The 115,343-nt window shown below is 45.6% G+C and carries 116 protein-coding genes, 13 tRNA genes and 1 pseudogene (2 of these 130 cut by a window edge); 112 read left to right on the top strand and 18 right to left on the bottom strand.

The genetic code is table 11. The annotated features are described in order from the left end of the window. The 32 genes from spoIVA to ypjB form a co-directional block, all read left to right on the top strand. Positions 1-1,142, top strand: partial view of a stage IV sporulation protein A gene (gene spoIVA / locus N667_RS0105255; protein ID WP_027408589.1) — the 3' portion only. It extends 337 nt beyond the left edge of the window; 1,142 of the gene's 1,479 nt are visible here — the last part of the coding sequence; its start codon lies beyond the left edge, outside the window; it ends in the stop codon at positions 1,140-1,142. Positions 1,143-1,641: 499 nt separating this feature from the next. After that, the gene (locus tag N667_RS0105250; protein ID WP_156936086.1) at positions 1,642-1,914 is read left to right on the top strand and encodes an HU family DNA-binding protein; all 273 of its coding nucleotides are present in this window, start codon (positions 1,642-1,644) and stop codon (positions 1,912-1,914) included. Positions 1,915-2,150: 236 nt separating this feature from the next. Continuing rightward, the gene (folE, locus tag N667_RS0105245) at positions 2,151-2,717 is read left to right on the top strand and encodes a GTP cyclohydrolase I FolE (RefSeq protein WP_027408587.1); all 567 of its coding nucleotides are present in this window, start codon (positions 2,151-2,153) and stop codon (positions 2,715-2,717) included. Positions 2,718-2,748: 31 nt separating this feature from the next. Then, entirely contained in the window at positions 2,749-2,970 is a 222-nt protein-coding gene (gene mtrB, locus N667_RS0105240) for a trp RNA-binding attenuation protein MtrB (protein ID WP_027408586.1), read from the top strand. Between the two features lie 109 nt (positions 2,971-3,079). Then, positions 3,080-3,895, top strand: a complete 816-nt coding sequence (locus tag N667_RS0105230) for a heptaprenyl diphosphate synthase component 1 (protein ID WP_027408585.1) — start codon at positions 3,080-3,082, stop codon at positions 3,893-3,895. A gap of 4 nt (positions 3,896-3,899) precedes the next feature. Continuing rightward, entirely contained in the window at positions 3,900-4,604 is a 705-nt protein-coding gene (menG, locus tag N667_RS0105225) for a demethylmenaquinone methyltransferase (protein WP_027408584.1), read from the top strand. A 28-nt stretch (positions 4,605-4,632) separates the two neighbouring features. After that, positions 4,633-5,595 carry a heptaprenyl diphosphate synthase component II gene (gene hepT / locus N667_RS0105220; protein ID WP_027408583.1) on the top strand — a complete coding sequence of 321 codons (963 nt, stop codon included), beginning with the start codon at positions 4,633-4,635 and terminating at the stop codon, positions 5,593-5,595. Positions 5,596-5,697: 102 nt separating this feature from the next. Then, complete coding sequence (gene ndk, locus N667_RS0105215; protein ID WP_027408582.1) at positions 5,698-6,144, top strand: nucleoside-diphosphate kinase; 447 nt, start codon at positions 5,698-5,700, stop codon at positions 6,142-6,144. A 62-nt stretch (positions 6,145-6,206) separates the two neighbouring features. Further along, positions 6,207-6,980, top strand: a complete 774-nt coding sequence (locus N667_RS0105210) for a CheR family methyltransferase (protein ID WP_027408581.1) — start codon at positions 6,207-6,209, stop codon at positions 6,978-6,980. A 115-nt stretch (positions 6,981-7,095) separates the two neighbouring features. Next, complete coding sequence (gene aroC / locus N667_RS0105205) at positions 7,096-8,262, top strand: chorismate synthase (RefSeq protein ID WP_027408580.1); 1,167 nt, start codon at positions 7,096-7,098, stop codon at positions 8,260-8,262. Between the two features lie 2 nt (positions 8,263-8,264). Then, a complete protein-coding gene (gene aroB, locus N667_RS0105200; RefSeq protein WP_027408579.1) occupies positions 8,265-9,368 on the top strand; it encodes a 3-dehydroquinate synthase in 1,104 nt (367 codons plus the stop codon). Next, entirely contained in the window at positions 9,361-9,741 is a 381-nt protein-coding gene (gene aroH / locus N667_RS0105195) for a chorismate mutase (protein WP_027408578.1), read from the top strand. The genes aroB and aroH overlap by 8 nt, the downstream gene beginning before the upstream one ends. A 1-nt stretch (position 9,742) precedes the next feature. After that, complete coding sequence (locus N667_RS20320; protein WP_269528345.1) at positions 9,743-9,874, top strand: hypothetical protein; 132 nt, start codon at positions 9,743-9,745, stop codon at positions 9,872-9,874. 510 nt (positions 9,875-10,384) lie between these two features. Further along, entirely contained in the window at positions 10,385-11,911 is a 1,527-nt protein-coding gene (gene trpE / locus N667_RS0105190; RefSeq protein WP_027408577.1) for an anthranilate synthase component I, read from the top strand. Beyond that, complete coding sequence (trpD, locus tag N667_RS0105185; protein ID WP_027408576.1) at positions 11,904-12,923, top strand: anthranilate phosphoribosyltransferase; 1,020 nt, start codon at positions 11,904-11,906, stop codon at positions 12,921-12,923. Before trpE ends, trpD begins: the two co-directional genes overlap by 8 nt. Further along, complete coding sequence (gene trpC / locus N667_RS0105180) at positions 12,916-13,692, top strand: indole-3-glycerol phosphate synthase TrpC (RefSeq protein ID WP_027408575.1); 777 nt, start codon at positions 12,916-12,918, stop codon at positions 13,690-13,692. The genes trpD and trpC overlap by 8 nt, the downstream gene beginning before the upstream one ends. Beyond that, entirely contained in the window at positions 13,658-14,329 is a 672-nt protein-coding gene (locus tag N667_RS0105175; RefSeq protein WP_198020518.1) for a phosphoribosylanthranilate isomerase, read from the top strand. The genes trpC and N667_RS0105175 overlap by 35 nt, the downstream gene beginning before the upstream one ends. After that, complete coding sequence (gene trpB, locus N667_RS0105170) at positions 14,310-15,524, top strand: tryptophan synthase subunit beta (protein ID WP_027408573.1); 1,215 nt, start codon at positions 14,310-14,312, stop codon at positions 15,522-15,524. The genes N667_RS0105175 and trpB overlap by 20 nt, the downstream gene beginning before the upstream one ends. A 4-nt stretch (positions 15,525-15,528) precedes the next feature. Further along, a complete protein-coding gene (trpA, locus tag N667_RS0105165) occupies positions 15,529-16,311 on the top strand; it encodes a tryptophan synthase subunit alpha (protein ID WP_051529972.1) in 783 nt (260 codons plus the stop codon). Between the two features lie 29 nt (positions 16,312-16,340). Beyond that, positions 16,341-17,438: a histidinol-phosphate transaminase gene (gene hisC, locus N667_RS0105160; RefSeq protein WP_027408571.1), complete on the top strand. Its 1,098-nt coding sequence runs from the start codon at positions 16,341-16,343 to the stop codon at positions 17,436-17,438. 52 nt (positions 17,439-17,490) lie between these two features. Further along, a complete protein-coding gene (locus N667_RS0105155) occupies positions 17,491-18,594 on the top strand; it encodes a prephenate dehydrogenase (RefSeq protein ID WP_027408570.1) in 1,104 nt (367 codons plus the stop codon). 12 nt (positions 18,595-18,606) lie between these two features. Continuing rightward, a complete protein-coding gene (gene aroA, locus N667_RS0105150) occupies positions 18,607-19,902 on the top strand; it encodes a 3-phosphoshikimate 1-carboxyvinyltransferase (protein ID WP_027408569.1) in 1,296 nt (431 codons plus the stop codon). A gap of 295 nt (positions 19,903-20,197) precedes the next feature. Further along, the gene (locus tag N667_RS0105145; protein WP_027408568.1) at positions 20,198-20,428 is read left to right on the top strand and encodes a DUF3953 domain-containing protein; all 231 of its coding nucleotides are present in this window, start codon (positions 20,198-20,200) and stop codon (positions 20,426-20,428) included. Positions 20,429-20,497: 69 nt separating this feature from the next. After that, positions 20,498-21,400 (top strand): hypothetical protein, encoded by a 903-nt coding sequence (locus N667_RS0105140; RefSeq protein ID WP_027408567.1) that lies wholly within the window; start codon positions 20,498-20,500, stop codon positions 21,398-21,400. A gap of 14 nt (positions 21,401-21,414) precedes the next feature. Next, positions 21,415-22,671, top strand: a complete 1,257-nt coding sequence (locus N667_RS0105135; protein WP_027408566.1) for a tetratricopeptide repeat protein — start codon at positions 21,415-21,417, stop codon at positions 22,669-22,671. A gap of 58 nt (positions 22,672-22,729) precedes the next feature. After that, positions 22,730-23,260, top strand: coding sequence for a ReoY family proteolytic degradation factor (locus tag N667_RS0105130; RefSeq protein WP_027408565.1), 531 nt, complete (start codon positions 22,730-22,732; stop codon positions 23,258-23,260). A 130-nt stretch (positions 23,261-23,390) separates the two neighbouring features. After that, positions 23,391-23,846: a YpiF family protein gene (locus N667_RS0105125; protein WP_027408564.1), complete on the top strand. Its 456-nt coding sequence runs from the start codon at positions 23,391-23,393 to the stop codon at positions 23,844-23,846. Between the two features lie 145 nt (positions 23,847-23,991). Next, complete coding sequence (locus N667_RS0105120) at positions 23,992-24,501, top strand: ubiquinol-cytochrome c reductase iron-sulfur subunit (RefSeq protein WP_027408563.1); 510 nt, start codon at positions 23,992-23,994, stop codon at positions 24,499-24,501. Positions 24,502-24,504: 3 nt separating this feature from the next. Next, the gene (qcrB, locus tag N667_RS0105115) at positions 24,505-25,179 is read left to right on the top strand and encodes a menaquinol-cytochrome c reductase cytochrome b subunit (RefSeq protein ID WP_027408562.1); all 675 of its coding nucleotides are present in this window, start codon (positions 24,505-24,507) and stop codon (positions 25,177-25,179) included. Between the two features lie 50 nt (positions 25,180-25,229). After that, positions 25,230-25,997: a menaquinol-cytochrome c reductase cytochrome b/c subunit gene (locus N667_RS0105110; protein WP_027408561.1), complete on the top strand. Its 768-nt coding sequence runs from the start codon at positions 25,230-25,232 to the stop codon at positions 25,995-25,997. Between the two features lie 70 nt (positions 25,998-26,067). Then, entirely contained in the window at positions 26,068-26,679 is a 612-nt protein-coding gene (locus N667_RS18305) for a DUF1405 domain-containing protein (RefSeq protein ID WP_051529966.1), read from the top strand. Positions 26,680-26,856: 177 nt separating this feature from the next. After that, complete coding sequence (ypjB, locus tag N667_RS0105100; RefSeq protein ID WP_027408560.1) at positions 26,857-27,642, top strand: sporulation protein YpjB; 786 nt, start codon at positions 26,857-26,859, stop codon at positions 27,640-27,642. A 191-nt stretch (positions 27,643-27,833) separates the two neighbouring features. Here the strand turns inward: ypjB and N667_RS0105095 are convergent, their stop codons facing one another. Further along, positions 27,834-28,706, bottom strand: a complete 873-nt coding sequence (locus tag N667_RS0105095) for a YitT family protein (RefSeq protein ID WP_027408559.1) — start codon at positions 28,704-28,706, stop codon at positions 27,834-27,836. 134 nt (positions 28,707-28,840) lie between these two features. Between N667_RS0105095 and N667_RS0105090 the strand changes: the two genes are divergently transcribed. The 15 genes from N667_RS0105090 (at position 28,841) to N667_RS0105020 (ending at position 42,989) form a co-directional block, all read left to right on the top strand. Beyond that, positions 28,841-29,170 (top strand): nucleotide pyrophosphohydrolase, encoded by a 330-nt coding sequence (locus N667_RS0105090; RefSeq protein ID WP_027408558.1) that lies wholly within the window; start codon positions 28,841-28,843, stop codon positions 29,168-29,170. An 11-nt stretch (positions 29,171-29,181) separates the two neighbouring features. Then, on the top strand, positions 29,182-29,976 hold the full coding sequence (gene dapB / locus N667_RS0105085) for a 4-hydroxy-tetrahydrodipicolinate reductase (RefSeq protein WP_409978170.1): 795 nt from the start codon (positions 29,182-29,184) through the stop codon (positions 29,974-29,976). Positions 29,977-30,329: 353 nt separating this feature from the next. Further along, positions 30,330-30,749, top strand: coding sequence for a methylglyoxal synthase (gene mgsA / locus N667_RS0105080; RefSeq protein WP_027408556.1), 420 nt, complete (start codon positions 30,330-30,332; stop codon positions 30,747-30,749). After that, the gene (bshB1, locus tag N667_RS0105075) at positions 30,742-31,452 is read left to right on the top strand and encodes a bacillithiol biosynthesis deacetylase BshB1 (protein ID WP_027408555.1); all 711 of its coding nucleotides are present in this window, start codon (positions 30,742-30,744) and stop codon (positions 31,450-31,452) included. Before mgsA ends, bshB1 begins: the two co-directional genes overlap by 8 nt. Beyond that, positions 31,449-32,585: an N-acetyl-alpha-D-glucosaminyl L-malate synthase BshA gene (gene bshA, locus N667_RS0105070; protein WP_027408554.1), complete on the top strand. Its 1,137-nt coding sequence runs from the start codon at positions 31,449-31,451 to the stop codon at positions 32,583-32,585. The genes bshB1 and bshA overlap by 4 nt, the downstream gene beginning before the upstream one ends. Continuing rightward, on the top strand, positions 32,582-33,799 hold the full coding sequence (locus N667_RS0105065) for a CCA tRNA nucleotidyltransferase (protein ID WP_027408553.1): 1,218 nt from the start codon (positions 32,582-32,584) through the stop codon (positions 33,797-33,799). Before bshA ends, N667_RS0105065 begins: the two co-directional genes overlap by 4 nt. Then, the gene (locus N667_RS0105060) at positions 33,757-34,746 is read left to right on the top strand and encodes a bifunctional biotin--[acetyl-CoA-carboxylase] synthetase/biotin operon repressor (protein WP_027408552.1); all 990 of its coding nucleotides are present in this window, start codon (positions 33,757-33,759) and stop codon (positions 34,744-34,746) included. The genes N667_RS0105065 and N667_RS0105060 overlap by 43 nt, the downstream gene beginning before the upstream one ends. A gap of 245 nt (positions 34,747-34,991) precedes the next feature. Continuing rightward, on the top strand, positions 34,992-35,828 hold the full coding sequence (panB, locus tag N667_RS0105055; RefSeq protein WP_027408551.1) for a 3-methyl-2-oxobutanoate hydroxymethyltransferase: 837 nt from the start codon (positions 34,992-34,994) through the stop codon (positions 35,826-35,828). Beyond that, a complete protein-coding gene (gene panC / locus N667_RS0105050) occupies positions 35,828-36,685 on the top strand; it encodes a pantoate--beta-alanine ligase (RefSeq protein WP_027408550.1) in 858 nt (285 codons plus the stop codon). Before panB ends, panC begins: the two co-directional genes overlap by 1 nt. 13 nt (positions 36,686-36,698) lie before the next feature. Then, positions 36,699-37,082 (top strand): aspartate 1-decarboxylase, encoded by a 384-nt coding sequence (gene panD, locus N667_RS0105045; protein ID WP_027408549.1) that lies wholly within the window; start codon positions 36,699-36,701, stop codon positions 37,080-37,082. A gap of 226 nt (positions 37,083-37,308) precedes the next feature. Continuing rightward, positions 37,309-40,029 carry an ATP-dependent DNA helicase DinG gene (dinG, locus tag N667_RS0105040; RefSeq protein ID WP_027408548.1) on the top strand — a complete coding sequence of 907 codons (2,721 nt, stop codon included), beginning with the start codon at positions 37,309-37,311 and terminating at the stop codon, positions 40,027-40,029. Positions 40,030-40,150: 121 nt separating this feature from the next. Further along, positions 40,151-40,930 carry a hypothetical protein gene (locus tag N667_RS0105035; RefSeq protein ID WP_051529965.1) on the top strand — a complete coding sequence of 260 codons (780 nt, stop codon included), beginning with the start codon at positions 40,151-40,153 and terminating at the stop codon, positions 40,928-40,930. 193 nt (positions 40,931-41,123) lie between these two features. Next, the gene (locus N667_RS19320; protein WP_084278914.1) at positions 41,124-41,294 is read left to right on the top strand and encodes a YpmA family protein; all 171 of its coding nucleotides are present in this window, start codon (positions 41,124-41,126) and stop codon (positions 41,292-41,294) included. Between the two features lie 12 nt (positions 41,295-41,306). Then, positions 41,307-41,783, top strand: a complete 477-nt coding sequence (locus N667_RS0105025; protein ID WP_027408546.1) for a DUF5590 domain-containing protein — start codon at positions 41,307-41,309, stop codon at positions 41,781-41,783. An 18-nt stretch (positions 41,784-41,801) separates the two neighbouring features. Then, a complete protein-coding gene (locus N667_RS0105020) occupies positions 41,802-42,989 on the top strand; it encodes a pyridoxal phosphate-dependent aminotransferase (RefSeq protein WP_027408545.1) in 1,188 nt (395 codons plus the stop codon). 308 nt (positions 42,990-43,297) lie between these two features. Here N667_RS0105020 and N667_RS0105015 read toward each other — a convergent pair whose 3' ends face one another. Next, the gene (locus N667_RS0105015) at positions 43,298-43,582 is read right to left on the bottom strand and encodes a hypothetical protein (RefSeq protein ID WP_027408544.1); all 285 of its coding nucleotides are present in this window, start codon (positions 43,580-43,582) and stop codon (positions 43,298-43,300) included. 383 nt (positions 43,583-43,965) lie between these two features. Between N667_RS0105015 and N667_RS0105010 the strand changes: the two genes are divergently transcribed. The 11 genes from N667_RS0105010 to N667_RS0104955 all read left to right on the top strand — a co-directional run bounded on the left by N667_RS0105010 (position 43,966) and on the right by N667_RS0104955 (position 55,436). After that, positions 43,966-44,691, top strand: coding sequence for an N-acetyltransferase (locus tag N667_RS0105010; RefSeq protein ID WP_051529964.1), 726 nt, complete (start codon positions 43,966-43,968; stop codon positions 44,689-44,691). Continuing rightward, positions 44,688-45,824, top strand: a complete 1,137-nt coding sequence (locus N667_RS0105005) for a DegT/DnrJ/EryC1/StrS family aminotransferase (RefSeq protein WP_027408542.1) — start codon at positions 44,688-44,690, stop codon at positions 45,822-45,824. Before N667_RS0105010 ends, N667_RS0105005 begins: the two co-directional genes overlap by 4 nt. Continuing rightward, positions 45,821-46,828 (top strand): glycosyltransferase family 4 protein, encoded by a 1,008-nt coding sequence (locus tag N667_RS0105000; protein WP_027408541.1) that lies wholly within the window; start codon positions 45,821-45,823, stop codon positions 46,826-46,828. The genes N667_RS0105005 and N667_RS0105000 overlap by 4 nt, the downstream gene beginning before the upstream one ends. Positions 46,829-46,862: 34 nt before the next feature. Next, on the top strand, positions 46,863-48,092 hold the full coding sequence (locus N667_RS0104995) for a glycosyltransferase (RefSeq protein ID WP_027408540.1): 1,230 nt from the start codon (positions 46,863-46,865) through the stop codon (positions 48,090-48,092). 421 nt (positions 48,093-48,513) lie between these two features. Continuing rightward, a complete protein-coding gene (locus N667_RS0104990; protein ID WP_027408539.1) occupies positions 48,514-49,518 on the top strand; it encodes a glycosyltransferase family 4 protein in 1,005 nt (334 codons plus the stop codon). A 33-nt stretch (positions 49,519-49,551) separates the two neighbouring features. After that, positions 49,552-50,469: a Gfo/Idh/MocA family protein gene (locus N667_RS18300; RefSeq protein ID WP_035098073.1), complete on the top strand. Its 918-nt coding sequence runs from the start codon at positions 49,552-49,554 to the stop codon at positions 50,467-50,469. A gap of 35 nt (positions 50,470-50,504) precedes the next feature. Further along, entirely contained in the window at positions 50,505-51,773 is a 1,269-nt protein-coding gene (locus N667_RS0104980) for a nucleotide sugar dehydrogenase (RefSeq protein ID WP_027408538.1), read from the top strand. Positions 51,774-51,952: 179 nt separating this feature from the next. Next, positions 51,953-53,245 carry an asparagine--tRNA ligase gene (gene asnS, locus N667_RS0104975; RefSeq protein WP_027408537.1) on the top strand — a complete coding sequence of 431 codons (1,293 nt, stop codon included), beginning with the start codon at positions 51,953-51,955 and terminating at the stop codon, positions 53,243-53,245. Positions 53,246-53,519: 274 nt separating this feature from the next. Further along, positions 53,520-54,218 carry a DnaD domain-containing protein gene (locus N667_RS0104965; protein ID WP_027408536.1) on the top strand — a complete coding sequence of 233 codons (699 nt, stop codon included), beginning with the start codon at positions 53,520-53,522 and terminating at the stop codon, positions 54,216-54,218. A 53-nt stretch (positions 54,219-54,271) separates the two neighbouring features. Further along, entirely contained in the window at positions 54,272-54,943 is a 672-nt protein-coding gene (gene nth / locus N667_RS0104960) for an endonuclease III (protein WP_027408535.1), read from the top strand. Next, positions 54,924-55,436: a YpoC family protein gene (locus tag N667_RS0104955; RefSeq protein WP_027408534.1), complete on the top strand. Its 513-nt coding sequence runs from the start codon at positions 54,924-54,926 to the stop codon at positions 55,434-55,436. The genes nth and N667_RS0104955 overlap by 20 nt, the downstream gene beginning before the upstream one ends. A gap of 35 nt (positions 55,437-55,471) precedes the next feature. On the opposite strand, the gene N667_RS0104950 is transcribed toward N667_RS0104955, so the two are convergent. Together N667_RS0104950 and recU are read right to left on the bottom strand one after the other, a co-directional pair. Further along, positions 55,472-58,147 (bottom strand): PBP1A family penicillin-binding protein, encoded by a 2,676-nt coding sequence (locus N667_RS0104950; protein WP_027408533.1) that lies wholly within the window; start codon positions 58,145-58,147, stop codon positions 55,472-55,474. Positions 58,148-58,198: 51 nt separating this feature from the next. Beyond that, the gene (recU, locus tag N667_RS0104945; RefSeq protein ID WP_027408532.1) at positions 58,199-58,798 is read right to left on the bottom strand and encodes a Holliday junction resolvase RecU; all 600 of its coding nucleotides are present in this window, start codon (positions 58,796-58,798) and stop codon (positions 58,199-58,201) included. A 200-nt stretch (positions 58,799-58,998) separates the two neighbouring features. Here recU and N667_RS0104940 point away from each other — a divergent pair, with 200 nt between their 5' ends. Both N667_RS0104940 and N667_RS0104935 read left to right on the top strand, forming a co-directional pair. Further along, positions 58,999-59,232, top strand: coding sequence for a hypothetical protein (locus N667_RS0104940; protein ID WP_035098069.1), 234 nt, complete (start codon positions 58,999-59,001; stop codon positions 59,230-59,232). A 27-nt stretch (positions 59,233-59,259) separates the two neighbouring features. Next, entirely contained in the window at positions 59,260-59,631 is a 372-nt protein-coding gene (locus N667_RS0104935; protein ID WP_027408530.1) for a YppE family protein, read from the top strand. Positions 59,632-59,667: 36 nt separating this feature from the next. On the opposite strand, the gene N667_RS19950 is transcribed toward N667_RS0104935, so the two are convergent. Together N667_RS19950 and N667_RS19315 are read right to left on the bottom strand one after the other, a co-directional pair. Continuing rightward, complete coding sequence (locus tag N667_RS19950; protein WP_198020517.1) at positions 59,668-59,838, bottom strand: hypothetical protein; 171 nt, start codon at positions 59,836-59,838, stop codon at positions 59,668-59,670. 91 nt (positions 59,839-59,929) lie between these two features. Further along, positions 59,930-60,106: a YppF family protein gene (locus tag N667_RS19315; RefSeq protein WP_084278908.1), complete on the bottom strand. Its 177-nt coding sequence runs from the start codon at positions 60,104-60,106 to the stop codon at positions 59,930-59,932. Between the two features lie 171 nt (positions 60,107-60,277). Here N667_RS19315 and N667_RS0104920 point away from each other — a divergent pair, with 171 nt between their 5' ends. Next, positions 60,278-60,637 (top strand): YppG family protein, encoded by a 360-nt coding sequence (locus tag N667_RS0104920; protein WP_027408529.1) that lies wholly within the window; start codon positions 60,278-60,280, stop codon positions 60,635-60,637. 36 nt (positions 60,638-60,673) lie between these two features. Here N667_RS0104920 and N667_RS0104915 read toward each other — a convergent pair whose 3' ends face one another. From N667_RS0104915 to N667_RS0104905, 3 genes are all read right to left on the bottom strand, one after another. Continuing rightward, positions 60,674-60,928 carry a sigma-G-dependent sporulation-specific acid-soluble spore protein CsgA gene (locus N667_RS0104915; protein WP_027408528.1) on the bottom strand — a complete coding sequence of 85 codons (255 nt, stop codon included), beginning with the start codon at positions 60,926-60,928 and terminating at the stop codon, positions 60,674-60,676. Continuing rightward, entirely contained in the window at positions 60,928-61,104 is a 177-nt protein-coding gene (locus tag N667_RS19945) for a hypothetical protein (protein WP_198020516.1), read from the bottom strand. The genes N667_RS0104915 and N667_RS19945 overlap by 1 nt, the downstream gene beginning before the upstream one ends. Positions 61,105-61,377: 273 nt before the next feature. Continuing rightward, positions 61,378-61,845 (bottom strand): Hsp20 family protein, encoded by a 468-nt coding sequence (locus N667_RS0104905; RefSeq protein WP_027408527.1) that lies wholly within the window; start codon positions 61,843-61,845, stop codon positions 61,378-61,380. Positions 61,846-62,275: 430 nt separating this feature from the next. Between N667_RS0104905 and N667_RS0104895 the strand changes: the two genes are divergently transcribed. The 10 genes from N667_RS0104895 to N667_RS0104850 all read left to right on the top strand — a co-directional run bounded on the left by N667_RS0104895 (position 62,276) and on the right by N667_RS0104850 (position 73,779). After that, positions 62,276-62,950, top strand: coding sequence for a response regulator transcription factor (locus N667_RS0104895; protein WP_027408526.1), 675 nt, complete (start codon positions 62,276-62,278; stop codon positions 62,948-62,950). Further along, entirely contained in the window at positions 62,947-64,347 is a 1,401-nt protein-coding gene (locus tag N667_RS0104890; RefSeq protein WP_027408525.1) for a HAMP domain-containing histidine kinase, read from the top strand. Before N667_RS0104895 ends, N667_RS0104890 begins: the two co-directional genes overlap by 4 nt. A 29-nt stretch (positions 64,348-64,376) precedes the next feature. Beyond that, a complete protein-coding gene (locus N667_RS19940) occupies positions 64,377-64,544 on the top strand; it encodes a hypothetical protein (RefSeq protein ID WP_198020515.1) in 168 nt (55 codons plus the stop codon). Between the two features lie 29 nt (positions 64,545-64,573). Beyond that, a complete protein-coding gene (locus N667_RS0104880) occupies positions 64,574-65,161 on the top strand; it encodes a glycerol-3-phosphate responsive antiterminator (protein ID WP_027408524.1) in 588 nt (195 codons plus the stop codon). A gap of 358 nt (positions 65,162-65,519) precedes the next feature. After that, positions 65,520-67,178, top strand: a complete 1,659-nt coding sequence (locus tag N667_RS0104875; RefSeq protein ID WP_027408523.1) for a glycerol-3-phosphate dehydrogenase/oxidase — start codon at positions 65,520-65,522, stop codon at positions 67,176-67,178. Positions 67,179-67,388: 210 nt separating this feature from the next. Further along, positions 67,389-68,438: a LacI family DNA-binding transcriptional regulator gene (locus N667_RS0104870; RefSeq protein WP_027408522.1), complete on the top strand. Its 1,050-nt coding sequence runs from the start codon at positions 67,389-67,391 to the stop codon at positions 68,436-68,438. A 72-nt stretch (positions 68,439-68,510) separates the two neighbouring features. After that, a complete protein-coding gene (locus N667_RS0104865; protein ID WP_027408521.1) occupies positions 68,511-69,752 on the top strand; it encodes an ABC transporter substrate-binding protein in 1,242 nt (413 codons plus the stop codon). A gap of 157 nt (positions 69,753-69,909) precedes the next feature. After that, entirely contained in the window at positions 69,910-70,746 is an 837-nt protein-coding gene (locus N667_RS0104860) for a carbohydrate ABC transporter permease (protein ID WP_035098147.1), read from the top strand. Next, positions 70,746-71,564 (top strand): carbohydrate ABC transporter permease, encoded by an 819-nt coding sequence (locus N667_RS0104855; protein ID WP_027408519.1) that lies wholly within the window; start codon positions 70,746-70,748, stop codon positions 71,562-71,564. The genes N667_RS0104860 and N667_RS0104855 overlap by 1 nt, the downstream gene beginning before the upstream one ends. A 25-nt stretch (positions 71,565-71,589) precedes the next feature. After that, positions 71,590-73,779 (top strand): alpha-galactosidase, encoded by a 2,190-nt coding sequence (locus N667_RS0104850; protein WP_027408518.1) that lies wholly within the window; start codon positions 71,590-71,592, stop codon positions 73,777-73,779. Between the two features lie 46 nt (positions 73,780-73,825). Here the strand turns inward: N667_RS0104850 and N667_RS0104845 are convergent, their stop codons facing one another. Continuing rightward, positions 73,826-74,599 (bottom strand): EcsC family protein, encoded by a 774-nt coding sequence (locus tag N667_RS0104845; RefSeq protein ID WP_027408517.1) that lies wholly within the window; start codon positions 74,597-74,599, stop codon positions 73,826-73,828. A 174-nt stretch (positions 74,600-74,773) separates the two neighbouring features. Between N667_RS0104845 and N667_RS0104840 the strand changes: the two genes are divergently transcribed. From N667_RS0104840 to N667_RS0104810, 7 genes are all read left to right on the top strand, one after another. Then, entirely contained in the window at positions 74,774-75,859 is a 1,086-nt protein-coding gene (locus N667_RS0104840; protein WP_198020514.1) for a M24 family metallopeptidase, read from the top strand. 327 nt (positions 75,860-76,186) lie between these two features. After that, positions 76,187-77,458, top strand: a complete 1,272-nt coding sequence (locus N667_RS0104835) for an ABC transporter substrate-binding protein (RefSeq protein ID WP_027408515.1) — start codon at positions 76,187-76,189, stop codon at positions 77,456-77,458. A gap of 60 nt (positions 77,459-77,518) precedes the next feature. After that, positions 77,519-78,493 (top strand): carbohydrate ABC transporter permease, encoded by a 975-nt coding sequence (locus N667_RS0104830; RefSeq protein ID WP_084278904.1) that lies wholly within the window; start codon positions 77,519-77,521, stop codon positions 78,491-78,493. Positions 78,494-78,498: 5 nt separating this feature from the next. Beyond that, positions 78,499-79,332, top strand: a complete 834-nt coding sequence (locus N667_RS0104825) for a carbohydrate ABC transporter permease (protein ID WP_027408513.1) — start codon at positions 78,499-78,501, stop codon at positions 79,330-79,332. Positions 79,333-79,367: 35 nt separating this feature from the next. Next, on the top strand, positions 79,368-80,423 hold the full coding sequence (locus tag N667_RS0104820; RefSeq protein ID WP_027408512.1) for a family 43 glycosylhydrolase: 1,056 nt from the start codon (positions 79,368-79,370) through the stop codon (positions 80,421-80,423). Between the two features lie 297 nt (positions 80,424-80,720). Further along, positions 80,721-80,891 (top strand): hypothetical protein, encoded by a 171-nt coding sequence (locus N667_RS19740; RefSeq protein ID WP_156936085.1) that lies wholly within the window; start codon positions 80,721-80,723, stop codon positions 80,889-80,891. 45 nt (positions 80,892-80,936) lie between these two features. Then, positions 80,937-82,736, top strand: coding sequence for a glycoside hydrolase family 2 protein (locus N667_RS0104810; RefSeq protein WP_084278902.1), 1,800 nt, complete (start codon positions 80,937-80,939; stop codon positions 82,734-82,736). A gap of 227 nt (positions 82,737-82,963) precedes the next feature. On the opposite strand, the gene N667_RS0104805 is transcribed toward N667_RS0104810, so the two are convergent. Beyond that, complete coding sequence (locus tag N667_RS0104805; protein ID WP_027408510.1) at positions 82,964-84,187, bottom strand: ROK family transcriptional regulator; 1,224 nt, start codon at positions 84,185-84,187, stop codon at positions 82,964-82,966. Between the two features lie 428 nt (positions 84,188-84,615). On the opposite strand from N667_RS0104805, the gene mglB reads away from it, so the two are divergent. The 8 genes from mglB to N667_RS0104765 all read left to right on the top strand — a co-directional run bounded on the left by mglB (position 84,616) and on the right by N667_RS0104765 (position 95,213). Beyond that, entirely contained in the window at positions 84,616-85,677 is a 1,062-nt protein-coding gene (gene mglB, locus N667_RS0104800; protein WP_027408509.1) for a galactose/glucose ABC transporter substrate-binding protein MglB, read from the top strand. A gap of 106 nt (positions 85,678-85,783) precedes the next feature. After that, a complete protein-coding gene (gene mglA, locus N667_RS0104795; RefSeq protein ID WP_027408508.1) occupies positions 85,784-87,289 on the top strand; it encodes a galactose/methyl galactoside ABC transporter ATP-binding protein MglA in 1,506 nt (501 codons plus the stop codon). Between the two features lie 15 nt (positions 87,290-87,304). After that, entirely contained in the window at positions 87,305-88,321 is a 1,017-nt protein-coding gene (gene mglC / locus N667_RS0104790) for a galactose/methyl galactoside ABC transporter permease MglC (protein ID WP_027408507.1), read from the top strand. Positions 88,322-88,471: 150 nt separating this feature from the next. Next, positions 88,472-89,656, top strand: coding sequence for a galactokinase (locus N667_RS0104785; RefSeq protein ID WP_027408506.1), 1,185 nt, complete (start codon positions 88,472-88,474; stop codon positions 89,654-89,656). Then, positions 89,653-90,639, top strand: coding sequence for a UDP-glucose 4-epimerase GalE (galE, locus tag N667_RS0104780; protein ID WP_027408505.1), 987 nt, complete (start codon positions 89,653-89,655; stop codon positions 90,637-90,639). Before N667_RS0104785 ends, galE begins: the two co-directional genes overlap by 4 nt. Positions 90,640-90,641: 2 nt before the next feature. Continuing rightward, a complete protein-coding gene (galT, locus tag N667_RS0104775) occupies positions 90,642-92,177 on the top strand; it encodes a UDP-glucose--hexose-1-phosphate uridylyltransferase (RefSeq protein ID WP_035098068.1) in 1,536 nt (511 codons plus the stop codon). A gap of 46 nt (positions 92,178-92,223) precedes the next feature. Beyond that, complete coding sequence (locus N667_RS0104770) at positions 92,224-94,173, top strand: beta-galactosidase (protein WP_027408503.1); 1,950 nt, start codon at positions 92,224-92,226, stop codon at positions 94,171-94,173. A 20-nt stretch (positions 94,174-94,193) separates the two neighbouring features. Then, positions 94,194-95,213: a LacI family DNA-binding transcriptional regulator gene (locus N667_RS0104765; protein WP_027408502.1), complete on the top strand. Its 1,020-nt coding sequence runs from the start codon at positions 94,194-94,196 to the stop codon at positions 95,211-95,213. A gap of 104 nt (positions 95,214-95,317) precedes the next feature. On the opposite strand, the gene N667_RS0104760 is transcribed toward N667_RS0104765, so the two are convergent. Beyond that, positions 95,318-95,755, bottom strand: a complete 438-nt coding sequence (locus N667_RS0104760; RefSeq protein ID WP_027408501.1) for an Hsp20/alpha crystallin family protein — start codon at positions 95,753-95,755, stop codon at positions 95,318-95,320. Positions 95,756-95,878: 123 nt separating this feature from the next. Here N667_RS0104760 and N667_RS19735 point away from each other — a divergent pair, with 123 nt between their 5' ends. Further along, on the top strand, positions 95,879-96,064 hold the full coding sequence (locus N667_RS19735) for a hypothetical protein (RefSeq protein WP_156936084.1): 186 nt from the start codon (positions 95,879-95,881) through the stop codon (positions 96,062-96,064). Between the two features lie 17 nt (positions 96,065-96,081). On the opposite strand, the gene N667_RS0104750 is transcribed toward N667_RS19735, so the two are convergent. Further along, positions 96,082-96,369, bottom strand: coding sequence for a hypothetical protein (locus N667_RS0104750; RefSeq protein ID WP_035098067.1), 288 nt, complete (start codon positions 96,367-96,369; stop codon positions 96,082-96,084). 243 nt (positions 96,370-96,612) lie between these two features. On the opposite strand from N667_RS0104750, the gene N667_RS0104745 reads away from it, so the two are divergent. The 13 genes from N667_RS0104745 (at position 96,613) to N667_RS0104685 (ending at position 98,305) form a co-directional block, all read left to right on the top strand. After that, positions 96,613-96,687, top strand: a tRNA-Gly gene (locus N667_RS0104745). Between the two features lie 21 nt (positions 96,688-96,708). Further along, positions 96,709-96,785, top strand: a tRNA-Pro gene (locus tag N667_RS0104740). Between the two features lie 13 nt (positions 96,786-96,798). Continuing rightward, positions 96,799-96,871 (top strand) — tRNA-Ala (locus N667_RS0104735). A 7-nt stretch (positions 96,872-96,878) separates the two neighbouring features. Then, positions 96,879-96,971 (top strand) — tRNA-Ser (locus N667_RS0104730). A gap of 381 nt (positions 96,972-97,352) precedes the next feature. After that, positions 97,353-97,425, top strand: a tRNA-Phe gene (locus N667_RS0104725). A gap of 9 nt (positions 97,426-97,434) precedes the next feature. Continuing rightward, a tRNA-Tyr gene (locus N667_RS0104720) sits at positions 97,435-97,519 on the top strand. 8 nt (positions 97,520-97,527) lie between these two features. Then, positions 97,528-97,601 (top strand) — tRNA-Trp (locus N667_RS0104715). 4 nt (positions 97,602-97,605) lie between these two features. Beyond that, positions 97,606-97,681 (top strand) — tRNA-His (locus tag N667_RS0104710). 30 nt (positions 97,682-97,711) lie between these two features. Next, positions 97,712-97,786: transfer RNA gene (locus N667_RS0104705), tRNA-Gln, on the top strand. Between the two features lie 3 nt (positions 97,787-97,789). After that, positions 97,790-97,861 (top strand) — tRNA-Gly (locus N667_RS0104700). Positions 97,862-97,877: 16 nt separating this feature from the next. Further along, positions 97,878-97,948: transfer RNA gene (locus N667_RS0104695), tRNA-Cys, on the top strand. Between the two features lie 6 nt (positions 97,949-97,954). After that, a tRNA-Gly gene (locus tag N667_RS0104690) sits at positions 97,955-98,025 on the top strand. 206 nt (positions 98,026-98,231) lie between these two features. After that, a tRNA-Arg gene (locus tag N667_RS0104685) sits at positions 98,232-98,305 on the top strand. Between the two features lie 53 nt (positions 98,306-98,358). Here N667_RS0104685 and N667_RS20130 read toward each other — a convergent pair. The 5 genes from N667_RS20130 to N667_RS0104660 all read right to left on the bottom strand — a co-directional run bounded on the left by N667_RS20130 (position 98,359) and on the right by N667_RS0104660 (position 103,592). Further along, positions 98,359-98,862: a hypothetical protein gene (locus N667_RS20130; protein WP_232223881.1), complete on the bottom strand. Its 504-nt coding sequence runs from the start codon at positions 98,860-98,862 to the stop codon at positions 98,359-98,361. Between the two features lie 273 nt (positions 98,863-99,135). After that, positions 99,136-100,371, bottom strand: coding sequence for a tetracycline resistance MFS efflux pump (locus tag N667_RS0104675; protein ID WP_027408498.1), 1,236 nt, complete (start codon positions 100,369-100,371; stop codon positions 99,136-99,138). Positions 100,372-100,525: 154 nt separating this feature from the next. Beyond that, entirely contained in the window at positions 100,526-100,999 is a 474-nt protein-coding gene (locus tag N667_RS0104670) for a MarR family transcriptional regulator (RefSeq protein ID WP_027408497.1), read from the bottom strand. Between the two features lie 640 nt (positions 101,000-101,639). After that, positions 101,640-102,572, bottom strand: coding sequence for a TIGR03943 family putative permease subunit (locus N667_RS0104665; RefSeq protein ID WP_027408496.1), 933 nt, complete (start codon positions 102,570-102,572; stop codon positions 101,640-101,642). 12 nt (positions 102,573-102,584) lie between these two features. Next, positions 102,585-103,592, bottom strand: a complete 1,008-nt coding sequence (locus tag N667_RS0104660) for a permease (RefSeq protein ID WP_027408495.1) — start codon at positions 103,590-103,592, stop codon at positions 102,585-102,587. 215 nt (positions 103,593-103,807) lie between these two features. Between N667_RS0104660 and N667_RS0104655 the strand changes: the two genes are divergently transcribed. The 12 genes and pseudogenes from N667_RS0104655 to N667_RS19310 form a co-directional block, all read left to right on the top strand. Then, entirely contained in the window at positions 103,808-104,743 is a 936-nt protein-coding gene (locus N667_RS0104655; RefSeq protein WP_027408494.1) for a metal ABC transporter substrate-binding protein, read from the top strand. Positions 104,744-105,089: 346 nt separating this feature from the next. Continuing rightward, a complete protein-coding gene (locus N667_RS0104650; protein ID WP_035098065.1) occupies positions 105,090-106,736 on the top strand; it encodes a copper resistance protein CopC in 1,647 nt (548 codons plus the stop codon). 19 nt (positions 106,737-106,755) lie between these two features. Next, positions 106,756-107,406 (top strand): YcnI family protein, encoded by a 651-nt coding sequence (locus N667_RS0104645; RefSeq protein WP_084278899.1) that lies wholly within the window; start codon positions 106,756-106,758, stop codon positions 107,404-107,406. Between the two features lie 884 nt (positions 107,407-108,290). Continuing rightward, complete coding sequence (locus tag N667_RS0104640; RefSeq protein ID WP_027408491.1) at positions 108,291-109,154, top strand: DUF4097 domain-containing protein; 864 nt, start codon at positions 108,291-108,293, stop codon at positions 109,152-109,154. 236 nt (positions 109,155-109,390) lie between these two features. Continuing rightward, positions 109,391-109,927 (top strand): sigma-70 family RNA polymerase sigma factor, encoded by a 537-nt coding sequence (locus N667_RS0104635; RefSeq protein ID WP_027408490.1) that lies wholly within the window; start codon positions 109,391-109,393, stop codon positions 109,925-109,927. Between the two features lie 4 nt (positions 109,928-109,931). Next, on the top strand, positions 109,932-110,909 hold the full coding sequence (locus N667_RS0104630; RefSeq protein ID WP_027408489.1) for a DUF4179 domain-containing protein: 978 nt from the start codon (positions 109,932-109,934) through the stop codon (positions 110,907-110,909). 278 nt (positions 110,910-111,187) lie between these two features. After that, a pseudogene (locus N667_RS0104620) lies at positions 111,188-111,730 on the top strand (DUF4304 domain-containing protein); the annotation flags it as partial. Between the two features lie 129 nt (positions 111,731-111,859). Next, positions 111,860-112,390 carry an SMI1/KNR4 family protein gene (locus tag N667_RS0104615; protein ID WP_027408487.1) on the top strand — a complete coding sequence of 177 codons (531 nt, stop codon included), beginning with the start codon at positions 111,860-111,862 and terminating at the stop codon, positions 112,388-112,390. Between the two features lie 239 nt (positions 112,391-112,629). Further along, positions 112,630-113,169, top strand: a complete 540-nt coding sequence (locus tag N667_RS0104610; RefSeq protein WP_027408486.1) for an RNA polymerase sigma factor — start codon at positions 112,630-112,632, stop codon at positions 113,167-113,169. After that, positions 113,159-114,064, top strand: coding sequence for a stage II sporulation protein P (gene spoIIP, locus N667_RS0104605; protein WP_027408485.1), 906 nt, complete (start codon positions 113,159-113,161; stop codon positions 114,062-114,064). Before N667_RS0104610 ends, spoIIP begins: the two co-directional genes overlap by 11 nt. A 376-nt stretch (positions 114,065-114,440) precedes the next feature. Beyond that, positions 114,441-114,908 carry a hypothetical protein gene (locus tag N667_RS0104600; protein WP_027408484.1) on the top strand — a complete coding sequence of 156 codons (468 nt, stop codon included), beginning with the start codon at positions 114,441-114,443 and terminating at the stop codon, positions 114,906-114,908. Between the two features lie 364 nt (positions 114,909-115,272). Beyond that, positions 115,273-115,343 carry the start of a DUF3986 family protein gene (locus N667_RS19310; RefSeq protein ID WP_084278896.1) on the top strand. It continues 91 nt past the right edge of the window, so the window shows 71 of its 162 coding nt (coding positions 1-71); it begins with the start codon at positions 115,273-115,275; its stop codon lies off the right edge, out of view.

Below are 115,343 nucleotides of genomic sequence, written 5' to 3'. Positions count from 1 at the left end.
ACGGCCCGCGCATGATCCATACTCCATGGTATGAAGAACCAATTCCATTCCAGGAAGCGGCGGAAATTGGCACAAGAAAGGTCATTCAAGAACATTCAACGATCGGCGTCGTTATTACGACGGACGGAACGATTGGCGAGATTCCAAGACAAAATTATGTAGACGCCGAAGAGCGGGTCATTAATGAATTAAAAGAGGTCGGCAAACCGTTTATCATGATTATTAATACGGTGCGCCCGCACCACCCGGAAACGGAAGCGCTTCGAAAAGAGCTTTGCGAAAAATACGATATTCCGGTATTAGCAATGAGCGTCGAAAGCATGAGAGAAGCGGATGTATATAATGTGCTTCGTGAGGCATTATATGAATTTCCAGTGTTAGAGGTGAACGTGAACTTACCGAGCTGGGTGATGGTGCTTCGCGAAGATCACTGGCTTCGTGAAAGCTATCAAGAAGCGGTCAAAGATACAGTGAAAGATATTAAGAGATTGCGTGACGTTGACCGCGTCGTCCAGCAGTTTGGTGAATATGATTTTATCGAGAGAGCAGGCCTTGCCGGCATCGAGATGGGGCAAGGGGTTGCAGAAATTGATTTATACGCTCCAGACGATTTATATGACCAAATTTTAAAAGAAGTGGTCGGTGTAGAAATTCGCGGCAAAGACCATTTGCTTCAGCTGATGCAAGACTTTGCCTATGCGAAAGCGGAGTACGACCAAATTGCTGATGCGCTTAAAATGGTGAAACAAACTGGCTATGGCATCGCTGCTCCGGCCCTTTCCGACATGAGCTTGGATGAGCCGGAAATCATTCGCCAAGGTTCGCGATTTGGCGTGCGGTTAAAAGCAGTGGCTCCATCGATTCATATGATTAAAGTCGATGTTGAGTCTGAATTTGCGCCAATTATCGGAACAGAAAAACAAAGCGAGGAGCTCGTTCGCTACCTCATGCAAGATTTTGAAGATGATCCGCTGTCAATCTGGAATTCTGACATTTTTGGACGTTCGCTCAGTTCGATTGTGCGCGAAGGTATTCAAGCGAAACTTGCTTTAATGCCGGAAAATGCGCGCTATAAGTTAAAAGAAACGCTCGAACGCATCATTAACGAAGGTTCGGGAGGCTTAATTGCTATCATCTTATAAACGTGTCACACAGACTCCGATTCGGGGTCTTTTTTTCATGTCTGGATATTTCTTTTTACTAATGGGGGCGGCGGTACCACCCCAGCTTTATACGAAATTTTGTCAGCATATAAGAAGTCGCGTATTTAGTTCGTTTGTAAACGTTTAATATTGAGGCATATTATAGTTTGCCAGAAAGCTGTGCGCGTGGCGACATTGGCGGGGGAGAGTTTTGTCGTTTATTCTTCCAAAGGAATAAAAGGGCAAAAACCTTGAAAAATAAGCATTTTTTCTTGCGAAACGATTAGACATATGGTAATCTTTTATCAGCAAAACTTAGTTTCTTTGGTGAAATGTGACTAATTTGCATTGATTTGCTGAAAATATGTTGAATTATGACGACGAATCGTTTAATATAGGCATGTCGATAATTTATATTGCTTGATACGTATAGAAATAGGAGAAATGGTGAACAAATGGAATAAGCACGTTGATTCGACCTTGGGAGGAGGTGAATGGCATGAACAAAACAGAATTAATCAATGCGGTTGCAGAAACTAGCGGCCTTTCTAAAAAAGATGCAACAAAAGCAGTCGATGCTGTTTTTGAATCCATTACAGAAGCACTTAAAAGCGGCGATAAAGTTCAATTAATCGGTTTTGGGAACTTTGAAGTGCGTGAGCGCGCAGCTCGCAAAGGACGCAATCCACAAACAGGCGAAGAAATGGAAATCCCTGCGAGCAAAGTTCCTGCATTCAAACCAGGTAAAGCTCTTAAAGATGCTGTGAAGTAATTGCTACATAAAAAGAGCTTAGGAGAAGGGCAAGTCAGTTTCGTTGCCCTTCTTTTTTTGCTTTTTTTTTCACATATATGCTAGAATCGGATTACGGGAAGCGCCCGTTTGTACATAGAAACTATTATCGATGCAAATTCGATCCTTTTACCAAGTCTTTTCTTCATTTTTTGAGCGATGATAAATTTCAGTTGCATTGATATTTGGAGTTTGTTGAATGCGGGAGGATGTAAGAGATGTTAAATGTCAATTACGAACAAATTGAACAGGCGGTTCGCCTTATTTTAGAAGCGGTCGGCGAAGATCCAAACCGGGAAGGCTTGATCGATACACCAAAGCGGGTAGCGAAAATGTATGCGGAAATGTTTGCAGGACTCAACCAAGATCCGAAAGAGCATTTTCAAACCGTTTTTAGCGAAGAGCATGAAGAGTTAGTACTTGTCAAAGACATACCGTTTTTCTCCATGTGCGAGCATCATTTAGTTCCGTTTTTTGGAGTTGCCCATGTTGCTTACATTCCTCGCGGTGGAAAAGTGACGGGATTAAGCAAACTTGCGCGCGCGGTGGAGGCGGTTGCGCGCCGTCCGCAGCTTCAAGAACGAATTACCGCAACTGTTGCCGATGCAATTGTGGAAACGCTTGAGCCGCATGGTGTAATGGTCGTCGTGGAGGCGGAGCATATGTGCATGACGATGCGCGGAGTGAAAAAGCCGGGAGCGAAAACAGTAACGACAGCGGTTCGCGGCACGTTCGAAACAGACCATGTAGCTCGCGCTGAAGTGTTATCGCTTATCAAAGGATGATGAAATTTATTTTTCACCAAGGGGGAAGGTTATGTATAATAGCGACTATATTGTCATTAAAGCGTTAGAAGACGGCGTCAATGTCATTGGATTGACGAGAGGAGCCGATACGCGTTTTCATCATTCCGAAAAGCTTGACAAAGGGGAAGTGCTCATCGCCCAGTTTACGGAGCACACATCTGCCATTAAGGTGAGGGGAGCTGCTCTCATCCAGACGAATCACGGCGAAATTCATTCAGAAGGAAAGAAATGACATTTAATCAGCACGTTTCTGTTTTTTCTACGAAATTAGAGCCTTTCATAAAAAATTATGTTATAATTAAATGCGTTATGTCTTTAGCACGAATTTTTGGGGAACAAGGGTGATCGTATTGGAACAAATCTTGAAGAAAATAGCAACGCTAAAAGAGCAAATTCAACATTTTCTTTACCATCCATATTTGTTGCAGCATGTATCCGCTCAAGCAATTGATGAGGATCGAATTTTATTGTTATTATCGATGCTAGCAAGCGCACAGCTGTCGCCTGAAGAAATGGACGGCTATGTAGTTCCGGTGATGCTTGTACAAATCGCCCTTGATACCCATGATAACGTGAGCAATTCTCTTTCGTGTCAACAAGAAGACGAACTAAAAATGAGACAGTTGACGGTGCTTGCTGGAGATTTATACAGCGGGCTGTACTATGAATATTTAGCGAAACGAAGCGATCTTACAACGATTTATTTGCTTGCGGAAGCGATTAAAGAAATTAACGAGCATAAAATTCGTTTATACCAAAAAGATATCGGAAAAATTGAATCGCTGTTTCATAGCGTCGCTATTATTGAGTCGTCGCTTATTTATAAAATCGGCGAACATCTCTCTGTGCCGTCATGGTCGAAATTTGCTTATTATTTTTTGCTGTTAAAGCGGCTCGGTCGCGAAAAGGAGCAGTTTAACAAACAAGGGACATCCGTTCTTTTTGAGCAAATGGCGAACATTGTCTTTTCGAAGAACAAAGCGATGGCAAAAGAGCAAAAGCATTATTTAGCACATATTTGCAATCGTTATATTCAGCATTGCAAGGAAGAGCTGTTAAACATGAAGCTTGAATGCAACGACTTGCTAAAAAAGCGGCTTTCCGAACTAATCGGAAGCTTTTCCGCCATCGCCAAAAAGACAGTGGAAGAAGGGTAGAATGATGCAACGATCGAAAGAAGAACGAGTTCATCACGTGTTCGAAAAAATTTACGAGAATTACGATAAAATGAATTCGGTCATCAGCTTCAAACGCCACGTCAAATGGCGTGAAGACACGATGAACCGAATGAAGGTGCAAAAAGGAGCGAAAGCGCTCGATGTTTGTTGCGGTACGGCTGATTGGACGATCGCCCTTGCAGAAGCAGTCGGCCCGAGCGGTGAGGTATACGGACTTGACTTTAGCAAAAATATGCTGCAAATCGGAGAACTAAAAGTGAACGAGCGGCATCTTCGCAATGTGAAGCTCATTCATGGCAATGCGATGCAGCTTCCATTCCCCGACAATACCTTTGACTATGTCACAATTGGATTTGGGCTTCGAAATGTGCCGGATTATATGACGGTGCTGAAGGAGATGCATCGCGTCTTGAAGCCGGGTGGAAAAGCTGTCTGTCTAGAAACATCGCAGCCGACCCTCATCGGATTTCGGCAGCTTTATTATTTTTACTTCCGCTTCATTATGCCGCTGTTAGGAAAAATTTTTGCGAAGAGCTACGAAGAATATTCGTGGCTCCAAGAATCGGCGCGCGATTTTCCTGGGATGGACGAGCTAGCCCGAATGTTTGAGGAGGCTGGATTTGTCAATGTTGAAATAAAGCCGTATGCGCTTGGTGCGGCTGCTATGCATCTAGGGTATAAACCGTGACGCATTACGAAAGATTAAGGTGAACATGATGAAATTGAAAGCGATGTATTCGTTTTTAAATGCCGATTTACAATTGGTAGAAAAAGAATTGGAAGCGGCAATGCAATCCGATTATTCGCTATTAAGCGAGGCCGCGCTTCATTTGTTGCAGGCGGGCGGCAAGCGCATTCGCCCTGTGCTTGTGCTTCTTGCCGGCAAATTTGGCGATTACGATATTGAACGGATCAAACATGTGGCGGTAGCGCTCGAACTGATTCATATGGCCTCACTCGTTCATGACGACGTAATTGACGATGCGGAAATGCGGCGTGGCAGGCCAACGATTAAGGCGAAATGGAGCAATCGCTTTGCGATGTATACCGGCGATTACATTTTCGCCCGTTCGCTTGAATTGATGTCTCGGCTCGACAATCCGCTTGCTCATCGCATTCTAGCGCGCACGATCGTCGAAGTGTGCCGCGGAGAAATCGAGCAAATTAAAGATAAGTACCGCTTTGATCAAAAGCTCCGCTCCTATTTGCGGCGGATTAGACGAAAAACAGCGCTATTGATCGCTGTCAGCTGCCAGCTTGGCGCGATCGCTGCGAACGCTCCACAAGAGGTAGCGGATCGCCTTTATTTGTTCGGGTATTATGTCGGAATGTCGTTTCAAATTACCGATGATATTCTTGATTTTGTCGGCACTGAGGAGCAACTCGGCAAGCCGGCGGGAAGCGATTTGCTGCAAGGAAATGTGACGCTGCCTGCCCTTTTTGCGATGGAAGACCGACACGTTAAAGAAAAAATCGTCAGCGTTCACCCTCACACACCGGCAAGTGAAATGAGCGATATTATTTCCCGGATTAAAGAAACGGGAGCGATTGAAAAGTCATACGCGTTGAGCGATCGCTATTTGCAAAAAGCGTTTGCCGTGCTGGAGACGCTTCCGAAAAACAAGGCGCGTTCAACGTTATATAATGTCGCAAAATATATCGGCAAAAGAAAGTTTTAAACGCTTTCATGGACTATATTGCTTCTTATGGGAAACAATGTTACTATTTTGATGGGAATGCTATTTCCTAGTACATAACTGTGTAGAGGTGGAGTATCGACGATGGAAAGAACATTTTTAATGGTCAAGCCTGATGGGGTTCAACGCAATCTAATCGGCGAAATCGTATCTCGCTTTGAGAAAAAAGGCTATCAGCTTGTTGGAGCGAAATTGATGCAAGTATCCCGCGAACTGGCGGAGCAGCACTATGCGGAGCATAAAGAGCGCCCGTTCTTCGGGGAACTTGTCGACTTTATTACATCAGGGCCAGTGTTCGCGATGGTATGGGAAGGCGAAAATGTCATTGCCGCTGCGCGCCAAATGATGGGCAAAACGAACCCGCAAGAGGCGGCGCCTGGCACTATTCGCGGCGACTTTGGCTTAACAGTCGGCAAAAACGTAATTCATGGTTCTGATTCACCAGCGAGCGCAGAGCGTGAAATCAACTTGTTCTTCAAGGAAGAAGAGCTTGTCAACTACTCTAAGCTGATCCATGAGTGGGTATATTAATATATGGGCGATTGGCTCTACTGATGAGCCAGTCGCTTTTCTTATAGGGAGGAAAGTGGCGCATGGATGATTACCAGCAATTTATTGCGAACGTGAAAAGAAAAACGGGCATTGATTTGGCGCAGTATAAAGAAGCGCAAATGAAACGGCGGCTGACATCACTTTATGAAAAGCGCGGTTTTAAAAATTTTCAAGAGTTTTTCAAAGCGATGGAGGCGGATCGTACGCTTTTTCATGAATTTCTCGACCGCATGACGATTAACGTTTCCGAATTTTACCGCAACGCCCAGCGATGGGAAGTGCTTGAAAAAAAGATTTTACCGAAGCTTATTGATCGAAACCGTCGCTTAAAGGTGTGGAGTGCCGCTTGTTCGACAGGAGAAGAGCCGTATACGTTGGTCATGATTCTGTCAAAGTTTTTGCCACTTTCGCAAATTTCAGTGCTCGCCACGGATATTGACGAGAACGCCATTTCTCGCGCCAAGCTCGGGGTTTATGTCGAGCGTTCTCTTCAAGAAGTGCCAGAAGAAATGAAAAAAAAATTTTTTACAAAAGAAGGAACGTATTATAAAATAGACGAAAGTATTAAAAGAGCTGTCACGTTTAAAAAGCATAATTTGCTGGCGGACCCATTCGATACGAATTACGATTTGATCGTCTGCCGCAACGTTCTTATTTACTTTACGGAAGAAGCGAAAAGCGTATTGTATCATAAATTTAATAAGGCGCTACGTCCTGGCGGGATGTTTTTTGTCGGCAGCACAGAACAAATTTTTAATCCATCGTCTTACGGCTTCGAAGCGGAAGATACATTTTTTTATCGCAAAATGGGATAACATCGGAAAGAGTTCATCGAAATGATGAATTCTTTTTTTATAAACGCTTTTCATTTTGTAAAATTATGATATATTGTTACATAAACGCGTTAAAGAGTTGAAGGGAGAGAGAAAGATGAGATATTTGACAGCGGGGGAGTCGCACGGACCGCAGCTGACAACGATTTTAGAAGGTGTTCCAGCGGGGCTGTCGCTTCTAAAAGAGCATATTGACATGGAGTTGGCAAGACGGCAAAAAGGATATGGCCGGGGAAGACGAATGCAAATTGAAAAGGACGAGGTCAAAATTTTAAGCGGTGTGCGCCATGGTAAAACGTTAGGCTCGCCGATTACGCTTGTCGTCGAAAACCGCGATTGGAAACACTGGACGAACATTATGGCAATCGAGCCAATCGATGAGGCAGATGAAGTAAAGCGCAAAGTGACACGGCCGCGACCTGGGCATGCCGACTTAAACGGTGCGATCAAATATGGACACCGCGACATGCGCAACGTACTCGAGCGATCATCAGCGAGAGAAACAACGGTGCGTGTGGCGGCCGGGGCGGTGGCGAAGCGCATTTTAGCCGAGCTTGGCATTCAAGTAGCGGGACATGTGCTTGAAATTGGCGGCGTGCGCGCGGAGCGACTCGCCTATGAATCGCTTGAAGAGTTGCGAAGCGTCACAGAGCAGTCGCCAGTTCGTTGCTTTGATGAAGAAGCGGCTGTTAAAATGATGGAGGCGATCGACCGGGCGAAAGAAAATGGCGATTCGATCGGGGGCATTGTAGAAGTGGTTGTTGAAGGTGTTCCGGCCGGGGTCGGCAGCTACGTGCATTACGATCGAAAGCTCGACGCGAAAATCGCTGCTTCCATCGTCAGCATTAATGCGTTCAAAGGAGTCGAGTTTGGCATCGGTTTTGAAGCGGCACGTCTTCCGGGAAGTGAAGTGCACGATGAAATTGTTTGGAGCAAAGAACACGGATTTCGCCGCCGCACCAATCGCGCTGGCGGCTTTGAAGGCGGAATGACAACCGGCATGCCGATTGTTGTGCGCGGGGTAATGAAGCCGATTCCGACACTATACAAACCGCTAGAAAGCGTCGACATTGATACGAAAGAGCCGTTTACGGCGAGCATCGAGCGCTCGGACAGTTGCGCTGTGCCAGCGGCGAGCGTTGTTGCCGAAGCGGTTGTCGCTTGGGAAATTGCTGCGGCGATTGTCGATCAGTTCGGACAAGACCGAATGGATTTAATTAAAGCGAACATTGAACAAATGCGCCGTCATGCGAAGGAGTTTTAACAATGGAACGAACGATGATCGAAACAGCGACAAAACAATACCCGCTTTTTTTAGGCGAAGGGATAACGGAATCGCTTTCACATTTGCTGCAAGAGCTCGGTTTTCAAAAGCGTACGAAACTGCTGATCGTTACGGACGAAACGCTTGAACGCTTGTACTTGGCGGACCTCATGGCCGCGCTCAGGCACGATTACGATGTGTATGTGCACATTATTCCAAGCGGGGAGGCGGCGAAGTCGTTTGAGCATTATTATGCGTGCCAAACCGCTGCTCTCTCTTATGGACTGGATCGCCACTCGCTCATTATCGCGTTTGGCGGCGGGGTGGTTGGCGATTTGGCAGGCTTTGTGGCAGCGACGTTTATGCGCGGCATTTCCTACGTGCAAATGCCGACGACATTGCTCGCGCATGACAGTGCGGTCGGGGGAAAAGTGGCGATCAACCATCCGCTTGGTAAAAATATGATTGGCGCGTTTCATCAGCCGGAGGCCGTCATTTATGATACAGCGTTTTTAAAGTCACTGCCGGAAAAAGAACTGCGCTCTGGCTTTGCTGAGATCATTAAACATTCTCTCATTGGCGACCGTTCGTTTTACGAGTGGCTGCGAACAAATATTCATAGCTTAGAAGATGTTAAAGGGGACAAGTTGCAATATTGCATTCAACAAGGAATTGCAGTAAAGGCGCGCATCGTATGTGAGGATGAAAAAGAGACGGGGGTACGCGCGCACTTGAATTTTGGCCATACGCTAGGGCACGCGCTTGAGAGCGAACTCGGGTATGGAGCGATCACGCACGGGGATGCGGTGGCGCTCGGCATGCTGTTTGCCATTTTTGTCAGCGAGCGCGTTTATGGCTTATCGTTTGCAAACTATCGCTTGCAACAATGGTTCGCATCGTTCGGGTTCCCTGTGTCGCTCCCGCCGCAGCTCGCCCCGAAACGGTTGCTGCAAAAAATGAAGGGCGATAAAAAGGCGAAAGCCGGAAACGTCCGCATGGTACTTTTAAAAGATGTCGGCAGCGTCCACATCGAGACGGTGGAGGATGAACAGCTGTTATCGCTGCTATACGAATTTTCACAAAGAGAGGAAGAAGAGCATGATTAGAGGGATTCGCGGCGCAACGACAGTCATGAACAATGAAGCAACGGAGATTGTCGATGCGACGGAAGAATTGCTCCGGGAAATGATTCGGGCGAACGATGTGGAAGCGAGCGATGTGGCAAACGTCTTGATTTCAGTGACGGACGATTTGACCGCCGCTTTTCCGGCACAGGCGCTTCGCCGCATTGATGGATGGACGTATGTGCCGGTCATGTGCATGCGGGAAATTCCCGTTCCTGGCTCCTTGCCGCGCTGCATTCGGGTGATGATGACCGTACAGACGAAAAAAGCACAAGAAGAAATCGTCCATATTTACCTGCGGAACGCGACCCAGCTTCGACCAGATTTAACGTTGACAAAAAAAGAAGATTTGTAATATGATAACAAAAAGCGGAAGCAGCCCGACTAGCCGCGTCGGGCAAATGTTCTCCGCCCGCAAGAAGCGACTTGCGCTTCGAGGGAGGAGGTTATTTGACAGGGAGCGGCTGGCTGCTGGAGCTGGATTATAGGAAAAAGCGGAAGCAGCCCGACTAGCCGCGACAGGCAAATGTTCTCCGCCCGCAAGAAGCGACTTGCGCTTCGAGGGAGGAGGTTATTTGACAGGGAGCGGCTGGCTGCTGGAGCTGGATTATAGGAAAAAGCGGAAGCAGCCCGACTAGCCGCGACAGGCAAATGTTCTCCGCCCGCAAGAAGTGCTCTGCACTTCAAGGGAGGGGGTTATTTGACAGGGAGCGGCTGGCTGCTGAAGCTAGATTACAAGAAAAAGCGGAAGCAGGGCGAACCGATGCGTCGGTGAGCCGCAGCATAGATTGCAAGTTGAGTGAGAGAGTTAGTTGTCTGTCAGTTTAGACAGTGAGATTAAGTGAGATGAGCATAGGGTAGATGAGAATGAGTGAGTTTAGCTGAGGTGAGCATATTTAGCGAACAATCTACCCAAAGACATAAGCGTCTTTGGGTTTTCCTCTTTATTATGCCTCATAAACCCTCATTCTCCGTCCGAACAAACGGAGGAGAGAGACATGAGAAACTGCACATTTACCACCTTTTTAGAAGATTCCAGACAGTTTCGAACTGTTCCAATTATGCGCCGTTTTTTCGCGGATATATTGGAGCCGTTGCAACTCTTTGAAAACCTGAAAAACGAAGCGAGTTTTCTATTAGAAAGTAAAGATGAGCATTCCCCGTGGTCGCGCTATTCGTTCATTGGGCTTGCACCTTTTTTGACAATTGAAAGCGAAGACGGGCGATTATTTTCCATCGTCGATGAGCACGGAACGGAAATAGCGGCAGCGGCCTCTTTAAAAGAGGCGTTGCATTATGTCGAACAGCAATTGCAGGTGAAACCAATTGAAACGGATCTTCCGTTTACCGGCGGCGCGGTTGGGTATTTAGGCTATGATTTGATTTCGTCGATTGAGAAAGTTCCTGTTCATGCTTGCCGTGACATCAAGATGAAAATCGTGCATTTCACTGTTTGCCAATCGCTGATTGCGTTTGACCATGCGACGCGGGAAATTGCCCTGTTTCATTACGTTCGCCTGCAAGACGGGGACAGCGAGCAAACAAAACGGCAAAAGTACGAAGAAGCGCTGCAAACGATCGAAGCGATTATGAAAAAGGCGACTGCAGGGATTAGCCAGCCGGTTTTGCCGTGGGCAGCCGATGAACAAAGAGCGCGCGCCTCGTTTGAACGAGTCGCCTCGACGTACGAGCGCACAGCTTTTTTGCGCGATGTCGAAACAATTAAGCGGTATATCGCGGCCGGAGATATTTTTCAAGCGGTGTTGTCACAGCGGTTTTCACTGCCGATTGCCGTCACCGGCTTTCAATTGTACCGCATGCTTCGAAAGATCAATCCATCGCCGTACATGTTTTACATTCAAACGAATGAAGTGGAGATTGTCGGCAGCTCGCCCGAAAAGCTTGTGCAAGTGCAGCAGCGCCACATTGAAATTCATCCGATCGCCGGGACGCGCCGACGGGGAAGAACGGAAGAAGAAGACGAAGCGCTGGCGCGAGAGTTATTAAACGATCCGAAAGAACGGGCGGAGCATTATATGCTCGTTGATTTGGCGCGTAACGATGTTGGCAAGGTGGCCAAATACGGCACTGTTCATGCGCCAGTGCTAATGGAAATCGGCAAGTTTTCCCACGTGATGCATCTTATTTCTAAAGTGACCGGTGAGTTGAGAGATGATATCCATCCGATTGATGCGCTACTTTCGGCATTTCCGGCGGGCACGGTGAGCGGAGCGCCAAAAGTGCGGGCGATGCAGATTCTAAATGAGCTTGAACCGGTGGCACGGAACGTATATGCAGGTGCGATTGCTTACATCGGATTTGACGGAAATATCGACTCATGTATCGCCATACGTACCGCTATTGTGAAAGATGGCTATGCATATGTGCAAGCAGGCGCCGGTATTGTCGCTGATTCTGTTCCGGAATTAGAATGGAACGAAACGCGCAATAAAGCAAGCGCGCTAATGAAAGCAATCGAACTGGCGGAAGCGGTGTTTGGAAAAGGGGGACGTCTGTATGCTTAAACAGCTGTTAACCAAGTGCATCGAAGGACAGCCATTAACGGAGCAGGAAGCATACGAAGCGATGGGAGCGATCATGTCAGGAGAAGCAACAGCAAGCCAAATCGCGAGCCTCTTGTCGATTTTGCGCCTGCGGGGCGAAACAGTGGATGAATTGACCGGATTTGTCCGCGGCATGCGGGATAAAATGATGCGTATTGACTATGAAGAGGAAGTCATTGATACGTGCGGAACAGGCGGCGATGAAAAAGGAACATTTAACATCTCAACGGCCGCGGCGATCGTCGCTTCAGCGGCGGGCGCTAAAGTCGCCAAGCATGGGAATCGGGCTGTTTCGTCGAAAAGCGGCAGCGCTGATGTGTTAGAGGCGCTTGGGGTTCACATTCAAGGAACGCCGGAGGAGGCGAAAGCGGCATTGAAAACAAAAGGATTGGCGTTTTTGTTCGCTCCTTTGTACCATGCGGCGATGAAGCACGCGGCAGGCCCGCGCAAGGAAATTGGTTTTCGGACCGCTTTTAACTTGCTCGGACCGCTTTCGAACCCGGCTCGGTGCAAAAAGCAAGTGATCGGAGTATATTCGACGCGCTATGCGGAGAAGCTGGCGGAAACCGCAAAACGGCTTGGCTCCTCACACGTGTTATTCGTCACAGGGAAGGATGGGCTCGATGAGTGCAGCATCGCGGCGGAAACAGATATCGTCGAATTAAAAGACGGCCGCATTCGCCGCTTCGTCCTAACGCCGGAAGAGTGCGGGCTTCCCCGCGGTAAAATCGAAGACATTCAAGTTCATACGGTCGCCCAAAGCGCCGCTCTGCTTCAGGCAGCGGTTGAGGGAACGGCCAACGAAAGCGCTGTGAACATCATCTCCTTAAATGCTGGTCTCGCTCTTTATGTCGCGGAAAAAGCGGCAACGATCCGTGAAGGGGTCGAGATGGCGAAGGAAGCGATCATGACGAAACAGGCGCTTGCACAATTGCGCCGCCTGCAAATGAAAGAGGTGGAACGCTATGCTTGAAAACATTTTGGCGACGAAGCGAAAAGAAATCGAAACATTAACATTGCCAAGGCGCGTGGATGTGCCGCGCGTTTCGCTCCGCGCCGCGCTCGAAAAACAAGCGCGCCCAGTGGCGCTTATCGCCGAAGTGAAAAAGGCATCACCGTCGAAAGGCATCATAAGGCCGGATTTTCAGCCGGTCGATATCGCCAAAGCGTATGAACAAGCCGGTGCGGACGCTATTTCTGTTTTAACGGATGCGCCTTATTTCCAAGGGCATCGGCAATACTTGACGGCGATTAAGCAAATTGTCCGCATTCCAGTGCTGCGTAAAGACTTTATTATTGACCGTTTGCAAATTGAAGAAAGCGCAAGGATAGGAGCGGATGCCATTTTGTTAATCGGCGAGGCGCTTTCGCCTAAGGCGTTATATGAATTATATCAAGAGGCATATGAGAAAGGGATGGAGTGCCTAGTCGAAGTGCATAGCCGAGAAACGTTAGAAAGAATTTTAGAACTATTTACACCAGCGATCATCGGAATTAATAACCGCGATTTGCGCACCTTTACAACGACGCTAAATACAACGAAAGAAGTAGCGCCGTTTGTTCCGAAAGAATGTCTCATTGTCAGCGAAAGCGGCATCGCTTGTCCGTCCGATTTGCAAAAAGTGCAGGCGTACGGGGCGGATGCGGTGTTAGTCGGGGAATCGCTCATGCGAAAGAACGATGTCAGCCAAGCGATCTATGAGCTGTATGGGGAGGCGGAAACGATTGAGCGTTCTTCTTAAATATTGCGGTCATCGTTCTCTTGCTGATTTACAGAAAGGGGCGCAAAGTGCCGCGCATTATCTCGGGCTCATTTTTGCTGAAAGCAAACGAAAAGTAGAGGTTTCCCAGGTCAAACAGTGGCTTGAAGCGGTCGAATTGAATGGCAAAAAGCTTGTGGGGGTATTTGTTAACAGCGAGCTCGAATACATTCGTTTTGTAGCGCATTCTGTACCGCTTTCCGTCATTCAATGTCACGGCCATGAAACCGTCGAACAAGTAGCGGCTATTAAGAAAGCAACAAACTGTCTTGTCTGGAAAGTGATTCATCATCGCGAAGGGGCGCTTGGCAACATGAAGAAGTATGCAAGAGTTGTAGATGGATATGTTGTGGACAGCCGAGTGAACGGTGCGTGGGGCGGAACGGGAGTCGCCTTTGATTGGGACGCGGTTCCTTTTTACATCGAAGAAGCGAATAGGCAGGGAGTTCCTTGTTTTATCGCCGGGGGCATTGCGCCTCATAATATCGATCGGCTGCTTTCGTACCAGCCGCACGGTATTGACATTAGCAGCGGCATTGAAGAAAACGGTGAAAAAAGCATGGCAAAAATGATCGAGATTGAAAAGAAGGTGATGCATAGTGTACGATATGCCAAATGAAATTGGGAGATTCGGAGAGTTCGGCGGGAGATTTGTGCCGGAAACGTTAATGCGGCCGCTTGAAGAACTAGAGAGGGAATTCAAGCGGGCGCTCGCTGATGAATTGTTTCACGTGGAATATATTCGTATTTTGCAAGAATATTCGGGCCGCCCGACGGCGCTTACGTATGCTGCCAATCTAACGGAAAAGCTGAATGGAGCGAAAATTTATTTGAAACGCGAGGATTTAAACCATACGGGCGCCCATAAAATTAATAATGCGATTGGGCAGGCGCTGCTAGCAAAGCGGATGGGAAAGAAAAAATTAATTGCGGAGACGGGGGCGGGCCAGCACGGGGTAGCGGCAGCCACAGTCGCGGCGCGCTTTGGGATGGAATGCATCGTGTTTATGGGCGAAGAGGATATTAAACGTCAAGAGTTAAACGTATTCCGCATGAAATTGCTAGGGGCAGAAGTTGTTCCGGTTGCAAGCGGCAATCGGACGTTAAAAGATGCGACGAACGAGGCGATTCGCTACTGGGTCCAGCATTGCGATGATCATTTTTACATGATTGGCTCTGTTGTCGGACCGCATCCTTATCCGAAAATGGTGCGCGAGTTTCAAAGAATCATTGGTGAGGAAGCGAAGCAGCAGTTTATCGAACGGGAAGGGAAGCTGCCGGACGCTGTTATAGCGTGCGTCGGCGGCGGCAGCAACGCCATCGGCATGTTTTATCCATTTTTAGAAGAGAAGGTTGCGCTTGTCGGGGTGGAAGCGGCTGGAAAGGGCGTTGACACGCTGTACCATGCCGCAACGATTACAAAAGGAAGAAAAGGAGTCATTCACGGTTCGCTGACATATTTGCTTCAGGATGAATACGGACAAATTACGGAGCCATATTCGATTTCCGCTGGGCTTGATTACCCCGGTGTTGGTCCGGAGCATGCTTACTTAGCGAGCATCGGCCGCGTCCGCTATGAAAGCGTGACAGATGAGGAAGCGCTTGAAGCATTCGAGATGCTCGCCCGTGAGGAAGGGATCATTCCAGCGATTGAATCAGCCCACGCGCTTGCTAAAGCGATAGAAATAGCGAAAAAACTTCCGAAAGAAAAAACAGTGCTCGTTTGCTTATCTGGTCGCGGCGATAAAGATGTTCAAGCGATCATGAGCCATTTAAAAGGAGGGATGGACGTTGCGACTGTCCACCGCAGCTAAAACGATGTTTATTCCGTTTATCGTTGCCGGCGATCCGCATCCAGACTTGACCATTGAGCTTGCCCTTGAACTTCAGCAGGCGGGCGCGGATATTTTAGAATTAGGTGTCCCTTATTCAGACCCGCTTGCTGATGGTCCTACTATTCAGCGCGCCGCGGCACGGGCGTTGAAAGGGGGCATGACGCTTCCAAAAGCGATTGAACTAGTGTCTTTAATGCGAAAAAAAGGTGTGAAAATTCCAATTATTATCTTTACGTATTACAATCCTGTGTTACAATTAGGAGAAGAATTTTTCTTCGCTTTAGCGAAGGAAAACGGGGTGGACGGCGTCCTCATTCCTGATTTGCCATTTGAAGAAAGCGAGCCGATTCGAAGACTGAGCGCATCTACCGGGCTATCGTTGATTTCGCTAGTCGCGCCGACATCGAAGCAGCGAATCGAAAAAATCGCCTCTTCGGCGCAAGGATTTTTATACTGCGTATCGTCGCTAGGGGTCACCGGTATGCGCGATACGCTGCCGGATGAGCTTGAAGCGTTTTTATCCGAAGTGAAGCGGTACAGCCGCGTTCCGGCAGCGGTTGGTTTCGGCATTTCGACAAGCGAGCAAGTAAGCATGCTGAAGCATTGCAGCGACGGTATCGTGATTGGCAGCGCGCTCGTACAAAAAGTTGAGCAGCTGCTTGATGCATTGCAGCGGGAAGAAACGAAGCAGGAAGCGCTCAGCGAGTTTCGCCGCTACGTTCAAATGTTGACTGCACCATTGAACCAACGCTGCGCTCCCGAATAAAGTGTTAAATTTCGCAATGAGGTGAGAACATGAAACTTAAAAACCAATTGCAAGGGCTGCCTCCGTACCAACCGGGAAAATCGATGGAGGAAGTAAAGCAGCAATACGGTCTGACAGAGGTTGTGAAGCTCGCATCGAACGAAAATCCATACGGTTGTTCGAAAGCGGTAAAAGAAGCGATTGCCATTGAACTAGACCGGCTCGCTTTGTATCCGGACGGATATGCGCGCAAGCTTCGGGAAACGGTAGCACGGCATGTTGGGGTGAAGGAGACGGAACTTATTTTTGGAAATGGCTCGGATGAAGTGGTGCAAATTATTTGCCGCGCTTTTTTATCCGCCGGCACGAATACGGTCATGGCGACGCCAACGTTTCCGCAATACCGGCATAACGCGGTCATTGAGGGGGCGGAAATTCGCGAAGTTCCGCTTACGGAAGGCCGCCACGACTTGCCAAAAATGCTTGAAGCGATCGATGATAAGACGCGAGTCGTTTGGATATGCAACCCGAACAACCCGAGCGGAACGTATGTCAATGAAGCGGAATTATCCGCCTTTTTGCAGCAAGTACCGAAGCACGTGCTCGTTGTGGTCGACGAGGCGTATTATGAATATGTGACGGCGGCCAATTATCCGCAAACGGTGCCGCTTCTAAGCCAGTACGATAACTTGATGATTTTACGGACGTTTTCAAAAGCGTATGGGCTCGCTGCTTTGCGCGTTGGCTACGGCATCGCGAGCGAAGCGCTCATTCAGCAAATCGAGCCGGCGCGTGAACCGTTCAACACATCGAGCGTTGCCCAAGCGGCAGCCGTTGCCGCACTTGGCGATCAAGAGTTCATTAAGCAATGCGCTGCGCAAAATAAAGAGCAGCTTGAAGCATTTTACCGTTTTTGTGAAGAAAATGGGCTATTCTATTATCCTTCCGAAGCAAATTTCATTTTGATTGATTTCGGCATTGAAGGAAATAAAGTGTTTCAATATTTATTAGAACGCGGTATCATCGTCCGTTCCGGCAATGCGCTCGGATTTCCGACTTCAGTGCGCATTACGGTCGGAACGGAAGAACAAAACCGCAAAGTGTTCGCAGCACTTGCACAGATGTTAAAGGAAAAACAACTCGTCTAAACGCCCGCTTGCGTCTTGCGGCGGGCGCATGGAACAAGAGAAGGTGAAACGATTGAAAGGAACGGTATTTGTCGTTGGGCTCGGGCTGATTGGCGGCTCGATGGCGCTTGCGATTAAAAAAGAACATCCGGAAGCGGTGATTGTCGGCTTTGACGTCAATGAGGATGAAGCGAAGCTGGCAAAAACACTTGCGGTCATTGATGAAATCGCTCCTTCGCTCGAAGCGGGAATGGAGCAGGCGGATCTCGTCATTTTGGCGACGCCGGTGATGCAGACGGAAAAAATTTTGGAGGACATCCTCAGCTTCCGATTAAAGCCGTCGGCGATTGTCACGGATGTCGGCAGCACGAAACAGCGCATTGTCAAGCATGCGAAGCAGCTAGTGGAAAAAGGGATTGTTTTTATCGGAGGGCATCCGATGGCCGGTTCACATAAAAGCGGTGTGACGGCGGCGAGGGCGCATTTATTTGAAAATGCGTTTTATATTTTAACGCCGACGGAGGATGTGCCGCTTGATGCAGTGGAGCGGCTCAAGGGATGGCTGAAGGGGACGAAAGCGAATTTTGTGATTTTGTCGCCGAAAGAACACGACCGGATTACTGGCGTCATCAGCCATTTTCCGCACATTATTGCGGCAAGTCTCGTTCACCAAGCGCAGCGGCATGAAAGCGAAGATGAGCTTGTCAGCCGCTTGGCGGCGGGCGGATTTCGCGATATTACGCGCATTGCTTCAAGCAACCCGGAAATGTGGCGCGACATTTTTATACATAATAAAGACGAGCTTCTCGCGCTGTTTGACCGATGGCTGTCTGAGATGAATATGCTTCGCTCGCTCGTTGAAGAAGAAAAGAGCGAAGAGATTTACCGCTATTTTTTAGAAGCGAAGCAATTTCGCGATGGATTGCCGGTACGGACGAAAGGCGCGATTCCGTCTTTTTACGATTTGTATGTCGACGTTCCGGACTATCCAGGGGTGATTTCCGAAATTACCGGCTATTTGGCCAAGGAGCGCATCAGTATTACGAATATCCGCATTATCGAAACGAGAGAAGAAATTTACGGAGTGCTTCGTTTAAGCTTTCAAAGCGAGGAAGATCGCGAACGGGCCAAACAGTGCATCAGCAAATATACAAATTACGAAACGTATGAGGGATGAGGGGGGAAGAGTATGCAGCTATTACGAACAAACGTCCCATCGCTAAGGGGAACGATTCAAGTGCCCGGCGATAAATCGATTTCCCACCGTGCGGTCATGCTTGGAGCGATTGCCAATGGAACGACGACGATCGCCAATTTTTTGGCGGGAGAAGATTGTTTAAGCACGATTGATTGTTTTCGTAAAATGGGGGTCGCGATTACGCAAAATGGAACGGATGTTATTGTGGAAGGAAAAGGGATCGAAGGGCTGAAGGAGCCGACTGAAATTTTAAACGTCGGAAACTCTGGAACGACGACGCGGCTATTGCTTGGCATTTTAGCTGGATGTTCGTTCCACGCCTGCCTTATCGGCGATGAGTCGATTGCCAAGCGGCCGATGGCGCGAGTGACAAAGCCTTTAGCGATGATGGGTGCGCGCATCGATGGACGCGACGGCGGCAACTATACGCCACTTTCGATTCGCGGGGGACATTTGCAGCCGATTCAATACCATTCTCCAGTGGCGAGCGCGCAAGTGAAATCGGCGATTTTATTGGCTGGATTGATGACCGATGGCACAACGACCGTTACGGAGCCGGTAAAATCACGCGATCATACGGAACGGATGGTGCGCTTATTTGGCGGGAAGGTCGATGTTGACGCCTTGACGGTGTCAGTGAGCGGCAAGCAGCAGTTAAAAGGTACGAACGTCTATGTTCCCGGCGATATTTCGTCAGCTGCCTTCTTCTTAGTGGCTGGAGCGATCGTGCCTGACAGCGAGATCGTCTTGCAAAACGTCGGCCTCAATCCGACGAGAACAGGCATTCTCGACGTGCTTCAGCAAATGGGGGCGGATGTGGCGATTGAAAACATCCGGAACGAAGACACGGAACCGATCGGCGACATTATGATCCGCACATCGGCGCTGAAGGCGACCGAAATTGGCGGCGCCCTTATTCCGCGGCTTATTGACGAAATTCCGATTATCGCGCTTCTTGCCACGCAAGCAGAGGGCACGACAATTATCAAAGATGCGGCCGAGCTGAAAGTGAAAGAAACGAACCGGATTGATACGGTTGTATCGGAATTAAGGAAGCTTGGCGCTCATATTGAAGCGACGGAAGACGGCATGATCATTCGCGGAAAAACGCCGCTTAAAGCGGATGGAGTGACAGTCGATAGCCACGGCGACCATCGCATCGGCATGATGCTCGCTGTCGCCGCCTGCATCACCGAAGGAACGATGTCGCTGAACCGCCCGGAAGCGATCGCTGTCTCATATCCGACATTTTTTGAGCATTTGCAAATACTGAGTGAACAGAAATAAAAGGGGCTGATTTGCGCCCCTTTTTGTTGTTTTATAGCATACAATAACGGGCTGTTAATACTTGTGTAACGAGATCAGATTGGCAGCCGAACAAATTAGTGGAATATTGCTTTGTTCCTTTTTTCCTTCGAGCACGTCAATTTGGTGCGGAAACGCTTTTTTTCGTTAAGCTAAAATATTTTACTATTACTATAAGAAGAAATGGTTTTTTCGTTTATTAAGATTATCAAAATTCAATGCATGGTCTACTCAATCAACAGAACAAGTTTGTTCAAAAAAGAAAGGAGAGGCAATCTTGTTGAAAATTTTGCGTTATGCTTTATCAATATTAACTCTCTTATTTACTACTTATGGGCTAATCACGAAAAATTTTGAGTTTAATCATATTATGACATTACTTTTAGGTCTAACAATGTTGATGATGGGATTAGAAGAAATTCAAAAAGAGCGAAAAGCGAATGGTTGGCTGTTTATTCTTGTTTTTTTATTTTCATTATTTGTATCAGTCCAAGGGCTTTCATTATAAAAAATATTCATACGCTTTCCTATTCTCTCATAGCTTGTCTTAAGGACAAGTGTGGGAGGAGTGGAAAGTGTGCCTTACATTATTGATAATGCCCATGTTGTGAAGAATGGGAAGCTAGAGCGCTATTCATTTATTATTGACGGAAACCGAATTGATTATATAAGCGAGAAGATGAGCTTTTATCAATGGATGCGCATGTCAGTCGGCGAATTTTGGTTGACGCCGGGACATGTGATGCTCGATTTTTCTTTGCAAGAACCGCGTTCTTTTTCCGACTTGAAGCAATATATGCAACGGCATTTCCTTGCCAGAGGATGCACAACACTTCTCGCTGTGTGCGATGTGCTGTATGAGAGGCAGTTAGTGAAAGCGCTACAAAAGCTTCGGCAAAATTTATTGAACAGCCCCATTGATTATTTCATCGGTGTGAAAATTCCCCTTCGTACGTTGACTCCTTCGTTTATCAGAGCATGCAAACAATATAAAATTCCTGTCGTTTTTATTGAGCTAAAAGGAGACGAACGGCTAGATGAGATCGCATGGAGCTGGATGTACGAAGCGTTTGTCTCGTATCCGGTTGCGCTCGTTCCGCACTGGAAAGAAGAAGTTGCGCCCAAAAGACTGCAAGAGAACTGGCGTGAACGGTTGTCCGCTCACCGTATTCCGTTCATTCCTTTTTCATTAAAAGAACGAATGCCTCTCCCTCTAGATGTACTAAAGAAAATTGGCATTTACCCGCAAAAAGGAGATCTTCGCATCGGTGGCGAAGTAGATTATAACTTGTACTTGCGACCGCCGCTAAGCGACTTAGTTGCCGAAACGCCGGTTGTCGATTATGATAAACATGTTCCGATTATTACGGTCCATAACGGAAAAGTGGTTAAGGCGGGCGAACAAGTATTTTTCCATCCCGGCTTCGGCAAAGAAAGAATCGTGCGGGCACCGGGAATGTTTGCTGCATACTTTGAGTAAGGAAGTGTAGACGAATGAAGCGAGTCGAAGAAATCGTTCAGCTTGTAGAAAGCGGAGAGGTTGAAAAAGCGCTTGCGCTCATTCCGAAAGTAAAAGCGGAAGCGAGCGACGATGAAAAATATATGCTAGCCGAGCAGCTCTTTTCATGGGGAGTGCTTGACGAGGCGCGAGCGATGATGGAGGAGCTTGCGCTTCGCTATCCGGACGAGGGAGAAGTGCGGTTGTTTTTAGCAGAAATTTATACGGAATTAGATGAAGAAGAAAAAGCGTTGGAAATATTAGCAGACATCAATGAGGATGACCCGTTATTTCCGCGAGCGTGTCTGCTTGCTGCTGACCTTTATCAAATGCAGGGGCTTGAGGAAGTGAGCGAGCAAAAGCTCCAAAAAGCGCTCGAGCGGCTGCCGGATGAGCCGCTCCTTGAGTTTGCGCTTGCGGAATTATACTTTTCGACGGGTCAGTATCAAAAAAGCATTGATTTGTATCAAAAAGTGCTCGAACAAGAAACAAGCATCGCCGGAACTTTTATTCCGGAACGGTTGGCGGAATCATTCAGCTTGCTCGGGGAATTTGAACAAGCGCTTCCATATTATGAACAGACGCTGCAAGAAAAAATCGATAGCCATACGCTGTTTGGATACGGATTTACCGCGTTTCAGGCGGAATATTACCAGACGGCGATTGAAAAACTAACAGAGTTAAAAGAGCTCGACCGAGATTATGCGCCGCTTTATTTATATTTGGCGAAGGCGCAGGAACACGAGGGACAGCTTGCTAAAAGTTACGAAACGGCAAAAGAAGGGCTGCTTGTCGATGAATGGAATAAGGAGTTGTTGCTGTTCGCTGGAAAAATCGCCATAAAGCTTGGCAAAGCGGAGGAGGCAGAAGCACATTTACGCAAAGCGGTTGAAATAGACCCAGGCTATATCGAGGCACTTCTTGCCTTAGCATCGATGCTCATGCATGACGAGCGCTATGAAGCGGCGATCGATTTCATCGAACAAGCGCTTCAACAAGGGGAATACGATCCGCAATTCGAATGGGTGCTCGCTCGGGCGAAACATAAGCTCGAGATGTATTCCGATGCATTAAACCATTATCAAGAGGCATATACTTTCTTTAAGAATGATGTCGAGTTTCTTGAAGAATATGGATATTTCCTCATTGAGGATGGAGATCGCGAACGTGCGAAAGCGATGTTTCAACAAATCGTGCGCCTCGATCCTGCCCATACGGAAGCTGCCCAGATGCTGCTTGAATTGGAAGAGTAACGGGCTTGCGGTGACATAGCACCTCTTTCTTTCAAAACGATAGAGGGGGAGGAGAAGAATGACAGTATCGGTGAGTGAGAAAAAGGAGTTCATCCGTTGGTTTTTAAGTCATTATCAATTAAAAAGGCGCGAGTGTGTATGGATTTTAAACTATCTTATGAGCCATGATCAACTGATGCAAAAAGTGCATTTTGTGGAAAACGCCCAATATTGTCCGCGCGGGATGGTGATGTCAACTCACTGTGTCGATGATGTCCCATTTCGATTTTATAAAGAAAATGTCATGACGACCGATGCAGAAAAATCGTTTCATGATATTCGCCTCAATCGCGACGAAGATATTTATATTCAGCTCAATTTCCGCGCTTCGTTCCATTCACCGCAATATGTTGCCGTGCTTGAAGAAAACCCGTACGCGCCGAAACATGTGCAGGTTAGTGAAAAAGATCAAATATTGGCGGAACAATTTTTAGAGAAATCGCTTTACAATTTTCAAAAGGAGCGGCTGATGAAACTGATTGATGAGGCGCTTGACCGCCAAGACGAACAAGAATTCAAGCGTCTGACTGAACAGTTAAGACGGCTCTAAATATAAAGTTACAAAATTGAACGTTTTATATGCCGGGGACCTTGCGAACAGCAAGGTTTTTCTTTTTTTCTAAAAGTATGTTATGGTGATAAAGAAGAATGTAATATTGGAAAAAAGGGGAGAATGAACAGTGAAATGGACAGCTAATGATGTGGACATGTACGAAAAAGAAAGGCAATACATTGATACGGCTGTCATTCCTCTTATTCCGCTCACCTTATCCGAGGGAGCGAAAGCGGCGGTTTCCGGAGGAGAGTTTGTGCAGCTTTTGACGAGTGAGATCGAACGGCAGTTGAAAGGGCGTTTATTTTTGCTTCCGCCGTTTGCCTACTTTACTGCGGAGGAACAAAGCGCGCGCACGGAGCGGTTAAACGATTGGACGAGCCAACTGAAAGAAAGCGGGTTGCATCACGTGTTTTATGTCACGGGCGATCGAGCGTGGAAGGAATATGAGCCAGATCTTTTGGGAGAGTTGTTTTTGCTTCCAGTTGTTCCATTTGAACATATGGATGAAGCGTATAAACGGCAAATCGTCCATGACCAAACATCGAAGCTATTAAACGCTTTCATTTCCAGATGGACGTAGCGAACGTTGTCGGAATGTGAGCGTTTTCACCGACGATTGTATTGACCTTGTCTCCATCTTGAGCTATCATTAGAATGTCCTAGTTTTATATGTGTTATAAGATTTCGTCCGGATGGACTTAACTTTACATAGAGGGGGGAAAATGATGAGCGAGAAGAAACACCGTGTATCAAGACGCCAATTTTTAAACTACACGTTAACGGGTGTAGGCGGATTCATGGCCGCAGGAATTCTCATGCCAATGGCACGCTTTGCGTTGGATCCAATTTTAAAAGGAGAAGCAGGCGCAGAATTGGTGCCGGTTGCGCAAGTGAAAGACATCACAACCGAGCCGCAGCGCTTTGACTTTAAAGTAAAAGTGAAAGACGCATGGTATGAATCGGAAGAGCCAAAATCGGCATGGGTGTACAAAGATGACAAGGGAGAAATCGTCGCGTTATCTCCGATCTGTAAGCATCTTGGCTGTACCGTTAACTGGAATGCGGATAAAGCGCATCCAAACCAATTCTTCTGTCCGTGCCACTACGGCCGCTATACGAAAGACGGCACGAACGTTCCGGGAACGCCGCCGATGCATCCACTAGACCGCTACGAGTACAAAGTGAAAGACGGCAAATTGTATTTAGGTAAAGCGAAACCACGAGGGGAGGCGTAATACGTGTTAAACAAGATTTATGACTGGGTGGACGAACGTCTTGATATTACGCCTTTGTGGCGCGATATCGCTGACCATGAGGTTCCGGAACATGTTAACCCGGCACATCATTTTTCTGCGTTCGTTTACTGCTTTGGCGGACTTACATTCTTCGTTACCGTCATCCAAATTTTGTCAGGGATGTTCTTGACGATGTACTACGTTCCGGACATTAAAAACGCTTGGGAATCAGTGTATTATTTGCAAAACGAAGTTGCCTTCGGTCAAATTGTGCGCGGTATGCACCACTGGGGAGCAAGTCTCGTTATCGTTATGATGTTTTTACATACGTTGCGCGTCTTTTTCCAAGGGGCATATAAAAAACCGCGTGAATTAAACTGGATTGTCGGTGTACTAATTTTCATGGTAATGATGGGGCTTGGTTTCACAGGTTACTTATTGCCTTGGGATATGAAAGCGCTATTTGCGACAAAAGTAGGTTTGCAAATTGCTGAGGCGACGCCTGTCATCGGTACGGCAGTGAAGACGTTGTTGGCAGGGCATCCAGAGATCGTCGGTGCTCAAACGTTGACGCGTTTCTTCGCGATTCACGTTTTCTTCTTGCCAGGTGCATTGCTTGGCTTAATGGCGGCGCACTTCTTAATGATTCGCAAACAAGGTATCTCTGGTCCACTGTAAAATGTACTGATAATTTCATCAGTCTATGAGACAAAGGAGGGGAACATGATATGCATCGCGGAAAAGGGATGAAATTCGTCGGCGACTCCCGCGTTTCTGCTGTAAGAAAGCCGAATATCCCGAAAGACTATTCGGAATATCCGGGGAAAACAGAAGCGTTTTGGCCGAACTTCTTGCTGAAGGAATGGATGGTCGGTTCTGTCTTTTTAGTTGGGTTTTTATGCTTAACCGTTGCCCATCCGTCTCCGTTAGAGCGTATCGCTGACCCAACAGATACGTCATATATTCCGCTTCCAGACTGGTATTTCTTATTCTTATACCAATTGTTGAAATATTCATATGCTTCAGGTCCATATACGGTTATCGGTGCGATCATCATGCCGGGGCTTGCGTTCGGATCTTTATTGCTTGCTCCGTTTCTAGATCGCGGACCGGAGCGTCGTCCGTTAAAGCGTCCGGTAGCCGTCGGTATGATGTTATTAACGCTTGCGGCGATGGTTTACTTAACTTGGGAATCGGTTGTCACTCACGACTGGAAAAAAGCAGCGGAACAAGGTAAAATCCGTGCCCAAGTTGAAATTGACAAAAATGCGGAAGGCTATAAGATTGCCCAAGCGAATACGTGTACAACTTGCCACGGCGAAAATTTATCGGGCGGAGCTGCAGCGCCTTCGCTTGTCGGCACAGGGCTGAAGCCTGAAGAGATCGCTCACATTGCGAGAAACGGTAGAGGCGGCATGCCAAAAGGCGTGTTTAAAGGTACGGATGAAGAGTTGAAAAAACTCTCTGAATTTATCGCAGGATTAAAAGAAAAATAATAAAAGCAATGCGAAAGAAGCTGGCTATTATAGTCAGCTTCTTTGTTTAACAAAAGAAAGTAGGTGTAGTATGAAGTGGGTGCTTCCTTTGCTCATAAATCGTTCTTTTCTATGGATGATGCTTGCGGCCAATATCGCTGGAACGGTTTACGGATACATATGGTACGGTCATCAGCTTGCCGAGACGCCAGCTAAATTTTTATTGTTCGTGCCCGATAGCCCAACGGCGAGCTTGTTTTTTGTGTTCGTTTTATTCGCTTTTTTATTGAACAGAAACTGGTCGCTCTTTGAAGCATTAGCGATTGTGACATTGTTTAAATATGGAATTTGGGCGGTGGTGATGAATATACTCGTGTGGAAGGTGACGGGAACGCTTGGCTGGCAAGGATGGATGCTGATTGTTTCACATGGGGCGATGGCGGTTGAAGGGATTTTGTACTCTCCATTTTACCGGATAAAGGGTTGGCATTTAGCGCTTGCCGCTGTATGGACGTTGCATAATGATGTGATTGATTACGTATTTCGCATGCTCCCGCGTTACAGCATGTTGGAACAATATGTACCGCAAATCGGCTACTTTACCTTTTGGCTTAGCATCGCTTCTATCGGCATCGCTTACGTTTTGTGCGTAAGAAAGGGATGGTTCGGTTCACATGTGGATGGACCAATCAAAACGAATTGAGAGCGCTTGATTACTCGCCTTATTTAACACATTCACCGAGAAGTCTCCCGCCTCTAAACGGAGTGTAGGCGGGGGAGATTCATCAGTACATAGCTGTTTGCAATTTTCGCTGAAATCATGGTCTAACCTTGTCCATCTCCTCATACATTGATAATAGTTAGCAGAGGAGGGACAAGAATGAGGCGGATAGCGATTATGTTGCTCATCATGATCGTTTATGTATTTCCGTCGGCCGCGTATGCCACGCATCATGACGGGTGGAGCCGGCTTGACGAAATTTCAGACGAAGCATTGCAGCTTGCGAAAAACAAACGTTTTGAAGAGGCGAAAGAAGTATTGAACTACTTTTCAGATCAGTTTTTAAAATTGAACGCGCGGGAGCGGCTGAAATCAATGGATGAGCTGCGCGCGATTACGGTTACGCACGAAAATGCGTTAAAGACGATTACCGCATCGACATTGCCAGCGGAAGACCGCATCGATCAAGTAGCTCAGTTCCGGCTTGTCATCGACGCGGTTCATTCTAATTATCAACCGCTTTGGACGGAAATGGAACCTTCTGTGATGAATGCCTTTGAACAAATCGAAAAGGCGGTCAAACGAAGAAGCAAGTCTGAGTTTCAAGCGGCGCTACGGCACTTTTTGCGCCAATATGAAATCATTGAGCCAAGCGTGAAAATCGATGTCGAGCCGGACTGGGCAAAAAAAGCGGACGCCGATATTGAACAGCTGCAAACGCCGAAATTTCAAACGTTGAATCAAGCTCAGCAACAGCAGATGCTCTCGCAAATGAAAGGAGATTTTCAGGCCTTATTCCATCATATGAAAAAAGATGAAGCCGACCCGTCGCTATGGTGGGTGATGATTTCGACTGGAGGCATGATCGTGCTGACGCTCACGTACGTCGGTTTCCGTAAATACCGCGGGGAAAAACAAAAAACAAGATCGCATGACGAACAATAAAAGGGCGGATCGCCATCCGCCCTTTTTTGCATGAGCGCTTTTATATTATGAAGCCGCTGAAAATTAGCCGATGGAAGAATGGTCGAAAATAATAAGCTTTAAAAACCGGCTTCCCGTGTGAGTCGAGAAGCCGATTTTTACATACTTAGCGGGAAGTCTTCCACCCCTAAATGAGTGTAGGTGGGAGAGGCTTATTCAGGCTGAATCGGCTGTTTGTTTTCGTCAAGGGTGAACCCTTCGCCGAGCACGTCGTGGACATCGGTAACGGCAACGAAGGCGTGCGGATCGACCGACGTAATAACGCTTTTCAAACGCGGCAGTTCGTTTTTCGCCACTACACAATAAAGCACATCGCGCTCACGATTGGTATATGAGCCGCGCCCTTTTAATACGGTTACGCCTCGTTCCATTTCGGTTAAAATTTTATGAGCGACTTCTTCACTTTTCTCAGAAATAATAGTGGCTCCTTTCGCGGCGTATCCGCTTTCTTGTAAGAAGTCGATAACGCGGGCGCCGACGAAGACAGCGACGAGCGTATACATCGCCTCACGGTATGAAAGATATAACAGCGACATCGCAATAACGACTGCGTCAAAGGCAAACATCGTTTTTCCCATGCTAATTCCCCTGTATTTATAAAGAAGGCGGGCGATAATGTCAACGCCGCCAGTCGTGCCGCCGTAACGGAAAATGATTCCGAGCCCGATGCCGACAAACACCCCGGCAAACAGCGCCGCAAGCGTCAAATCATGCTTTAACGGCATGTGAATGGCGTAGCGCTGGAATAGCCACAGGAAAAGGGACAAACTTACTGTTCCTATTATGGTGTACAAAAAAGAATGGCGGCCAAGCAACTTCCATCCGATAAAAAAGAGCGGGATATTCAAAAGCAAGTTCGTAATCGACGGATCAATCCCGAAGAGAAAGTAAAGGAGAAGCGTGATACCAGTCACTCCGCCTTCCGCTAAATTGTTCTGCATATTAAAATGAACGAGTCCGAATGCAAAAATAGCCGCACCGAGCAAAATGAATACGATATTTTTAATTTTGAGCCCCCAAACCATACAGCACCTCCGCACATTAGTAATAGCTAGCGCCTTAATTATAGTGGAACTTGTCGATTTGGGCAACGCGGCTCAAAAATATTTGTCAAAAACGCTGCTTTTGGCTAACATGGAAACATGAGAGGTGACAGTACATGACGGAAAAAACAATGAAACAACTTCAACAAGAAGTCGATGAGTATATTAGCCAATTTAAAGAAGGCTATTTCAGCCCGCTGGCGATGCTGGCGCGGCTGACAGAAGAGCTAGGAGAATTGGCAAGGGAAGTGAACCATTATTACGGAGAAAAGCCAAAAAAGAAATCCGAGGCAGAGAAGACGATTGAAGAAGAGTTAGGCGATTTATTGTTTGTTCTTATTTGCTTCGCCAATTCACTACATATTGATTTGCAAGAAGCCCATGATATGGTAATGGAGAAATTTCGCACACGTGACAAAAATCGCTGGACGAGAAAGGAAGGATAAAGATCATGGAAATGATTAAAGTAGCTGTCGCGGGACCGCGCGGGCGGATGGGACGCGAGGCGGTAGCGCTCGTGCATCAAACGGAGCATTTTCAGCTCGTTGCTGTTATTGACCGGGCCAATGATGGCAAAGATTTGGCGGAGGTCGATGGATTTTCCGGCATTCATGCGCCGATTTATACAGATATTGAGCGTTGTTTTCAAGAAGCGAAACCGGACGTACTTATTGATTTGACGACGCCGGAAGCTGGCAAGCGCCATACGGAAATCGCTTTGCACTACGGCGTTCGACCGGTAGTTGGAACGACCGGGTTTACGCAAGAGGAGATTGAACAGCTAACAAAGCTTGCTGAGGAAAGGGAAATTGGGGCGATTATTGCGCCGAACTTTGCCGTTGGGGCTATTTTGATGATGAAATTCGCGCAAATGGCCGCCAAATATTTTACCGATGTCGAGATCATTGAACTGCATCACGACCAGAAATTGGATGCACCGTCAGGAACAGCGGTTAAAACAGCGCAGTTGATTTCCGCCGTAAGGCCATCGAAAAAGCAAGGGCATCCGGATGAGAAAGAAACGCTTGAAGGAGCGCGCGGTGCGGAGTATGACGGCATTCCGATTCATAGTGTGCGCCTGCCGGGATTTGTCGCTCATCAGGAAGTGATTTTTGGCGGGAACGGACAAGCATTAACCATTCGCCATGACTCGTTCCATCGCGGATCATTTATGTCTGGCGTCAAGCTGTCAGTAGAAACGGTCATGAAACTGCAGACGCTTGTGTACGGCTTAGAGCACATTATTGAATAGCAAGCGTTCGTGATTTTGAGGATAAATAAGTAGAGGAAATAAGCGCTTCTGCTTCGGTCGGCACCAGATTTCGCCGGCCGATGCGCGAATCTGCCGTTAAAGTGAAATAGTCTAGCAGGAAACAGTTGCGATCGATGTTTTATATCTAGGCTAATGTATTATGTGGTGTGTGCAGTATCCGAACGGCTGACCGGTTGGCGAATCAGCGCTTTATTTCGTTTAAAAGCAGTGTCGTTTGGCTCTCCGCTGTGCTTTTACGGTTGAAAAAAATTTTCGTCCGCTCGTAAGGCTTTTATGTGCTCTTTAGATTTAAATTCACTGGAAATGAATGATCGAATCACGGGGGTGTCGGTGTGAAAATTGCCTTGATCGCACACGATAAAAAAAAGGCAGAGATGATACAGTTTGCAACCGCCTACCAATCCATTTTAGCGCAACATGAACTGTACGCGACAGGAACGACGGGGCTCAGGGTGGAAGAGGCAACGGAGTTATCCGTTCACCGATTTCGTTCCGGTCCGTTAGGCGGAGATCAAGAAATTGGGGCGATGATTGCGCGCAATGAAATGGACATGGTGATTTTTTTCCGTGACCCGTTAACCGCGCAACCTCACGAACCGGATGTGAGCGCTCTTATCCGGTTGTGTGATGTGTATAGCGTGCCGTTGGCAACGAATATGGGGACGGCGGAAATTTTAATTAAGGGGCTTGAGCGCGGCGATTTGGCATGGAGAAATATTGTCCACGAAAAGCAAGGTGAGGAACATGACTGAGAAATTGGATATACTTTCGTTCGGGGCGCACCCGGATGATGTTGAAATCGGAATGGGCGGGACGATCGCAAAATACGCGCAGCAAGGATACAAAATCGGCATTTGTGATTTAACGCTCGCAGAATTATCATCGAACGGAACGGTGGACATTCGGCAACAAGAAGCTAAAAACGCCGCACAGATTCTCGGTGTGGCGGAGCGGATCAACCTTCATCTTCCCGACCGCGGGCTTTATAAGACGGAAGAAGCGATTCGCCGAATTGTGGGGGTCATTCGCAAGTATCAGCCGCGCGTTGTTTTTGCTCCATATTGGGTTGATCGCCACCCGGATCACGCTAATTGCGCGTTTCTTGTTGAGGAGGCGGTGTTTTCCGCCGGAATTCGCCGCTATGAGGCGGAAGGCTTGCCAGCCCACCGTGTTGCATCGCTATACTATTACATGATTAACGGATACGACCGCCCGCATTTTGTGGTCGATATTAGCGATGTCATCGAAGCGAAGCTTGCCAGCTTGCGAGCGTACGAAAGCCAATTTGAAAAAACGGAGCAATCGGTCGAGACGCCGCTGACAAACGGCTATATCGAAACGGTGGAAAGCCGGGAGCGGCTATGGGGCAAGCAAGTCGGCGTCGCGTTTGCCGAAGGATTTATGACAAAGCAGCCGCTTATCATTTCACACGATTTAGTAGGAGAGAAACAATGAATTTGAAAATTGGGATTGTTTGTTATCCAACGGTTGGCGGTTCGGGAGTAGTCGCTACCGAGTTGGGAAAATTGCTAGCGGAGAAAGGACACGAGATCCATTTTATTTCATCGAGCATGCCGTTTCGTTTGAACAAAGTTTATTGCAATATTTATTACCATGAGGTGACCGTCAACCAATATTCCGTCTTTCAATATCCGCCGTATGACTTGGCTCTTGCGAGCAAAATCGCCGAAGTGGTGAAACGGGAAAAGCTTGATGTGCTCCATGTACATTACGCGATTCCGCATGCTGTGTGCGCGGTGCTGGCAAGGCAAATGTCCGGGCGCGATGTGAAAATCGTGACGACGCTTCATGGGACCGATATTACCGTGTTAGGGTACGATCCATCGCTAAGCGATATGATTAAATTCGGCATCGAGCAGTCGGACGTGGTGACGGCTGTATCGAACGCGCTCGTTAAGCAAACGTATGAACTGCTTGATGTACAAAAGGATATTCAAACGATTTATAATTTTGTTGATGAACGTGTCTATCAGAAAAAAGATGTTACGCATCTAAAAAAGGAATACGGTATTAGCGATCACGAGAAAGTGATTATTCACGTATCGAATTTTCGTAAAGTGAAGCGGGTGCCGGATGTTGTCCGCGCCTTTTCGCTCGTTCGCAGCCAAATGCCGGTCAAGCTTTTGCTTGTCGGCGACGGGCCGGAAATGACGGTGGTGTGCCGCCTTGTGAAGGAGCTTGGGTTAACGGACGATGTGCTCTTTTTAGGGAAGCAAGAAAACTTGGAAGAGCTCTATTCGATCAGCGATGCCAAATGGCTGCTGTCGGAAAAAGAGAGCTTCGGGCTTGTGTTGCTTGAAGCGATGGCATGCGGCGTTCCGTGCATCGGCACAAAGATTGGCGGAATTCCGGAAGTCATTGAAGATGGAAAAACCGGCTTTCTCTGTGAGCTTGGCAACATCGAAGAAGTGGCGGAGAAGACGCTTCAAATGCTAAACGATGCAGAGCTTCATACATACATGGCTGAGCAGGCGCGCCAAATTGTCTATGAAAAATTTCATTCGCGAAGTGTGCTAAGGCAATATGAGGACATTTATTTTTCATTAGTCGGAGGGGTGAAGCGATGAAAGAGCCGTTTCGCCGCGCGCTTGGCATCATTCGTACGCTTAGGCAGCAAGGATATGAAGCTTATTTTGTCGGAGGAGCGGTGCGTGATGATTTGCTGAACCGGCCGATCGGCGATGTCGATATTGCCACATCGGCGCTTCCCGAAGAAGTGATGGCGCTCTTTCCGAAAACAGTTCCTGTCGGCTTGAAACATGGAACTGTTGTTGTGTTGCATGAAGGAACGCCGTATGAAGTGACGACGTTTCGCACGGAGGGAACTTATGAAAACTATCGGCGGCCGGAGTCGGTGACGTTTGTCCGCTTCCTCACGCAGGATTTGGAGCGGCGCGATTTTACGATGAATGCGATCGCCATGGATGAAGCCGGTCAGCTGATCGACCCGTTCGGCGGCCAAAAAGCGATCCGCGAGCGCGTCATCCGCACGGTCGGCGAGGCGAAAGAGCGCTTTTCCGAAGACGCTCTTCGCATGATGCGGGCGATTCGCTTTGCGAGCCAGCTTGGGTTTACGCTCGCGCCAGAAACGAAGCAAGCGATTATTGAACATGCCTCGCTTCTCGCCCACATTTCCATCGAGCGAATGACGGTCGAATTTGAAAAACTGATGGCGGGGCCGTTCGCCTCTGAAGCGTTTTTATTGCTAGCCGAAACAGGTTTATTTGCGCACTTGCCGGGACTTGCCGGAAGAAAACAGGAGCTTCTGCAGCTTTCGCGTTATGATTGGACGAAGTTGTCTTCTAGTGTGGAGCGCTGGAGCTTTCTTTGCGGCTTGCTTCGTGTCGGTGAGGAAGCGGCTGCGTTTTTGCGCCGCTGGAAATTGCCGAACCGGTTGATTAAAGAGGTGCAAAAGATTTTGAGCAGTTTATCTATCGTTCGTTCATATGACAGCTGGACGAAAGAGCGATTATATGAAATGGGAAGCGCATCCGCCTGTGCCGCAGAGGCTGTTCGTTCGCTGCTCAATGGGGAAAACGTTGAACAAAACCGAAGCCGGTTGCTTGAGCTGTTTGACGAACTGCCGATCAAGGAACGAAATGAGTTGGCGGTTACAGGAAAGGATTTAATGGAATGGTATCAGCGTCCGGGCGGTCCTTGGCTTGCCGAAGCGCTGCAAAAGGTGGAGCGGGCGGTCCTTTACGGCCATGTGGAAAATAATAAGGAGCGAATAAAGGAGTGGCTTGTGCGATGCAATCAGACACAAGAAAAAAACTGTTAGACTTATTTTCTGAAGCGAACGGCGATTTTATTTCCGGGCAAAAAATTAGCGACATCCTTGGCTGTTCGCGGACAGCGGTATGGAAGCATATCGAGGATTTAAGAAAAGAAGGCTTTGAACTAGAGGCCGTTCGCCGCCTCGGCTATCGCATTGTCAGCACGCCGGATAAAATTACGGAAAACGAGATTCGCCTAGGCTTAAAAACAAACACGTTAGGCCAAACCATCCATTTTCAAGAAGAAGTCACTTCTACGCAAAAAATCGCCCATCAGCTGGCGCATGAAGGGGCGAAAGAAGGAACGCTCGTCGTCGCAGAGCTGCAAACTGCCGGGCGCGGCCGCATGGATCGAACATGGTTTTCGCCAAAAGGCACAGGTGTTTGGATGAGCCTTATTTTGCGTCCGCCGATTCCGCCGCAAAAAACGCCGCAGCTGACACTGCTTTCGGCGGTTGCTATCGCTCAAGCGATTCAAGAAGTAACCGGGCTCGTTCCTGATATCAAATGGCCGAATGACATTTTAATGAACGGAAAAAAATGCGTCGGCATTTTAACGGAATTGCAGGCGGATCCAGACCGCGTTCATTCGGTCATTATCGGCATGGGCTTAAACGTCAATCACGAACGCGAACAATTTCCCGAAGAGATTCGCGATATCGCCACATCGCTTGCGATTGAAAAAGGTGAAAAAATCAATCGGGCTCGCTTGATTCAAGAAGTGATGCTCAAACTGGAGACGCTGTATCGCCAATATTTGCAGCACGGCTTTATGCCGATTAAGCTTTTGTGGGAAGGATATGCGATCAGCATCGGCAAGGAAATTACGGCGCGAACATTGAATGGAACGATTCGCGGATGGGCGCGAGGCATTACGGAAGAAGGCGTATTAATTCTCGAAGACCATGATGGCGCGATCCATTACATCCATTCGGCCGATATTTCCGTCTAGAAAAAATGTTAGAATTTTGTTAAAATACAAGTGGTTGCTTACGGGCAGTATCTTTTTCGACAAGAACTGCACCATAAGAAATAAACGAAAGCCAATGCGAAATGATCTGCCTTGATCCGTAAGAGGACTGGGACAGAGGGATGAACTCGGCCGATACATAAAACGTCCTTCTTTCTCTAGGCAGGGAAAGAAGGTTTTTTTATTCGGTGATTCATCTCCTCTGCAAATCAAGAGGAGGGATATCGATGAAAACAAAAAGCGATTTTTTGAAAATGAAGCAAACGCATGAGCCGATCGTGATGCTGACGGCGTATGATTTTCCGTCCGCGAAGCTCGCCGAGGCGTCGGGCGTCGATATGATTCTTGTCGGCGATTCGCTTGGCATGGTCGTCTTAGGGTACGATTCGACGATTCCGGTGACGGTCGAGGACATGATTCACCATACGAAAGCGGTGCGCCGCGGGGCAGCGAACACATTCATCGTCACGGACATGCCGTTCATGTCGTACCATTTGTCGAAGGAAGACGCGCTTCGCAATGCGCAGCGCATCATGCAGCAGTCTGGCGCCAATGCGGTGAAAGTCGAAGGCGCAGGGGACGTCGTTGAAGTCATTCGCGCGCTGACGCAGGCGGGCGTTCCGGTCGTGGCTCATTTAGGATTGACACCGCAATCCGTCGGCGTGCTCGGCGGATATAAAGTGCAAGGAAAAGATGCTGAAAGCGCTCGCAAATTAATGGCTGATGCGAAATTGTGCGAAGAAGCCGGCGCCATTGCGCTTGTGCTTGAGTGTGTACCGAAACAAATCGCCGCTGAAATTACGAAGCAGCTTGCGATTCCGACGATCGGCATCGGCGCAGGCGACGAAGTGGACGGTCAAGTGCTCGTTTATCATGATGTGCTCGGATACGGAGTGGACAGAGTGCCGAAATTTGTGAAGACGTATGCGAACGTGCAGGAAACAATCCACCACGCTCTTTCCGCTTATGTGGCCGAGGTGAAGCTTCGCCAATTTCCACAGCGTGAACATATGTTTACGATGAAAGAAGAAGAATGGATTGCGTTATACGGAGGAAAGCAATAATGAAAATCGTTACAACGATTCAAGAAATGCAACAGCAAATGAAAGCGTGCCGCTCTCAAGGAAAAACGGTCGGCTTTGTGCCGACGATGGGATATTTGCATGAAGGGCACATCACGCTTTTAAAAGAAGCGCGGAAAGACAATGATGTGGTTGTGCTAAGCGTGTTTGTCAACCCGCTTCAGTTCGGTCCTAACGAAGACTTTGACCGCTATCCGCGCGATATTGCCCGCGATGAAAAAATGGCCAAAGAAGCGGGCGTCGATATTTTGTTTTACCCATCGGTAGAGGAAATGTATCCGCGTCCGTTAAGCGTGCAGGTCATCGTTAAGGAGCGCGTGGATGTGCTGTGCGGGAAATCGCGCCCGGGCCATTTTGACGGGGTGGCGACCGTATTGACGAAGCTGTTTCATATTGTCATGCCGACGCGCGCATATTTTGGAATGAAAGACGCCCAGCAAGTGGCGGTGGTGGACGGACTCATTCGCGATTTCAATTTTCCGATCGAGCTCGTAGCGGTTCCGACGGTGCGTGAAGCCGATGGATTAGCGAAAAGCTCGCGCAACGTTTATCTGTCTCCGGAGGAGCGCAAGGAAGCGCCTGCCTTATACAGGGCGCTTCAAAAGGCGCAAGAAGCGATTAAAAATGGGGAACGCGAGCCTGCGGCAATTCGCGACCTTGTTATCGATTATATTCAGACGAATACAAACGGTGTGATCGATTACGTCGAGGTATATTCTTATCCGGAGTTAAAGCCGGTGGCGCCGCTATCTGGAAAAATTATTATTGCCATTGCTGTCCGGTTTACAAATGCTCGTCTCATTGATAATATAACTGTTGATGTCGAATCGTCATATTAGGGAGGAGACAACTATGTTTCGTACATTAATGAACGCGAAAATCCACCGTGCCCGTGTGACAGAAGCGAATTTGAACTATGTAGGCAGCATTACCATCGATGCTGACATTTTAGACGCGGTTGGCATGGTCGAGAACGAAAAAGTACAAATTGTTAATAATAATAACGGCGCACGCTTTGAAACATATATTATTCCAGGAGAGCGGGGCAGCGGCGTATTTTGTCTGAATGGTGCGGCGGCGCGACTCGTGCAGAAGGATGATGTGATTATCGTTATTTCATACGCGCTCGTTCCGGAAGAAAAAATCGCCGAGCATCGTCCAAAAATTGCCATCATGGACGAACAGAACAAGATTAAGCAATTGATTGTCGAGGAACCAGCGCATACGATTATGTAGGAAAAGGCGGTTTGCTCAACTGCGTTAGGCAAATGCTTTAGGTTATCTGGGCGTTTGTTCCCTAACGGGGAAATGAACGGGGAACAGTTGGCCGCCGTAGTTGAGAATGCGACATGTGAGGGCGGTTTGCGCCGCTTTCTTAAGCGCAGAAAAGCAAAAAGCGTGAAGAAAGGGGGCTGTTTCTCAATAGAGAACGCCCCTATTATTGCGCACTTGAGGTGAAAAAATGGGTGAACGATTTGTCGTCATCGATTTAGAAACAACAGGAAACGCAGTGAAAAAGGGAGATCGAATCATCCAAATCGGCATGGTTGCTATCGAGAACGGGGAAGTAACAGAACGTTTTTCAAGCTTCATCAATCCGCAATGCGACATCCCGCCATTTATTCAGCAGCTTACGCAAATTGATGAACAAATGGTTCGGCATGCTCCTGTTTTTCCCGAACTTGCTTCAGAAATTGTTGATAGGCTCAAGCAATCATATCTTGTGGCACATAATGTGGCGTTTGATTGGCCATTTTTACAAGAAGAATTGGAAAGAGCGGGCGTTGCTTGCCCAGCGCCGCCAACAATTGATACGGTCGAGCTGTCGCGCATCTTATTTCCGACGATGGAAAGCTATAAATTAAGCGATCTTGCGCGAGCGCTTTATATTGAGCACGAAAATCCCCACCAAGCAGACAGCGATGCCGAGGTTACGGCGAAATTATGGCTCCTTTTATTGGACAAGCTTAAAGCGCTGCCGCTTGCAACGCTGAAGCAATTGCGCCGATTGGCGCGCGAAATGAAAAGTGATATTCGTCCGATCATCGATTCGATCATAAAGCAAAAAACAACGGTGTTGCATGATGATCAATATGTGTATTATCGCGGTTTGGCGCTCAAAAAGCCGACGAAAGAAGCTCCGCGTGAAAACGTGGAAGACGATACTTCTTTTACTGAATGGATGGCTAACGCTACCTCGCTTCCATTTCCCGGGTACGAGCATCGCAAAGGGCAATGGGAGATGATGAATCTCGTCCATGAGGCGCTTGAAACATCGCAGCACGCATTAATCGAAGCAGGAACTGGAATTGGCAAATCGCTTGCCTACCTAATTCCAAGTCTCTATATCGCCCGAAAACAGGGAAAGCCAGTCGTTATTAGCACGTATACACTGCAGCTTGGACGACAGCTCATTGAGCGCGACATTCCATTGCTTCAGGCGATCGTTCCGTTTCCATTTCGCGCTGCATTGTTAAAGGGAAAAAGGAATTATCTTTCCCTTGAGAAATTTGTGTCATTTCTTCAGGAGCCTAATAAAAATTACGATGTTGCGCTAATGAAATGCCAGCTTCTCGTTTGGCTTACAGAAACGGAAACAGGAGATGTTGATGAACTGCAGCTATCTTCCGGCGGACAGCTACTTTGGTCTTCATTGCACATGGATGAGAGAAAAGAAGCACCAGAGTGCGATTTTTTCTTGCGTGCTCGAAAGCGTGCAGACGGAGCGGATCTCATTATTACGAACCATTCATTCTTAATGCAAGATCTTACATCTGATGTTCCGCTTCTTCCTCCGTATGAACAGCTTATTGTCGATGAAGGACATCATCTTGAGGAGGTCGCTTCGCACTATTTTGGCCGGAACGTTGATTATGTGAGTGTTCGCTTGCTGTTGACACGTATTGGCAATGGTCAAGACGAAGGATCGTTATTTCAACTGAAAAAGCAATCTGAAGCCTTTGCGTCATACGTACTTGAGTTTCAGGGGATTTTGCGTGATATTGAGCTTGAATGTGATGAATGGTTTCGTATGATTCGCAGTTATGTCCTCGCGAAACAAACAAACTCGAAAACGGCACGGCTCCGCTATCGGTTTCATCCGGAAAAAGAGTACGGGAAAAGTTGGGGAGCGATTCGTGAATTGTTGTGGCGGTTATGTCATCGCGCCTCCGATCTTGTTAAAAAGGCGAATGAACTTAAACAGCGGGAACCTTTGCTTTCTTCTCTTTCGTTTTTTTCCGATGTGGAGATGCTAGAAGAAATGTTGCATACGTTGCGTCATTTGTTAGATAGTGAAGATACAGCGGTCGTTCGATGGATGGAAGTAGATGCAAAAGGAGCAGCGAATGCGACAGCGGTTTATTCACAACCGATTGAGCTCGAATCGTTTTTTGCTGAACGGTTATTTGCCAAGAAGAAAAGCGTTGTTTTGACATCGGCGACACTGGCGATGAACGGATCTTTCGCATACGCAATCGCACAGCTTGGTCTTGAAGATTTTTATCCGATTTGCCGTATTATTCCGTCTCCCTATGATTATGAACGTCAAGCGAAATTGCTGGTTCCAACCGATATCCCGGCAATTTCCGATGTTTCATTGGAGCAATATGCTTATGAGGTAGCGGTACGATTGCTCGACATTGCCGAGCACATGAAGGGAAAAATGCTCGTTTTATTTACATCACACGACCTTTTGCGAATGACTGCTTCAATCGTCAAAGAGGAAAATAGCGATGAAACACTTGTGTTATTGGCGCAAGGAATGCATGGAGGGAGCGTCACGAAATTAACAAAGGCGTTTCAGCAGTTTGATCGAGCCATTTTATTCGGAACGAATAGCTTTTGGGAAGGGGTTGATTTGCCCGGGGAGCAGCTTGCGATAGTCGTCATCGTTCGTTTGCCGTTTGCTCCGCCGGATGATCCAGTGATGGAAGCAAAAAGCGATTATATTCGCAAAAAAGGGGGACGACCGTTTTACGACTTATCGCTGCCGCAGGCGGTTATTCGTTTTAAACAAGGGTTTGGCCGACTGATTCGCACACATCAAGATAAAGGTGTGTTGTTCGTCTTTGACCGGCGCCTTGTCACGTCGTCTTATGGAAAATACTTTTTATCCTCTCTTCCGCCCGTACCGGTTTATGAGGCGCCGCTTGAACAGTTGCTTCAGGAAGGAAAATGGTGATTTTGCCGGCCCTAACGGTGTTTTTTATTAAGTAAAATATGGATAATAAACAATCGTGTAAATAAACGTTAAATGATGCAATCTATATGTGTAGAATGATTCTGAGTAGGGGATGGCATCGTTGAAAATTTTTTTATGGCTTCTCATGTCGTTATCGTTAGGGATTTTTGCCGAGGAACCGTTCGATCAGGCGGTAAAGAAAATTGATTTGCGTCTCGAAGATGGAGAGATGGCAATCGTTTGTCTTCCGCTTTCAAACGGAGAAGCGATGCTTATGAAAAATGCGGAAGGAAAAGCTGTGCTGATCAATACGGGGGGAAAAGGAAGCGATAAACAAATTCGGACGTGGCTTAACCGTCTCCATATCGGACAGCTTGACACGATTTTGTTAACGGACGTTCATCCGGATTTTTCGTCTTCCTTTGCCGCATACAAACGGCGCTATCATGCCAAACAGGTCGTTGCCGGCGTAAAAGCCAAAGGGATTACGTCTGTTTGGAAAGAAGGGGAGCATCACACGCTGTTTCCTCATCTGTTGGCGGACGTTCTTGCGGTGGACGATAATGGCCGTTTAACGATTCGTTTTCGATACGGACGGCTTTGCTTATTGTATATGGCTAGCGACGGCAAAGCGGTAACAGAGAAGCTAATGGCGCTTCCGCTCAGAGATGTGAATGTATTGAAAGTGGCGCAGTTTGCGGCGCGTGACCATTTAAGCATGCGGTTGTTAAAGAGCATGGATCCGCAGGCGGCAATTATTTTTCGCAAGGACGGCGTTCAGCCAGATCAGCATTTGTTAGATAAGCTGTATCAACTATGGATCGATATTTATCAAGTACACCATTCCGGCATTTTAATGATGAAATGCAGCTTATCGCGTTATGAAATGATTACTTTTTAAAATAAAACCTGCGGCGCACAGCTGCGCCGCAGGTTCATAAGATGTAGGTGGGGGAAATTTTTTTATGGAATTGTACAACGAACCTGTTATAATTATGGGAAGATACAACAGAAACTTGTTGTATTTATAGTGTGGCCGCAACGCGCCGTTCCTATGAGTAACAAAATTTGTGGCATAGAGGAGGAAAATGTGAATGGAGAGCAAAATTGAAGTATTGGCCACCGTCACTGTGCAAAACTCGCCTGATTTATATAAAATTGTCGATTGTTTGAATCGAACGTTGAAAAAGAACGATTTAATGTTTGGTTTGGCGCTTGACGCGAAAGATCAAAATAAAGCGGTTTTTACCATCTACCGTACATAAGATGTGGTGTATATGAAAAAGTGGAGCATTTTATTAGTTATTTTTTTATGCATCGCCATTTGGCAGACGGTGAGCGTGTACCACGCGGCGGTGGAGTCGAAACAACCACTTATTGAAACGGCGAGGAAACGGGCCGAGGAAAAAGTGCGATTTGCGCATATTGATGATGTCTATACATACTATGGCGAAAAAACGTATGTTGTATTCGTCGGCACCGACCGGAAAGGAACGAAGAAAATCGCCTGGGTGCCGGAGAAAAAGGGGCGCATCATTGTGAAACGGGCCCAAAGCGGCATTACGCGCGAAGAGGCGATCAAAAAGTTGGAAGCACAGCGGCATCCACAGCGAATTGTTTCTGTAAAGCTTGGGATGGAAAAAGAAGTACCTCTTTGGGAGCTGACATATATCGACCAAAACAACCGCTATTCATTTTATTACATCAGCTTTGAAGACGGTACTTTTTTGAAAAGATACAGTTTTCAACAATAACCGAGGGGGACATGGATGATGAAACTAGCAAAAAGAGTGGCGTCGCTGACTCCATCTACGACGCTTGCCATCACGGCAAAAGCTAAAGAATTGAAAGCGGCCGGGCACGATGTGATCGGTCTAGGCGCCGGCGAACCGGATTTTAATACGCCGCAACATATTATCGATGCGGCTGTCAAAGCGATGAACGAGGGGCATACAAAATATACGCCGTCGGAAGGATTGGCGACTTTGCGCGCAGAAATTGCGAAAAAATTCGCGCAAGATCAAGGCCTTCATTATGAACCGTCGGAAATTATTGTGTGCGTTGGGGCCAAGCATGCTCTTTATACGCTGTTCCAAGTGATTTTAGATGAAGGCGATGAAGTCATTATTCCGACGCCGTATTGGGTCAGCTATCCGGAGCAAGTGAAGCTCGCTGGCGGAGTGCCTGTCTATGTTGAAGGGCTTGAAGAAAATGAATTTAAAATTACCCCTGAACAGTTAAAATCTGCAATTACTGAGCGGACGAAAGCGGTCATCATCAACTCGCCGAGCAACCCGACGGGAATGATTTATACTGAGGAAGAGTTGAAGGCGCTTGGAGAAATTTGTTTAGAGCACGATATTTTAATTGTGTCTGATGAAATTTACGAAAAGCTTATTTACGGCGATCATCGCCACGTGTCGATCGCCCAGCTTTCTCCAGAGTTAAAAGCGCAAACGATCATCATTAACGGCTTGTCAAAATCGCATTCGATGACGGGATGGCGCATTGGCTATGCGGCTGGGGATAAGGAGATTATCCGCGCGATGACAGACCTAGCGAGCCACAGCACGTCCAACCCGACATCGATCGCCCAATATGCGGCAATTGCTGCATACAATGGGCCGCAAGAGCCTGTCGAGGAAATGCGCCAAGCCTTTGAACAACGTCTCAATATCATTTATGAAAAATTGATTGAAATCCCAGGCTTTACGTGCGTGAAACCGCAAGGAGCGTTCTACTTGTTCCCGAACGCGCGCCAAGCGGCGACGATGGCTGGCTACGCAAGCGTCGATGAGCTTGTCGCGGCGCTCCTTGAGGAAGCGAAAGTGGCGCTCGTGCCAGGTTCGGGTTTCGGCGCCCCTGACAACGTCCGTTTGTCTTATGCGACATCGCTTGACGTTTTGGAAAAAGCAATCGAACGTATCAAAGCGTTTATGGAGCAGAAAGCCAACAAATAATTGAAAGTGTAAGAAGTTTGTATTCATACTGAAAAAAGCAAGCTGGGAGGAGGGGATGAAATCCTCTCTCTCAGACTGCTTTTGTTTTTTCTATATAGAAAGCGATAATGATTTTAATACTTTCCTCTTTAATATTCCGCTTCTGCAAACAAAGCTTCTTCATTCGTGCCAGCTTGGCCCTCTCTTTTTTATGCTTACGATGTTGTGGCTGCTCTGTTCGATTCCTAAAAAAGTGGCATGTATTGACTCTTGATGTTTATTGGCTTCTTCTTATTTTGACGAAAAAGCGAGGATCAATTATGTTGTCACTATGTTATCTGCTCGCAGCCAAGAGCGTCGAGCTCCTCTTGAAGTGTTTCCTGATCCCCTCTGCCAAAATGTTTGTTGCTTAGGACATAGTGAATGTAGTTATCTCCCGCAACAATTTCTTGAATTCTAAAATCTGCTCTAAAAAGTGCTGTCAGTACACCTCCACCGCCACAACCGACTGGCGCAAAATCAATAGCATCTGTGGCGCCGGAAAAACCGATAACCGTGTGTTCTGGCGACAGCGGATCGATCGTCACAAGCACCACTGTTCTTTTATGACTCATATTTCTCCCTCCTTTTATAAAATGGATCAGTTCCAAAATGGTTGCACAAATGCTAGCTACACTTTTTCTTAACAGCTTCATAAATGTAGTCGATAGCCTCCCAAAAAGCGTTGGTAGAATAAGTAGATGTTCGATAATACGATATGCGCTAACGCGAATAGTTGATTTAGGTATATGTACAAATATTTCCAAAATGGTAATATAGAACTATTTGTAGTAGTGAATATATAAGAAAATACTATGGAAAGCAGTCTTATATAACCATTTTTTTATATTTATAGATGAATGATGCAATCACCGTTACAAAAACATATTCGATTAATATGATAGTTGTTAGATAGTAGAAATTTTCCATATGAATTTATTAAAGGAGCGTGACATGTGTGATTGACGCAACCGTTCATATACCATCTTCCGCATCGATAGGACATCATGTTGTCATTGAACAAGGAGCGGTCATTGGAGAAAACGTTCAAATCGGACATAACTCTGTAATATTAGCTGGTACGATCATTGGCGATGATGTCACGATCGGTTGCAATGCCGTTTTAGGATGCCAGCCTTTTAAAAATGCTAGGGTGAAGCATGACGTATCTCAGCAAGGGGCGCTTGTAATCGGGAAGGGGAGCCGTATTGGCAATGGCGTCATTATATATGCCGGAACGGAGTTAGGGGAAGGAACAATGATCGGCGATTTAGCGAGCATCCGTGAAAGAACGCGTATTGGACATTCGACTGTCATCGGAAGAAGCGCAACAGTTGAATGCCGCACCGTTATTGGCAGCCGCTGTCTCATACAAACGGGGGCTTATATTACTGCGGATATGGTGATTGAAGACGACGTGTTTATTGGACCGGAAGTATCGACGTCAAACGATAAATATATGGATCGAAAACCCTATGAACTGGCGGGCCCGAGAATCAAAGAAAAAGCGAGCATCGGGAATAATGCCACATTGCTTCCAGGAATCACGATCGGCAAAGGCGCAGTCGTTGGAGCGGGGTCTGTTGTGACGAAAGATGTCCCCGACAACATCACGGTTGTAGGCGTGCCTGCCAAGCCTATAACGGTTCATTTACCGCAGTCAGGGGAGGAAGATCAATCGTGAAGGTTCCATTAATCGATTTGCGCGCACAATATTTGTCGTTAAAAGAAGAGATACTGGACGCCATTCGGGCGGTAATGGACAGCGGCATTTATGTGTCCGGGTCTGAAGTAGAGCGTTTTGAACAAGAAATAGCGGCATTTGCCGAAGCAACATACGCGATTTCTACCGCTAACGGTACAGATTCGCTTATTTTGGCGCTAGAGGCGTGCGGAGTTGGGCCAGGCGACGAAGTCATTACTTCTCCCTATACTTTTTTCGCTACGGCTGAGGCGATCGCAAGGGTCGGAGCGACTCCGGTTTTCGCGGATATAGACGATAAGACATACAATTTATCGCCGGAACAGACCGAGGCGAAAATTTCTCCGAAAACGAAAGCGATCATTCCTGTCCACATTTTCGGCCAACCGGCTGATATGGACGCGTTTCTCGACATCGCTCAACGACATCATTTATATATTATCGAGGATGCTTGCCAAGCATTGGGCGCTACGTATAAAGGAAGACGTGTCGGAAGCATCGGACATATTGGCTGTGTTTCTTTCTTTCCTACAAAAAATTTGGGCGGCTACGGTGATGGCGGGCTCGTTTTGACGAACGACGAAAATCTTGCTAAAAAGGTGCGCTTGCTCGCGAATCATGGAAGCACGCGCAAATACTATCATGAGGCGATCGGCTACAACAGCCGGCTCGATGAGCTTCAGGCCGCTATTTTGCGCATTAAATTGCAGAAGCTGGATGAATGGAACAAATTGCGAAAAGAACGGGCCGATTTCTACTCTGACCAGCTAAGTGCCCTAGGTGTTGGAGTGCCGCATACTACTAGCGATTCCAGCCATGTATACCATATGTATATGATCGAAATCAAGGAACGGGATGAATTGTCTGCATATTTGAACAGTGTCGGTGTCGCCACAGGCCATTATTACCCATGTCCGCTGCATTTGCAAAACGTATTTGCTGGACTCGGATATAAACAAGGAGATTTGCCTGTAGCCGAAGCGGCATCAGAGAGAACATTGGCGCTTCCGATGTTTCCAGAATTGACTGCCGAACAACAGCGATATATCATCTCTCACATTAAAAAATTTATGGAAAACAAGAAGCAGGCACCGAAAAGGGGCGATCATGAATGAAAGTTTTGCATTTAACCGACGGGCTGTCGATGATTCCCCTTTGTGAAGCTTTGACACGTAAGGGAATGGATGTAACTACATGCCACTTCTATAAACACTCCTCGAATGTTTCCGTAGATATTTGTTTAAATTTGCAGGATGTGCCACCAAATGAACGAGTAAACAAAATGACAGAGTTTCTTCATAAGGCGATGGATGAATATGATCTTTTCCACTTTCATTTCGGTTTTACGTTTTTACCAGATAATAGCGATCTCGAAATATTGAAGCGAAAAGGAAAGAAACTGATCGTTCACCACCACGGTTCCGAGGTGCGTTCATTGTCGATTGCGAGAAGCTTTAACAATCCATATGTCGAGGTGAAGCCATATTGGACAGAAGAACGAATTCAGCAAAATCTGCAACGTTTGTCACAATATGTGGATGATGCCATTATTCCTTACTTTGAGTTACTTCCTTATATAGAAAAATATTATAAAAATATTCATTATATCCCCAACGGGGTCGATGTGCGTTCAATGAAAGCAGTTTATCCAGAAACAACTTGTTCTAGCCCGTTATTAATACATGCGCCAAGCAACAGAATGCTAAAAGGCACAGAATATGTCACGAATGCTGTGGAACGTTTACGACAAAAAGGACTAAACTTTCGATTTGCATTAATTGAAAAACTACCTCATGCAGAGGCCCAGAGATTGTATCGCGAAGCCGATATTGTCATTGATCAGTTGAGAATTGGTGATTATGGATTGTTCAGTATTGAAGCGATGGCTCTTGGAAAACCAGTTGTTTGTTTTATCCGTGACGATCTTCGAAACAAATACCCGGATCTTCCTATCGTCAATGCCACTCCCGATACAGTTGCCCATGTCCTTGAGGATTTGATTAAAGATCCGGAAAAGCGGAGGCAGTTAGGCATTCAAAGCCGCAATTATGCGCAAAAATTCCATGATGCTGATAACGCAGCCGACAAACTGATCGAAATATATAAAAACTTAAGATAGTTGGCGGTGCTAATGCTCAAAGGGAGGAATCAAGTTGGCTAAAGTTTGTATGCTAGTAGCCTATCACCCGTTTTTGGATGCGAGAGTTTTTAAAAAAGAGGCCATGAGCTTAGTGAACAATGGCCATGATGTAACGATCATAGCGCCGAGAAAGGACGGCTATTTATTTGATATTGACGGAACCCCTTTTAAGGATCGTTTTCTCGAACGAACTTTTGTACATGAAAAAATAAAAATTGTAACTTATGACGGCTATACTGGAAGAGCAACGGTTCCAGAAATGATCCAAAATTTGAAGTCAGGTGAGTATAGTTCGTTTCTCGATCCTTTAACGCAGGAAGGATTAAAACAAGACGCCGATATTTTTCATGCTCAGGAGTATTTATCCCTTTACTCAGGCGTCGGGATTAAGCGGGCCATGAAGGCGAAAGGCAAATCTGTTAAGCTGATTTACGATAGCCATGAAATCGTGCCAGATCCGTTTGGTGCTATGGCGGAAAATCGAAAAAAAGATTTGCACGAGATTTTAGAGATGATGTTAAAAGAAGTAGATTATATTATTGCTGTTTCCGATTCGATGAAGGCGTGGTATTTAACATTAGACCCATCGTTACCGGTAGGTGTGATTTATAACTCGCCACCTTTAGCTACTGATTATAAGCCGAAACAATTTAGTACAGATAAGCTAGTCGTCGGTTATGAGGGAAATATAACTAGCAGCAGGGGAAGCATAGATAAAATTATCGGAATTACGCGTGAGTGCAGTCAAGAAGTAGATTTTAAGTTTAAGATTATCGGGGGAATGAGGCATAATGAAAAGAACATCATCCCTTCCGATGTCAAGGACAAAATTGAGCTGGCCGGCTGGGTTGATTACTATAAAATCCCTGAGGAAATGAAAGAAATAGAAGTTGGTTGGATCGATTATGAAGTGCAAAATGCGCTCAATCATGCTTTCGCACTGCCAAATAAGTTTTTTAGCTTTCTCAATAACGGTGTTCCGGTGATTGTTAATAAATGTCCGGAAATGGAGCGTTTTATCCAAACTTATCATTGCGGAATGGTTATTGACAAAGAGAATGCAACTGTGCAGGATTACAAAAAAGCGCTTCTTTATCTCCATAAGAAAAAGCATAAGTTAAAATCAATGAGCATCAACGCTCGAAAAATTATGGAAGAAATTTATAGTTGGGAGCATATGGAGAAGCGTCTTCTCAATATATACGAACGTCTTTTGGCTACGGGGGCAAGGTATATTTTATAGTTGCCCCGTCCCTCTTTAGGTTCGATAACATATCGGCTTAAAGGGGGCACCCCCAAACATAGATCATTCGTGTTGGCTGCTTTTTTGAATGAACAATTTTGCAGCCCCTATCATCCCCCCTCTAGTGTTTTTTTTTACTAACGCTCTGGCTGGCAGCTAGCTAGGGCTTCCTTAAAATAGCCTACCTTTATACTATAGCTTCTAAAATTTTAATCAATGAATCTCCCTTTTGCATCCTTCATATGAACGAGCGCTTTTCATCGGATAAGCATGTTATGAAATGATTGGTAAGAATGAAAGAGTAACTGGGCTATGAACCATTTCCAATTTTTTGCACAAAAGCCCTAACCTAAAATGAGAGAATTTAATATTTTAATAATATATTTCAGACACATTTGTAGTGGGAGCAGGAGAGGTGAAAATGAAAGTTCTTCATCTGCCGTACGGCGGACAAATGATAACATTATGCGCAGCTTTAAGAGAAATTGGAATAGAGGCCACATCGTGTCATTTTCGTAGATCGAATTTTCAATTTCAGCCAGATATATGTTTAGATTTACAAAAAATTTCGAAATCAGATCATGAATCAGTGAAAAGAGAATTTTTTGAACAGGCTGTAAAGGAATTTGACGTATTCCACTTTCATTTTGGCATGACATTTTTTGATGATCATAGCGATTTGGAGTATTTAAAGAAATTAGGAAAAAAGATTATCGTTCAGCACCGCGGCTCCGACGTTAGACGGCTTTCTATCGCCCGCAAACTCGGAAATCCTTATGTGCGCGTAAAATACCCGAATGAAAAAAGAATTGTTGCTGAATTGCAAAAGCTATCCAGTTTTATTGACCATGCTATCGTAGCGGATTATGAGCTGCTTCCTTACGTTCAAGATTTTTATAAGTACGTTCATATCATCCGCCAAGCGATCGATTTAAAAAAATTTGCACCAGTCTATCCATCCGATGCGATCAAAACTCCCGTGATTGTCCATGCACCGTCGCATCCAGTGATTAAGGGCACGATGTATGTGCAAAATGCGATTAAAATGCTTACAAAAAAGGGATACCCTGTCGACTTCCAGCTTCTTCGCAAAGTGCCTCATGAAGAAGCACTTCGTATGTACGAACGGGCCGACATCATTATCGATCAAATGTGTATCGGCTCTTTTGGAATCTTAAGCCTTGAAGGAATGGCTCTAGGAAAACCTGTTGTATGCCATATTCGTGAAGGACTTGTCGAGACGTATCCGGAAGGTCTGCCGATTGTGAATGCCAGTCCGAAAAACTTGTATGAGAAGTTAAAAGAATTGGTGGAACATCCGGAACAATTGCAAGAGTTAGGGATGCAAGGAAGAGAATATGTGGAAAAACATCATGACGCATCAGTTATTGCCAAACAACTGGCCAATCTTTATCAACAGCTGTAGGCAAATGAGTCGAAACCCATTGAAAGGAGTGAAATGACCTTGAGAGCAGGAGTAGTTGGAGTTGGTTCAATGGGGAAGAATCACGCCCGTGTGTATGCTTCTTTAACGGATGATTGCCAGTTTGTCGGCGTTTACGATGTGGACTACGAACGCGCTTATAGCGTAGCAAAACAATATGGAGTTACAGCTTTCCGCTCGCTGCAAGACTTATTAAAACAAGTCGATATCGTATCAATTGCGGTTCCTACCTCTTTACATTACCAAATTGGTTTGCAATGTATCAACGAAGGTGTGCACGTATTAATGGAGAAGCCGATTGCAGAAACAATTCAGCAAGCCAAAAAACTAATTGAGAAAGCAAAAGATAAAAACGTGACGCTTCAAGTCGGGCATATCGAGTTGTTCAATCCGACTGTGCAAGTTCTGAAACAGCTATTAAATAATGAGGAGATTATTAGCATAGAAATTAGCCGTTTGCGCCCGCAAGAACCGCAAGTCATGAATGTCGATGTTGTGAGCGATTCGATGATTCACGATGTGTATATTCTATTCTATCTATTAGGGGATCAAGTACAAAACTTTTATGCGCTCGGCAAACAGCGCAACAATTATACAAGACATGCGACAGCGCTATTAAAATTTCAAAACGGCATCATCGCCCAATTGACCGCGAGTTTCTTAGCGGCTGAAAAAGTTCGAACGATTCGTGTCATTACAAAAGAATCTATTATAGTGGCGGATCTGCTAAATAAGTGTATTCAAAAATCGAGTCTAGTTGAACAAGGGGCGATTCAAAACATATCCGTACCAGATCTCGAGCCGTTACGGATGGAGCTTATTCATTTTATCGACTCGATCAAACGGAACGAAGCACCTAAAGTGACCGGACAAGATGGTCTCGCCGCTCTTTCCTTAGCCAACAAAATTATTCGAAAAGTCTCCGTATCTTAATAAAATGCGTTTTTAGGAAAGGAGGATACAAAACGATGAGTTTTAGTTCTGTTGGTGTGATCGGGCTCGGATATGTAGGGTTGCCGCTCGCAAAATTGTTGGCGGAGCGCGGCCTGCATGTCGTAGGTGTCGATGTAGACAAAGCGAAAATCCAACATTTGTACGCCGGAATCAGCTATATTTCCGATCTAGACGACGCCGAAATTCAACAGCTGATGGCTTGCGGTTATTTTGAGGCGACGGAGGACTATAGCAAGCTAACCGACACGGATGCGATTATTATTTGTGTTCCTACACCTGTTAATGACAAAGGAGAACCTATTCTCAAATATATTCAGTTAGCCGGACAGCATCTCGAGCCAGTTTTGTTAAATAAGCAATTAGTGGTACTTGAAAGTTCGACGTACCCCGGAACGACGGAGGAGGTGCTGCTTCCTATACTGCAAGGAAACGGCAAAAGGGTGGGGGAGGATTTTTACCTAGCCTATTCGCCGGAGCGGATCAACCCAGGGGATAAACGATTTCATTTGACGGAAATGCCGAAAATTATTAGCGGGGTTACCAAAGCATGTCTCGAAAAAATTACCGCGCTCTATTCACCGATTTATCAAAAAGTGGTTCCGGTTTCTTCGCCGCGCGCGGCAGAAATGGCAAAAATAACAGAAAATAGCCAAAGGTTTATCAACATCTCCTTTGTAAATGAAATTGTAAGATTCTGTGAAAAGATGAACATTAATGTGTGGGAAGTCATTGAGGCGGTTAATACGAAGCCTTACGGAAATCTGTATTTTTATCCGGGGCCGGGCATCGGGGGGCATTGCATTCCAGTTGACCCGTTATATTTGCAATGGAAAGCAAGAGAAATCGGAAGCGATGTAGAATTCATTACTATAGCCAAAAAAGTGAACGACTCCATGCCGCATTATATACTAAGCCGGCTCACCCGCTTGCTCGATGCTTCGACATTAAAAGACAAATCGATATTGCTTGTGGGTGTAACGTATAAAAAAGATGTAAATGATTTGCGGGAATCTAGCGCCGTTCATATTATGTCACTACTCATCGAACAAGGGGCGAACGTTTCTTACCACGACCCTTTCGTTCCTCGCTTAACGCTTCACGGCCAGCAATATGACAGTGTTGAATTAACTAGCGATATAATCAGCTCGGTCGATTGCGTTTTGCTATTAGTGGATCATTCGAACCTTCCGTTAGATGTGATTGTTGCAAACGCGAAGCTTGTATTCGATACGAAAAACGCCGCAAGCAGACTTGGAGCGTTCGACCACGTCAAGTATCTTTAACGTCTTTCCAAAAGAAGTCTCCCGCCTCTAAACGAAGTGTAGGTGGGGGAGGTTCATGGAAATGTTGTCACGTGCGTTGCAACAGAGACGCACTTTTTTATTGCTTCGTTTCATTAGGAAAGGTATAATATACGTTACGCATACATAGTTTTCTGAACAAATGTTGGAGGGAGTTTGCGGTGAAAGCAACGATTGCAGAAGTAAGCAAATATGTAGGGCAAGAAGTGACGATCGGCGCTTGGCTGGCGAATAAGCGCTCAAGCGGCAAAATCGCCTTTTTGCAGCTGCGCGATGGGACAGGCTTTATTCAAGGGGTTGTCGAAAAGTCTCAGGTGGCAGAAGATGTGTTCAAAATCGCTAAATCAGCGACGCAAGAAACGTCTTTATATGTAACAGGTGTGGTTCGCGTCGATGAACGATCTCCGTTCGGCTACGAACTGTCGGTCACGAATTTGGAAATCATTCACGAGGCGGTTGACTATCCGATTACACCAAAAGAGCACGGTGTCGAGTTTTTAATGGATCACCGCCATTTATGGCTGCGCTCGAAGCGTCAGCACGCGATTATGAAAGTTCGTAACGAAGTCATTCGCGCAACGTATGAATTTTTTAACAACAACGGTTTCGTGAAAGTCGATCCGCCGATTTTAACGGGCAGCGCGCCAGAGGGAACAACGGAATTGTTCCATACAAAATATTTTGATGAAGATGCATATCTTTCGCAAAGCGGCCAGCTTTATATGGAAGCGGCAGCGATGGCGCTCGGAAAAGTGTTTTCATTCGGTCCGACGTTCCGCGCGGAAAAATCAAAAACGCGCCGCCATTTAATCGAGTTCTGGATGATCGAGCCGGAAATGGCGTTTTACGAGTTTGAAGACAATTTAAAAGTACAAGAAGAGTACGTATCATATATCGTTCAATCCGTATTGAAAAACTGTCAACTCGAATTGAAAACGCTCGGCCGCGATACAACGAAGCTTGAGAACATTCAAGCACCATTTCCGCGCATTACGTATGATGAGGCGATTAAGTTTCTGCAAGAGAAAGGCTTCGATGATATAAAATGGGGCGACGATTTTGGGGCACCGCATGAGACGGCGATCGCGGAAAGCTTCGACAAGCCGGTATTTATTACACACTATCCGACAACGTTGAAGCCGTTTTATATGCAGCCGGATCCAAACCGTTCGGATGTCGTGCTGTGCGCCGATTTGATCGCGCCGGAAGGATATGGCGAAATCATTGGCGGCTCCGAGCGCATTCACGATTATGAGCTGTTGAAACAGCGCTTAGAGGAACACAACTTGCCAATGGACGCGTACAAATGGTATTTAGAATTGCGCCAATACGGCTCGGTGCCGCATTCAGGCTTTGGCTTAGGGCTTGAGCGCACGGTCGCTTGGATTTGCGGAGTTGAGCACGTTCGTGAAACAATTCCGTTCCCGCGCTTGTTAAACCGTCTGTATCCATAATAAAGAAGACGCAGATTGCATGCGGGTAAGCAAGCGGCCGCACGTCTTCGCTTGCCCGAAGCGAACGGACCGGCCGCCTTTGTCGGCGGCGCAAGAAATTTGATAATTGCCAATCGCTTAAATCCCCCCCTTTTTTGGGGGGTTTTCTTTCATAAAAAAAATGCTGCAGTCGCGTCTAACGCAGAATAAGAGTTTTTCTGTTTGGCAATGTTTGTCGCTCTTGCTGGCAACAATGTCTGCTGTTCATGGTATAATATAATTGAGGTGTGTTCTGATGGATAAAGAAAAGATGGCGGAATGGCTCGGGCATGGAAGTATTTCGATTCCGAAGCTGCTTTTGCATCATTACAAGCGGCTCGGTTTAACAGAAGTGGAATTTATGCTGCTTTTACACTTGCATTCATTTATGGAGGAAGGGGTTTGGTTTCCGACTCCGGCGGAGATTGCGGAAAAAATGACTTTAACGCCGGCGCAATGTATGGAAACGTTGCGAAAGTTGATGCAAAAAGGATTTGTTTCGATTGAAGAACAAGTCGATCAAGCCATTTTAAGCGAAAAATACTCGCTGAAGCCGCTTTGGGAGAAGCTTGTGCATTATTTAGTTTCCGAATTGGCGGCAAGCGGCCAGAAAGAGCGGCAAGAAGAGGAACAAAGCGTCTATACGATGTTTGAACAAGAATTTGGCCGCCCGTTGTCGCCGTTTGAATGCGAAACGTTAACGATGTGGATCGACCAAGATGGTCATGATCCGGCGATCGTTAAAGCGGCACTTCGCGAGGCGGTATTGTCTGGAAAACTGAACTTTCGCTACATTGACCGCATTTTATTCGAATGGAAAAAGAACGGAATCCGCACGATTGAGCAAGCGAAAGATCATGGAAAAAAATTTCGCAAGCATCAGTTGAAAAGCAAATTGCCGCAGCCAACAGAGCATAGGCAAACCGTGACGTTTTACAACTGGCTCGAATCGTGAGCGAGAGGCGGCTGTCTCTCGCTTTTCTATGTAAAATAGAAGGGGGGATTTTTTTGCTGACTCGTCCACAAATTCGCTACTGCCTAGACCAGATAGCGGAAATGTTTCCAGATGCGCATTGCGAGCTTGTGCATCGCAACCCATTTGAATTATTGATCGCTGTTGTTTTGTCAGCGCAATGCACAGACGCCCTTGTTAACAAAGTAACAAAACATTTGTTTGAAAAATATAAAACACCCGAAGATTATATCGCGGTTCCGCTTGAAGAACTAGAGCAAGACATTCGTTCCATCGGCTTGTACCGCAACAAAGCGAAAAATATTCAAAAGTTATGCGCGCTGCTTATTGAACAGTATGGTGGACAAGTGCCAAACGACCGCGATGAATTGATGAAGCTGCCGGGAGTTGGACGAAAAACCGCCAATGTCGTTGCATCGGTTGCTTTTGGCGTTCCGGCCATCGCTGTTGATACGCACGTTGAGCGGGTAAGTAAACGCCTTGGCTTTTGCCGCTGGAAGGACTCGGTGCTTGAGGTGGAAGAGGCGCTCATGCGGAAAATTCCAAAAGAAGAATGGTCGATTACGCACCATCGCATCATTTTTTTCGGCCGCTACCATTGCAAAGCGCAAGCGCCGAAGTGTGAAGTGTGCCCGCTTCTTGAGCTATGTAGAGAAGGGAAAAAACGGATGAGAGGGCGGAACGAAAGTGCAGCGCGTGCCGATTGAGTTTGCGCACCCGTTATTTTTTCGAGAAGGGGAAATGATTGAGGAACAAGAGGTTGCGCTGTTTCCTTATATGATGAAACGTGTCTATTTTTATTATGACATCGTTTCTGCGAAGCCTGCGCCTTGGGAACAAACAGAGAAGTCGCTGCCACCTTTGTTTCAGCTATGGAAGGAAGAGAAAGAACAGTTAAAAGCTTATTTTTCTCAAAGGGATCGAGCCGCGGCACGAGCGCCGATGATTCGAGGGTTGTCCTATTTGATTGTATTGCTTTTTTGGCTGAATGGCAGACGAACGCAAAATGTGCGCACATGGCGCAATGAACTGGAACTGCTGCCGCTTGTGCCAATCAATTGCGTGGAACGGCTTCAATTTATTTTTGACCGGTGCGACGCGTACCATTCATTCGTACAGTTGGACAAGCTGTTTGAAGAAGCGGAGAAGCTGTTTTACAAACAAAAGTCGATCATGAAAAAAGGGATGTCTCCTCGTTGAGACATCCCTTTTTGATCGTATGACCGGAAGCTAAGTTAGCGGCTTCTTGTCGAGTTGTTATTATTGTTTTGTTGCGGCGGTGTTATTGGATTTGTCGGCGGCAATGTTGGTGTCGTATTTCCGCCAGTGTTGTTTTGCCCGTCATTATTGCTTCCGCCAGTATTGTTGCCTCCGTTTTGCCCGTTGTTTCCGCCATTTCCGGTATTTCCGCCAGTATTATTTCCGTTTTGACCATTGTTTCCGCCGTTTTGTCCATTCTGTCCGTTGTTATTGTTATTTCCGTTTTGTCCGTTTTTCTGCCCGTTTTGTCCATTCTGTTCGTTTTGGCTGTCGCCTGGCACTTGTACGGTCGCGGTAGCCGGACTGCTTTTTATTTGTCCGTCTTTGCTTACTGCGTATACTTCAAATGTATAAACCGCTCCCTTCGTTGGGTGGCTGATTGTTAGCGAAGAATCGGCCGTCGGAACGATATTCGACTCGCCTTTGTCGTTTTTCATATGCACCTCAAATGCCATATTTTCGGTATTGTTGTCATACTTCCATGCAAGAGAAATCGTATCGGACACAGGGTCATATGCCGCTTGCAAATTCGTCGGCGAATTTGGTTTCACATCTTCTGCTACCTCAGTCGGCTGTGTGCCCCTTACGAAGCATTCGTACGTAATTTCGCTTGCTGGCGTATATTTTCCTGCTAGTTTTGGCGGATTCGTTCCTTTCTTGATCGGCAGTTTTTCAACGCTTCGCGGCATTGGGAAATCTTTTCCGCCGCCGTCGACGTGCGCGATCACTTTCTTGAACAATAGGCGCGGCAGCTTTTGTTCGTACATCGACAAGTTCGCCGTACCGCTCTTCTTGCTGAAGCCGGTCCATACGGCTGCGGTATAGTTAGGCGTATAGCCGACAAACCAGCTGTCCGGCACTGCATCGCTAGGAAGTCCGAGTTGGCGGGCCGTTTCGTCGTCGTAGTTGGTCGTTCCCGTTTTTCCGGCGATATGCAATCCTGGAACGTTCGCGAGCGTACCTGTACCGTATTGAACGACCGATTTTAACATATCGGTAATCATGTACGCTGTATAATCGCTCATTGCTACTTTCGGCTTTGGCGTTAAATCCATTTCTGTGTTGTCCGGGAAGACGATTTTTGTTACCGCATGCGGCTTAATGTACACACCGTTATTGCCGAAGGCGCTGTACGCACCGGCCATTTGCAGCGGCGATACGCCTTTTTCAAGGCCCCCAACCGCGTACGATTCGTAAATTTTGTCAAAGCCCATGCCAAGTCTATTGGCAAACTGTTTAGCGCGGTCCAAGCCAACTTCTTGCAGCGCTTTGAGCGCTGGGATGTTGCGCGATTTGGCGAGAGCCATCCGCATCGTCATCGCACCTTCGTATTGGCCGTTCCAGTTTTTAATTGGCGTACCGTTTGAATAGTGGTACGGTTCGTCGACAAGCTGATGGGCTGTGGACCATTTTAAATATTCAATGGCTGGACCGTAGTCTAAAATCGGCTTAATCGTCGAACCTGGCTGTCCGACCGGTTGGATCGCATAGTTGAAGCCGAATGCCACATTTTTTTGGTCGCGTCCGCCGCCAAGCGCGCGGATTTCCCCGGTTTTTGTGTCGATTAAAGCGATCGCTGATTGCAAATCTTTTTTGTTAGTAAATAGTTCATTAGAGTCAAGCAAGTTGTCGACATAGTCTTGCGCGTTTGGATCAAGCGTCGTATAAATCTTCAAGCCGTCTTCGTATACGTTAACGTTCGCTTGATCAGTTACTTCCCTAATTACTTCGTCGATGAATGAATCGTACTGAATAGTTGACGAATCTTGATGTTTTTTCCGATCTACGAGCATCGATGCAATTGGCACTTTCTTCGCTTTTTCCGCTTCTTCTTTTGTAATGAAGCCGTGTTGCGCCATCAGCGACAAGACGACATCGCGACGCTTTTTCGCTGCTTCCGGATGTTCATATGGGTTGTAGTTGTTCGGGCTTTGCGGCAGGCCCGCAAGCAACGCCGCTTCCGGCAGCGTCAAGTCTTTTAAATTCGTTTTGCCGAAGTAAAATTCGGCCGCTCTAGCGACGCCGTAAACACCGTTTGAATAATAAATTTTATTTAAATACATCTCCAAAATTTCGTGTTTGGAGTATTTTTGTTCAAGGCGAAGCGATAGCCATAATTCTTGCGCCTTGCGTTTGAGCGTTTTTTCGGGCGAAAGGAACGTAAGCTTGACGACTTGCTGCGTAATCGTACTGCCGCCTTCCGCGCCAAACCCGTCTTTTACGTTCGCAACAACAGCTCCGCCAAGGCGAATTAAATCGACGCCGTGGTGCTGGTAAAACCGGGCATCCTCGGTGGCTAGCACCGCATTTTCGAGCACTTTTGGAATATCCGAGTAAGAAATATATGTGCGTTTTTGGCCTCCTAGCTCGGCAATTTTATGCCCGTTCATATCGTAAACAGTCGATGACAACGGGTCTTTAATTTTCGCTTCGTCAAGCGGCGGAGCGCCTTTGATAAAATAGGCAAAAGCGGCGATTCCGCCGATGACGCCAACCATCACCAATATCACAAATGTAAGCACAATCGTTTTAAACCATGAAGCTGTCTTTCGTTTTTTCGCTTTCGTTTGCTTCGGCTGCTTTGCTGCTTGTTTCGCTGCTTGTTTCGCTGCTTGTTTCCGTTCTACGCGAGAACGATAATCACCAGACATAAGCAAATCCTACCTTTCTTATAATTGTAAGAAATGTTTTAAATTTCTTACCTAAAAGTAGATTTTTTCTACTACTCTAATATAATCAATTCGAGGTTGATAGCCAAGTGAAATGTAATGACCGCATTGTTCGATCTCCTGCTTGGTCATCGATTTTCTCCCCCCGGATTGCTTTCGTTCCCAAAAGGCGAGCAAATGTGATGCATCGAGCAAATATACTTCATCAAGGGATGAAAAACGCAAAATGACAAAACAAATCGCTCCGTGCGCGAGCACCTCTTTCATGTGCTGGATTTGATGCTCATGAAAATTTTGTAAAGGGAAAGATGTTAGGTTTCTTGTTTCTTTTGCCTCAAAATCGATGTATTTGCCGCGGAAGATGCCGTTATAGTCAGTCGTCGACGGCTGCTTAAAATACGCCTCTTTAATGACGGCGGCGCTCCGTTTCGGATAGTCGACGTGCACAATTTGCACAGGCGTCGGCTTTTTATGAATGACAGCGATGCCGTGTTGACGGTAATATTCGTTAGTTGCGTTTAAATCTTCTTCTAACGTCATCCCTCGGTTTCCATAATTCGGATCAACCGGGCCGCGCAAGCTGCGCTCTTCTTTCCCTTTGTACACTTTTCCGCCGGGGTATTTGAATGCCATTGTTCTCATCTCCTTTGAATGTTTTTTATTATACCACACGAAAGAAAGAAAGGGGTGTATAAAGGAAATGTCGAAATTGCACGAATAAATAAAAAAGACGACTTTCTTTGCCGAAAAGATTCTAGTTTTGTCAGGTGTGAAGGGAGCGAAAAGAAAATGGCGAATGTTTAAAAGCAAACGGGTGATGGGAGGAATCGCTGATGCGATGGGTGAAAAAAGAGGCAGTGGAAAAACAGTTAGGAGAAATTTTAGAACTGATGCAGCAAATTGAGGATAAGATGGATCGCGTGATCGATGATTTAATAAATGAACAGTGCGAAAGCGAGAAGGCGCAAATTGCCGAGCTGAAGGCGCAACTAGAAACCGTCGAGCAGCAGCTAGATGATGAAGGAGAGGAAAAAATGTTTGTGCCATCGAAATTACATTTTGTATAATGTTCTCCAAAAAGGGGAGGACGAAGCATGTCACCACAGCTAGCAAAACTTACAGAGCAATTGCTTAAGTATAACGATGCGATTTGGCAAATCGCCGAGCAAACCTCCAAGACCGCCGAACAGCCCGATTTTTTCAGCAAGGTGAAACCGTTTGCCGATGAGGTCAAACAGGTAGTCGATGAATGGAAAAAAGAGGCGCTGGTGTGGATCGAATCGGCACGACCGAAGCACGTTCACCTGCAGCAAATCGAGGCGGCAGGCGAAAATATTGAAAAAATCGCCATTGAGGCATTTTATCCGTCGAACAAGCTTCGGCGTATAAAGCAGTTTCATCAATCGATTGAGTATACGCTTCTGCTTGTTAAGAAGAGATTAAGTGAAGAAAATAGCGACAAATAAAGGCTATCCCCAAACAGCGGACAGCCTTTTTTATTTTTATAAGTTTTTTTCCGTTTTGACCGAAATAGGACCATGTTCCTCAGTCGCCACCGTTCCAATTTCGTATTCGACCCGCTCTGTTTGTTTTGGTGGAACGTTGTTTCCATGTTGCGGCGGTTCGTGTTCATGCCCTTTCAGTTTGTGGCGAAAATGAACGCCTCTGCCCATGATAGCACCCCCTTTTCCTTACTGTGCCGCAGGAGCAGGGGAACTATGCATTGCAAACGAATCGTTACAGATCGCTATCTTTATTATTGTCTCATTCCGGTTGATAAGCGCCCGCCGATTCGAGCTCCCGAGCGATATCGCGATATTCGGCAATCGAGATTTCTCCGCGCAAATACATTTGGCGGGCGAAATCAAGAAGGCCATTCATGTCGGCTGGTTCATGATTTTTCAACGCAATGAATTTGCCTCTCAATTGTGCGGCGTTCATTATGCATGCTCCCTTCACAATATTTTGTTTTTATTCATCTTATCATGAAAATCAATATCGAATATAAATTCAAAAAATTGAAACTTCCGACAACTTATGACACGTCCTCGGTTCACCTTTCTTCGATTCCGCACATATAATGATGGCAGCCTAGAAAGTGGGGGATTGCGCATGTATCAATATCCGTATGTATATCGTCTTCCGTTTCCATCATCGGTTTCTCATTGGCCGCATCATGCGGGCTGGTATACGCCGCATCAATATCAGTTGAATCCGTATCAACCGCTTCAACAGTGGCCGACGCAACATACGGCGCATGCGGGGGCCACGACGTATTCAACCCCGTATCCAAAGCCAAACCCGGTATTGGCACCGCCTCCATCCGGCATTCAGTCGATTATGGCACAGTTTAAAAGTTCAGACGGAACGTATGATATTAATAAAATGATGAATACAATGGGGCAAATGATCAACACGGTGAATCAAGTCGGGGGAGTGCTAAAAGGATTGGTGGGCGCATTCAAGAAATAGCGGGGCCATCCTCCGTACACCAGGAGGATGGCCGGTTTAAAATAAAAGTTCGTATACTTCGTTCAATTGGCGAGCGCGTTTTTGGTCCTGTTCATTCATCGCATAGCGAATTTCATGCGGCAAAATCCGGTCTAAAAAAGCGATTTCTTGCTGCGATAAATGTTGGACAAACTCTTCTTCATTCGCATACGATTGTTCAAGCAATTTTTTGTAAATGCGGCGCGGAATGTCGCTATGATAATCGAGGTAATTGGATAATGTTTCCCGCAAGTAAGCTAACGTCGTTTCCATCACGCTTCGTCTCCTTTAAAAAAGGATTCAAACGCTGGGGTGACGCGTCCCTTTTTCGGTGCGTATGGATTTTCCTCCGTTATTTGCTTCGGATCTAAATTCGTTTTAATCACGATTTTTGGTTCTTCCGACGGCTCTGCAATAATCCGGTCGTTCAATGAATCAAAATTTTTCATATTCTAACCCCTCCTTATCTTTAGAGTCCATCAATGAGTAAAAAAGTATGTATCGTAAAAAATATAGGATAGGGTGTTATAATTAGCAGCGCGGTCGCCTTGGCTGAATGCCGAGCCAATATCGGCGACATGGACCAGCTATGTGTTATAAGAAGCAGTGTAGAGTGAAAGAAAACGAGCGGTTTAGAAGGGAATCGACCGTGAATGTGTGAAGCTTAAACATTTAGGGAATACACTCGTTTGTTCCATAAAAAAAGGCGCATGTCTGCGCCCTCAATCAATATCGATAAACTTTTTCTTTTGCGGCAGTTTAATCACGAGCTCTCCGTTTTCAAACGATGCTTTAATTTCTTTTTCTGTCACGGGGTAAGGAAGAGGAATTGTTCGGGTCGTATGTTGATGCATGCGCCGTTTTTTGTAGATGTGTTTTTGGTCGTCTGCCGATTCGATAATTTCATCATTGTGAACGGTAAGATGAAGCAGCTGATCATCAAACTCGAGTTGGATTTGTTGGCGCTTGACATTTGGAAGATGGGCGGTGATTACATACTCCGTTGCGGTTTCGTGGACATCAATCGGAATGTAGGAACGGGAAAACGTTTCGTGGAAATATTCATCAAGCGTTTCCAACATTTTTTTTAGCGGACGTTCGTCAAAAAATTGATCCACCATCTCGCGCAACCGCTGGAAAGGTTCCTCGTCGCGTTTTTTTCGCATCGGTGGTTGAAAATGTTCGTTCATTTGATCGCTCCCCTTTCATGACGTTCCTCTTCTTTAAATGTATGTGCGTTTTTGGAAAAAGGTCACTATTCATTTTTTTAGCGAAATCTCATTTATTTTTAAGATTGATCCCTTATGATGGAAATACGATTGAAAAGCCGGTGTGTAAGCAACGTTCCTCCAAATGAATTCGGAATCTTTCATGCATCCATAGCTCGATCCTTTCTAGCGAAGAGAAACCGGCATTAAGAAGGAGGAGAGCATATGCGGATGGTGATTACGCTGTTTTTCTCGGGAACGGCTGTATCTTTGCTTACGTACCAATTTGTCGAAATCATTCAAGCGATTATGGATTTGTTTGACAAACATTCATGATACGAACATAAGTTTGCTGACCGTAGGAAGCGGTTAGCATTTCTTTTTGATATGATATAGATAGGAGGGAAACGAGATGAACAAGAGGATTTTAATTATCGAAGACGAAACCAATTTAGCCCGGTTTATTGAGCTTGATTTGCTTCATGAAGGCTATGAAGTGCGCGTGAGCCATGATGGAAGAGAAGGGCTGGAACTTGCGTTGTCGGAAGAGTGGGGTCTTATTTTGTTGGATTTAATGCTTCCGAGCTTAAATGGGATGGAAGTGTGCAGGCGGCTCCGTTCGGTCAAACAGACGCCTGTGATTATGATTACGGCAAGAGACAGCGTGTTTGACCGGGTCATGGGATTAGACAGCGGTGCGGATGATTATATTGTCAAGCCGTTTGCGATCGAAGAATTGCTTGCGCGCATTCGCGCTCTTTTTCGTCGCGTTCAGCCTTCATCCGAACAAGAGTGCTTGATCTTTAAAGACTTGGTCGTTGATACGAGAGCGCGAACGGTAAAAAGGGAAGGCCAAACGATTGAGCTGACAAAGCGCGAATACGATTTGCTCGTAACCTTTTTGCAAAATATTGATATCGTTTTGACAAGGGACATGCTGCTCGATAAAGTATGGGGATTTGATACGGAAGTTGAAACGAATGTGGTCGACGTGTACGTTCGCTATTTGCGTCATAAGTTAGATGAAAAAGATAAGGAGCGCTATATTCAAACGGTACGAGGTGCTGGATACGTGATGCGGTCATGAAACTTTTTCGCCTTGAAAACGTCTCATTAAAATGGAAGCTCACGTTTCTTTCGGGGTCGGTCATTTTTGTTATGTACTTTTTGTTCACATGTCTGCAATACGAAACCGTCAAACAGTGGCTGCTGAGCGAAGAAGAAAAAGCAATGAAAAAAACGATTGAAGAAATTGAAACTTATTATGCAGAAAAACGTAATATATCTCGGAAAGACATTCGCGACAGCGAACCGCTGCTCGAGAAGCTAAACGAAAAATACCAAACGATTCGCATTCTTGACGAGAAGGGAAACGTGATTGTTTCCGTTTCCAATCATGCTTCTGTTTCGCTCTTTCCGGCGGAGCGGCCGAAAAGTTTAGAAATTGATTATCATTCGGTCAATGACGAACGTTCCATCATTTTGCGAAAGCCGTTCCGTCTTTCAGGCATGAGCGGAACGATCGAAATGGTTCGTCACCTTGTAAAGTTCCAGCACATGGCCAACATGCTGTTTATAATGATGACAGCAATTGGGGTCGTCGCTATGGCGATGAGCGCATTGATCGGAATGTTTATCGCCAGACATTTCGCCGGCCGTCTGCAGGCGGTGACAAAGACGATGCAGAGCATTAAAAATAAAGGGTTTCAACAACGCATCGATGTTCCGCCTTCGAACGACGAAATGTCGGAGCTGATGGTGATGTTTAATGAAATGATGGATGAAATCGAGCATTCTTTTCACCAGCAAAAACAGTTTATTGAGGATGCATCGCACGAATTGCGCACACCGATTGCGATTTTAGAAGGACATTTGTCGCTTTTAAGACGATGGGGGAAAAATAACCGGGACATTTTAGAAGAATCGTTAGAAGCTGCATCACAAGAAGTGGAACGTCTCAAAAAGCTCGTGTTTGAACTGCTTGATTTGTCGCGTGCAGAAGCGATTGCCGTGCCTGCCGATCTAAGTCCGATTTCTCCGAAAGAAGCGGCGGAACAAATAGTGAAAAATTTTCGCGTGTTGCATCCGAGCTTTCAGTTTATGATCCGTGATGAATTGGGAGAGAAAACGTTGATTCGCATTGCAAAACACCATTTAGAGCAGCTTTTGTTAATTTTATTAGATAATGCCGTTAAATACTCGCAACAGCACAAGCAAATCACCATTCGTTTAAGAGACGAAGGAAAATATGTGTCAATTTCTGTCATCGATAAAGGAATTGGGATTCCACGCGGCGAATTAGAAAAGGTGTTTTTGCGATTTTATCGCGTCGATAAAGCAAGAAGCCGTGAAAAAGGCGGAGTGGGGCTCGGCCTTGCGATTGCGAAGGAAATTGTTGATAAATACAGCGGACAAATTGCGATCGAAAGTGAGGTCGGTTCAGGAACGACTGTAGAACTATTTATTCCGAAAGCCGTTATATGACGAAAAACAAAAGAAAGGTGAGAAGAGGAATGGAAGCCCATTTACATGGAACGATGAATCGCCCCAAAAAAGCGATTCATCACGTGATCGAGAAATTTCAAAAACGGGGGATTAAAATTAGCGCCTGCAAGCCGCGGACGATGATCTCGCCATCTTGTTTGGCGGCGCTTGAAACAGCGAAAAACCACGAATCATGAGCCGGTGAACGGGGAGAGGAGGATGCTTTTTGGGCATTCATCAGCAAACCATCATTCCCGCCATCAAAACGATGAAAGATTTTGAGAAATTTTTGCGCAGCCCGTATGTGTATGGAGTGCTATTAGAACTACATATTTCCCAGCTGAAGAGCGTGTTTCGTTATGGACGCGAGCACGGGAAAAATTTAATTGTTCATGCCGACCTTATTCAAGGATTGAGCCATGACGAGTATGCGGCGGAATATTTATGCCAAGAATTCAAGCCGTTTGGATTGATTTCCACAAGGGGAAGCGTCATTACGAAAGCGAAGCAAAAAAAAGTGTTAGCCATTCAGCGGATTTTTTTGCTTGACTCGCACGCGCTTGAGAAAAGTTATCAGCTTTTAGAAAAGACGCATCCCGACTTCATCGAGGTGATGCCCGGGGCGATGCCGCACGTCATCCGCGAAGTCAAAGAGCGGACAGGCATTCCGATTTTCGCTGGCGGGCTTGTGCGCACGGTGAACGATGTTAAACAGGCGCTTGAAGCAGGCGCCGTGGCGATTACGACGTCGAATCATCATTTGTGGGAATATTACAGCAACAGCTGTGTTGATGATCCAATAAAAACCAATTGACATTGTTTGATTGCTAGCTTTTCTGCTGTAGTCGGCGCAGCCCAGCTTGCCGACTGACGTGCCTAGCATGCCCCCTCGAACAATGAACGCTTTGCGGGCAAATGGATTTGCAGGCTAGCGTTCTTGTCCGAGCGAAGAAGCAGAGAAGTTTTTATTTATCCATATTTTAGAAAAACAATGGATAATCAACATTTGTGTTACAGCAATTTAGCCTAGGCAAACAGACGATTTTTGATTATAATGGAGTTAAGTTAATAACATGTCAGGAGATCAGGAGAGACCACGCATACATGATAAGCAAAGGCTTGTCGTGTTTGTTGTGGTCTCTTTTGTTTTCCGCAAGAAAGGAGAGGGCAATATGCGATGTTCAGGAGCGAAACGCCGCGAGTATCTCGAAGAAATGAGCCGAACATCTTATGATCTGCTAGTGATTGGCGGGGGGATTACAGGCTGCGGGATCGCGCTTGATGCGGCGGCAAGGGGCATGAAAACGGCGCTGATCGAGATGCAAGATTTTGCCGCAGGAACGTCAAGCCGATCAACGAAGCTCGTGCACGGCGGGCTTCGATATTTAAAGCAGTTCGAAGTGAAAATGGTGGCGGAAGTCGGAAAAGAGCGCGCCATTGTGTATGAAAATGGTCCGCACGTCACGACGCCGGAGTGGATGCTGCTGCCGATTTACAAAGAAGGGACGTTCGGCAAGTGGAGCACGTCGATCGGGCTCTGGATATACGATTATTTGGCGGGCGTGAAAAAAAGTGAGCGGCGGACGATGCTAAGTGCGGAAGAAGCGCTGAAAAAAGAGCCGCTTTTAAAACGGGAAGGGCTTGTCGGCGGCGGCTATTATGTGGAGTATCGCACCGATGATGCCCGCTTGACGATCGAGGTGATGAAAAAGGCGGTCGAATGCGGAGCGCATGCAGTTAATTATACGAGGGCGGAAACATTTTTGTATGAAAACGGCAAAATGACCGGTGTCCGCTGCCGCGATATGTTAAGCGGACGGACGTATGAGGTGCATGCGAAAAAAATAATCAATGCCGCCGGGCCGTGGGTAGATGTATTGCGCGAGAAAGATCGTTCAAAATATGGAAAAATGTTAAAAATTACAAAAGGAGTTCACCTCGTCATCGACCAAATCCGCTTCCCTCTCAAGCAAGCAATCTACTTTGACGCGCCCGATGGCCGCATGATTTTCGCGATTCCGCGCGACGGTAAAACATATGTCGGCACGACCGATACGTTTTATGAAGGCGATCTCGCGCATCCGACGGCGACGGAAGAAGACCGCGAATATTTGCTGCGGGCGGTCCGTTATATGTTTCCGTCTACACACTTATCAGCTGATGATATTGAATCAAGCTGGGCCGGCGTTCGGCCGCTGATCTACGAAAAAGGAAAAAATCCATCAGAAATTTCGCGGAAAGATGAAATTTGGCAGTCGCCGTCCGGCCTCATTACGATTGCAGGCGGAAAGCTGACCGGCTACCGAAAAATGGCGGAAGCGGCGGTCGATTTAGCGGCAAAGCAGCTCGAAGAGGAAGAGGGGATCTCATTTCTGCCGTGCCAAACGAAGTCGCTGCCGATTTCAGGGGGAGATGTCGGCGGCTCGCATTTGTTCCCTGCATTTGTCGAAAGGAAAGCGGAAGAGGCGAAACGATACGGATTTACAAAAGAAGAAGGACTGCGCCTCGCCAAACAATACGGCACGAACGTCGATCAGCTGTTTGCCACCAGCGAGCGCTACCGCCCCGAATCGCATCTTCCGCGCGAGTTGTTTGCGACGCTTTTGTACGCAATCGAATATGAAATAGCCGCGACGCCCGCCGACTATTTCATCCGCCGCACTGGAGCCCTCTTTTTTAACATTGCGTGGGTGCGGAAGTGGAAGGAGGCGGTGATTCGCTTTATGGCGGAGTATTTGCAGTGGACGGAGGAGCAAACGCAAGAGTATAAAGAAGAAATGGAAATAGCCGTGAAAGAAGCAGCGGGAGAAATAAAAGGGAGAAGCAATTGAAACGATGTCTAGCGATAGACATCGTTTTTTATTAGATAAATTTAAGTAAAAATAAATAAGAAAATCTTTGAGAATATATTATGAATCACATTATAAAAATAAATTTTTCGAAAAATTATTGATATTTTAATAATTTTTTGTTAGATTTTACTTAATAAAACAAGTAAATTTAACTAAAATTAACTAAAATACTTTGGGTGTGGTGATTGAATGGTTACGATGAAGGATATTGCGCAAGCAGCAAATGTGTCGGTTGCAACAGTGTCGAGAATTTTGAGTAACGATACGACTCTTTCAGTTTCTGAGGAAACGCGCCAACGGGTTTTTAATATCGCCCAGCAGCTTAACTATAAGCCTTCCCAAAAACGTTACTCTAAAAAGAAGAAAGGAGTATATAACATCGCTCTCCTGCTGGCTGTTTCACAGCACGATGAAGCCAGCGATCCGTATTTTGCTTCGATCCGTCAAGGTATTGAGGAACAGTGTGAACAATTGCCTATTCACATTTCTTCTGTGATCCGTGCCAACGGTGCAGAGGTGAACGATTTAAGTAAATTTGATGGCTTAATCGTGATAGGCAGCATTGATCTTGAAGACATTAGACGCTATTTTCCGGAAAGCGACCATGTCGTATTGGTAAATCAAGTCATCCATAGTATAGATGGGTATGATATCGTCTGTTCGGATTTAGAAACGGCCACGGAAGGCATCGTAGATTACCTCATTGAGCTTGGTCATACAAAAATCGGGTATATAGGTGGATCTGAAACAATTAAGAAGTTAAACGGAGAAAAAAGTTATGAAGTAGATGATATTCGAAAGAGAGTTTTTGAAAAAAAGATGAAAGCAATGGGGCTATACGAACCAAAACATGTTTTCATTGGAAATTGGGGACCTTCAGAAGGCTATGAGCTAATGAAAAAAGCAATTGAATTAGGAGATTTACCCCGCGCTTTTGTGATTGCCAGCGATCCGATGGCAATTGGTGCTCTTCATGCGATTCATCAAGCTGGATTAAGAGTACCGGACGACATTTCCATTATTAGCTTTGACGATATTGACGCAGCTGCATTTTTAAATCCTCCACTTTCCACGGTCAAAATGTATGCGTATGAAATGGGGGAGATTGCGGCAAACGCTTTGTATGAACGAATGAACGGAAGAAGCATCCCAGTTAAAATTCTTACGCCAGCTAAGCTCATTATTCGTGAAAGCTGTGCACCAAAAAAGGAACATGGCTCCTTTAAAGGAGGTGAGTGATCAGGAACATTCCCAGAAGCGAGTTGTTTGTAAAAGTAAGCGTTAACAATAAACGAAACGGGGGAGTTTGGAATGAAAAGAACAATATCATTTGTCGTGTTCAGCACACTAGCTTTCTCAGTGCTTGGCGCCTGCGGAAGCAAAAGTGAAGAGGCATCAAACGGCTCAGGAAATAAAGTGAAAATCGAGTTCTTTCATTATAAACCTGAGGCAAAAGACACTTTTGATAAATTAATTAAAAAATTTGAGAAAGAAAATCCAAACATTGATGTAGTAAACGTCAATCCGCCAGAAGCGGAAACCGTTTTGAAAACGCGTGTAGCTAAGCGTGATATACCGGATGTGGTCGGAATCGGAGCAGATTCGACATTTGCGGAGCTGTCAAAGGTTGGAGTGTTTGAAGATGTAACAAAGGCGCCGGAACTTGCTAACATTCAGCCCGCTTACGTTCAAATGCTGCGCGATGTAACTGAATTAGATCGAGTGTATGCGATCCCATATGCCGCAAACGCAGATGGGGTCATTTATAATAAGGCGATATTTCAAGAGCTTGGATTAACCGTTCCAAAAACGTGGGACGAATTGATTGAGACGGCGGAGAAAATCAAATCATCAGGAAAAACACCGTTCTATTTTACGTTTAAGGATGCTTGGACAACATTGCCAGTCTATAATGCGCTTGCCGCGAACACGCAAGGAGACACATTTTTCAAAGACTTGAACAAAGGAAAGGTAACTTTCAAAGAAGGACATAAAGAAGCTGCTGAAAAATTTGTGAGATTACTGGAATATGGACATAAAGATAGTTTTGGCAAAGGATATAATGATGGCAACGTCGCGTTTGCCAAAGGCGCATCAGCGATGTATTTACAGGGCATTTGGGCCATTCCTGAAATTAAAAAAGCCAATCCGAATATTGAATTAGGGGTATTTCCATATCCCGTAACAAATGAGCCAACACAAACAAAACTAGTATCCGGGGTCGATCTTCTTTTGGCCATTTCAAAGACATCACATCATCAGAAAGAAGCGAAGAAATTTGTTGATTTCTTATTAAAGGTGGAGAATGCGAAGGCGTATATTACGGAACAGAATGCGTTTTCTGCTATCAAACAGCTGTCACAGGATGATCCAACGCTAGACGGATTGAAGGAAAGCTTTGTAAAAGGAGCACTTGTTGACTTTCCAGATCACTATATTCCTCCAAGCGTAAATCTAGCAAATTACTTGCAGCAATTAACTCACGATAAAGATGTGGGCAAATTTTTAAAAGCACTAGACGCGGAATGGACAAAAGTACAAGGGCGTAAGTAGGAAAAGAGAAGAAAACAGTACATACTTATTTTTTCTTCTCTTTTGCATAGGAGGCGATACAATGCAGAAAGAAAGTATGGTGATTCAAAACCGAAAGCTACTTCTTCATTTTGTTAGTAGAAAAATAAAAAAAACAAAAAGTGTCACTATTTATCTTATGACGGTTCCTGCCGTGCTTTTATTCGCGACGTTTCATACCTTTCCAGCAATTCAAGGCATTTTTTATTCTTTCACCAACTGGGACGGGTTAAGTTTAACATATGATTTTGTTGGACTAAAAAACTATTATTATTTATTCCAAGATGAAAATGTACTTCACTCATATTTATTTACTTTTAAGTTTGCGCTTATTTCTACCATCTTGGTAAATATATTAAGTTTAGCAATTGCGCTTGGTTTAAACGAAAATATTAAGCTAAAAAACTTTTTCCGAGCTGTCTATTTTCTACCGAATATTTTGAGTGTTCTCGTTGTCGGGTATATTTTTAACTATTTGTTTGCCAACGTTCTTCCTTTACTGGGGGAGAAGTTGGGGATTGGCGTATTGGCTACCAATATTTTAGGAAATGAGAAATGGGCCTGGCTTGGAATTGTCGTTGTTGCAGTATGGCAGGCGTGTGCGTTCAATACGATTTTATATTTAACGGGGCTGCAGACGGTTCCACCTGAGCTATATGAAGCTTCGAGCCTTGATGGAGCGAGCAAATGGCAAAACTTTTGGCACATTACATTCCCAATGATTGCACCGTTTTTTACGATCAATATGGTCTTGGCGATGAAAAATTTTTTGATGGTATTTGACCAAGTGGTGGCATTGACAGGAGGAGGACCTGGAAGAGCAACAGAATCAATTTCGCTGCTAATTTATAACAGCGGATTCCAAGGCGGGGAGTTTGCATATCAATCAGCGAATTCGGTCATTTATTTTATCGTCATCATGGTGATATCAATTGCACAAATTAAATTTTTGCAAAAACGGGAAGTGGATCTGTAATGGAAAAGAAAACAAACTGGATTGTGACGTTTTTGATTGCTGCAGGTGCGCTGTTTATTTTATTTCCTTTGTATATGGCGGTATCTATTGCGTTGAAAACGCCGGAGGAATTGGCAAACTCCGTGTTGTCGCCGCCGATGGGCTTCCATATTGAAAATTTCGCAAAGGCGATCAAGGCAACGAACTTTTTTCAAGCATTTAAAAATAGCGTATATATTACGGTCACGGCCGTGATACTGACGATTTTAACAAATTCGATGGTGGCTTATGCCATTGCCCGAAATATGCATCGGAAATTTTTCAAGTTTTTGTATTACTACTTTGTGAGTGCATTATTTATTCCGTTTCCTATTATTATGTTGCCTATTGTGAAACAAACATCCGCATTTGACATGAACAATCCAAGCGGGCTTGTTGTTCTGTATGTAGTGTATGGAGTTGCATTTAATATCTTTATTTATGTTGGTTATATTCGTTCCATTCCAAAAGAGTTGGAGGAAGCCGCTATTGTGGATGGATGCAGCACGTGGGGGGTATTTTGGCGCATCATCTTTCCACTGATGGCTCCTATTAACGCAACAGTTGGTATTTTAACTTGTTTATGGGCTTGGAATGATTTCTTATTGCCGCTCATTATATTAAATGATCAAGAACATATGACACTCCCGCTAGTGCAATATGTTTTTCAGTCGGAGTTCGGCACCGACTATAATCTTGCGTTTGCTTCCTATTTGATGGCATTATCACCGATGATTATCGTATATCTATTTGCACAAAAGTGGATTATTGGCGGAGTAACAAGAGGAGCAATCAAATAGTTTATCGAAAAGAGGAGGAGAAGAAATGGGGATTGCATTTGATCCATCAAACAAAGCTTTCCACCTACAAGCAGGCGATACGAGTTACATCATGCAAATTTTTCGTTCGGGATATGTGGCCCACCTTTATTGGGGAAAAAAGGTTCAGGCAGCGAACATGCCAAGGAAGCTGACATTTCTTGACCGCGCCTTTTCCCCCAACCCTGACCCTTCCGATCGCACCTTTTCGTTAGATACGCTGCCGCAGGAGTATCCAGCATACGGCAATACGGATTTTCGTGCGCCGGCGTATCAAGTGCAGTTAGAGAACGGGTCAACCATTTCGGATTTGCGCTATCGGGCGCATCGCATTTATAAAGGAAAGCCGAGGCTGAAAGGGTTGCCGGCTACGTATGTCGAGCATGAAGCCGAGGCGGAAACGTTAGAGCTAATTTTAAAAGATGAATTGATTGGCTTGCAGGTCACGCTGCTGTATACGGTGTATGAAAAATGGAACGTTATTGCCCGCTCTGTCCGTTTTGATAACCTCGGGTCGGAGCGGATTAAGCTGCTGCGCGCCTTAAGCATGAATATCGATTTTCGCGATGCGGATTATGAATGGATCCACCTGCCGGGAGCGTGGGCGCGAGAGCGATATATAGAGCGGAAGGCGCTGCAGACAGGGATGCAGTCGATCGAAAGCCGCCGCGGGGCGAGCAGCCACCAACAAAACCCGTTTATCGCTTTATTGCGGAAAGATACAAATGAAGATGCTGGGGAAGTGTACGGGTTTAGCCTTGTATACAGCGGCAATTTCCTCGCTCAAATCGAGGTCGATCAGTTTCATACAACGCGCGTGTCGCTCGGTATTAATCCATTTGATTTTACATGGCTGCTTGCGCCGGGAGAATCGTTTCAGACGCCGGAAGTGGTCATGGTGTATTCGGATCAAGGGCTGAATGGAATGTCGCAAACGTTCCACGAATTATATCGCACCCGGCTCGCCCGCGGCGTGTTCCGGGATCGCGAACGCCCCATTCTGATCAACAACTGGGAAGCGACATATTTCCGTTTCAATGAGGAAAAAATTTTGCAGCTCGCGAAAGCGGCGGCGGAATTAGGAATCGAATTGTTTGTGTTGGATGACGGCTGGTTTGGAAAACGCGACAACGACAAAAGCTCGCTTGGCGATTGGTTCGTTGACAGGCGAAAGCTGCCGCACGGACTGAAAGGATTGGCGCAGCATATCAACAGCATGGGCATGCAGTTTGGCCTATGGGTTGAACCAGAAATGATCTCGGTCGACAGCGAATTGTATCGAAAACATCCCGACTGGTGCTTGCATGTGCCGAACCGTCCGCGTTCGGAAGGGCGGAATCAGCTCGTGCTTGATTACTCGCGCCAAGACGTGTGCGATTACATCATTGAAACGATTTCCAACGTGCTTAAAAGTGCGCCGATCTCATATGTAAAATGGGATATGAACCGCCACATGACGGAAGTTGGTTCCGCCGCTTTGCCGCCGGAGCGCCAGCGGGAAACAGCGCATCGCTATATGCTCGGATTGTATCGGGTCATGGATGAAATCACGTCGCGCTTTCCGCACATTTTGTTTGAAAGCTGCTCTGGCGGCGGCGGGCGCTTCGACCCGGGCATCCTTTATTACATGCCGCAAACGTGGACGAGTGACAATACCGATGCCGTCTCACGCTTAAAAATTCAATACGGCACAAGCCTTGTATACCCGGCAATCGCGATGGGGGCGCACGTTTCAACTGTCCCGAACCATCAAGTGCGCCGTGTCACACCGCTAGAAACAAGGGGCCATGTAGCGATGTCAGGCAATTTTGGCTATGAGCTCGATGTCACAAAATTGAGCGACAAAGAGCGGGAGCAAGTGAAAGAGCAAATCGCTTTTTACAAACAAATTCGCCGTCTTGTCCAGTTCGGAACGTTTTATCGCATTTTAAGCCCGTTTGAAGGGAATGAAGCAGCTTGGATGTTCGTATCGGAGGATCGTTCAGAAGCATTCGTCGCCTATTTCCGCATGCTTTCGGAAGCAAACGCCCCGCTGTCTTTCTTCCGGCTCAAGGGGCTTGATCCAAACAAAAACTATGAAATGATCGGCAGCGGTGAAGTATATGGAGGAGATGAATTAATGTATATCGGCCTAAACGCACCGACTCGCCGTGGCGATTTTTTAAGTGCGGTGTGGTTGTTAAAAGAATGGCGATAGTGCAAAGGGAAATCGTTCGATGAGGGGTCCTGGCATTTGGACACCCTCATTTTATTTTTTCGAGTTTTTCTAAAATGCGCCGCTTTCGATACAGCATTTTTCCGGCTTCGGCGATGTCTTTGATAAACATTCTGTTGGACATCGCTCCGAAAATAATGCCGACGATCGGAACGAATTGGAACAGCTTTTTCCAGCCGTATTGGTCGCGAAATGTCATGATGACTTCCCGCCAGCCTTGCAGCTGGGAGAATACTTGCTGGTGGTCATTAGAAAACGATGTCAGCTGCTGGAGAATCGCCTTTTTTCCGACAATGTCGCTCGAGGCAAATTGCAGGCATTTGACGATAAAAATGCGCTCTTTCTTTTCCTTCGGGTTGTATCCGTATATGATGGCGATTTCTTGCAGCGTTTTTAGCGCAAGTCCAAGAAGAGCAGGAATATCAATCGCTAGTGTAAATACGCCGCCCACTCCGGTTGTCGCCCCTTGATATTGGGCGAAAGAGACGCGTGATTCAATTAGTTCTTCACAGACGCGGTCCATCGTTTCAATTGGCATATCAGCAATTTCGCTAATAGTGGAAACCGAAAACTTCGCCAGCATTTTTTCTTCGCTCACTAAATATTGCCCGCCTGTTTGAATGTAACCGCCTAGTTCGTCAAGCAATTGTCCGAGCTTTTTATGTACGATGGCAGGAGTGAGTTTATCAAGCATCTTGAACGGCAACCTTGCAAGCTTTTCCCAAAACCATAGGTCTTTCTGGCTGCGTTCCCACTGTTCAATGTTCCGTAGTTCTTGTTGGAGAAGCTGTTTCGTTTCCATCGTTGAATCCTCCGTTTTTCTTTATAGCATGAAGCGATTTTTACTATGTTATACGTATTTTCAGCAAAATTCGTTTCAAGTATATAGAAAAAAGGTTGAAGAAAGGACAGATCAATTATAAAATATTAATTAATTTAATAAAGTTTTTTAAGAGTAGAAAAGGAGTGGTTTCATTTGATTGCGGAAACGGCGATACAGAAAGTGCGGCGATTTATGGATCACAACCATTTAGATGGAGTGTTGTTTCGCAAACGGAGCAACTTCGCTTGGCTCACAGGAGGGGGAAGCAACCACATCGTAAATACTACTGAATTAGGAGTAGCTGATCTTTTGGTGTTCAGAGACAAAGTGTACTGCGTCACCAATCGAATGGAGTATGCAAGAATTCGCGACGAGGAATTGCTGGGAGGAGAGGTGGAGTTTATCGCGACTGAATGGTATGAAGAGCAGGATCGGGCGATTCGAGAGCTGGGCGCTGGAAAAAATATCGCGAGCGATGCGCCGGTTGCTGGGCTTATTGATTTAAGCAGTGAGTTGGCGACATTGCGCTTTTGTCTTAGCGAGGAAGAAATGGAAAAATACCGCTGGTTGGGAAAAAAGTCGGCTTGGGCAGTTGAAAGCACGTGCAAAGAAATCGAACCAGGATGGACGGAACATGAAATCGCGGCGCATTTAGCGGCTAAAGTGATGAAGGAAGGAATTTGTCCGCACGTTATTTTAGTTTCTACCGATGACCGTGTGTTTAAGTACCGCCATCCGATTCCGACGAGTAAAAAACTCGAAAAATATGCGATGGTTGTCATCTGTGCGGAAAAATGGGGACTGATCGCCAACGCGACTCGTTTTGTTCATTTTGGCAAGCTGCCGCAAGAACTCGAAGAAAATAAGCGAAAGCTTGCGCGAATTGATGCTATCATGAATGCTTCAACAAGGCCGGGAGTGATGATTAAAGATATTTTCCGGCAAGCGGTCACAGCTTACGAGGAAGCAGGGTTCCTAAATGATTGGAAATACTTGCATCAAGGAGGCCCGACAGGATACGCCACACGCGAGTTTCTAGCGACGCCGGAAAGAGAAGAAGTGGTCCAGTTGCATCAAGCGTTTGCTTGGAATCCGGCTATTAAAGGAATTAAATCAGAAGACACGATTTTAGTGAAAGAGAACGAAAATGAGTTTCTAACACATACGGGCGATTGGGTTTATATCGAGACGGAAGTAAATCAACAAATGTACTTGCGTCCTGACATCTTAGTAAAATAATTAAAGTTTTCGGAAAAATCAAAAGAGATAGCGTTGACAAACATTTCATTGTTTACTAATATTAAAGTAAATAAATTTAATTAAGTTAAGAGATTTGCAAGATCAAAGATCGCACGTTCCTATTTTTTAGCAACTTTATGAAAGCGCAAACAATTCCTATGGCAGTGTGTACAGATGGACGATCGTCTCCCTGGTTTTTTGCTTCCTTAGTGGGAAACGCGTCGATTTTTGGCATCTGTATGGCAAAATCCAACCATTTTTTTAAAGATTCCTGCTAGTTTTTTATATAAAACTAGATGGGGATTATTAATTAAAGGGGGTATATTTATGGGTTTGTGGAAGCGAGCGTGGGGCATTGCGGCAGCCGCCGTTTTAGGAACGTCCTTGGCGTTGGCCGGATGCAGCTCTAAGTCAACGGAAGAAACGTCTTCGCCGTCATCGAGCGGCAAACAGGAAATTACATTTTGGACGCCGTTTTCTGGTGCGGACGGCCCATTTATGAAGAAAATTGTCGACAATTACAACAAGCAATCAGACAAGTATTATGTGAAGTTCCAAATCATTCCTAACGGTGAGTATTATAAGCAGGTGGATTTAGCGCTAAGCACAGGCAAAAAGCGCCCGGATTTGATGATTATGCATGTTGACAACATTCCTACATACCAAAAGAAAGGGCAGTTGCAGCCGGTTGATGATATCGCCGCTAAAGCAGGCATCAAAAAAGAAGATTATGTAGAAGCTCCTGTGAAATACGCAACAATCGACGGCAAATGGTACGGCATTCCGCTCGATATCCATCCGCTTGTGCTTTATTACAACAAAGATCTCTTTAAAGCGGCTGGCATCGATCATCCGCCGACAAACCGCGAAGAGTTCATCGAGGCTGCGCAAAAATTGACTGACAAATCGAAAGGACAATGGGGCTATGTCGTTCCGACGCTTTGGCCGCAGCAGTTCATCTTCCCGACCGTTGTGGGACAAAACGGAGCCAAGCTTGCGGATGAACAAGGAAAGCCGCAATTGAACTCGCCGGAAGCGGTAGAAGCGTTGACATTCTTAAAGGATTTAGTGTACAAGTATAAAGTTTCGCCGGAAAAAGTGGCCCAAGACGGAGAAGTGACGCTGTTTTTACAAGGGAAAAACGCCATGCAGTTGAACGGTCCGTGGATGAAAGACCAATTTGACAAGGCGAAAATCAATTACGGTGTTGCCCCTGTGCCGCAACTTGGAACAAAGCAGCAAGCGGTGCAGGCGGGTTCTCACAATTTTGTCATTCCGAAAGACGTGACGGATGCAAAAGTGCTTGAAGGCATCGGCGATTTCTTAAAGTACGTAGCCGGCCATTCAATCGATTGGGCACAGTCCGGTCAGGCCGTAGCATCCAAGCAAGTATTGGCAAGCGATGAATTTAAGCAATTAACAAAACAGCAAACAATCGTCGCCCAAGAATTCGATTATGCCCAGTTCAACCCGCCTATCATTAACTGGGGCGCGATGACGGCCGATCTTTATAAGGAAATCAACCTTGTGCTTCTCGGTCAAAAAGATCCGCAAAAAGCGCTCGATGAAGCTCAGGAAAAAGCATTGCAAGTAAAATAGCGAATTCAATCAGGCAGGTGGCATCACCTGCCTGATTGAATAAGAGAGGATGGTGAATTTATGGAAGGGAATTTCAATCCGCATCCGGCATCGCAAGCACCTATAGAAACGCCGATGAACCGTTCATTTCAAACAAGGACGGTAAAATCGAAATGGAAATCGCAATTCACATCGAGTCTATTTGTTCTTCCTTATTTAATTTGCTTTGTTGCCTTTCTTGCATATCCGCTCGTTTACGGAATTGTTATGAGTTTTCAAGATTATGAGCTTCTTTCATCGAAGCATGCGTTTGTCGGTCTGAAAAATTATATTGATATCTTTAAAAAAGGCGACTATTTGCATACGAGCTTTTTTCAAGGATTACTAGGAACCGTTAAATTTGTCGTTTATTCTGTTCCTTTTCTAATCATCGTTGGTTTGGCGCTAGCGCTGTTGGTGAATTCGCTTCCCGCTAAAGTACGCTCGGTGTTCCGCACCATTTTTTTCACCCCTTATGCGATCTCGGCATCTGTTATGGCGGTCATTTTCATTCGCGTGTTTGATACGAATGCGGGATTGTTAAATATCGTATTAAGCAAGTTCCACCTTCCGTCGCAAATCGGCTGGCTGACGGATTTGCCGTGGGCGTGGATCGCTCTTGTCGGCGCGACTTTATGGTGGACGATCGGGTTTAATATGCTTATTTTTATCAATGCGCTCAACGAAGTGTCGGAAGAAATGTACGAGGCGGCAAAAATCGATGGGGCGAACGCGTGGCAGCGATTTCTTTATATCACGTTGCCTTCGATTCGCAAAATCATGATTTTTATCATTATTACCTCCACGATCGCTTCATTTAATATTTACGCTCAACCGTTTTTAATGACGCGCGGCGGACCAGGCTCCGAGACGACGGTATTACTAATGAACGTGTTTGATGTAGCGTTCGGTCAGCATAAGATGGGAGCAGCGTCGGCGATGGCTTTATTAATGGCGCTAATGATCATAGTGATTTCGATCATTCAGTTCCGTCTAACGAGAGAAAGAGAGGAGTGACTTGTATGAAGAAATATATAAAGCCAATACTCTCTATTATTATTGCAAGCGTCTTAGCCGTTGTTTTTATCGCACCGCTTTTATGGATGGTTTCGATATCGTTTAAAGATGATGTGGAAGCGATATTGCCTAACTTGAATATCATTCCCGACCATCCGACCGTAGCGAATTACGTGAATGTATTGACGGGGGGTGACTTGAACGTCCCGATTTGGCGCTGGGTGTTTAACTCTTTGTTTGTCGGCGTCGTTACAACGGTGCTTGTCGTAGCGATTGATGCGTTGGCTGCTTATGGGCTTGCGCGTTTGGACGTTCCATTTAAAAATGTCATTTTGGCCATGATTGTTGGAACGATGATGATTCCAAGCATTGTTTGGTTTTTGCCGCTGTACGCCGAGTTTAGCAAACTGCAATTAATTGACACGTATTGGGCGCTTATTTTGCCTTATACATCCGGAGCGTTCGGTGTGTTTTTGCTTTACCAATTTTTCACGTCGTTCCCAAAAGAAATTGAGGAAGCGGCTTATTTAGACGGGGCCAATAAGTTTCAAATTTTTTATCGGATTTTGCTGCCGAGCGCCAAGCCGGCGTTATGGACGCTCGCCATTTTAACGTTCATGGGCGTGTTCAACGATTTCGTTTGGCCGCTGTATGCGACCAACTCCGACGAAATGCGGACGCTGACGGCCGGGATCGCGATTATGACGCAAGGAAGCTATGTGAATTCACCGAATAAAATGATGGCGCTGTCGACAATCGCGACGATTCCGGTTTTGCTCGTCTTTTTAATCGGCCAGAAATCATTTGTCAAAGCGGTCACCCAATCGGGAATCAAATAAAGCCCAGCGCGGCAACGTAATGAGAAGGTGAGGGCATGAACAAGAAAAAAACGGTAGGGTATGCGGCGGCGGCTCTGCTTGTTTCGGCTGCCATTGGCTTCGGTTGGCATGCGCTGCAAAAGCCGGCAAGCTACGAGAACCCGGTGTTTGGCCCGACTTTTGCCGATCCGTCCATTATTCGAGGGGACGATGGCTATTATTACGCTTACGGCACGGAAGATGACTGGGGCGATGGGCGCGGGCCCCATGCGATCCCCATTATCCGTTCGAAAGATTTAATTCATTGGAAGTTTTATCGGGACGCCTTTATGCAAAAGCCAGGTTGGAAAGAGGGGGGAGGCGGGTTATGGGCTCCCGATATTTCTAGGCATGCAAACGGCAAATACTACTTATATTATGCCGTTTCGCTTTGGGGAGACTCGAATCCGGCAATTGGCGTAGCGACCGCCGATAAGCCGGGCGGTACATTTATCGACCACGGCCCTCTATTTACGAGCGAAAGCATCGGCGTAGCCAACTCGATCGACCCACAGCTGTTCAAAGATGACGACGGAACGTTGTATTTATTTTGGGGAAGCTTTCACGGCATTTACGGCATTCAGCTTGCTGCTGACGGCTTGCATACCGTCGGGGACAAGTTTCAAATTGCCGACGCCAGCTATGAAGCGCCGTATATAATCAAGCGCAACGGATTTTATTACTTTTTTGGTTCGTCCGGCAGCTGCTGTGAAGGGGAAAATAGCACTTATCATGTTAAAGTCGGACGCGCTTCCTCCGTCAAAGGGCCGTACAAAGACGAAAAAGGGGTTTCGCTTCTTGAAGGGGGAGGCACAACGATCCTTTCTTTTAATGAAAAACGCGGGAAGAACGGGAAAAAATTTGTCGGTCCCGGCCATAATGCGATCATTATGGATAAGAAAGGGAATGATTGGATCGTGTATCACGCCATTAATGAGGATGACCCGCGGTTGTTGAACGGTGCTACAAAGCGACCGTTAATGCTCGACCGAATCACATGGAAAAACGGCTGGCCGACTGTCAAGGGCGGGGAACCGAGCACCGGTCCGATGCCGGGGCCGTACACAAATTGAGCTACTCCCACTTAGCCCTGCTTGAAGTGGGAGATTCCTGCGAACACCAACGTATCCGTCGGTTTTAGAGAGGCTTGCTCCGCCGTTCCAACGGTGAAATGACAATGGATTTTGTAAGTGAGTTCTCACCGCGCGTTCGACTTGCTTGGTTTTCGCTTGGGCAAGGGAGTTGCCTCGCTACATGTTTATGAGTTTTTTGTTTGCTAGATAACGAACTTACTCGCAGCGCGGCAGCTCCGGTTTCAGTCAGGCGATGAGACGACGGTTATACCGCTTTCCGATGACTATCGCTTTGAAGTGTCGCATCAGCTGCAAATTTGGAAGCAAGCGGGGACGATTCGCTTTATGTTGGATCGCGTATGCCGCTATGAGGCGATCGCGCCTGTTGGATATGCGTTCATGCAGCTGTCACAGGGAGACGGTGCACAGTATAAAGGAACAATTTTACAACATTTAACGGCGCTGTAATGGGAAGCGTTTTTATAACAAATGATAAGAGGCTAGGTGAAGATCATGATTGCACGCAATGAATATCCGAGACCGCAGTTAGTGCGAAAACAATGGCTGAACTTAAATGGAACATGGGATTTTTGCTTTGATGATGAGAATAAAGGAATCGGTGAACGATGGTACGAACGGTTTCCGGAAAAGCGGCAGCAAATTAACGTTCCGTTTGTGTATCAAACTTCTCTAAGCGGCATCGGGGATCCGTCGTTCCACGATATCGTATGGTATCAGCGGACATTTGCCGTGCCGCCGGAATGGAAAGGGCAAACGATCGTCCTTCATTTCGGCGCGGTCGACTATCGCGCTTGGGTGTATGTGAACGGCCAATTCGTCGGGTTTCATGAAGGGGGGCATGTGCCGTTTCATTTCGATATTACGCATTGCTTAACTTGGGAGACAGAAATGGTGACGGTCCGGGTAGAAGATCCTTCAGCCGATGAAACGATTCCGCGCGGCAAACAATTTTGGCTGGAAAAATCAGATGCGATTTGGTATACGCGCACGACGGGAATTTGGCAGACGGTATGGCTGGAGCCGCTGTCAGACAGCCACCTTGCGAAACTTCGTTTTACGCCTGATTTTGACCGCGGCGATATGATCGTCGAATTTGAAGTGGCGGGAAATAAGGCGGACCAAAGCGTGGAAATAGAGATCCGCTTTCAAAACGAGCTTGTGGCGAACGATTGCATTCATATTTATGAACGGTACAATAAACGCGCGATCAACTTGTTCAACCGAAAGATTTTTCGGACGGGTTTCCACCATGACGGCTGGTGCTGGACGCCAGAGCATCCGAATTTGTTTGATGTGAAAATCGTATTGAAGCAAGGTGCAACGGTTTTGGATGAAATCGAATCGTATTTTGGCATGCGGAAAATCCATGCGGAAAACGGCATGGTGTACTTGAACAACAAGCCGTATTACCAGAAGCTTGTGCTCGATCAAGGCTACTGGCCGGAAGGATTGTTGACGGCGCCGAGCGATGAGGCGCTTAAAAAAGATATTGAACTAGCGAAAGCGATGGGGTTCAACGGCTGCCGCAAGCATCAAAAAGTGGAAGACCCGCGCTTCCTCTACTGGGCGGATCGGCTCGGCTTTTTAGTGTGGGGCGAATGTGCGGCATCGCCGTCGTTCAGCGGAGATGCGGCCGCTCGGCTGACGCGCGAGTGGATCGAAATCATCGAGCGCGATTACAACCATCCGTGCATCGTTGCCTGGGTGCCTTTAAATGAAAGCTGGGGCATTCCTCATGTTCGCTCCGATCGGCAACAGCAGCATCATTCATTGGCAATGTACCATCTCATCCATTCGTTAGACCCAACGCGCCTTGTCGTATCGAACGATGGGTGGGAATTGACGAAAACGGATATTTGCGCAGTCCATAACTACAATCACGGCCATAAAAACGAACGCGAAAAATATGAGGCGTTCAAAGCGTCGCTTTCGACGAAAGAGGCGATTTTGCGCTCTCAGCCCGCAAAGCGCAGCATTTACGCCAACGGCTTTGCCCATCAAGGAGAGCCGATTTTATTGACCGAGTTTGGTGGGGTTGCGTTTAAAGCCGGCGGCGATGCTGGATGGGGCTATACGTCCGCCGGCAGCGCCGAGGAGTTTCTTGAAGATTACAAGCGGGTCATCGAGGCGGTATACAGCTCAAAAATTTTGCATGGCTTTTGTTATACGCAGCTCACGGACGTCGAGCAGGAAATCAATGGTTTGCTGACGTACGACCGGAAGCCGAAATGCGATTTGGCGCAAATTAAAGCGATCAACGATATGTGGCATCCGGAAACGATCGGCGAGTAAACGCAAGGTGCAGTTGAGCGATTAGGATCGCTTGTTTCCCTTGTTGTTTGACGCCAAGTGCGCTGTTGCGAATGAGAGTACAGCTTGCACGATGAACGCTAGTGCCCGTTCATGCTTTTGGGCGGAAAAAAGAGAAGAAAACGCGCGGTTCAGTTCGTGATCGAGATCGGTGATTAATAGAATGGAAAAGCCTTTGGAACAAGGATGTCCAAAGGCTTTTCGCTTTTTTAGGCATTGCTCGTTGTCGCAAACAGTTCTTCTAAAATAAGCGTGACGGCTCCGAGGGCGGTTGCATCCTCCCCGAGCTTTGACAGCATGATTTCCGTCTGTTTCGCAGAAGCGGTAAGCGCCCGCTGATAAATCGTGTCTTGAATGCTTTCGAGAATGAGACTTCCGGCGTTCGATACGCCCCCGCCAATAATGATTCGTTTTGGGTTAATCAAATGAATAATGTTGGTGAGGCCGATGCCGATATAGCGGCCGGCTTGCGACAGAATCGATACGCTTAACGGATCGCCTTGAGCCGCCGCTTCGTATACGGTTTCGCCGGTGATGTTCCCTAAATCGCCGCCGACAAGCTGCGTTAAAATACTCGGATGTCCTAGCCCGATTTCCGTTTTCGCTTTTCTGGCAATTGCGGGACCGGAGGCGAGCGTTTGCAAACAACCGTAATTGCCGCATGAACATTTCGGACCGTCAATGTCGATCGTCATATGTCCGATTTCCCCGCTAATAAAATTGTGGCCGTGAAACAGTTTGCCGTCCATAATAATCCCCGCGCCAATGCCGCGGCCGATATTGATGCACACTAAACTATCGGTTCCGTGGCCGTTGCCGAACCAACGCTCTCCAAGCGCCATGGCCCGAACGTCATTTTCCACCTTGATCAATATATCGAATTCTTTTTCTAGCGTTTTTTGAATCGGAATATTATATAAATTTAAGTTTGGAGCGAACAGCGATTCTCCATTGTCGACATCGATAATCCCATGCATGCCGACACCGATTCCGATCATTCTCGATTCGGTATCATCGATCCCTTCTTTCATATGATGCACAGCTTGTATCATTAATGAGAGCAAGCGGTCGTTATTGATGGGAGTAGGAATGGAAAAGGATGCTTTTTTTACGATAAAGCCGTTTAAGTTAGCAAGTACCGCTTTAATTTGATAAGAACCGATATCTAAACCGATTACGTAAAACCGCTCGCTGTTGATGTCTAGCATCGTCGGCTTCCTGCCGCCGCTCGATTCCCCTTGGTAGGTTTCGATAATAATGCCTGTATCAAGAAGCTCTTTTACTAGATTGCTAACGGTCGGGGGAGTGAGCTTTGTCAATTTTGCGATATCGGCGCGCGAAATGGGCCCTTGCTCCCGAATGATGTTTAAAATAGCCGAACGGTTTAGGGACTTCATAAGTTGAAAGCTGCCTGTCAGCATCTGTTTCGACATCTAAATTTCCTCCGCATTCGATTTACTTTTTTAATTTAAATTATAAACTAAACGACCGAGAAATAAAACCTTTATTCTATATAATGGAAAATGTCGGAAAAAGGCATTTGGGCGGTCACGACACATTCAGAAAGCCGCGCGATGTTGTAATCGTAAAAGAAGTTTGTTGAAATTAGTTCACGGTTCCTTATTTCGTATATACAGAAAAAACTTTTAAAAATCATGTAGCTATGTCCTCTTTTTTGTTATATTTTTCTTCTCTTTTAAGTAAAATTAACTAACAGGTTTTACGAGCAAAACAAGAATTATAGTCAAGTCGTTTTAGGTGGCAGGAAACAAATTTTGACAGCGTATTTTTGTGTAAAGGCTTACAACAGGGGGGAACAGTTTTTAAACTTTTAAAACTATGACGAAAGGGGATGGAGAATATGCTTCAAAAGAAAAAAGGTCTTATCTTATCGTTGGCAGTCGCCTCTAGCATTCTATTAGCGGCAGGCTGCAGCAGCGACACGACGAGCTCCAAGAAAGGAGGGGGAGGCAGCGACCTTCCGATGGTGGGAGCGACGATTTACAAATTTGATGACAACTTTATGTCGTATGTGCGCCGGGCGATGGAAAATACGGCGAAGGACAAGGTCAATTTGATGTTGAACGACTCGCAAAACGACCAGGCCAAGCAGATTGAGCAGATTGATACACTCATTGCCAAAGGGGCGAAGGCGCTCGCGATTAACCTTGTAGATCCAAAGGCGGCGCAAACGGTCATCGACAAGGCAAAACCGAAAAACATTCCGGTCATCTTCTTTAACAAAGAGCCGGATGCGAACGTGCTAGCGAGCTACGATAAGGCGTATTATGTCGGTACGAATTCCGCCGAATCAGGCATTATTCAAGGCGAAATCATCGCCAAAGCATGGGAAGAAAATAAAGACAAATACGATAAAAACAAAGACGGAAAAATACAGTATGTGCTCTTAAAAGGCGAGCCGGGGCATCCTGATGCGGAAGCCCGCACAAAGTATGCGATCGAGACGCTCAAACAAAAAGGCATTCAAGTAGAAGAATTGGCGATGGATACAGCGATGTGGGATGCGACGAAAGCGACAGAAAAAATGGATGCGTGGATTTCCAAATTTAACGACAAGATTGAGTTTGTCATTTGCAATAACGACGCGATGGCGCTAGGGGCGATCTCGGCGCTCGAAAAAGCGGGATATTTCACCGGCAATAAATTTATGCCGGTCGTCGGAGTGGATGCGATTCCGGAAGCGCTCGAAATGATTGAAAAAGGAAAAATGGTTGGCACTGTCTTAAACGATGCGAAAAACCAAGGAAAAGCGACGATTGAACTGGCGGCTAACGCAGCGCGCGGCAAAGATGTATTGGAAGGAACACAATGGAAGCTCGATGACAAAAAAGCGGTACGCGTTCCGTATATCGGCATTACGAAGGAGAACATTCAAGTCGGCAAAGATGCTTATAGCGAGTAAGAAATGGATAAACGGGGGAACAGCGCTGCTTTCCCCCGTTTATCGCCAATGGCAGATGGGTTTGATGTTTAAATACAACATCTGTTAAGGAGTAGGAGGTCGCGCAATGGCGGAACAAAGTACAGCTTACATATTGGAAATGAACAATATCACCAAAAAATTCCCCGGCGTCATTGCTTTGCAAAACGCTTCGCTCAAAGTAAAGCCGGGGACGGTTCATGCGCTCATGGGCGAAAACGGCGCGGGAAAATCGACGCTCATGAAATGTTTGTTTGGCATTTATTCGATGGATGAGGGCGAAATTTTATTAGAAGGAAAAGCGGTGTCGTTTGAAAACTCGAAACAAGCGCTTGAATGCGGCGTGTCGATGGTGCATCAAGAACTGAACCAAGTGCGCCAGCAAAGCGTCATGGATAACATGTGGCTTGGGCGTTATCCGAAAAAAGGGATGTTCATCGATGAAAAAAAGATGTATAACGATACGCTTGAAATTTTTAAAAATCTCGACATCCAAATCGATCCGCGACGAAAGGTGAGCACTTTATCGGTTTCGGAAATGCAGATGGTTGAAATTGCGAAAGCGGTGTCGTACCGTTCGAAAATCATCGTGATGGACGAGCCGACATCATCGCTCACCGAAAAAGAAGTCGAGCATTTATTCCGCATTATCCGCAAGCTGAAGCAAGAGGGAGTCGGCATCATCTATATTTCTCACAAAATGGAGGAAATTTTAAAAATATCGGACGAAGTGACCATTATGCGCGACGGCCGTTATATTACGACAAAGCGGGCAGACGAGCTGACGACAGATGAAATCATTAAGCTGATGGTAGGGCGCGACCTATCGCAGCGCTTCCCTGACAAAATCAACAATCCAGGGGACGTCATCTTAAAAGTTTCCCATTTGACCGCCGAAGCGCAGCCTTCTTTTTCCGATGTGAGTTTCGAATTAAGAAAAGGCGAAATTTTAGGAGTGGCTGGGTTAGTCGGCTCAAGGCGCACCGAATTGCTTGAAGCGTTGTTTGGGCTCAGAGCGGTTCGTTCAGGCACGATCGAACTTCGCGGACGAATGATTGAAAACAAATCTCCGCAAGAGGCGATTAAAAATGGGTTCGCTCTTGTGACGGAGGAAAGACGGACAACCGGCATCTATCCGGATTTAAGTGTGAGTTTCAATTGTATGATCTCTAATCTGCGTCAATACCGATCGAAAGGGGTGTTTGTGTCCGAGCGGAAAGTGTATGACGATACGAAATGGGTCATTGACTCTATGAAAGTAAAAACACCGTCGCAAAAAACGCCGATCCGGAGCCTCTCAGGAGGCAACCAGCAGAAAGTCATTATCGGCAGATGGCTGCTTACAAAGCCGGACATTTTATTGTTAGACGAGCCAACGCGCGGCATCGATGTCGGAGCGAAGTTTGAAATTTATCAACTTATCAATCAATTAGCGGCCGATGGAAAAGGAATTATTATTGTTTCGTCAGAAATGCCGGAACTTTTAGGAGTGACAGACCGCATTTTAGTGATGAGCAACGGAAGGGCGGCTGGGATTGTGGAAACGGCCGCGACATCCCAAGAAGAGATTATGAGATTATCGGCCTTGTATTAGGAGGGGAGAAACTAAATGGAACGCATCAAACAATCAAGTGTTGCCAAGTGGCTTGTCGATCATGTGATTTATGTCGTTTTAATCCTTCTGATCGTTGGAATTGTCGTCGCTTCTCCCGATTTTTTATCGATGACGAACATCTTGAATATACTAAGCCAGTCGTCTTCGCGCGTGATTATTGCGCTCGGGGTGGCGGGCATTTTAATTACGGCCGGAACGGATTTGTCGGCTGGGCGAATGGTCGGGTTGGCGGCGGTGATTTCCGCTTCGCTATTGCAAGCGGCCGATTACGCATATCGGATGTATCCGCATTTGCCTGAACTGCCTTTATTTGTTCCGATTCTCATTTCGATGATCGCCACCGGCTTGCTTGGCGCTTTAAACGGTGTCATCGTCGCCAAGCTCCACGTGCCGCCGTTTATCGCTACATTAGGAATGATGATCGCCGTCTATGGAATCAACTCGATTTATTTTGACCGTCCGCCGTATGGCGCGCAGCCGATTGGCGGGCTGAACGAGAGTTTTACCACGTTCGCCCAGCGCGGAATCCCGATCGGTTCGTATGAAATTCCTTATCTTATCATTTACGCGGCCGTTATTTCAGTAATCATGTGGATCATTTGGAATAAAACGGAGTTAGGCAAAAATATGTACGCGATCGGCGGAAACCCGGAAGCGGCGAAAGTGTCCGGCGTCAACGTCACGAAAAATCTCATTATCATTTATACAATTGCCGGCTTGCTTTACGGTTTTTCCGGTACATTAGAAGCGGGGCGCGTCGGCAGCGCGACGAACAACACTGGAAATATGTACGAGCTTGATGCAATTGCCGCGTGCGTCGTCGGGGGCGTTTCGTTATCTGGGGGCATCGGAACCGTATCCGGTGTCATCGCTGGCGTTCTTATTTTTCAAATTATTAACTACGGCCTTGCGTTTCTCGGTGTGAGTCCTTATATTCAGTTTATCGTTAAAGGCTTGATTATCATTGTAGCGGTGGCGTTTGATATGCGGAAGCATGCCAAAAAGAAGTAAAGTGGCACGAGGCGGGAGATATTCCCGCTATTTTTATTAGTAAATGCCGCTTTATTTTCGGTGCGAGGGAAAAAAGTTTATTGCTATTAGATAAAATTTTTACTAAAATATTTACTAGAAAGGTAAATTGAAAGTGTAGGAGGCATCGGGATGATCAAACAGTTAAAAACGGAATTTTTGGCGCGGTTTGGCGGGAGGGAGGAGGATATTCGCGTGTTTTTCGCTCCGGGACGCGTCAACTTAATTGGCGAGCATACCGATTATAATGGGGGACATGTGCTTCCATGCGCTTTGCATATCGGCACTTATGCGTTCGCGAGAAAAACGGATCATCCGTTCATCCGTTTTTATTCGAAAAATTTCCCGGAAAAAGGTGTCATCACGGTTTCGCTTGACGAGTTATCATACGATGCGGCACATAGCTGGGCGAACTATCCGAAAGGAATGGTTGCTGCATTTGCTGAGCTATGTTCCATCGACAGCGGTTTTGATGTGTTTTATTACGGCAACATTCCAAACGGCGCCGGTCTGTCCTCGTCGGCTTCGATCGAGCTGGCAACAGCGGTCATGGTAAATGCGCTGTACAGCGCGGGTATCGAAATGCTTGAACTTGTGAAAATCAGCCAAAAGGTAGAAAATAAATATATTGGCGTTAATTGCGGCATTATGGACCAATTTGCCGTTGGAATGGGAAAATGGGATCATGCGATTCTATTAAACTGTCAAACATTAACATATCGCTACTTGCCGCTTGTATTGAACGACTGCTCGATTGTGATCGCCAACACAAACAAACAGCGCGGCTTGGCCGATTCGGCATATAATGAGCGGCGGGCCACATGCGAAGCGGCGCTCGCCAAGCTGCGGCAGGTGCTTAAAATTCAATCGCTCGGCGATTTAACAAGCGCACAACTCGAACAATGCCAACACCTTCTTTCTCCAATTGAGCAAAAGCGCGTCCGCCATGCAGTGACGGAAAACGAGCGAACGATGGAGGCAGCGGAGGCGTTAGAACGAGGCGATCTAGCGCGCTTTGGCGAACTGATGAAGCAATCGCATCTTTCACTATGCAACGATTACGAGGTGACGGGGGCAGAGCTTGATGCGCTCGTAGAGGCGGCGTGGAAACATGAAGGCACGATCGGCGCGCGCATGACCGGCGCAGGTTTTGGCGGCTGCACGGTCAATATTGTGAAAGACGAACACATTCCTTCCTTTATTGAACAAGTCGGGCGCGAATACAAGCAAAAAATCGGCTATGAGGCGAGCTTCTATGTGGCGAAAATCGGCGGCGGGGCGAGAGAAATAAAAGAAGAAAAGGAGATGGTGTTATGATTCTTGTTTGCGGCGGCGCCGGTTACATCGGAAGCCATGCAGTATATCGATTGATAGAAAAAGGAGAAAAGGTGGTGGTGGTCGATAATTTACAGACAGGGCATCGGGAAGCGGTTCATCCTGAAGCGATTTTCCACGAAGGAGATATTCGGGATCTCAACTTTTTAAGGCAAGTGTTCGAACAGCATGACATTGATACGGTGATCCATTTTGCGGCGAATTCGCTTGTCGGTGAAAGCATGCAAGTGCCGCTCAAGTATTATGACAACAATGTATATGGAACGCAAGTGTTGTTAGAGACGATGAACGAGTTCAACGTCAAACGCATCGTATTTTCATCGACCGCTGCCGTATATGGGGAGCCGGCGCAAATTCCCATCGTGGAAACCGATCCGACCGTGCCGGAAAACGCATACGGTGAGACGAAGCTGGCGATGGAGAAAATGATGAAATGGGTCGACCGCGCCTACGGCATCCGCTCGATTTCGCTCCGCTACTTTAACGTGGCTGGGGCGTACGGCGCGCATTTAGGCGAGGACCATGATCCAGAGACGCATTTAATTCCGCTCATATTGAAAGTGGCGCTAGGACAGCGAAGCGAGATACAAATTTTCGGCGAAGACTACGACACGCATGACGGAACGTGCATCCGCGACTACATTCATGTTCTTGATTTAGTCGATGCTCACTTGTTGGCGGTAGAAAAATTGAGAAGCGGCGGCCAAAGCGACGTGTTCAACCTCGGAAATGGAAGCGGATTTTCTGTGAAGGAAGTGATTGAAGCCGCTCGCCGCGTGACGGGCCGCGACATTCCGGCGCGCGTGGCGCCAAGACGCGCCGGCGATCCAGCGAGATTGGTCGCTTCTGCGGAAAAAGCGAAGCGGGAGCTTGGCTGGACGCCAACGTATACGAGCATTGACGACATCGTCGCTTCTGCCTGGGAGTGGCACCAAGCGAACCCGAACGGATATCGAGGTGCGTGAACGTGAACATTTACGAAGCGATTGAACAGCTTGTTCAGTACGGGGTTGCCAAAGGGCTGCTAGAGCGGGAGGATGTCATTTACGTGCGCAATCGGCTGCTTGCTGCGCTTGGGCTAGAGGAGTGGCAGCCCGCTGAAGAACTTCCGCCGCTTCCGTCCTCCCCCTCCCCGATTTTAGCGGTCATGCTCGATTGGGCGTACGAGCAAGGGCGATTGCAAACCAACTCGGTGACGGAGCGGGATATATGGGAAGCGAAGCTGATGAATTGTCTCATGCCGCGCCCGTCAGAAGTCATTCGCGGGTTTTTTGCCAAATACAAAAACAATCCGATGGAGGCAACCGGCTGGTTTTATTCGCTGAGTTGCGCCTCTAACTATATTCAAACAGACCGGATCGCAAAAAATCGAAAGTGGAAGGTGAAAACGGCATACGGCGATATTGACATTACCATTAATTTATCCAAACCGGAAAAAGATCCGAAGGACATCGCTCGATTAAAAGCCGCGCCGCCTTCGTCATACCCGAAATGCGTGCTCTGTGCGGAAAATGAAGGATACGAAGGAACTTGGCATCACCCGGCGCGCGCCAATCATCGCATAATTCCGCTTTCGCTATTAGATGAACAGTGGTATTTTCAATATTCGCCTTATGTATACTACAACGAGCATTGCATCGTGCTTAGCGCTAAACATGTGCCGATGAAAATGGAGCGGAAGACATTTGCCCGCTTGCTCGATTTTATCGAACAATTTCCCCATTACTTCATCGGATCGAATGCCGATTTGCCGATTGTCGGCGGTTCGATTTTAGCGCACGACCATTTTCAAGGCGGGCGTTATGAATTCGCCATGGAAAAAGCGGCCGTCGAGGAATCGATCCAGCTGCCATCTTATCCGTCATTAACCGTCGGCATTGTTCGCTGGCCGATGTCGGTCATCCGTTTGCGCGGCCAAAAGTCCGAGGTGCTTGATGCGGCCGATTTGGTTTACCGGACATGGCAAACGTACAGCGATGAAAGTGTCGGAATCCGCCACGAAACCGGCGGCACACCGCACAACACCGTGACGCCGATCGCGCGCCGGCGGGGGGAGTTATTTGAGATGGATATCGTCTTGCGCAACAATCGGACATCCGAAGAGCATCCGTACGGCATTTTCCACCCGCATGAAGAGCTGCATCATATTAAAAAGGAAAACATCGGGCTGATCGAAGTAATGGGGCTTGCGGTTCTTCCTGGACGGCTCGCGGATGAACTAGATGCGCTCAAGCAGTGCCTTGTGCGCGATATTCCAACGGAACATTGGGATGCGCCGCTGCGGAAGCACGCCGATTGGATCGAACAGCTGCGCCATCGATACCACCGTTTCAGCGAGGAAGAGGTGGAAGAGATGTTGCGCTATGAAGTCGGACAGCGCTTTATTGTCGTGCTTGAACATGCGGGCGTGTTTAAACGGACGGAAGAAGGCAAGCAGGCGTTTCGCGTGTTTTTGCAGAAGGTGGAAGAGCGGGCGCGCACGGAAGCGTTCAAGAACGCCTGAGCGACCGGAAGTGTTGTGGCAAACGAAAACGGGGGAGGCTAGCGCCATGTATTTAGGCGTCGATTATTATCCGGAGCATTGGCCGGCGGAGATGTTGGAAGAGGATATACAAGGCATAAAGGAACTCGGGGCCAACATCGTGCGCATCGGCGAGTTCGCCTGGCATTTAATGGAACCGAACGAAGGGGTGTTCGATTTTTCCTTTTTCGACCATGTTATTTCCAAGTTAAAGGAGCGCGGACTATCGGTGATGTTCGGCACGCCGACAGCGACGTTTCCGGCTTGGCTGGCGAAAAAACACCCGGCGATTTTATCTAAAGACGAAAACGGGCAGACGCGCGTATTCGGCGGACGGCGCCAGTATTGCTTTAACTCCGATGTATATCGCCGCTACAGCGCACGCATTACGCAAAAACTTGTCGAGCATTACCGGAACGAAACGGCGATCGTCGCTTGGCAAATCGACAACGAGTTCGGCCATGAAGGAAGCGACATGTGTTATTGCGAGCAATGCCACGTGAAATTTCAACAATTTTTAAAAAATAAATATAAAACGATTGAAGCGTTAAACGAAGCGTACGGCACGATTTTTTGGGGGCAAACGTACAACGATTTTTCCGAGATTCCGCTTCCGAAAAAGACGATTACGACACACAATCCGTCTTTGCAGCTCGATTGGGCGCGGTTCCGTTCCCATTCGGTCAATAGCTTTGCCCATGAAATGACGAACATTGTCCGGCGGTATAAAGGAGATCATCAGCTCGTGACGACGAATGTGTCCGGCGGTTTTTTTGAGAAATGGTTTGACCATGAAGAAAACGTGAAATATATGGATGTTGTTTCGTATGACAATTACCCGGTGTGGGGAGGGCTGATGGAGCCTATTCCGCCTGCGGCGATCGCCATGGCCCACGATTTTAACCGCGGGCTGCTTGGGAAACACTATTGGATTGTAGAAGAATTAATGGGAGCGCAAGGCCATAATATAATCGGTTATTTACCGCGGCCGAATCAAGCAAAAATGTGGTCATACCAAGCGTTTGCGCACGGCTGCACCCATATGTTATATTTTCGCTGGCGCGGTATGAATCGAGGGGCGGAGCAGTTTTGCTACGGCATTGTCGACCATAGCAACCGGCGCGGCCGGAAGTATAAAGAGGTGCAATCGTTCTTTGCCGACATTGCCAAGTATGAATCGCTTGTGCAAACGGATATTCAAGCCGATATTGCCGTATTATATGACTATGATAATATTTGGTCGTGGCGCTTTCAGCCGCAGAGCGAAGGGTTTGACTTTACGAACGAGCTTTTGCGGCTGTATACGCCGTTTTATGAATGGAACGCCCATATGGATGTCATTCCAGTGACGCGCGATTTTTCGAACTATAAAGTGCTGCTTGTGCCTGCGCTGCAGATCATCGACGAAGCGCTCGGGAAGCGGTTTGAACAGTTTGTCGCCCAAGGAGGCACCATTCTTTTTTCGTTCCGCACAGGACTGAAAGACAAACAAAACAACATCCACTTTAAAAAGGTGCTGCCGGGTTATGTGAACGATATTGCCGGCGTGGAAATTCACGAAGTCGAATCGCTAGCTGCTGCAAGGCGCATGAAGTTAATAGGGGAAGGAGCATTTGCAGGGAAAACGTCGGAATGTTCCGTCTGGCGCGATCTGTTAACGCCAGTGACCGCTGAAGTGCTGTACCGCTATGGCGATGAGTTTTACCCGGAAGCAGCCGTCACGAAAAATAAGTACGGAAAAGGGACGGTATATTATATCGGTTGCGGGATCGCCAACGCGGCGCTTCGCGACATCGCATCCGAGGTGCTGGCGGCAGGCGGCATTTGGCATATACAAAGCGATGAAGGGGTCGAAGTATATAAAAGAGGCAAGGGGTCGGAGCAGTATTTGTTTGTCATGAACCATACTGGCGAAATCAAACGGTTTCAAACCATTGAGTTGCAGCCGTATGACAGCAAAATTATTAAAATCTCGTAAGGAAGTGAAATGTTTCATCCATGGCAACATTGAAAGAAATCGCAGAAAAAGCAGGCGTATCGGTAGCGACCGTATCGCGCGTCCTAAACTATGATCCCACGCTCTCGGTGTCGGAAGAAACGAGAAAGCGCATTTTTGAAGTGGCTCAGGAATTGAATTATAAAACGCTGCGCGAGCGCAGCCAACAAACGGCGAAAGAACGGTTGCGCTTCGGCCTTGTCCACTGGTACTCGGAAGCGCAGGAATTGGGCGACCCGTATTATATGGCGATTCGCTTAGGTGTGGAGAAAGAATGCTTTCATCGCCAAATTGAACTTGTCAAATTGTTTAAGCAAGGCGGCTCCTATGAGTCGGAATGGCTCTCTGGGCTTGATGGGATCATCGCCGTCGGAAAATTCGGCCCGAAAGATATCGAAATATTTTCATCAAGCGCGGAACAAATTGTGTTTGTCGATTTTGCGCCTGATGAGGAGCGGTTCGACTCTGTCGTCGTCGATTTTCGCAAATCGATGATCGGCGTGCTCAATTACCTTCTCTCGCTTGGTCATCAAAGAATTGGCTACATCGGCGGCCGGGAGTATATCGATGGAAAGACGCCGATTCACGATGAACGGGAAGCGACGTTTTATGAATATTTATATGTAAAAGGAATCTATCATCAGGATTATGTATTCACCGGGCGCTTTACGGCGGAAGACGGATACATGTTGATGAAGCAAGCGTTAGCGGGGAAGGATCGCCCGACGGCTTTTTTCATTGCGAGCGACTCGATGGCGATCGGCGCGTTGCGGGCGCTTCACGAGGCGGGCGTCCGCGTTCCGGAAGATATGTCGATTGTCGGCTTTAATGACATTCCTACATCGGCATTTGTTCAGCCGCCGCTGACAACCGTCAAAGTATATACGGAGTTTATGGGAGAAACGGCTGTGGAACTGTTAGTTGAAAGGCTTTCAACAAAACGGCATTTGTCGAAAAAAGTCGTCATCCCAACCGCATTAGTCGTCCGTGAAAGCAGCGGTGTTTGCACGAAATTGGGCTGATTTTGATATAAGTTTACATACAAACTAAAAGCAGGGTGTTCTCGATGCGGACACCCTGTTTTTATGGACAAGCGTACAACGAGCGAATGAGATGTTCGTCTTTCTTAATGGAATTGGATATCGATTGATTTTCGTTGTTCAGAAGCGGTTTTTGGAATGTGAATGTCAAGGACGCCGTTTTTGTATGACGCCTGAATGCGTTCGGTCGCAGCGTCCGATGGCAGCGGAATGGAGCGTTGGAAACGGCCGAAAAAGCGTTCGCGGCGATGCATTTGCTCTTCTTTGATCGTTTCGTTTCGATGAATCGTGCCGCTAATCGTCAACACTTGGTTATGAACGTCAATATGGACGTCTTCTTTTCGCTCAAGGCCTGGCAGGTCGCACGATACGATATATTCACGCTCTGTTTCATGCATGTCGATGCGCGGCATCGCTAGTTCGTCAGCTTGAAAAAATGTCGGGAAATCGTTCGTGAAAAAGCGGTTCAAGTCGCGCCGTACCGACTCTAAATGGCGGAACGGATCATAAGGTACAAGTGGCATGCACATTCCTCCTTTCATGATGTCGCTACATAGTATGTTTCCGAGCAAATTTTTTATGCGATCACACTTATTCATCTAGTTGTTTTCAAATCACGTGCATATGAGAAGAAAGCAGGAGCAATAATGTTGAAAAGGTGGGGGATGGCTGTTGTTTCCCCAAGAATGTTTACTCCAATTGATGAAGAAACTGGAAGTGGGTCATGGAAGAGGCGCGCCGCAAGCGAGAAACAGGCCTTTCGCTCACGATGGGATGAAATTCGAGGCTATATGCTCGAAGGTCCATTATTGAAAAAACGGCCTTCCGAGTGAATAGGAAGGCGGCTTTCTTATACGGCAATTCGCTCCATTACTTCTAGATGAAGTTCAATAAGGGCAAGTTTTTCCGATTCGGTTAACGACGAAGCAACAATGCGTCTAATAGCGTAGCGGAACTTCATTTCTGGCGTTTGTCGGACGCGCGGATGGGTCATTTCATCGCGCAGTTCTTTTTCGACGGCTTCGTAAAGCAGCGATTTGCATTTTTCCTCTGTCAGCACTTCGGCTTTAATAAGAGATCGATTAGACCAAAGCGAACGATATGCTTCGAACAATTGCACAAATGTAAGCACCAACATCCTCCTTCATCAACGCTTGAAATTCACGATTATCATTATAGTGGATGAACGAAGAAAGAAAAAGTACACATTGCGAGGGACTGGCGCAGAGGAGATTTATGAAAAAATATATTGACAAAATAATAACGGTGAACTAAAATCAATAACGCTGTCGCATGATAAAAGAGTAAATGGAACTTAAAAAATGATATTGACATTCGGGCACTTTTTATTATAATAATACTTGCTCACTATTTTTATAATGCGGAAGTAGTTCAGTGGTAGAACACCACCTTGCCAAGGTGGGGGTCGCGGGTTCGAGTCCCGTCTTCCGCTCCATCGTGTGCTATTGCCATAAGCCGGGAAGTAGCTCAGCTTGGTAGAGCACATGGTTCGGGTCCATGAGGTCGCAGGTTCAAATCCTGTCTTCCCGACCATTTGACAAATTTTGGGGCCTTAGCTCAGCTGGGAGAGCGCCTGCTTTGCACGCAGGAGGTCATCGGTTCGATCCCGATAGGCTCCATCTGTATGGAGGAGTACCCAAGTCTGGCTGAAGGGGTCGGTTTCGAAAACCGATAGGGGTGTCACAGCCCGCGGGGGTTCGAATCCCTCCTCCTCCGCCATTCTTACATACATAAGATGCTTGTATTTATACATAAAATCGTTCACCACTGAATATGATAATCACGGCTCGATAGCGACGAGCGACACATCGTCGAGTCCGCTACGAGTTGCCTCGACGCATTGATCATCTTCGAATAAGCGAGAAGAGGAAGAGGCACATTCGGTAGAGCAACGAGCAAGGCTACTGTGAATGTACGCCGAGTAGTCCCGACGCATTGGCTTCCATGATTGAACTGGGAGAGGAAGGGACTGGACCGAGTTCGCTTCTTCGAAAAAAACATCAGCGTACCGCACGAATTCGCTGCTTGAATGGGCATGCTGAGTGCGGGACGAAGGACAGTGCGATGCAGAAATAATGTAAAGGTTTCATATCATATCACGGCTCGATAGCTCAGTCGGTAGAGCAAAGGACTGAAAATCCTTGTGTCGGCGGTTCGATTCCGTCTCGAGCCATCTTTATTTGGAGGGGTAGCGAAGTGGCCAAACGCGGCGGACTGTAAATCCGCTCCCTGTGGGTTCGGCGGTTCGAATCCGTCCCCCTCCACCATCTTATGTAGGGGCATAGTTTAATGGTAGAACAGAGGTCTCCAAAACCTCCGGTGTGGGTTCGATTCCTACTGCCCCTGCCATATGGCGGCTATGGCGAAGTGGTTAACGCACCAGATTGTGGCTCTGGCATTCGTGGGTTCGATTCCCACTAGTCGCCCCATGAATTAGCTATTTATAATCAAAGGAATGTTGGGGTATAGCCAAGCGGTAAGGCAACGGACTTTGACTCCGTGATGCGTTGGTTCGAATCCAGCTACCCCAGCCATATGCGGAAGTAGTTCAGTGGTAGAACACCACCTTGCCAAGGTGGGGGTCGCGGGTTCGAGTCCCGTCTTCCGCTTTGAATGATAGGTTATGGCGGCATAGCCAAGTGGTAAGGCAGAGGTCTGCAAAACCTTTACCCCCGGTTCGAATCCGGGTGCCGCCTTCACTCGCGGGTGTAGTTTAGTGGCAAAACCTCAGCTTCCCAAGCTGAAGTCGTGGGTTCGATTCCCATCACCCGCTTGCGACGAGCGACGCATCGGTGAATGCGTTGCGAGTTGCCTCGACGCATCGAGCATCTTTGAATAAGCGAGCAGAGGAAGAGGCACAGCCGGATAGAACACATCAGCGTACCGCACGAACCGTATCTTGAATCGGCATGCTGGGTGCGGGACGGCGGAAAACCCAAGTGCGATGTTAGTTTTTAAATAATAAAATGTTTATACTATGTCCCAGTAGCTCAGCAGGATAGAGCAGCGGCCTTCTAAGCCGTCGGTCGGGAGTTCGAGTCTCTCCTGGGACGCTAAAGAGAACCCTTGCGTTAGCAAGGGTTTTTCAACAGTCTGAAGAAGACCCTCACTTGAAGGTCTTCTTTTCTTGTTGTTTTTCCCACGCTTTCATTAAGTTTTGATGATACTCTTTCGGCCTTTCAATTAGAAACCAAGGGATGTCATAGGCAGTGGTGCCGATTGATTTCTTATGGCGAATTCGAATTTGTTCCCAATAGGTATAATGGGGATAAATGACGGTGGATTTTAAACTTTTTACTTTTACAAATCGAATCTCTTCAATCTCCTTCCAATACACCTTATTGCCTCGTAAATCAATGACAACCCCTTCATCATCCCAGTAGAATGCTTTGCCTTGTTTTCTTTTGCTGAAAAGATAAACACCATACCCTAGAAATAAAGATGATACCGATAACTCGCCAATGAAGGTCAAAATATCTGTAACCATATCTTTTATATTCCCTACTGCCAGCAGAGACGTGATGATACTCGCCAATGCCAGAAACAGCATAAAGGCTCCGAACAGTGTAAAAACAATAATCGGCAGCCAAGAAATTTGGTGCGCTTTCACAGATGTGCCACCTTCTTATCTATGCGTCTAATATTGTTCGATTGTTTGGCATCCTTTTTAGAGTGAATGGATGCGTGATTAGGAGAAGTTTAACGAGCCTTTACCAAACCACACTCCGTTTAGTCGGAAGATTTCTCACCGAATATATTAGATGAACCAAAGCAAAAAGTCCAATGGTACAATGATTTGAAGCTAACGTTGATATTGCCGTTAACTCGAGATGTTTCTAAACAGGGACTGTTATGCAGGTATACAGCTTATAAAGTAGATCGTTTACATATTTACATGCGCACCCTTATACAAAACTGGTATTGCCGCTGCTATAAGGATCATACCCATAAAAGCGGGTGCGGCATGACCAAGTGATACATAGATTTGACCTCCAATGACAGGTCCAGTTATTCTTGCCAAAGCCTGAATAGATTGGCTGCCTCCTTGAATTCTTCCTTGTTCGCTCGAATCGACAGACTTGGAGAGCATCCCATTGAATGAAGGCCCGAAGATCGAGTCACCGAAACCAAATATAAACATTCCAGCGATAAGTAGAGGATAGAATGAGAGCAAAGCAGATAGCGCAATAAGACTGTAGCCTATCATCTCCGAAGCCATTCCAATAATGGCTATATGCGTATCACTAAGTTTTATCAAAAGCTTTGGCATGATGAAACCTTGAGAAATGATGTCTTGGACGCCCATAATTGAAAACATAAGTCCGATTAGCGCAGGCTCCCAATGGAAGGTATCTATTGTAAATTGTGAAAAAACAGCCTGCAAAGATCCGTTAGATATCCAAAGAAAGAACGCTGAGAGAAGCAGCCTTTTTAAGTTTTTCACGGAAAGTACGTTTACAAGCTGTGTAAATGGATTCAGCCTAACAAAGGTAATCTTTTTCAGTCTATTATTCTTGGCAAGGCTCTCAGGCATAAAAAAGAATCCGTAAACAACATTTAATAAAGTGATGATTGCGCCAAAATACATAGGTGCAGAATAACCAAACTTGGCAAGCAATCCACCTAGAGTAGGTCCAATGGCGGCGCCTACACCTGCCACCGCACTCGCCCACCCAAAGAATTTGGTTCGCTGTTCTCTAGGAGTGATGTCTGCAAAATATGCGAAGATCGTGCTTATGCTCCCGCCGGTTATACCTTCTATGATGCGCCCGGCAAATAGTACCCATAAAGCTCCTCCTATGCCAAAAATGAAGTACCCGATTGCGGAACCGAAAAGGCATACTAAAAGTAATGGACGACGGCCATATCTGTCGCTCAAAGCTCCAAGCCCGGGGGCCGCAAAAAACACGCAGAGTGCATAAACAGAGGTCAGCAACGTAACAACTATAGCTTGATCTTCCGGATTGCTTAAATAAGGCTGCACTAAGAATGGGACGACAGGAGTGATGATGCTGAAGCCTATTCCGCAAAGAAACACAGACATAAGACCGAATATTAAAGCCTTTTTATCTACGGTTTGTTCTGTGCTCTGTTCATTGCGTGATCTAAATTTGAACATTTAAATGCTCCCTTCAAAAGTTGTGGTTTTGTTTCCTTGTCAACAAAAATCATATCTCGATTTTGTTTCCTTGTCAACAAAATGATGGCGATAAAAATGCAGCCCGTTCTCAATGGAATAGGGCTGCCTGTAGTCTCATTTTTATTATCCAAATTTATTCCGACTTCATATCTATACCCAGTTTTTTTATTTCCGCATCCAAATGCTTACTATACTTTTCCACGAAGCTAAGCATACCGTCAAATTGTTCCTCGGTTACCTGCTCAAATACGGCTTTATCCCGCTCTCGAAACTCTTTATGCAGTTCCTCATGGATTTTATAAATGACTTTCCCTTGTTCAGTAAGCCTAAAATAGATTTCTTTCTTGTTATCCGGCTTCTGGTAGCTTTCGATAAGACCTTTTTGCATGAGCTTCTTAGTTAATTTACTCATGGCACTTCTAGTCATATAAAAGGACTCCGCCAGTTTTGTCACGTTGGCATCTACATTGTTTCCAATGTATTCGATACAATGCACTTCAGTAGGCTTATAACCCTTAAGACTTTTTTCCATCTTGTATTTATTAAGCCAAACTAGCTTGTTTAATAAGTCCCTAAAACCCATTATGACCTGTTCTTCTTTGTTCATGGCCGGTCCTCCCACCCGTTGGTGCATTAGCGATATTATATGAAATTTTTGTTTCTATTTCAACAATAATGAACCTCTCCCACCTACACTTTGCTTAGAGATGGGAGACTTCTCGGTGGATATGTTAAAATAATTACTCTAGGAATTGAGCTGTACATGAAAAAACAGAATCAAAGCATCTAGGTACTGAAGTAAATAAACGTTGTTAATTTGATAATAAATGATTAAAAATGATTCTTTCCCTTGTGTGAAATTTAGATGCGCTGAGAATCTAAACAGCTCCTCAACAAAGAAATATATCGAAAAACCGAGTTATATCAAAGGTTTGGCATTTTTACATAGTTTACTGTAGGTTGACGGCTCGGAAATGAGACGGCACTCTCAAAGCTCTAGGGGCTATATTGTCACCTAGCAGTGTTATCGTTGAACTACACTCATAAGGCGACGAAATGGCCTATTTCCGAGAATCAATAGTGACAAGGGTTCAAACCTAATCTCTATACTATTGTTTAACTTTTATCGAAATTTGAGGGTTTGTTGATGTATATAATTTCTAAATAGATGGCTATGCGCTCGTTATACGTTTTGCAACACATCATATTATTAGGCGATTTATTTTAGTATTTCGACAAATACAAGGTTACTCAACCTGGATTCCTACATCAAATACATAAGGCTGCCGGGGAGCAGCAATTTTCGAAATGCTTTTTATATGTATTATGGGAATTGTTTCACCGTCATATTGGGTTTGTTGGATTGTACCAGTTACTTGTACCCACTTGTTTTCAGACAAAGCAGCTACATTTCCTTTTGCCATCATTCCATAGACGGACGCATCTGCCACACAGCATGTAACTCCAAATCTAGCTACCACAATTTGATCTTGTGCGAATTTGGCCTCCCGATAGACAAAACCTTTCGTTGTCACTGTTTTTCCAAGCATATTTTTTAGATTTTCTTGAATGATATTCATAATCGGGACATATTGCTCATCTGAAATATTTATAGTCGTTGCCTTTAAGAGCCTCTCTTTTAATGCGTTATATTCTGATTCAGATAAAGGCTCGGGCTGAGAATTTGCTGCATCTTTATTATTCGCTGAGACATTAGTTTTACTTAAAGAAGAATTTGTTTTATCGGATCGTTTATTCGTATTTACAGTCTTTGTTTGGTTACTATTCGGTGAGTCTGCTCCAAGTTTAATAGTCCTGTTCATTGCTACAGAACTATCTAGCACATTATTAGAGAAAAGAAAGCCAGTGATGATTGGAAAAATAAACAGTGAATAAAGAAATAGATTTTTGAATTTTGAAGTAGGATAGGAATGTTCGCCGTCACAATCGCAATGATAAGAATCGTTATGGTTTGACGTTCCTCTTAGTATTAGAAGCATGCCTAAAATGAGTAATACCAATAAAGTGAAATAAATAAAACTCATCATTTTTGGAGCGATCAATAGGGAGATATTATTAGTTAGTAACAATTTAAATAGAAGCAGCATAAACCCAATCAATATAATCCCCCTAATAAGATGATGGAAAGAGAGATCAAGAACCTTATTCGTTCTATTCATCTTGCGCACCTCCTAAATAAAAAGTTGGTCAAAGATATAGACAGAAAAATATACAACTATAGAAGTAACCAATAGTAAAAATAGAACAAATTTTTTCTTAAAATAACCGAATAACATCAGGGTATTTTTTATATCAATCATTGGTCCGAAGACTAGAAAAGCAAGAATTGCGCCCTCTGTAAAGGTAGAACTGAATGAAGAAGCCACAAAAGCATCTGCTGAAGAGCAGACGGAAAGAGCATACGCCAAACCCATCATCGCCCCCGGAGCCAAACTAGTGCTAGTTCCTATGGATAAAAGAGCATTGCGGTCAAAAAAAGTTTGAAATAAACTAGCGAGGAAGGCCCCAATGAATAAATATTTCCCTGTATCAAACAACTCATCGCTGGCATGATATAACGTTTCTAATAATTTATTTCTTTTTTTGTGGTGGTGATGGTGGTGTTTGTGAGTATTATTTTCCGTTGTTTTAAGAATATTTTCCCCTTTGAAATACCGGTAGATGATTAATCCGACGATGATAGAACTTATGAATCCAACAAACATTCTGGCATTTGCTATATAGGGTGTGCTTTTAAAAGCAAAATAGGTAGAAGCATAGACGACTGGATTGAGGATAGGTGCACTAAGCATAAACACAATTCCTACGTGTGAAGGCATGCCTTTCTTTATTAACCTTCGAACCATCGGAATAATAGCACATTCGCAAATAGGGAAAATAATGCCTAGCAATGCCGCTGGTATAACGGCTAAAAAAGCATTACGGGGCACTATCTTGCGCAGGGTATTTTCCGACACAAATGATTGAATGATGGCTGAAGCGAACACGCCCAATAAGATAAAGGGGATTGCCTCTAAAATAATGCTCAGGAAAATGGTATTTACATTAAAAAACGTACTTGGAATTTTAGTAAAAAAAGGGTTTTTCCTTATGATCTCTGCAAATAGAAAGAGAAGTATAAAGGAACTAAATAACAAAAAAACCAAACTATCTTTTAGCAGTTTATTTAAGTAGGCCATTATTAAATCTACCTCCTCAAAATTATTCATCCTATCATATTAGTATGTGTTCCTCTAAAGTTAATTTCCTTCCATTTGATATTGACTTAAATAAATAATCGTTATATGATACAATTCGTAATGATTACGATTTGAGACAACCGACAACCTCTATAAAATTAATTATTCATTTAAATCGTAATTATTCCAATTTATATATTTTAACGGAGGGAATTATGAAAAAACTTATCATACCTTTGATTATTTTTCTTATGTTAGTAAGCGGTTGTTCCCACGCAACTGAGATTGAGGGCAAAAAAGATGCTCGTGGAACAAAGAAACTACATATTGTTACCACTTTCTATCCTATGTACTATTTTGCTAAAAAAGTTGCTGGTAATTTAGCTGATGTCGATCTTTTAATACCAAATGGGGTTGAGCCGCATGACTGGGAACCAACCGCAAAGGACATGGCTATCATTCAAGACTCGGACGTTTTTATCTATAACAGCCGCTATTTTGAAACATGGACGGAAAAAGTATTAAATAGTATTGACCGATCAAACTTAAAGATCGTTGAGGCTTCAAAAGGTATTGAACTGATAGACGGGATCTCCGAAGAAGGTGAAAATCATAAAGAAAATACCGCTTCTAAAGACCCGCATGTATGGCTCTCTCCTGTGTTAGCCAGTCAAGAAGTTGATAATATTACAAAAGCTTTAGAACAAAAAGACCCTAAAAACAAAGAGCAATATGAAAAAAATGCGGCGGTTTTTAAATCTCAACTCGCTGATTTAGATCGCCTATACAAAAAGACAATTAATGAGGCGAAGAAAAAAGAATTTGTAACACAGCATGCTGCCTTTGGATATTTAGCCAAACAATATGGAATAACACAAATTCCAATAGCCGGTTTATCTCCAGATGTTGAGCCAAGTCTTAGTAAACTGACAGAATTAACGGAGTTAATGAAAAAGAAAAATATAAAGGTCATTTATTTTGAGGGACTTGTTTCTTCTAAGGTAGCTCAAACGCTGGCCAATGAAATAGGGGCTAAAACAGAAGTGTTAAATCCATTAGAAGGATTAACTAAAGAAGATCAGAAAAAAGGTCTCGACTATATAGGGGTTATGAAGAAAAATCTTGATGCGTTAAAATTATCCTTATATTAATAATCTTTCAATATATTGAATTTTCTTCTTCGAATAAAGGGTGCGTTTATTTCACAAGAATGGGGAAATCCTTATAAACGGGGTTTCCCTTAATTTTTTGCAATTATCGACCTTAACAATTAAACAAGGCCTATTTTTCAAAAAATTGATGTTGTCTTTCTATATAGAAGCCGATGCTGCATAACAGAGGGATGTATGAAAAATGTCAAACATTCTTCACAGTTTTTTCAAATTGTTTGTCTAATATAAAGTTCGTACCGCAAATGAACCAGGATGATGTCAAGCAACTGTAAATGGACGGAGCGAACAAGCGGAATAGAATGGCGCGGCAAGGAGGTGGGAATCGTTGCGTCGCCTACAAAAAATATGGATATGGGGATTGTTTGTTTTTTGGCTGTTTAGCTTATTCCCTGACCGTTCGTTGGCCCATGCTTACATCGTTCGTTCGACGCCGGCAGAGAACGAGACGCTAAGCGAGGCCCCGAGTGTGATTCGCATTGAGTTTAATGAGGCGATTCAAAGGAATTTTTACTCGTTGAAACTTATAAACGAATCGGGGCAGCTGATTCAATTACACGATGTTCGCATTGATAAGGATGATCGAAAAATCATCGAAGCGGACTTACAAGATCGTTTAGCGAACGGAACGTATACCGTTCGCTGGAAGGTCGTTTCAAGCGACGGGCATCGTGTGGAGGGAACGATTCCGTTTCAAGTTGGAAAAAACGGAGAATTCGCGAAATCTGCTCCGTCTAAAGCCGAGAGTTATTCGCCTAAACTGGATATGGTGTTGATTCGCTGGCTGTTTTATATAAGTGCGTCGCTGTTTGTCGGCATGCTGTTTTTTAAGCAGATCGTAGAGCCGAAGCAAAAACTATATTCGTTTTCATCTAGATATAGATTGTTATATTGGCTCGCTTATAACGGAATGAGCGTTTCTATTTTATTAAGCCTGCCTTTGCAGGTGACGGTCGAAGCGGATGTGCCGTGGTCTCAGGCATGGCGCGTTTCGCTGCTGAAGAAAATGCTGACGGATCATTCGTTTGGCTCTGTTTGGCTCATTCAGCTTGCGCTTCTTGTATTATTGCTGATCGCAGGTTGCGCGATTACATATTCCAAAGATCGTTGGCTTAAGCCTTGGACGGCTTTATCGCTCATCATCGGAATGGGATTGTTGTTTATGAAAACGTTTATTGGTCATGCATCGGCGTCTGCAAATCCAGTGATTTCTATTTTCATCGATTTTTTGCATCTTCTTGCCGCTAGCATTTGGCTGGGCGGTTTGTGCATGATAGCTCTCGCTTTGCCGCTAGAAGCGCTGGCGAAAAAGGAAAGGCCGGATTGGAATAAGTATTGGGCAACCATTAAACGATTTTCTTACTGGGGAGCCGTTTGTGTCGGCACGTTGATTTTGACCGGCGTATATATGAGCCTCGAGCAAGTTCCTACCTTCAATTCTCTTTTTTCTACCATGTATGGAAAACTTCTAATCTGGAAAGGAATATTGCTGGTGGCGATGCTGCTGTTGGCTTTTGTGCATGTGTTGGCGCGGCGAAGAAAAAAGAAACTAGGTGCGACCGTGTGGGCAGAGTGGGGGATTGGAGTCGGTGTGCTGCTTTTGGCCGCCATTTTAACAAACCTTCCTCCGGCTGTAGCTGCCCCAGGTCCTTTTGATCAAGTAAAAGAGATTCATGGATATGAAATGAGATTAAAAGTGACTCCTAATATATTAGGAGTGAATGAATTAAGGATCGACATCAAAGACTTTAAGGGGCAGCCTGTCAAAGACATCGAGCAAGTAACGGTGACGCTGACATCAAAAGAAATGGATATGGGAGAAAATGTGTTGCAAATCCGTGGAAACCGATCCGGAATATATGAAACTCAAGGAATGATCAATATGGCGGGGCGTTGGAACATTCACATCCACGCATTAACCCGGTCATTGCAAAGCATCGATGCCGATTTTGAATGTTTTGTCGGCAGCCAATAGAAAAGGAGGAAATCTATTAATGAAAAAAGCCATTTTACGAACATCGAGAATCATGGCGTTGACCATGGCCGCATTTTTATTATTTGCCGGAATGGCAAGCGCCCATGTAACGGTGAAGCCAAATATGTCGGCACCAGGCGCTTGGGAAACGTATACGATCAAAATTCCAGTAGAAAAAGATGTGCCGACTGTAAAAGTGACTTTAAAAATTCCGGAGGGAGCCGAATTCGTGTCGTATCAACCTGCGGATGGCTGGAAGGTAACGATGGAAAAAGACGCATCCGGAAAAGTCAAAACAGTGACATGGGAAGCGACAGGAGCGGGACTTTTGCCTGGGCAATTTCAGCAATTTGATTTTATGGCTAAAAATCCAGAAAAAGAAGGCACATTAGCATGGGATGCGTACCAATATTACAAAGACGGCTCGATTGTCGAATGGACAGGCAATGAAAAATCGCAAACTCCGCATTCGGTAACAGAAATCAGCCAATCCGCCGCAACAGCAGACAGCCATGATACGCATCATGACCATCAAGCTGCGCAAAAAGAGAACGCGAAAGAAGAGACAACGGCCAACCAATCAGGAACAAACGGCATGCAGACGGCTACTCTCATCGTCTCGATCGCATCTCTCATCCTTTCGCTTATCGCATTATTTAAAAGAAAATAAGGACAGCGTGCAAGTAAAAAAGAGCTCGAAAAGTGTTTGCTTTTCGGGCTTTTTTTAGTAGCGTCAAAAACTCGGGGGATCGACGACCGGTTTCTAACGGCTAGAATTCCTACAGCGATAAGAAAAAGAAGATATTGCTCGAATTTTAAGATAAATTTTATAATAGCATTGTATCCATTTTCCAAATGATGATTTTATCGGAATTTTTTGGGTTTTATCTTAACTATGAGGGATTGAAACATCCACGACTGCCTCCGTTTTGGCGGGTTATAGCTGTAGTTTTTATTTTAACTATGAAGGATTGAAACGAACGTATGAAAGTTGAACAAGAAAAATTCCGGCTGCGCTTTTATCTTAACTATAAGGAATAAAAACATTTTTCACAGACAGTGTTTTTACTGCCATCGAAGGCGTGTCAATTGTAAGGCTGGTAATTGAAATGGCTTCAAGAAAACACATCGTCAAACAATGGGAGATCCATATCGCTTGTCAGGAGCTTAAGATCAAATTTTATGTTGTGCGGTACATATATGAGGTATTCCCTCGCTACACACCCCCCATTATTTGTTTATCATCATATAAGTCTCAAGTCTTATTTCAATATACATTTGAGGTCCATTTTGGAAAATTCCCTTTTACTGTATTCTTACGATAAGAAAAGGAAGAGTCGCTTGATCTTATCTCAATCCAAGTTGTAAATCAGCTAAATATGCGGCAAAATGTCGATTCTGTCGTCAAACAAATGAAAGGCAACTGAACCATTAGAGCATGAAGACCTGGCCGTGAAGTTTAACCGTTTGAGGGGCGCATGAAAAAGTTAATTGTTCGGTTCGAAGTAGAGGGAAGGAACCTATGTAAAATTTAATTGGAAGGAAGGAAAAACATTGGAAAGAAAAATTCTCGTTTTATTAGGTCTTATTGGATTGATTGGCTTATCCCTTATCTTCGGGAATCCAGTTGATTTTAGTTGGTGGCCTTTCGGAAAGCAAAAAAACCAGTCTGTTACATCAGAGGGAATTGATATGATTGAAATGGATATTTCAGGTGTCAGCACAACGATTATTCCGAAACAACGTGAAGACATACAAGCTGATTTAGATGGAAAGGGAAAACTGACAGTTAAGCGACAAGGAGATAAAGTGAATATAAGCGTGAAGCAGAAATGGTTTGGGTGGCTATTTCATAACAAGGCCAAACTGAATATTTATATCCCTGAAGATTATGATCGAAACATAGTGATAAATCAGGGTTCAGGGAATTTGAGCTTCTCTGGTCATTCAAAAAATCAACCGATGAAATTAGATGAATTACTGCTCGATGTGAGCTCAGGAAACGTCAAACTAAAAAATATATCGGTTCAACGTTTTGAACACGATAGTTCCTCGGGGAATGTCGATATCGACTCATTAACGGCAGAATCAGGAGCATTTGATATTGGTTCGGGAAACCTCAAGGTACGGCATTATAGTGGAGCGATTGAGGCCGATTTATCATCTGGAAATCTAAGTATGCAAATGGACGAATTAACAGGGGCTGTGAATATTGAAGTCAGTTCCGGAGGGATGGATCTAAATCTTCCGAAAGGTGCTGATTTTACTTTAAACGGAAAAACAAGCAGCGGTAATATCACATGTGATTTTCCGTTAACCAATAAAAAAATAGAGCATAAAAGCATTAAAGGCACCCATGGGTCTGGTGAATATCCTATCGATCTAAATGTATCGAGTGGCCATATAAACATTTATTAAAATAACGTAAAACAATATGAATTTAAGAAAGCAGCCTGATTCCTGTCTTTATTTCTAGAGGGAGGCTCATAAAGGTTGACATATAACAAATGGAACCATCCGCCTCCATAATAAAACCGCATGCTGTTTGCCGATAGAAATTTTTTGCTCTATCGGTTTATTTTTTTGATAGGATTTCAAGATAAGGAACGTATTACTAAGCGGATACAGGAAAAAAAGCAAAGGAGGGGGCAGAGTTGTCGCTTGCGGAAGAACATTTGGTTCAACGAATCAAAGCGAGAAATGAAGAAGCGATTTCTTATATGCTTCAAACATATGGCGGGCTGCTTAAGGCCGTCATTCGAAAATATCTTCATGGCAACCAGCAAGACATGGAAGAATGTTTGGCGGATGTATTAGTGTCGGTGTGGTTCCATATTGATTCGTTTGACCCCGCCAAAAATGAATTTAAGCAGTGGGTCGCTGCCATTGCTAAATACAAGGCGATCGATTATGCGCGAAGGTCGAAAAAACAGAAGCTATATGAAAGCCGCTTTGAATGGAATGAAAGATTACCGGGGCCATCAGCTTCGGAGTCATGCATGTCTCATCTCGAAAGCTTAATGCATGAGCTATCCGATGTCGAACGGGATATTTTCAAAAAATACTATGTCGAGGGCGTGCCAACGAAAGAAATCGCCGCACAATTTGAAACGAGGGAATCTTGGGTACATAACAAGCTCTCGAGGGGAAGAAAAAAATTACGGAGCATTCTGTTAAGAGAAGAGGTGTAGTCCTATGTCTATTTTTAAGGAGCTCAATCATATAAAATTGGACTTAAGCGAATTTGAAGAAATCGCGCTGTCAAATGATGAACAAAAAAGAATTTTAAAACAGGTAAAAAAGAAAATTTCTTCGCAGAAACCGAAGAAAATGTGGACCAGGGCCGGGATCACTTCTGTCGCTGTTTGTGCCCTCGTCTTATTTTTCACAATCGATAAAGAAACGATTGCAAGCATGCCATTTGTCGGCGGAATCATAGAAAAATATATAAATCCCAATGAAACTCTCAACTATTCGGCATATAAAACTGCGATTGGAGAAACGGCTGAAAATGAACTTGGAAAATTAACATTAAACGAAGTCGTGATGGACGACCGCCAATTATTTTTAAGCGCCACATTCGAGCCGGCAAAGGATGTAAACTTTGACTACCGAACGCATATTACGCCGAAAGTCAAAATCAACGGCAAGGATTATACAATAGCAACCGGAGGGCAAACGGTCCCGTTAAATCGCAACATGTTCATGATTTATAATGATATCACCTTGAATCAATCGATGAGGACTGAAAACCTCCAAATTGAAGTGAGCTATAATACTTGGAATTTTGATAAAAAGATTGAACAGCCTTGGACGTTTCGGATCACAGCATCTCAGGCTAAACTATTGGAAGATCAAAAAGCATTTGAGCTAAATAAAACGATCGCATTGCATAACAAGGGAACGGTCACCATCCAAAAGGTAGTGGCAACCCCTATTTCAACAACTGTATATTACGACTTGTCACAAAGCACGAGCGAGGATGTTTATTTTAAAATTCAATCCGCAGATGGCGCACTAAAAACGTATTCGTCAGCTTTTACGTCCAACCATGCAGGCGATGTGTCGTTTGTTCGCTTTAATGGGTTGACCTTGGAACAAACGAAATATTTCTTAATCGCTTATGATTCGAAAGGCCATCGGTTACACCAAGAGCCTATTCCGATCAATTGATGGAGGAATCAGACCGCGGCGTTTCTGCCATCGGCGGGGACGCTTTTTCTTATCGGACCGATCCGAATGTGGTGACAAACGCTGCGCTATATCATGGATGATGGCGAGGGATCGAACGAATAGTCGAAAAAATGGCGCGACGTTTGTAAACATTTTTAGTACACTAATGTTGTCGCTTAGCTGAACTTTTGACAAAGGGGATAAAATAATGAGCATGCAAAATGTGTTACAACAGATGATCAAAGAGACAATGGCCCCTGTATTGAAAGCAAAAGGGTTTTAAAAAGAAGGGAAACCATTTCGCAAAGATGCTCCCGGATTTCGCTTGGACTGTTCATATCCAATCGTCGTTGCGGAACACCAAAGAAGATGTGGAATTCACCATAAATACAGGCATATTTACAGATACGTTATTCGGTACGTTTTATGATTGGGAGCGGCCTAAATTTCCGCTAGAAGTATACTCCGTACTCAGGCTGCGCGTGTCAGCGTTAAAAAATATGCCAGATGCATGGTACCGACTGACTCCAACAACGGACATTGAAAAACTGAAAAGGCAGCTGCAAAACGATATTGAAAATGTCATTCTGCCACATTTTGCCCAATTTCAAACAATAGAAGATGTCATCAAGGAAATGGAGAGAAGAGAAGAACAAGGCGAGTACGAATGCCCTCATTTTTTAACCATTTTGTATCAGGCGCATGGCGATCAAGACGCAGCACAAAAACGAATGAAGAAAATTTATTCAGAATGTAAGCTGGATTCCCAAAAAGAATTTACCAGGGAGCTGGCCCAACGTTTGCGCTTAGACGTTGAGTGATATTGTAAAGTCCGGCTTCCAAGGATTCCGTCCGCTTTGGCGAAATTCGCTTTGCGGTTGGCTTACGGAGAGCTTAATTGAACGAGAATATGATCGTAGTCAGAAACGAATTGGCGGAGAGGTTTATTGATGAAACAAGAGTTTTATAGAGGCAAAAATTTCTGGAAAGATAACAGCGAGCAAACGATGTCTCCGATAAGCGAGGAGCTGATCAAGAACGCAGAGGATATTTTAGGCATCAAGTTGCCTCTGTCTTATATTGAGTTGATTAAGCAAAAAAACGGCGGCGAGCTAAACTATCCATACTTTATATTACCAGATGGGCAAAGGGAGAGCATACCTAATATGGAGGGGATATGTCTTGCCCCAGACGAAGGAACAAGCATTTTGTCGTTGAAGGAGATGTTGCAAGAAGTTCAACTTCCGCAGGAGTTTTTTGTATTATGGAGTGATTTTCATCATTGGGTCGTATTGGATTATCGCCATACGAAAAGCGAACCGCCCGTCCTGTATATAAGGGAGAATTACTCGTGCGAAGATGTAACGTGGGAATTTATTGAAATCGCCCATTCTTTCGCTGACTTCCTGCACCAATTATTTCGCCTGCCGCCGTTAAACCCGAAAACGTTAAAACCGAGCTATGGGCGAAACAAGCAATAGCCTTATTCAGCTAAAATCCATGTTCGGAAACGATGAATAAAGAGGCATAAACTCGTATTTGTTCGACTAACGTAACATTCACAGGCTGTCTCAAAAAAGAACTTGGACGCTCGCCAAGTTCTTTTTTTCGCATTAAGGGCGCACAAATAACGCATGGCGCGCCAAGAACGGAAATTTTTGTAACCTTTCTTTAACTTCAAACGATTAATATATGCAAACACAATTTAGGGGGGAACGGTTTGTTTGATAAAGACCATTTAGAGGAACGCATCGATGAAATTTATAAACGCTACTATTTGGATGTATACCGGTTTCTCGTCTGCTTTTCGGGAAGTCAAAATGATGCGGAGGATTTGACGCAAGAGGTGTTTATTCGCATTCTACATAACCTATCTAACATTCACCATATCAGCAACATCAAAACATGGATTTTTTCCATTGCGAAGCACGTTGCTGTCGACCATTATCGTAAAAAACGATTTTCTTCGCTCTTTGCCGATGGATTTTTCAGACAAATGGCATCAACGGAAAAAGAGCCGAACGAATTTATGGAACAAAGCGAAACGAAACAGCTCGTGCGCGCGGCCATTGCCAAGCTGAAACCGCATTATCGAGCGGTAGTCATCTTAAGAGGCATCAATGAATGTTCCATAAAAGAAACAGCTGAGATCCTCCAATGCAGCGAAGCAAAGGTGAAGGTCGATTATCATCGGGCGTTAAAGGAATTGAGAAAAAAATTAAAGATGGATATGAAGGAGGTTATGGGGAATGCAAACTGACAAGGATTTATTTGACCTCATGAAAGAAGCGTATCCGCTCAATCCAAGAGAGGATTTTGTGTCGGTGACGTCCGATCAACTGCGGCGTGCAGCCCGGAAATTAGAGCGAAACAGAAACATGAAACGGCTTTCGTTCGCCGCCGCATCCATTGCCATATGTGCCATGGCGATTTCATGGTTGTTGTTTTATGGGGGAGAAGATTTGATCGCTAGTAAGTTTAAAATGTTAGAAGAAGGAAAAATGTCATCTTCCATTAACAAAGCAGAACCTTCCGTTTATATTTATCAATCGCACAATTTAGAGTCATTTCTCCCGGAAACACAGGTAAACGATCCTTCCGAAGCCTTCCATCAAACGAAAAATATCACATTAGTCGGTCAACGATTAAGTGAATCATTAAAAAAGAGAGGCATTCAGTCGATCCATGATCAAACCGATATTGCCGCCATTCTAAAAGAAAAAGGCTTGCCATTTAGCAAAGCGTATGCCGTCGCAAGAGAATCGCTATTGGCCGCCTTGAAAAGCCATCCGAGCGTGAAAATGATATTGGATATACACCGAGATTCGAAAAAGAGAAGCGATACGACCATTAATATAAACGGAAAAGACTATCCTAGAATCGAGATCATCGTATCTCGTTCAAGCGATCATTACGAAGAGAATTATAAGTTCGCAAAGCGCCTTCACGATCAACTCGAAGCGAAATACCCGGGCTTATCAAGAGGGGTTACCGTGAAAGACGATGGACCGAACCATTACAACCAAGACGTGTTAGGCCGTTCGTTATTGCTGCAAATCGGCGGAGTTGAAAACACGCTGAAGGAGGAATACAGAACAGCGGATGCTCTTGCCGAAGTTCTTGGCGATATCTTGAAGGAGGAGGAAGCGAAATAAAACGCGCTTGCGGCCGGATTGGCGCACAACAGCGGGATAAAAAGGATGTAGCGGATTGTGCGCGATTTAGTTAAAATGGGGGCGTATCCACTAGACATCAATAATAGCATCTATCATTTGGATGAATATGGGGAATGCTGATTTTTTATCTTTGAAACTGATATAGGAATCTCACATCCCCGTGAATTTTTTCGATCTTGTCTTACTGACCATTTTTCAGGTTTTCGTCTATGTTAGGGACGGGGGCTTTTCAGCGGGGATGTTACAATCTGCGCACTTTGTTCGTAAGTTCATGCGTGAAACGGCCAGGGGCTTTTGCACGGCATGCTTTTGAATAAGCGGTGTGCTCCAATACGCGTTATAGGGGGCCGAATCATTGAAACATACTGAAACCTTTTCACTAGCAGATTTAGATGAAAGCCCTTATTTGGCATTTTCAACGGGCATTCATGTGAATCAACTTCCGATTGTAATAGAAGAAACGAGCTTCGATCGTGCGATTTCGTTTGATGATGTTTGTTCGGCGGCGAACGGGAAAAAGCTGCTCATTTCTTATTTTCCGCTATCACTGTTTTTGCGCCGACACTTGAAAAAATACCGGCATGTCACGGTGCAACATATGGAAATAGCCGTCATTGAAGACTTTGAGTTTACGTTAGACCTTTTTGATTTGTTGCAAGAAATAGAGTATACGAACGTGTATGTTTTTGCTGATTTTTCCGGCGAATTCGAGGTATTATTGCCAAAGGAACGAATGGACGGCATGACGTTTAGCTTCGATGAGCTTCATCAATTAGTGTTTATTCAATTTGAATCAAAAAAGATAATAACTTTTACGTACTAGCGATATGAAAGAGTGGTTTTGCATTGTTGATCGATGGATTGGAAGCAAGGCTGCATCTCCTGCCGTCAGCTGCTGATGGAAAAAGTAACAAATGAGTTTTTTCTTGTGTCTGCCGTGACTTTGGTTTAAATGAGCCAGTGGGACAAAATTATTTTGTTTGCAGAACAAATGGGGAAAGACGAGCATCAAGTATGCAGGCGACCTTGTGCCATTATCCGCGAAACAGATTGATGTCTATGACGATGTTGTTGGCGTTTCTTTAGATTTGGGAATCTCGGCGTCAACGAATGTTAAGGTAATATAATTATGAAGTCTCAGGCGAATTGTTGTGGAAGGGGGAGTTTTATGAAGACAGACCTTGCACATGCTGATGATCATCACGACAAGCATTGGCTATTACAAAGACGACCACGATATGGAGGCGATTGCGTTTCA

Source organism: Anoxybacillus tepidamans PS2, assembly GCF_000620165.1.
Lineage (GTDB): Bacteria > Bacillota > Bacilli > Bacillales > Anoxybacillaceae > Anoxybacteroides > Anoxybacteroides tepidamans_A.
This window is presented reverse-complemented; position numbering and strand designations above follow the sequence as displayed.

Bases quoted from the DNA above. Each gene is read 5' to 3' on its own strand.
- N667_RS0105250 (WP_156936086.1), top strand. From the start codon at position 1,642: ATGAACAAAACAGAATTAATCAATGCGGTTGCAGAAACTAGCGGCCTT.
- folE (WP_027408587.1), top strand. From the start codon at position 2,151: ATGTTAAATGTCAATTACGAACAAATTGAACAGGCGGTTCGCCTTATT.
- mtrB (WP_027408586.1), top strand. From the start codon at position 2,749: ATGTATAATAGCGACTATATTGTCATTAAAGCGTTAGAAGACGGCGTC.
- menG (WP_027408584.1), top strand. From the start codon at position 3,900: ATGCAACGATCGAAAGAAGAACGAGTTCATCACGTGTTCGAAAAAATT.
- hepT (WP_027408583.1), top strand. From the start codon at position 4,633: ATGAAATTGAAAGCGATGTATTCGTTTTTAAATGCCGATTTACAATTG.
- ndk (WP_027408582.1), top strand. From the start codon at position 5,698: ATGGAAAGAACATTTTTAATGGTCAAGCCTGATGGGGTTCAACGCAAT.
- N667_RS0105210 (WP_027408581.1), top strand. From the start codon at position 6,207: ATGGATGATTACCAGCAATTTATTGCGAACGTGAAAAGAAAAACGGGC.
- aroC (WP_027408580.1), top strand. From the start codon at position 7,096: ATGAGATATTTGACAGCGGGGGAGTCGCACGGACCGCAGCTGACAACG.
- aroB (WP_027408579.1), top strand. From the start codon at position 8,265: ATGGAACGAACGATGATCGAAACAGCGACAAAACAATACCCGCTTTTT.
- aroH (WP_027408578.1), top strand. From the start codon at position 9,361: ATGATTAGAGGGATTCGCGGCGCAACGACAGTCATGAACAATGAAGCA.
- N667_RS20320 (WP_269528345.1), top strand. From the start codon at position 9,743: ATGATAACAAAAAGCGGAAGCAGCCCGACTAGCCGCGTCGGGCAAATG.
- trpE (WP_027408577.1), top strand. From the start codon at position 10,385: ATGAGAAACTGCACATTTACCACCTTTTTAGAAGATTCCAGACAGTTT.
- trpD (WP_027408576.1), top strand. From the start codon at position 11,904: ATGCTTAAACAGCTGTTAACCAAGTGCATCGAAGGACAGCCATTAACG.
- trpC (WP_027408575.1), top strand. From the start codon at position 12,916: ATGCTTGAAAACATTTTGGCGACGAAGCGAAAAGAAATCGAAACATTA.
- N667_RS0105175 (WP_198020518.1), top strand. From the start codon at position 13,658: ATGGGGAGGCGGAAACGATTGAGCGTTCTTCTTAAATATTGCGGTCAT.
- trpA (WP_051529972.1), top strand. From the start codon at position 15,529: ATGTTTATTCCGTTTATCGTTGCCGGCGATCCGCATCCAGACTTGACC.
- hisC (WP_027408571.1), top strand. From the start codon at position 16,341: ATGAAACTTAAAAACCAATTGCAAGGGCTGCCTCCGTACCAACCGGGA.
- aroA (WP_027408569.1), top strand. From the start codon at position 18,607: ATGCAGCTATTACGAACAAACGTCCCATCGCTAAGGGGAACGATTCAA.
- N667_RS0105135 (WP_027408566.1), top strand. From the start codon at position 21,415: ATGAAGCGAGTCGAAGAAATCGTTCAGCTTGTAGAAAGCGGAGAGGTT.
- N667_RS0105130 (WP_027408565.1), top strand. From the start codon at position 22,730: ATGACAGTATCGGTGAGTGAGAAAAAGGAGTTCATCCGTTGGTTTTTA.
- N667_RS0105120 (WP_027408563.1), top strand. From the start codon at position 23,992: ATGAGCGAGAAGAAACACCGTGTATCAAGACGCCAATTTTTAAACTAC.
- N667_RS0105110 (WP_027408561.1), top strand. From the start codon at position 25,230: ATGCATCGCGGAAAAGGGATGAAATTCGTCGGCGACTCCCGCGTTTCT.
- N667_RS18305 (WP_051529966.1), top strand. From the start codon at position 26,068: ATGAAGTGGGTGCTTCCTTTGCTCATAAATCGTTCTTTTCTATGGATG.
- ypjB (WP_027408560.1), top strand. From the start codon at position 26,857: ATGAGGCGGATAGCGATTATGTTGCTCATCATGATCGTTTATGTATTT.
- N667_RS0105095 (WP_027408559.1), bottom strand. From the start codon at position 28,706: ATGGTTTGGGGGCTCAAAATTAAAAATATCGTATTCATTTTGCTCGGT.
- N667_RS0105090 (WP_027408558.1), top strand. From the start codon at position 28,841: ATGACGGAAAAAACAATGAAACAACTTCAACAAGAAGTCGATGAGTAT.
- dapB (WP_409978170.1), top strand. From the start codon at position 29,182: ATGATTAAAGTAGCTGTCGCGGGACCGCGCGGGCGGATGGGACGCGAG.
- bshB1 (WP_027408555.1), top strand. From the start codon at position 30,742: ATGACTGAGAAATTGGATATACTTTCGTTCGGGGCGCACCCGGATGAT.
- bshA (WP_027408554.1), top strand. From the start codon at position 31,449: ATGAATTTGAAAATTGGGATTGTTTGTTATCCAACGGTTGGCGGTTCG.
- N667_RS0105065 (WP_027408553.1), top strand. From the start codon at position 32,582: ATGAAAGAGCCGTTTCGCCGCGCGCTTGGCATCATTCGTACGCTTAGG.
- panB (WP_027408551.1), top strand. From the start codon at position 34,992: ATGAAAACAAAAAGCGATTTTTTGAAAATGAAGCAAACGCATGAGCCG.
- panC (WP_027408550.1), top strand. From the start codon at position 35,828: ATGAAAATCGTTACAACGATTCAAGAAATGCAACAGCAAATGAAAGCG.
- panD (WP_027408549.1), top strand. From the start codon at position 36,699: ATGTTTCGTACATTAATGAACGCGAAAATCCACCGTGCCCGTGTGACA.
- dinG (WP_027408548.1), top strand. From the start codon at position 37,309: ATGGGTGAACGATTTGTCGTCATCGATTTAGAAACAACAGGAAACGCA.
- N667_RS19320 (WP_084278914.1), top strand. From the start codon at position 41,124: ATGGAGAGCAAAATTGAAGTATTGGCCACCGTCACTGTGCAAAACTCG.
- N667_RS0105025 (WP_027408546.1), top strand. From the start codon at position 41,307: ATGAAAAAGTGGAGCATTTTATTAGTTATTTTTTTATGCATCGCCATT.
- N667_RS0105020 (WP_027408545.1), top strand. From the start codon at position 41,802: ATGAAACTAGCAAAAAGAGTGGCGTCGCTGACTCCATCTACGACGCTT.
- N667_RS0105015 (WP_027408544.1), bottom strand. From the start codon at position 43,582: ATGAGTCATAAAAGAACAGTGGTGCTTGTGACGATCGATCCGCTGTCG.
- N667_RS0105000 (WP_027408541.1), top strand. From the start codon at position 45,821: ATGAAAGTTTTGCATTTAACCGACGGGCTGTCGATGATTCCCCTTTGT.
- N667_RS0104990 (WP_027408539.1), top strand. From the start codon at position 48,514: ATGAAAGTTCTTCATCTGCCGTACGGCGGACAAATGATAACATTATGC.
- N667_RS18300 (WP_035098073.1), top strand. From the start codon at position 49,552: ATGACCTTGAGAGCAGGAGTAGTTGGAGTTGGTTCAATGGGGAAGAAT.
- N667_RS0104980 (WP_027408538.1), top strand. From the start codon at position 50,505: ATGAGTTTTAGTTCTGTTGGTGTGATCGGGCTCGGATATGTAGGGTTG.
- N667_RS0104965 (WP_027408536.1), top strand. From the start codon at position 53,520: ATGGATAAAGAAAAGATGGCGGAATGGCTCGGGCATGGAAGTATTTCG.
- N667_RS0104950 (WP_027408533.1), bottom strand. From the start codon at position 58,147: ATGTCTGGTGATTATCGTTCTCGCGTAGAACGGAAACAAGCAGCGAAA.
- recU (WP_027408532.1), bottom strand. From the start codon at position 58,798: ATGGCATTCAAATACCCCGGCGGAAAAGTGTACAAAGGGAAAGAAGAG.
- N667_RS0104940 (WP_035098069.1), top strand. From the start codon at position 58,999: ATGCGATGGGTGAAAAAAGAGGCAGTGGAAAAACAGTTAGGAGAAATT.
- N667_RS0104935 (WP_027408530.1), top strand. From the start codon at position 59,260: ATGTCACCACAGCTAGCAAAACTTACAGAGCAATTGCTTAAGTATAAC.
- N667_RS19950 (WP_198020517.1), bottom strand. From the start codon at position 59,838: ATGGGCAGAGGCGTTCATTTTCGCCACAAACTGAAAGGGCATGAACAC.
- N667_RS19315 (WP_084278908.1), bottom strand. From the start codon at position 60,106: ATGAACGCCGCACAATTGAGAGGCAAATTCATTGCGTTGAAAAATCAT.
- N667_RS0104920 (WP_027408529.1), top strand. From the start codon at position 60,278: ATGTATCAATATCCGTATGTATATCGTCTTCCGTTTCCATCATCGGTT.
- N667_RS0104915 (WP_027408528.1), bottom strand. From the start codon at position 60,928: ATGGAAACGACGTTAGCTTACTTGCGGGAAACATTATCCAATTACCTC.
- N667_RS19945 (WP_198020516.1), bottom strand. From the start codon at position 61,104: ATGAAAAATTTTGATTCATTGAACGACCGGATTATTGCAGAGCCGTCG.
- N667_RS0104905 (WP_027408527.1), bottom strand. From the start codon at position 61,845: ATGAACGAACATTTTCAACCACCGATGCGAAAAAAACGCGACGAGGAA.
- N667_RS0104895 (WP_027408526.1), top strand. From the start codon at position 62,276: ATGAACAAGAGGATTTTAATTATCGAAGACGAAACCAATTTAGCCCGG.
- N667_RS0104890 (WP_027408525.1), top strand. From the start codon at position 62,947: ATGAAACTTTTTCGCCTTGAAAACGTCTCATTAAAATGGAAGCTCACG.
- N667_RS19940 (WP_198020515.1), top strand. From the start codon at position 64,377: ATGGAAGCCCATTTACATGGAACGATGAATCGCCCCAAAAAAGCGATT.
- N667_RS0104875 (WP_027408523.1), top strand. From the start codon at position 65,520: ATGCGATGTTCAGGAGCGAAACGCCGCGAGTATCTCGAAGAAATGAGC.
- N667_RS0104870 (WP_027408522.1), top strand. From the start codon at position 67,389: ATGGTTACGATGAAGGATATTGCGCAAGCAGCAAATGTGTCGGTTGCA.
- N667_RS0104865 (WP_027408521.1), top strand. From the start codon at position 68,511: ATGAAAAGAACAATATCATTTGTCGTGTTCAGCACACTAGCTTTCTCA.
- N667_RS0104860 (WP_035098147.1), top strand. From the start codon at position 69,910: ATGACGGTTCCTGCCGTGCTTTTATTCGCGACGTTTCATACCTTTCCA.
- N667_RS0104855 (WP_027408519.1), top strand. From the start codon at position 70,746: ATGGAAAAGAAAACAAACTGGATTGTGACGTTTTTGATTGCTGCAGGT.
- N667_RS0104850 (WP_027408518.1), top strand. From the start codon at position 71,590: ATGGGGATTGCATTTGATCCATCAAACAAAGCTTTCCACCTACAAGCA.
- N667_RS0104845 (WP_027408517.1), bottom strand. From the start codon at position 74,599: ATGGAAACGAAACAGCTTCTCCAACAAGAACTACGGAACATTGAACAG.
- N667_RS0104835 (WP_027408515.1), top strand. From the start codon at position 76,187: ATGGGTTTGTGGAAGCGAGCGTGGGGCATTGCGGCAGCCGCCGTTTTA.
- N667_RS0104830 (WP_084278904.1), top strand. From the start codon at position 77,519: ATGGAAGGGAATTTCAATCCGCATCCGGCATCGCAAGCACCTATAGAA.
- N667_RS0104825 (WP_027408513.1), top strand. From the start codon at position 78,499: ATGAAGAAATATATAAAGCCAATACTCTCTATTATTATTGCAAGCGTC.
- N667_RS0104820 (WP_027408512.1), top strand. From the start codon at position 79,368: ATGAACAAGAAAAAAACGGTAGGGTATGCGGCGGCGGCTCTGCTTGTT.
- N667_RS0104810 (WP_084278902.1), top strand. From the start codon at position 80,937: ATGATTGCACGCAATGAATATCCGAGACCGCAGTTAGTGCGAAAACAA.
- N667_RS0104805 (WP_027408510.1), bottom strand. From the start codon at position 84,187: ATGTCGAAACAGATGCTGACAGGCAGCTTTCAACTTATGAAGTCCCTA.
- mglB (WP_027408509.1), top strand. From the start codon at position 84,616: ATGCTTCAAAAGAAAAAAGGTCTTATCTTATCGTTGGCAGTCGCCTCT.
- mglA (WP_027408508.1), top strand. From the start codon at position 85,784: ATGGCGGAACAAAGTACAGCTTACATATTGGAAATGAACAATATCACC.
- mglC (WP_027408507.1), top strand. From the start codon at position 87,305: ATGGAACGCATCAAACAATCAAGTGTTGCCAAGTGGCTTGTCGATCAT.
- N667_RS0104785 (WP_027408506.1), top strand. From the start codon at position 88,472: ATGATCAAACAGTTAAAAACGGAATTTTTGGCGCGGTTTGGCGGGAGG.
- galE (WP_027408505.1), top strand. From the start codon at position 89,653: ATGATTCTTGTTTGCGGCGGCGCCGGTTACATCGGAAGCCATGCAGTA.
- N667_RS0104770 (WP_027408503.1), top strand. From the start codon at position 92,224: ATGTATTTAGGCGTCGATTATTATCCGGAGCATTGGCCGGCGGAGATG.
- N667_RS0104765 (WP_027408502.1), top strand. From the start codon at position 94,194: ATGGCAACATTGAAAGAAATCGCAGAAAAAGCAGGCGTATCGGTAGCG.
- N667_RS0104760 (WP_027408501.1), bottom strand. From the start codon at position 95,755: ATGCCACTTGTACCTTATGATCCGTTCCGCCATTTAGAGTCGGTACGG.
- N667_RS19735 (WP_156936084.1), top strand. From the start codon at position 95,879: ATGTTGAAAAGGTGGGGGATGGCTGTTGTTTCCCCAAGAATGTTTACT.
- N667_RS0104750 (WP_035098067.1), bottom strand. From the start codon at position 96,369: ATGTTGGTGCTTACATTTGTGCAATTGTTCGAAGCATATCGTTCGCTT.
- N667_RS0104675 (WP_027408498.1), bottom strand. From the start codon at position 100,371: ATGTTCAAATTTAGATCACGCAATGAACAGAGCACAGAACAAACCGTA.
- N667_RS0104670 (WP_027408497.1), bottom strand. From the start codon at position 100,999: ATGAACAAAGAAGAACAGGTCATAATGGGTTTTAGGGACTTATTAAAC.
- N667_RS0104665 (WP_027408496.1), bottom strand. From the start codon at position 102,572: ATGAATAGAACGAATAAGGTTCTTGATCTCTCTTTCCATCATCTTATT.
- N667_RS0104660 (WP_027408495.1), bottom strand. From the start codon at position 103,592: ATGGCCTACTTAAATAAACTGCTAAAAGATAGTTTGGTTTTTTTGTTA.
- N667_RS0104655 (WP_027408494.1), top strand. From the start codon at position 103,808: ATGAAAAAACTTATCATACCTTTGATTATTTTTCTTATGTTAGTAAGC.
- N667_RS0104645 (WP_084278899.1), top strand. From the start codon at position 106,756: ATGAAAAAAGCCATTTTACGAACATCGAGAATCATGGCGTTGACCATG.
- N667_RS0104630 (WP_027408489.1), top strand. From the start codon at position 109,932: ATGTCTATTTTTAAGGAGCTCAATCATATAAAATTGGACTTAAGCGAA.
- N667_RS0104615 (WP_027408487.1), top strand. From the start codon at position 111,860: ATGAAACAAGAGTTTTATAGAGGCAAAAATTTCTGGAAAGATAACAGC.
- spoIIP (WP_027408485.1), top strand. From the start codon at position 113,159: ATGCAAACTGACAAGGATTTATTTGACCTCATGAAAGAAGCGTATCCG.